Origin of the sequence: Microbacterium sp. LMI1-1-1.1, from assembly GCF_040815675.1 — a bacterium.
In the GTDB taxonomy this organism is placed as follows: Bacteria; Actinomycetota; Actinomycetes; order Actinomycetales; family Microbacteriaceae; genus Microbacterium.
In genome coordinates, this window is record NZ_JBFPNN010000001.1 from 394,622 (window position 1) to 509,964 (window position 115,343).

The following is a 115,343-nucleotide window of genomic DNA, read 5'->3' on the forward strand; positions in this document are numbered from 1 at the left end:
AGGCCGCTGTTGCGGGCGGCACCGAGACCGCGTTGGACGTCATGGCGCACGAGCCGGAACCGCGGGTCGGCCGCCGCGGCATCCGCGAAGATCTCCCGCGTGTCGTCGGTGGACGCGTCGTCGACGAGGACGGCGGTCCACTCGTCGTGGGTCTGCGCCCGGAGGGAGTCGAGCGCTTCGCGCGCGTACTCGGCGACGTCGAAGCCGGGGACGATGACGGTGACCGCGCGGGAGCTCACCCGCGCGATCCTACGCGGACCCCCGCCGGCGTTCTGCGAATCACCGTGTCCCACTTCGTGCAGCTCCGGGCCGCTGGATCTGCACATTGTGGGACACGCCGGTCGGGGGTCCGCTGGTCAGAGCGCCGGTGTCCCACTTTGTGCAGCTCCGGGCCGCTGGATCTGCACATTGTGGGACATGCCGGTCGGGGGTCCGCTGGTCAGAGCGCCGGTGTCCCACTTTGTGCAGCTGAAGGCCTCTGCATCTGCACATTGTGGGACATGCCGGTCGAACACCAGCAGAGCGGAACCTCGGCTTACGCGGACTGCACGGCGGCGACGGAGGCCGCCACGGCGTCGGCCACCGGGCGGAGGTCGTCGCGCAACCCGTGCGGCACGGTGAACCGCACCGCCGTGCGGGCGTCGTCGTGCGCGATGCCGAGGGCGAGCAGGACGTGTGACGCCTCGTCGCTCCCGGCCGCGCAGGCCGAGCCGCTCGATGAGACGACGCCGCGGCGTTCCAGCTCCAGCAGGACCGTCTCGCCGTTGACCCCGGGGAAGACGAAGCTGGCCGTCCCCGGGAGCCGTCGGGTGGGGTGTCCGGTGAGTCGCGCGCCGGGCACGAGGGTGCACACGCGGGCGATGAACGCGTCGCGGATCGCGCTGACGCGTTCGGCCTCGGCGACCCGCTCGCCCTCTGCGAGCTCGAGGGCCGTCGCGAGCGCCACGGCTCCGGCGACGTCGGGGGTGCCGGACCGCCGTCCGCCCTCCTGCCCGCCGCCGTGGAGGAGCGGCTCGAGGGGGACGCGTCCCCGCACCGCGAGGATGCCGGTGCCTTTCGGAGCGCCGATCTTGTGGCCGGCGATGGTGAGCGCGTCGGCGCCGAGATCCGCGAGGGGGAGCCAGCCGGCCGCCTGCACCGCGTCGACGTGGACCGGCACGCCGCGCTCGTGCGCGACCGCCGCGAGGGCGGCGACGTCCTGCACCGTGCCGACCTCGTTGTTGGCGTAGCCGACGCTCACCAGGGCGGTGTCGTCCCGGAGCGCGGCCGCCAGCGCGGCGGGGGTCAGCACGCCGTCACCGTCGACGGGGGCGTGGGTCACGTCGAACCCGTGCAGGCGGTGGAGGTAGTCGGCCGAGGCGAGGACGGACTCGTGTTCGATGGCCGTGGTGACCACGTGACGTCGCCCACGCGGGAGGGCGCCCAGGGCGATGCCCTTGACCGCGGCGTTGTTGGACTCCGTGCCGCCCGAGGTGAACAGGACGTCCCGCGTGCGCATCCCCAGCACGGCCGCGACGCGGGTACGGGCGTCCGCCAGTGCGGTCGCGGCCGCCTCGCCCACCTCATGCGTGCTCGACGGGTTGCCGAACCAGCGGGTGAGGTACGGCGCCATGGCCTCCAGCACCTCGCGGCGGACCGGGGTGGTGGCGGCGTTGTCGAGGTAGAGAGTCATGCCCTCAGACCGTGATGCGGACGTCGAGACCGAGGTCGAGGGCGGGTGCGGAGTGCGTCAGCGCCCCGACGGAGATCACGTCGACCCCCGTCTCGGCGATCGCCCGCACGGTCTCGAGGGTCACGCCGCCGGAGGCCTCGACCTGGGCGCGGCCGGCGATGCGTTCGACGCCGGCGCGGAGGTCGGCGAGCGAGAAGTTGTCCAGCATGATCGTGTCGACGCCGGCCGCGAGCACCGCGTCGATCTGGTCGAGGCGGTCGACCTCGACCTCGACGTGGGTGGTGTGCGGGAGCCGGGCGATCGCGCTCTGCAGCGCCTGCGTGACGGGAACCCCGCTCGCCGTGAGGACGGCGAGGTGGTTGTCCTTGGCCATGACGGCGTCCGACAGCGAGTACCGGTGGTTGTGCCCGCCGCCGTCGCGGACGGCCTGGCGCTCGATCATCCGCAGACCGGGGGTGGTCTTCCGTGTGTCGACGATGCGGGCGCCGGTGTGCTCGACCTCGGCGACGTAGCGGCTCGTCAGCGTCGCGATGCCGGACATGCGCTGCACGAAGTTCAGCCCGATCCGTTCCGCGGTCAGCACGGCGCGCGCGGGACCGGACACGACCGCCAGCACGTCGCCCGCCGCGAACACGGCCCCGTCCGCCACGCTCAGGCGCACGTCGACGAACGGGTCGGTGAGCGCGAAGGCGGCCGCGAACACGGCGCCGCCGGAGAAGACGCCGGGCTCCCGAGCGACGAGATCGGCCTGGGCGGTCGCGTCCGCCGGGATGAGCGCCTCGCTCGTCAGGTCGCCCCACGGCGCGTCCTCCTCCAGGGCGGCGGCGACGACACGGTCGATGGCGGTGCGGGTCAGCATGCGAGGGCCTCCGAGGGCGAGGAGATGGATGCCGCGGACGTGCGCCCCGCCGCGGCGGTCGCGGGGGCGTCGGAGCGGAAGTGCGCGCCGACCGAGCCGGTCCGCGCGCGGGCGGCGTCGACGACGTGCGCCGCCACGAGCAGGAGGTTGTCGTCCTCGAGCGAGGACGGGGCTCCGGCGGCCCGCCATGCCGCGAGGATGCCGGCCGCGCGGTCGAGCCCGTCGCCGTCCCGGATCAGCCCGGCGGCGTCCCACAGCAGCTGCTGCAGCGTCTCGCGCGAGAACGGCGGCGCGTCGGCGCTCGGCGCCACGGGCTCCGGAGCCGGCAGCCCGACCGCGGGCACGACGGGCCACCCGTCCGAGACCGGTCGCCCGGCGGCATCCCCGGCCCGCGCCCCGAAGACGGCCCCCTCGAGGAGGGAGTTGGATGCCAACCGGTTCGCGCCGTGCACGCCCGTCCGGGCGGTCTCGCCCACGGCGTAGAGACCGGGGATCGTGGTCCGGCCGTCGAGGTCGGTGACGACACCGCCCATGAGGTAGTGCGCGGCGGGAGTGACAGGGATGGGGGCGCGGCTCCAGTCCAGACCCCGCGCCCGGACGGCCGCGTCGATCGTGGGGAAGCGGGCGGCCAGCCGTTCCGTGCCGAGGGCCGTGGCGTCCAGGCGGACGGGGCGGCCGTCCTGAGCGGCCATCGCGCGCGCGTTGGCGCGGGCCACGACGTCGCGCGGGGCCAGCTCCCCGTCCGGGTGGGCGTCGAAGGCGAAGCGGCGGCCGTCGTCGTCGACGAGGACGGCCCCGTCGCCGCGCACCGCCTCGGAGACGAGGAAGGGCTCGCCGACGGCGAGGGCGGTCGGGTGGAACTGCACGAACTCGAGGTCCGCGACCGCGGCGCCGGCGCGGATGGCCGCGGCGATGCCGTCGCCGGTGGCTCCGGCCGGGTTCGTCGTGTGCGCGTAGAGCTGTCCCGCTCCGCCGGTGGCGAGGACGACGGCATCGGCCCGGAGCTCGGTTGTCGCTCCATCCACGACGAGGGTCACGCCCGCGACATGTCCGTCGACGACGAGGAGGTCCCGGAGGGCGGCGTGCTCCCGCACCTCGATCCCGGCCGCGCGCACCGCCGTGCCGAGTGCGCCTTGAATCTCCGCACCGGTGGCGTCGCCGCCCGCGTGCAGGACCCGCGGCATCCCGTGGGCGGCTTCGAGCCCCCGGGCGAGGTCTCCGTCCGCGGTCCGGTCGAACGCGACCCCCCGACGGACGAGCTCGTCGATCCGGTCCGGGCCGGCGGAGACCAGCACGTGGACGGCGGCGTCGTCCGCGAGTCCCGCGCCGGCCCGCAGCGTGTCGGCGGCGTGGGCGTCGACGGAGTCGCCGGGGGAGGTCACCGCGGCGATCCCGCCCTGGGCCCACCGGGTGTTGGTGTCGGCGAGGGCGCCCTTGGTGACGACCGTGACGTCGGCCCCGGCCTCGTGCGCGTGCAGCGCGGCCGTGAGCCCGGCGATGCCGCTGCCGACGACGACGACGGTGGTCATTTCACGGCGCCGTGCGGCTGGGCGGCGAGCATGCGCTCGAGGGCGACGGTGGCGGGGTCGGCGACCGAGGACGGGACCGTGATGCGGTTGACGACCTCGTCGGCCACGAGCGACTCCAGGACCCAGGCGAGGTAGCCCGGGTGGATGCGGTACATGGTGGAGCACGGGCAGACGACGGGATCGAGGCAGAAGATCTCGTGCTGCGGGTACTGTGCGGCCAGGCGCTGCACGAGGTTGATCTCGGTCCCGACGGCGAAGGTCGTCGGCTCGGTCGCCGCCGCGATGGCTTTGCGGATCACGTCGGTGGACCCGGCCTCGTCTGCGGCGTCGACGACCTCCATCGGGCATTCGGGGTGCACGATGACGCGCACGCCGGGGTGCTCGGCGCGCGCCTTGTCGATCTGGTCGACGGTGAAGCGGCGGTGGACCGAGCAGAAGCCGTGCCAGAGGATGACGCGGCTGTCGTCGATGGCCTCGGGCGAGGAGCCGCCGAGCGGTTTGCGCGGGTTCCACATCGGCATCCGGTCCAGGGGGACGCCCATCGCCTTGGCGGTGTTGCGGCCGAGGTGCTGGTCCGGGAAGAACAGGACCCGACGGCCCCGCTCGAACGCCCACTCGAGGACGGTCCGCGCGTTCGACGAGGTGCACACGATCCCGCCGTGCCGACCGACGAAGCCCTTGATGGCGGCGCTGGAGTTCATGTAGGTGACGGGGATCACGGGGAGGAGGCCGGCGGCATCCGGGGTCTCCAGGTCGCCCAGCACGTCCGCGAGCTGCTCCCAGCACTCCTCGACCTGGTCGATGTCGGCCATGTCGGCCATCGAGCAGCCGGCCGCCAGGTTCGGCAGGATCACGGCCTGCTCGGGCCGGGAGAGCAGGTCCGCGGTCTCGGCCATGAAGTGGACGCCGCAGAAGACGATGGCCTCCGCCTCGGGACGGGACTTAGCGGCGCCGGCGAGCTGGAAGGAGTCGCCCACGTAGTCCGCGTGCCGGACGACCTCTTCGCGCTGGTAGAAGTGCCCGAGGACGACGACCCGGTCGCCGAGGGTGGCCTTGGCCGCGCGGATGCGGGCGTCCAGCTCCTCGTCCGAGGCCTCCCGGTACGCGGCCGGCAGCTCGCCCTGTCGCGGAGCGCCGGTGGGGATGACGTCACCCATCGAGGAGCCGGGACCGTAGCCCGGGCGGGTGTCGAAGTCCCACGGGCCGACGGCGAGGTCCGTCGAGCACGTGCTGTCCGTCGACGCGCCGGAGACGATCGCCTGGATGGCGTGGTCGACGGAGGGGTCGGTCGCCGGGCGGGACTGCAGGGTGAGGGGTGTCGCACTCATGGGTGTTCCGATCAGGGACGGGTGAGCGGGCCGCGATCGGCCAGCTCGACATCACGGTTGTAGCGGTACAGGCGGGCGGGACGGTGGCTGCCGGTACGGAAGCGCTCCGTCGGGATGAGGGTGTTCGAGGTGTCGACCTGACGACGGAAGTTCGCCGGGTCGAGGCGGCGGCCGAGGATCGTCTCGTTGACCTCGCGCAGGTCGGCGAGGGTGAACTCGTCCGGGAGCAGTCCGTGGGCGATCCGGCTGTAGCCGACCTTGTTGCGCAGACGCCACAGCGTGTACTCGACGATGTCGTTGTGGTCGAACGCCAGCGCGGGCAGCCGCGTCGCATCGAACCACTCGACGTTCTCGGGGGCGTCCCCGTCGCGGGCGTGCGCGGCGACCTGGGCATCGACCTCGTCGGCCCGCAGCAGCGCCCAGTACAGGATGGACACCACGCGAGTGGGGGAGCGGTCGACCGCGCCGAACGCGTACAGCTGCTCCAGGTAGCTCGGCGTGAGTCCCGTCGTCTCGGCGAGGGTGCGGGATGCCGCGGCATCCAGGCTCTCGTCCGGGGCGAGCCATCCACCGGGCAGTGCCCACCGGCCGCCGAACGGATCGCGCGTGCGGCGGACGAGGGGGAGCGACAGCACCGGGTCGTCGTGCTCCCCCCGGCGGACGCTGAAGATCACGGTCGAGACCGCGACGCGGATGCCGTCGTCGCGGGTGGTGTCGAGCTCACTTCGTGTCATGGTGACCATATCTCCGCGACGATCTTAGTGTCATATCGACTCGAAGGGCAAAGCCTCGTCGCTCCGGCTGTCTCACAGGGGTGAGCCGTACGCTGGCCGGAGGACTCTGGAGGTGCGGATGCCGATCATCGACATCGCCCTGATCGCGCTGCTGGCGATCGCTTTCATCGTGGGCATCGCCCGTGGCTTCCTCGCCACGGTCGGCTTCTTCGCCGGTCTCGCCGTCGGCGGGATCGCGGCCTACTGGGTCACGCCGCTCGTCGCGCAGTACGTGACGGACCCGCAGTGGCGCGGCGCCGCCATCCTCGGCGCAGGCGTCCTGCTGCTGATCATCGGCGCCGGCATCGGCAGCACCATCGGCCGCGCGGCGCGTCGCGGCGTCGACCGCATCAAGCTGCGCGTCCCCGAACGACTCCTCGGCGGGGCGATGAACCTGGCCGCCGGGGCGCTGGCCCTGTCCTTCATCGCGGGCGCGATCACGACCGCCGGCATGCCGGTCATCTCCGCCGCCCTCGCCTCGTCGACGGTCGTCCGCACCATCGACCGCATCACCCCGGAACCCGTGCGGGTCGCGCTCGCCGAGATCCGCGGAACGATCCTCGGCGACGGCATCCCGCGCCTGGGCGAGCTGATCGAGATCGGCGAGATACCGACCGCCCCCGAGATCGCCCTCGACGACCCCGCGCTCACCCGGGCGGCGCAGTCCGTCGCCCGAATCAGCGGCACCGCCTACGCGTGCGGCATCACCGCCAGCGGGACCGGGTTCGTCGTCGCGGACGACCGCGTCGTCACCAACGCCCACGTCGTCGCGGGAGTCGACGTGCCGCTCGTCGAACTGCCCGGCCAGGCCGCCCGCGAAGGCCGCGTCGTGTACTTCGACCCGAACGACGATCTCGCCGTGATCGCGGTGGACGGACTGGATGCCACCCCCCTGACGATCGTGCCGACCCTCGGCGTCGGCGCGGCGGCGGTCGTACAGGGCTATCCGTACGGCGGTCCGTTCACGTCCGGCAGCGCCCAGGTGCTGTCGGTGGGGACCGTGCCGGTGCCCGACATCTACGGCACGGCGACGGCTCCGCGCGACATCTACGCCCTCGGCGGGATCGTTCGACCGGGCAACTCCGGGGGACCACTGCTCACGCCGTCGGGTGAAGTCGCGGGTGTGGTCTTCGCCCGGAGCGAGGACGACGAGAACGTCGGTTACGCCATGACGACGACCGAGCTGGACCCCGTCCTCGCCCAGGCGGGCTCTCTCTCCGCGGCCGTCCCCGCCGGGAGCTGCACGACCGGCTGACCCGGTATCACCCGCGGTCCGCCGCTCCACCTCTCCCCGGACTCGCCTGCCGGGGGTGCATACGGTCGCCGCGTGGATGAACGGTATGCGATCGATCCAGCGGGGTTCCTCGACCTCTCCTCCGCCGTGGCGAAGGGTCTCGACGAGCTGAGGCGGACGGTGGATGCCGCGCGCTCCGCGCTGCGCGACGTCGGCGAGGCGCTCTCCCGAGCGAATGGACTCGCCGGCGCCTACGACGCGCTGACCGGACCGGTGGGACGCGGCTGTCGGGCTGCGGTCGAGCACGGGGGAGCGGTCCTGGGGGCGGCGCAGGAGGCGGTCGCCGCCTTCTGCCGGGCGGACGCGGAGATGGCGGCCGAAGCCACCCGGAGGGAGACGGCGAGCGGCGCGGACGGATGGCGTCCATGGTGACCTCTGCCGCCGACGTCCCGGACCTGCCGATAGATCCGCAGGCGCTGACCGCCGAGGTCGAGCGGTTGCGGTCCGGCGCGGCGGCCGTGCACGCGGCGTCCACGGATGTGTCGTCGGCGTGGAACGGTCTGCCCGCAACGGTCGAGTCGCCGCAGACCACCGAGCTGCTGTCGCAGATGCAGACCGTGCACGAAGCGATGACGGCGACGGTGGAGATGTCGGTGCAGGTCGCGGACATCCTCGACCAGGTGGCGGAGCAGATGCTGCGACTGAAGCAGCAGCGCGACCAGCTCGCTGGTGAGGTGGAGGCGCACCAACGGATGGTCGCTGCCCTGGACATCGACGAGGCCTCCCCGGGCGCCGGGACGGATCTCCAGGAACAGAGCCGGCACCTCCGTCGACAGATCGACGCCGTCATCGAGGAGGCCCGCTCGGACCTCGCGCGGCTCGGAGTGCCGCCGTGGGCGGTGGCGCGATTCGGCGACCGCGCCGTGACCGTCGGGCCACCGGTGCCGTTCGCGACGCGGGCGGCGGCGTTCAACGACGATACGACGTTGATCTACCTCGCGGCGCTCGCCGCGGGAGACGCCCGCCACGTCGAGGACCTTCTGCGCCGGCATCCGGAGTGGCGGGACCTCCTCGAGAACAAGCCGCCGTCCGCGGAGGCCGTCCGGCAGTGGTGGGACACGCTCGACGATCGCGCGCGCGCCGCGCTGGTGGCGGGGGCGCCGGAGCTGGTGGGCGCGCTGGGCGGGGTCCCGCCGCTCGACCGCGTGGCCGCGAACCGGCGCAACGCGCAACGTCGACGCGCCGAGGCGGCGGCGGAGTTGGCCCGGCTGGACGCGCCGGGGGAGTTCGAGCGGGACGCGGCGAATCTCGGACCGGACGCCGCCGAGACGGTGCGGGTCGACCGGCGCGCCGCCGTCGACCGGCTCCGCGCGGAGATCGCCTACCTCGACCGCGTCGATAAGGGTGAGGTCCAGCTCTTCCTCTTCCGGCCCGAGGACGACGAGATCGTCGAGATGATCGGCACGCCCGGCCCCGATACGGCCCGCGTCCTGACGTACGTGCCCGGCACGTTCACCACACGTCATTCGTTCTATCGCAACGAGGTGCAACAGGTGGCGGGGTGGATGGTGGAACGTGGCGCCGTGGACGTGGCGTTCGTCTGGAAGGGGACCGAGTTCCCCGGCGACGACGAGAACTCCGGCATGACCGGGCAGGCCGCGGGCATCCTTGAGGCGAATGGGCAGGAACGGGCAGCGCCGGCGGCATCCGACCTCGCGGGCTTCCGGACCGAGCTGGACAGCGACGCGTCGTTGAAAGCCGCGAGTCAGATCGGCATGGGGCACAGCTGGGGGTTGGTCCCGCTCACCGGAAGCGAGGCGGCCGGGGTGCACTACGACCAGGTTCATTCGCTCGCCGGTGCGTGGGTCCCGCCGGACTGGACGGCGTCCGGGGGTACCGACTACTTCCACTGGAGCTACGTGGACGCGCTCTCGATGGCGCAGGATGTCCTGCCGGTAGGCGAGGGCCGCAATCCTGATACGAGTCAGAGCTTCGAGTCTCACGTGTTCGCGCGGCAGGGGGACTTCCGGGCATCCCTCGATGATCCGAATGTCCTGGATCCGGTCGGCATTCCAGCGACAATCCACCCGCTCTTCAACCACAACTTAATCGCCCAGGACAGCCCGTCGAACCTGCCAGCGCTGAATGAGATGCGTAGGAGAATTCTTGATGACTGATCGGAAATGGCTGGCTGTTGTATTCGTCACCGTGTCTTTCATCGTGACGCTCTCCGGATGTAACGGAAGGACGAACGTGAATGACGAATTGACCGTTTCGGATGCGAAAGCCTCCACTCAGGCGGTGGAGCGTGAAATCGTCGAGAGGCTGCCGGGTGAGTACGTGGGCACCATCGAGCAGCTGGCGGCCGGATCTTTCCTCAGTTGTGTGGACGGCAGTTACCTGTGGTCGGGTTTCATCCGGGCGCAGATCACCGGTGACCCGGACGTGGCCACGCTGCTCGACCCCGTTATGGCGAAGTTTGAAAACAAGAAGGGATTTGAAGCGCGATACCGTGAAAGCCTGGGCGACCGTGTTCTGGACATCTCCAACGAGGACGGTGCGTTGTGGATTGTCAGCTATGAGCCGGCGCGTGCGGAATTGTCGGTCGATTCCGCTTCGGCTTGTTTTCGTCTCCCCGACGAGATCTGGCCCGGGGATCATTATTGACTCGAGTACGGACGTCGACAATCTCGCGGCGCTGAACCCGATGGCGCGGAAGGTGGCGCCGTAATGAGACCACGAGCTCTCGCAGCGGTGATGCTGACGCTGATCCTCGTCACTGTCGTCGGATGCGGAACAGGATCGAACGGGACGAAAATCTCACACTGGTCGATGCGAAACGTTATCTCTCAATCAGGTGAGCGCGAGATCGTGAGCGCCCTGCCTGAAGGCCTTGTCGCAGACATCAATCAGATGGACAAGGGATCCTTCCTGCAGTGTTCCCCGGACGGCGCGCAGCGATGGTCGAGTCATCTGACAGCGACCATTCACAGCGACCCGCTCCCAGGGGCCGTGATGGATGCGTTAGCCGACTACTTCTCCGCGAAGGAGCGATACGCCATCGGCCGTCGCACGCATGACGGTGAGCCCCTCCTCGATATCGCGACCGCTTTTGGTTTCCTCTCGGTCCTCCGCTACTGCGACGACCGCGACGAACTGTCCGTCGACTCGTTCTCCGCGTGCCTGCGGATGCCCGACGACATCTGGCCGGGGAGTCCATGTTGACCGCGGGGCGGTTACAGGGAAAGCTGCCGGCGAGATTTCCCGTCTGGACGCTTCGGGCGTGTTCGAGCGCGACGCGGCGCAGGTCGAACCTGACGCAGCCGCCACCGTGCAGGACGCAGGGCGCACCGCGCTCGAACGGCTCCGTCTGGAGCTCGTCCTTCGACTCGCATGTCTTCGATCTGCCTGGTGACTTCGCGGTCTCGTTCCAAGACCCCACGGTGCCTGACCCCACATTCGTGCCCCTCACGACCCATCCGCTCTACAACCACAACCTGATCGCGAGCAATAGCGAGGAGAACCTCGTCGCGCTCAATGAAATTTGGGGGGTGATCAAGAAATGAGGCGAGTATTGCCCTCCCTTGTCGTGACGATTGTGGGCCTGACATTCATACTTTCAGGGTGCCTGAAGGAGCAATCCGTGGTGGACAATGACCTCACGGCTGACGAGGCGAAACAATTAACTCAATCGGTGGAGATTCTGATGGCCGACGCCATCCCGTTGCCTTTTGTCGATAATGTCGCGCAGAAACCGAAGGGGCTGTTCCTCTCCTGTGGTCGAGGCGGCCATTCCTGCACGGGTTCCCTTCGCGTCGAGATCATTGGAAACCCGGAGGCTGAGGAGGTGTTAGGCCCGGTCGTCGCCAAGTTCGCTGGCCGAGACGACTTCTGCACGTCGACGCGTGAGGCGCAGGGGGACGCCATCGTAGACGTCCGAAATGAAGAGGGGGGTCTCTGGATCGTGCGTTACCTGCTCGAAGATGGTCTCGTCGTGATTCACTCCGGATCGCCCTGCTTCCACCTCCCCGACGACATTTGGCCCGGCGACCACTATTGACCCGTTCTTCGCTTGAGTTGCAGGTATCGACGGGCCCCGCGTGGCTTCCGACAATGGGGGTTCGTATTGAAACACGGAATCCCGGCTCGCTTCTCGGCTTTGGCGACAACTGTCCTGGCGGCGACGATTCTGTCGGCATGTGCACCCGGTGGGGCTCGCGTGAACGAGGATTTGGATGTCGCCGAGGCGAAGAGAGTGACGCAGGCCGTCGAGAATCAGATCGTCGACGCCGTACCCGCGCAGTTCGTCATCTCTCGTCATCAGATCGAGGCGGGCTCCTTCCTGAGCTGTGGTGACGGTGGTCACTCGTGGTCCGGGTTCGCTGCGGCGGAGATTGCCAATGACCCAGACCCCGGGGCTGTTCTCGACCCCATTGGAGCTGTTCTCGCTAGGCAATCGGGTTTCGCGACGGCATCTCGTGAGGATCAAGGCGACCAACTGCTCGACGTGCGGAGCGACGATGGCACGCTGTGGATCGTCCGCTACGACCGCGTCCGAGCAGAGCTTTCGGTCAACTCCTTCTCCGCATGCTTCCGCCTGCCCGAAGACATCTGGCCGGGGAGCCCGTATTGACCGCGGGGCGGGGCTGTGAGCAGCGGCGACAGCCAGTAGGCTGAGCCGCACAAGTCCACACGGCCCCATGATCGATGCGGGAGAGCTCCGGCGAACGCAGCCGGGCACCGAAGGAGCAAGCCTCCCCGCCAATCTCTCAGGTACGCGTACCGCGTCGATCGGGCCACTCTGGAAAGAGACCCGGATGCACCTTCCCGGGTCCGCCGACGGTGAAAGCCGCGCGTTCCGCGCGGTGAAACTCTCAGGCCCATGACAGAGGGGGAGTTCATTCAGACGCCGCCCGGCGTCTGACCGTCATCGCGAACGGCAGAACTCATGACCGACACCCCCGCTCCACCGCGCACCTCGCCGCTGCACGACCGGCACGAGGCCCTCGGCGCCTCGTTCACCGACTTCGGCGGCTGGAACATGCCCGTGCGCTACACCTCCGACCTCGCCGAGCATCACGCCGTGCGCCGCGCCGCGGGCCTGTTCGACATCTCACACATGGCCGAGCTGCTCGTCCACGGCGAGGCCGCACCCGGCTTCCTCGACTACGTGCTCGCCGGCCGCATCTCCACGATGAAGATCGGGAAGGCGAAGTACTCGCTCGTCCTCGCGGACAGCGGCGGCATCGTGGACGACGTCATCGTCTACCGCACCGGCCCCGAGAACTTCCTCGTCATCGCCAACGCCGGCAACCGGGATGCCGTCAACGCGGCGTTCGACCGCGCCGCGCAGACCTGGCCGACCGCCCGCGCCTTCCTGGCGGAGCGCGCGGACGGACACGACTTCGCCCTCGTCTCGGGCGCGGACCTGCCCGTCGTCGAGGACGTCACCGACCAGTACGCGCTCATCGCGCTGCAGGGACCGGAGGCGCGCGGCATCCTGAGCTCCACCCCGAAGGTCGAGATCACCGGGACCGCCCTCGACGACCTGGGCTACTACGCCTGGACCGACGGGACGTTCGACGGCGCTCCGCTCTTCGTCGCCCGGACCGGTTACACCGGGGAGGACGGCTACGAGCTCCTCGTCCCCGTGGCCCAGGCTGGTGCGCTGTGGGACGCCGTGCTCGCCGCCGGCGGGGACGCGGGACTCGTGCCGTGCGGCCTCGCGGCGCGCGACACCCTACGCCTCGAGGCCGGGATGCCGCTCTACGGACACGAGCTGTCCCGCGACATCACGCCCGCGCAGGCCGGACTCGGTCGCGTCGCGGCATCCGACAAGCCGGTCTTCGTCGGCAAGGACGGCCTGTCGTCCGGTCCCGCGGACGCTCCCGTCCTGGTCGGGCTCGTCTCGGAGGGGCGCCGCGCCGGCCGCGCCGGATACACCGTCCTCCAGGGCGACACCGCCGTCGGCGAGATCACCAGCGGAGCCCTCAGCCCCACGCTCGGACACCCCGTCGCCATGGCGTTCGTCACCCCGACGTCCGCCGCGCCTGGAACCGAACTGACCATCGACGTGCGCGGGACCCGCATCCCCGCCACCGTCACCGCCCTGCCCTTCTACCGGAGAAACGCATGACCGACCTCACCGCCCTCAGCTACACCTCCGAGCACGAGTGGATCGCCCTCGACGGCGACATCGCGACGGTCGGTATCACCGACTTCGCCGCAGAGAAGCTCGGCGACGTCGTCTTCGTCGACCTGCCCTCCGCCGACGCAGCGGTCGCCTCCGGCGACGTGTGCGGCGAGATCGAGTCGACCAAGTCGGTCGGCGAGCTCTACGCGCCCCTCGACGGCACCGTCGTCGAGGTCAACGACGCCGTGGTGGACGACCCGTCGCTCGTCAACGCCGACCCGTTCGGCGACGGCTGGCTCGTCAAGATCCGCATCGACGGCGGACTGCCCGACGGCCTGCTCGACCGCGCCGCCTACGAGGAGCTCACCGCATGAGCACCCTCCTCCCTCCGCGCACCGCCGCGGGAACGCCCGCCGTCTTCGTCGACCGTCACATCGGCATCGACGCGGACGCGCAGGCCCGCATGCTCGAGGTCGTCGGCTACGACAGCGTCGAGGCGCTTGTCGAGACCGCCGTGCCGGCATCCATCCACGTTCAGCCCCGCGCGACGAGCTCGCTGCCCCCGGCCGCCACGGAGGCCGAGGCTCTGGCCGAGCTGCGCGCGCTCGCGACCGCCAACCGGAGCGCCCGGCCGATGATCGGCCTCGGCTACTACGACACCCTCACCCCGTCGGTGATCGCGCGGAACGTGCTCGAGAACCCCTCCTGGTACACCGCGTACACGCCCTACCAGCCGGAGATCTCGCAGGGACGTCTCGAGGCGCTCATCAACTTCCAGACGATGGTCACCGACCTGACGGGCCTCGCCACGGCGAACGCCTCGATGCTCGACGAGTCCACCGCCGTCGTCGAGGGCATGCTCGTGGCCCGACGCGCGTCGAAGGCGAAGACCGACGTCTTCCTCGTCGACGTCGATGCCCTCCCGCAGACCAAGGCCCTGCTGCTCCACCGCGCGGCGGCCGTCGGCATCCGCATCGAGGAGACGTCGTTCAGCGGCGACCTCCCCGCGGCGTTCGGCGCGTTCGTCCAGTACCCCGGCGCCACCGGCCGCGTGTGGGACTTCTCGACCGTCGCCGAGACCGTCCACGCCGCGGGCGGGCTCGTCGTGGCCGCGGCCGACCTGCTCGCGCTCACCCTGCTGCGCTCGCCCGGCTCCCTCGGCGCCGACATCGCCGTGGGGACGACGCAGCGCTTCGGCGTCCCGCTCGGCTTCGGCGGACCGCACGCCGGATACATGGCGGTCCGCGCCGGTCTCGAGCGCCAGCTTCCCGGGCGCCTGGTCGGCGTGTCCCAGGATGCCACCGGGCACCCGGCCTACCGCCTGTCGCTCCAGACGCGCGAACAGCACATCCGCCGCGAGAAGGCGACGTCCAACATCTGCACCGCGCAGGTGCTCCTCGCCGTCATGGCGGCGATGTACGCGGTGTACCACGGGCCGCAGGGGCTGACCGCGATCGCCTCCCGCGTCGCGCGGACCGCCGACGCCCTGGCATCCGGTCTCCGCTCCGCCGGCGTCGACCTCGTCGACGACGCGTTCTTCGACACCGTGCGCGCTCGCGTCCCACAGCGTGCGCAGGAGGTTGTCGGACGGGCTCGGGATGCCGGCATCCAGCTGCTCCGGGTCGACGACGACACCGTGGGGGTGTCGGTGGACGAGACCACCACACCGGCCGACGTGGCGCAGGTGCTCGGCGCGTTCGGGCTGCCGTCCGGCGTCGTCGACCTCGACGGCGCGATCGCGCTGCGCGGCGTCGTGGAGGCGCTGCACCGCGTCGAGGAGTTCCTGACGCACCCGGTCTTCCACACGCACCGCAGCGAGACGTCGATGATGCGCTATCTCAAGTCGCTCGCCGACCGCGACTACGCGCTCGACCGCGGCATGATCCCGCTCGGCTCCTGCACGATGAAGCTGAACGCGGCGACGGAGATGGCCGCCGTGTCGTGGCCGGAGTTCTCGCGGGTGCACCCGTTCGCCCCCGAGGCGGACGTGCACGGCTACCTCGAGATGATCGACCAGCTCGAGCGCTGGCTCGCCGAGGTCACCGGGTACGACGCGGTGTCGCTGCAGCCGAACGCCGGCTCGCAGGGTGAGCTGGCCGGCCTCCTCGCCATCCGCGGCTACCACCTGTCCCGCGGCGACGAGGACCGCACCGTCTGCCTCATCCCGTCGTCGGCGCACGGCACGAACGCGGCCTCGGCGATCCTCGCCGGCATGAAGGTCGTCGTCGTCGCGTGCGACGAGGCCGGCAACGTCGACCTCGACGACCTGCGCGCGAAGATCGCGCAGCACGCCGAGGCCCTTTCGGCGCTGATGATCACGTACCCGTCGACGCACGGCGTGTACGAGCACGACGTGCTCGACATCACGCGGGCCGTGCACGACGCCGGCGGCCAGGTCTACGTCGACGGCGCCAACCTCAACGCCCTGCTCGGCTTCGCCCGCTTCGGCGACCTGGGCGGCGACGTCTCGCACCTCAACCTGCACAAGACGTTCGCCATCCCGCACGGTGGCGGCGGCCCGGGCGTGGGTCCGGTCGCGGCGAAGGCGCACCTCGCGCCCTTCCTTCCGTCGCACCCGTTCTCGCAGCGCGCCGCGCACGCGGGCGGGGTGTTCGACGGCGGCCCGGTGTCGGCCGCGCCGTACGGCTCCGCGGGGATCCTCCCCATCTCATGGGCGTACGTCCGCATGATGGGCGCCGAGGGTCTGCGGCAGGCGACCGCCGCCGCGGTGCTGTCGGCCAACTACATCGCGGTCCGTCTGCGCGATCACTACCCGGTGCTCTACGCCGGCGAGGGCGGGCTCGTCGCGCACGAGTGCATCCTCGACCTGCGTCCGCTCAAGGAGCAGACCGGTGTCACCGTCGACGACGTCGCCAAGCGCCTCATCGACTACGGCTTCCACGCGCCGACGATGTCCTTCCCCGTGGCCGGCACCCTGATGGTCGAGCCGACGGAGAGCGAGGACCTCGCCGAGCTGGACCGGTTCGTGGATGCCATGATCGCCATCAAGCAGGAGGCCCTCGCGGTCGCGGCGGGGGAGTGGCCGGCGGACGACAACCCGCTGGTGAACGCTCCGCACACGGCCGAGACGGTCGTGGTGGGCGAGTGGGACCACCCCTACTCGCGCGAGACCGCCGTGTACCCGGTGCGCTCGCTCGTGCGCGGCAAGTACTGGCCCCCGGTGCGCCGCATAGACCAGGCGTACGGCGACCGAAACCTCGTCTGCTCCTGCCCGCCGCCCGAGGCGTTCGCCTGACCCACCGGTAGTGCGACGCCGCGGGGCACCTCTCCTTCGACCGGGGGAGGTGCCGCGCGGCATCCCCTCGATAAACGCTCTCTGCACCGAGAAACGCGCACACCCGGCGTTTCTCGGGGCGGAGAGCGTTTCTCGCCGGCCGGCAGGAGCCGCCCGCCTCACAGCGGGCGGCATAGCGGCGGACGATAGGGTGCCGACGTGCACCACGGGCAGAAACTCGACACGACCGGCCGCCTGCGCCTGACCGCCGTGCTGATCGCCGCGGCGGTCGCCCTCACCGGGTGTACCCCGCCGGAACAGGCGGCGCGGGAGGAACCCGCCGCACCCACGCGGGTGAGCATCGGGGTCGTCGGCGAGCTGACCAGCTTCAACGCGGCGACGGCGACCGGCGACACGGCCGCGAACCGCGCCGTCTCCGCACTCATGGACGAGCGGCTCGGATCCCTCGACGGCGACCTCCAGGTCGTTCCCAACAAGGGGCTCGGCCGCATCACCCGCGTCGAGAACGACCCGCTGACGGTGACGTACGAGATCTTCCCCGACCGCACGTGGTCCGACGGCACCCCCGTCTCGGTCGACGACCTCCTCTTCGGCTGGGCGGTCACGTCGCACTGGTTCGACGACGCGACCTACGACGACGCGGGGAACGTCGTGTCCGGCACCCGCTACTTCGACACCGCGGCGCAGCTCGACGACATCGGCCGGACCGCGCGTCCCTCCGTCGATCGCACGAGCGACACGCTCACGCTGCGCTACGACGAGCCCTTCGCCGACTGGAACCGCCAGTGGCTCCTCGACCGCCCGGTCCACGTCGTGGCCGAGCGCGCCGGCGTGTCGGTGAGCGACCTCATGACGGCCATCCGCACCGCGCCTCCGGGGAACCCCGCGGCCCCCACCACCCCCAATCCCGTGCTCGCCGCCGCCGCGGCGGCCTGGAACACGGGCTTCGACGTGCCCGAGGGCGAGGCGGCCGATCCCACGGCAGCGGTCGCGGCCGGTCCATGGACGGTCGCCGCCGTCACCCCGGACCAGCTCACGCTGGAGCGCCGCGACGACTACGAGGGCGAGCACGAGCCCGAGGTCAGCGAGCTGATCGTCCGCTTCTATCCGGACCGCGCGGCGCAGCTCGACGCCGTCGAGAGCGGGCAGGTCGACCTCGCCAACCTGGGGGACGTGGACGCTTCCGAGATCGCCACACTCGAGCAGGCCGGCGTGCAGGTGCTCGCGGGCCCCACGACGCAGGCGTTGCAGCTCCGCTTCACTCCGGGCACCCTGCCGTCGCTCCGCGAGGCGGTCTCGCTGGCCATCGACCGCGAGGCGCTCGTCGACGACGTCATCCGCCCGGCCCGACCCGATGCGCAGCCGCTGCAGTCGTTCCTCAGCTCGCCCGCGACGGGGGAGCTGTACACGGACCTCGTCTCCGGCAACGGGGCGCCCGGCACGGGCGCCGACGTCGACGGCGCGCAGGCCGCCCTGGACGGCGAGCCCGCGACGGTGCGCATCGCCCACGACTCCGACGACCCGGTGTCGGCGGCGGTGTTCGCGCAGATCACGACCATGGCGTCGCGCGCCGGCATCACCGTCCGCGGTCCCGCCGCCGGCGAGATCCCCGACGCCTCGCTCACCTGGGTGGGGGAGGACGAGAGCCTCTACCGCTCGGCGCGGGATCGACTGGCCCGAGGGGTGGACCCGGCGGACGCCGTCGCCGCCTTCGCACGCCTACGCGTCGAGACCGACCCCGTGGGGGTGCTGGAGCAGGCCAAGCAGATCGACCGCGCCCTCTTCGGCACCTTCGCGGGGGTCCCGCTGCTGGAGCGGACCGGAGCGGTCGCCGTGAAGGACGGCGTCGGGGGAGTGACCTACACGTCCGAGCCGGACGGCGTCCCGCCGGCGTTCTGGGACTGGACGCCCGCGGCATCCTGAATCCCGTCGACCGCGCCGGTCACGACGCAGGCGGGGCGAAGATCGCGGGCCACCAGGCGGCCGCGAGCGGGTAGCCGACGAAGGCGACGATGTCGATGACGGTGTGCGCGACGACCAAGGGCATCACGCGGCCCCACCGTTTGTAGCACCAGCCGAACACGAGGCCCATGACGACGTTCCCGAGGGCCGAGGGCCAGCCCTGGTAGAGGTGGTAGCTCCCGCGCAGGAGCGCGGTCGACACGATCACCCACGTCCACGACCACCCGAGCCGTCGCAGCCGGTCGAAGAGGTAGCCGAGGAAGATGACCTCCTCGGTGAGGCCGGCGCGCAGGGCGGCGAGGACCAGGAGCGCGATCACCCACCACGAGGAGTCGAGCGGCGCCGGGACGACCGCGATGCTCTGCCCGATGGAGCGGCCGATCGCGTAGACGCCGATGCCCGGCGCCCCGATGACCGCCACCAGGAGCAGACCGCGGAGCACGTCGACGCCGAAGCCGCGGAAGTCCAGCCCGATGCGGCGGAGAGCGTTCCCCGTCGGCTCCCACAGCAGGTAGACGACGAGGGCGACCAGGGCGAGCGAGAAGAAGATGTCGAGGAACTGGTAGACGGCGTCCCAGACGGGCTCCGCCGCGCGCGACGGGTTCAGCTGCGCCTGCTGCTGCGAGATCGGCGCCCGCAACGACGCCCGCAGGAACGACACCATCGAATAGATCGCGGACTGCCCGACGCTCACGAGCAGGATGAGCGCGATCTCCCACCCGAGTCGCCGGCGGGCGCGGTCACCGGGGGCGAGGGCCGGCGGGAACGGTCCGGTGGGAGCGTCGACGGAGGGATGCCACTTCACACCTGCGATTCAACACCGCCCCGGCCGCGGCCGGTCCCGGCATCCGGCAGAACATGGCCCGTCCATAGCGGGTGTTCGAAAAGGTCTCGAATTCCGCCGAGAAGGCCAGTCTGCGCACTTTGCTCTGCACATCCGGCCACAGGTTAAAGGTGTGTAACGGTTGCCGCCGAAGTTTTGACCATCGCGAATCGTTTACTTATCGTTTCCCTATCCCCGGCCGCCCTTTCCCTCGGGCGAGCGCGGCCGAAACCCGCACCTCACCAGGAGGACACGTGTCCGAATTCACGCGGCGCAACCGCGCACTGACGGCGGGAGCAGGAGTCGCGATCGCGGCCCTCGCCCTCGCCGGCTGCACGACCACCCAAGACAGCAACGGTGGCGACTCCGGCTCGAGCGAGGGTGGCACGATCACCATCGCGACGACCAACGCCTTCACCTCGTTCAACGGCGACACCCCCGAGGCGAACCTCGACACCAACGGCATGGTCGGCTACCTGACCGGTGTCAGCGGCGGCCTCGGCCTCGGCGGCTTCCTGCGCCTGGACAGCGACTTCAGCGTTCTCCCCAACACCGACTTCGGCACCTACGAGACGGTCTCCGAGGACCCGCTCACGGTGAAGTACACCCTGAACGAGGGCCTCACCTGGTCCGACGGCGAGCCCATCAACGCTGATGACATGCTCGTCAACTGGGCCATCTCCTCGGGCTACTACGACGACGCGGTCCTCGACGCCAGCACGGGCGACGTGACCAACGGCGGCACGCAGTACTTCAGCCTCGCCGGCAGCACCGCCGGTCTCGACACCACCTCGTTCCCGGAGATCGGCGACGACAACATGTCGATGACGATCACCTACGGCACGCCCTACGTGGACTACGAGCTGTTCAACCCGATCGGCAAGCCGGCCCACGTCCTCGCCGAGAAGGCGGGCGTCTCGGAGGCCGACTTCATCGAGCTGCTGAACACCCTCCCCGAGGGCAACCCCGAGGCCCCCGTCGAGACCAACGCGACGCTCAAGGCCGCGGCGGACTTCTGGAACACCGGCTACGACGTCACGTCGATGCCGACCGACGAGAGCCTCCTCGTCGCGAGCGGTCCGTTCATCGTGACGGACTTCACCGCGGAGCAGAGCATCACGCTCGGCAAGAACCCCGAGTACACGGGTGACATGTCGCCCGCCTACGACCAGCTGATCATCCGCTTCATCGGCGACTCGAACGCGCAGGTCACGGCCCTCCAGAACGGCGAGGTGCAGGCCATCCAGCCGCAGGCCTCCGCCGACACGCTCACCGCGCTCGAGAACGCCAACGCCACCGTGCACTCCGGCGACCAGCTCGCGTACGACCACGTCGACCTGAGCTTCGGCGGTGTCTTCGCCGACGCCAACGTCCGCGAGGCCTTCCTCAAGACGATCCCGCGTCAGCAGATCCTCGAGTCCATCGTCACCCCGGTGAACCCCGAGGCCGAGGTCCTGAACTCGCAGATCTTCCTGCCGACGGACGGCGACCAGTACACCACCGCCGTCGAGGCGAGCGGCTACGACCAGTACACGGAGCCCGACATCGAGGGTGCCAAGGCGCTCCTCGCCGGTGCCACCCCGACGGTGCGCATCCTCTACAACACGAACAACCCGAACCGTGTCGACAGCTTCCGCGCCATCCAGCAGTCGGCCCAGCAGGCGGGCTTCGTGATCGAGGACGCCGGCTCGCCGGACTGGAGCTCGCTCCTCGGCAGCGGCAGCTACGACGCGTCCATCTTCGGATGGGTCTCGCCGGGCGCCGGTAACGCCGCTCTCCCGCAGATCTTCAAGACCGGCGGTGGCGGAAACTACAACAACTACAGCAACGCCGAGGTCGACGCGCTCGTCGACCAGAGCCAGGTGACGGTCGACGCCGACGAGCTGGCCGACCTCAAGGTGCAGATCGACGCCGCGACGGCGCAGGACTTCTACGGCCTGCCGCTGTTCCAGTCGCCGGGTCTGTTCGCCGACAACGGTTCCGTGACCGGTGTCACCTACTTCGGTGGCCAGACGGGCATCGTGTGGAACGCACAGGAGTGGACGCTGGCGGGCTGATAACCCCCGCATAGTCCCTCGTGAGGCGCCGGAGCTCGGCTCCGGCGCCTCACCTCGTGTGCGCGAGGCGACCTTTCCTGCGCGTACGCGACTATCCTTTCCAAGGCGCTTCCCCCGAGCGTCGCCTACCCGATCGAAAGAAGTCCCATCGCGATGGTCGGATTCATCCTCAGGCGCATCGCCGTCTCGATCCTGGTCCTGCTCGCAGCGTCGTTCATCATGTACGTGCTGGCCGCCAACTCCGGCGACCCCCTCATGGACCTGCGCGAGAGCACCGCTGCCAACCGTGACCAGCTCATCGCCGCCCGCGTCGCGGCCCTGGATCTGGACGTGCCCCCGCCGCTGCGGTACTTCCTGTGGCTCGGCGGAGCGGCCAGCTGCCTCATCCCCTTCGCCGGGAGCTGCGACCTCGGACTGACCATCAGCAACGCGCCGGTCCTGGAGATCCTCCCGACCGCCGTCGTCTCGACGCTGCAGCTGGTCACCGCGTCCTTCGTCCTCGCCATCGTGCTGGGCATCGTCGTCGGCGTCGTGTCGGCGCTGCGCCAGTACAGCGGTTTCGACTTCGGCATCACCCTGCTGAGCTTCTTCCTCTTCTCCCTGCCGTCGTTCCTCGTCGCCGTGCTCCTGAAGGAGTTCCTGGCGCTCGGGTTCAACAACTTCCTGCAGTCGGCCACCGCCATCCCGGTCTGGCTCATCGCGCTCCTCGCGGTGATCGCGGCCGTCGTGTGGCAGGCCATGATCGGCGGGGACACGCGCCGCCGGCTGATCGTCGCCGGTGTCGCCGCCGCCGCCACGGTCGCCCTGCTCGTGTACTTCAACGTCACCGACTGGTTCCGCAACCCCGGCTTCGGCCCCGTCGGCCTGCTGCTGCTCATCGCGGGCGTGGTCGTCATCACGACGGCCCTCATCTCGGGCCTCGCCAACCGCCGCGCCCTCATCGTCGCCGCGATCAACGGTGCGATCGCCTACATCGCGTACTTCGCTCTGCAGGGGCTGTTCGACATCTCGACGGTGGCCACGGTCATCATCCTCTTCGTCGCCGCGGTGGCGATCGGGCTCGTGACCGGCTTCGTGCTCGGCGCCCCCGACCGCGGCATGACCGCCCGCATCGGCGCGATCGTGGCGTTCTTCTCGTTCGGCCTGGTCATCCTCGACCGTTACATGCAGTCCTGGCCCGCCTACGTCGGCAGCCCCCGCATCAACGGGCGCCCGATCGCCACGGTCGGTGCCGCCACCCCCGGGTTCTCCGGCGACATGTGGATCAGCGGGATCGACACCTTCACCCACCTGCTGCTGCCGACCATCTCGCTCCTGCTCATCTCGTTCGCCGGATACACGCGGTACGCCCGTGCCGGAATGCTCGAGGTGCTGAACCAGGACTACATCCGGACGGCGCGTGCGAAGGGTCTGCCGGAGCGGACCGTCATCATGCGCCACGGTTTGCGCAACATGCTCATCCCCATCGTCACGCTCGTGGCGACGGACGTGGGCGCGATCCTCGGTGGTGCGGTCATCACCGAGCAGGTCTTCGCCATCCCCGGGATGGGGCAGCTGTTCGTGGCATCCATCCAGCGCGTCGACGTGAACCCGGTGATGGGGTACTTCCTCGTCATCGCGGTCACCGCCATCGTCTTCAACTTCCTGGCCGATCTCGCCTACGCGGCGCTCGACCCCCGCGTGCGAGTGGTCGCATGATCGCCGCCGTCCGATTCCCGGAGGTCTCCCGATGACCCAGATGCTTCCCGAGCCCGCGCACGTGGACGCGCCGGCTCCCGCCGACGAGCGGAACACGGTCGGAGTGAGCCAGGGACGGCTCGTCCTGCGCCGGTTCCTCGCGAACAAGGTCGCCGTCGTGTCCGGCATCCTGTTCCTCCTGCTGGCCGTCTTCTCGATCTCGGCGATCGGCTTCGGACCGGTGCCCGGATGGTGGAAGTACGACTACACGACGCTGAACGCGCAGAACAACGGCGGTGCGCCGACCCTCTCGGTGTTCCCCTTCTCGCTCGGCGACCACCCGTTCGGTCAGGACCGCATCGGCATCGACTACTTCGCGATGACGATGCGCGGCATCCAGAACTCGATCCTCGTGATGCTCATCATCAGCATCACGGGGACCGCGGTCGGCACGATCATCGGCGCCCTCGCGGGGTACTACCGCGGCTGGGTGGACGCGGTGCTCATGCGCATCACCGACGTCTTCATCGTCATCCCGATCATCGTCATCGGTGCCGTCGTCGGTCGCGCGACGGGTGGCCTCGGCGTCATCCCGCTGGCGTTCTTCCTGGCGATGGTGTCCTGGACGACGATCGCGCGCCTCGTGCGGGCGGAGTTCCTGTCGCTGCGCGAGCGCGAGTTCGTCGAGGCCGCGCGCGTGGCCGGGGCGAGCGACGCCCGCATCATCTTCAAGCACATCCTGCCCAACGCCATCGGCGTGGTGATCGTCGCAGCGACCCTGCTCGCGGCCTCGGCCATCCTGCTGGAGACGGCGTTGAGCTACCTGCAGCTCGGTGTGCGTCCGCCGGACGTCTCGCTCGGCCTGATCATCTCGGACAACCAGTCGGCGTTCTCGACGCGTCCGTGGCTGTTCTGGTGGCCGGCGGTCTTCATCGTCCTGCTCGCCGTGCTCGTCAACTTCGTCGGCGACGGCCTCCGCGACGCGTTCGACCCGCGTCAGAAGCGCTTCTCGCTGCGTCGCACGAAGGAGCAGGCCGGCCCGTCGGTCACCGCTCCCGCCAGCACGCAGGCGCGCGTGCACCCGGAGACCCCGTCGTCATGACGGTCGCCCTCCCGCGGGGCCTAGCCCAGGACCACCGCCGCGACGAGACCCGCCGCGCCGGCGACCAGCAGCAGCAGGTTGTCGACGCGGACGGCGGGCTCCACGCGGACGGTCTCGGCGATGCCCGCCTCGACGCGACCCGCGTCGCGGAGCGCGTACCAGCGCGCGCGCACCAGCTCGGCCGCGCGGCCGGAGTCGGTGCCCGGCAGCTCGCCCGGACGCAGCTGCGCGGCGGACGGGTCCTCGCTGCGGCGGTGCGCGCGGGCGGCGCGAAGCGAGCCGGTGGCTCCGGGCGCCGGTGCGGCGGTGGCGCTGATGCGGCGGCCCGGGGTGTGCAGCTGCAGGGCGTAGCGCGTGTCCACGTGGATGAGCGCGGCCCACGGCACGCGGTAGCGCAGCACGATGTTGTCGACCTGCACCGCCTCGTCGTCGACCGTGACGGACGGCGACCACAGGATGCCGGTGACCAGGGCGGCCGCGCCGAGGGCTCCCACGACCACCAGGGCCGGTGCGTCGGTCGCTCCGGGCGTCACGAGCAGGCCGATCGCCACGACGGCGATGATCGCCCAGACGATGCCGCACAGGACACGGGTGAACGTCGAACGGAACGTCTGGCGTGGCATCCCCCGATTCTTTCATTCCCCGATCACTCACTCCCGCTGCGCGGGACCGAGAGGACATTCTCATGAGCACGACCGAGAAGGCCGCTATCCCGGCCCTGGAGATGACCGACCTCAGCGTCGACTTCGCGGTCGACGACGTCTGGGTTCCCGCCGCCAAGCACCTGACGTACTCGATCGCCCGCGGTCAGGTCGTCGCGGTCGTCGGCGAGTCGGGCTCGGGCAAGAGCGTCAGCTCGATGGCCGTGCTCGACCTGCTGCCGCGGAACAGCCGCGTCACGGGCAGCATCAAGGTGAACGGCCGCGAGGTGACCGGTCTGTCGACGTCGCAGATGCGGCAGCTGCGCGGACCGGAGGTCGCCGCGATCTTCCAGGAGCCGATGACGGCCCTGAACTCGGTCCTCACGGTGGGCTCGCAGATCATCGAGGCGCTGCGCGCGCACACCCCGATCGCGCCGACGCAGGCGAAGGCCCGCGCGCTGGAGCTGCTCGACATGGTCGGCCTGCCCGACCCGGCGAAGGCGTTCGCCTCCTACCCGCACCAGCTGTCGGGCGGTCAGCGCCAGCGCGCCATGATCGCGCAGTCCATCAGCCTGGAGCCCGCGCTGCTCATCGCCGACGAACCGACGACCGCGCTCGACGTGACGGTGCAGGCGGAGATCCTCGACCTCATCCGCGACCTCCGCGACCGCCTGGACTCCGCCGTCCTCCTCATCACGCACGACATGGGCGTGGTCGCCGACCTCGCGGACTGGATCGTCGTGATGAAGTCCGGCGACATCGTCGAGCAGGGACCCGCGGCTCAGGTGCTCGGTGCGCCGAAGGACCCGTACACCAAGGAGTTGCTGGCCTCGGTGCCGCGCCTGGGGGAGACCCTCGAGGGCGAGAGCACCGTCGACGTCGTCGAGGCGCTGGCCACGGCCGTCGCCGAGGGCCCGGCCCGCACCGAGGCGATCGCCCTCGCCGCGGCCGCGCCCGAGATCGCGCACCCGGTCCTGCAGCTCGACAACGTGTCGATCGAGTACGGAAAGAAGGGGCGCGTCGCGGCCTTCCGTGCTGTCGACGACGTGACGCTCGGCATCGCGGAGGGCGAGATCGTCGGCCTCGTCGGCGAGTCCGGATCGGGCAAGTCGACCATCGGCCGCGCCGCGATCGGTCTGCAGCCGATTGCCGACGGCCGCCTCGTGGTCGACGGCGTGGACATCTCGAGCGGGTCGCGCAAGCTCATCAAGTCGCTGCGTCGCCGCGTCGGCATCGTCTTCCAGGACCCGTCGTCCTCGCTCAACCCGCGTCTGCCGATCGGCGAGTCCATCGGCGAGCCGCTGCTCCTGGCCGGCGAGGCCAAGGGGGCGGCGCTGGACGCGCGGGTGGAGAAGCTCCTCGACGAGGTTCGCCTGCCGCGCAGCTACCGCAACCGGTACCCGCACGAGCTGTCGGGCGGTCAGAAGCAGCGCGTCGGCATCGCGCGGGCTCTCTCGCTGCAGCCCCGGCTGCTCGTCGCGGACGAGCCGACGAGCGCGCTCGACGTGTCCGTGCAGGCCCGCGTGCTGGAGCTGCTGAGCGAGCTGCAGAAGGAGCACCGCTTCGCCTGCCTGTTCATCAGCCACGACCTCGCCGTCGTCGACGCGATGGCCGACCGCATCGTCGTGCTCAACCGCGGCAAGATCGCCGAGCAGGGCACCCGCGACGAGATCCTCCGCGCGCCGAAGGAGCCGTACACGCAGCGCCTCATCGCCGCGATCCCGGTGCCCGACGTGGAGGTGCAGGCGGCCCGCCGCGAGCTGCGCCACCAGCTCCTCGAGGGCGACGCGACGCGCTGACCGACGTCCGACGAAGGGCGGGATCCTGTGGGGTTCCCGCCCTTCGTCGTCCCCTGCCGGGAGTGTCGCCGCGGGCCGGTAGACTGGCAGGGCCCGATTTCCGGGCGTCACCCAAAACTTCCTGGAGACCCTCCATGGCGCACGCCCTCCGTCCTGACCTCCGAAACGTCGCGATCGTCGCGCACGTCGACCACGGCAAGACGACGCTCGTCGACGCCATGCTCCGCCAGACCGGCTCGTTCGGCGACCACGCGCACGTCGAGGAGCGCGCGATGGACTCGAACGACCTCGAGCGCGAGAAGGGCATCACGATCCTCGCCAAGAACACGGCGATCACCTACAACGGCATCCACACCGAGGTGCCCGTGACGATCAACGTCATCGACACCCCGGGCCACGCCGACTTCGGCGGCGAGGTCGAGCGCGGTCTGTCGATGGTGGACGGCGTCGTCCTGCTCGTGGACGCGTCCGAGGGCCCGCTGCCGCAGACCCGCTTCGTGCTCCGCAAGGCGCTCGAGGCCAAGCTCCCCGTCATCCTCCTGGTCAACAAGACCGACCGTCCCGACGCGCGCATCGCCGAGGTCGAAGAAGAGGCGCACGACCTTCTGCTCGGTCTCGCGTCCGACCTCGTCGACGACGTGCCCGACCTCGACGTCGACGCGCTGCTCGACGTGCCGGTCGTCTACGCCTCCGGCCGTGCGGGTGCGGCATCCCTCACCCGTCCCGCCAACGGCGCCCTGCCCGACAACGACGACCTCGAGCCGCTGTTCGCCGCGATCCTCGAGCACGTGCCGGCCCCCTCCTACGACGACGAGGCGCCGCTGCAGGCGTGGGTCACCAACCTCGACTCGAGCCCGTTCCTGGGCCGTCTCGCCCTGCTGCGCGTCTTCAACGGCACGCTCAAGAAGGGGCAGACGGTGGCCTGGGTGCGTTCCGACGGCACCACGAGCAACGCCCGTATCACCGAGCTGCTGAAGACCCGCGCGCTCGAGCGCTTCCCGGCCGAGGACGCCGGCCCCGGCGACATCGTCGCCATCGCGGGCTTCCCCGACATCACCATCGGCGAGACCATCGCCGACCCCGAGGACGTCCGGCCGCTCAAGGCGATCACCGTCGACGACCCGGCGATCTCGATGACGATCGGCACCAACACCTCGCCCCTCATGGGCAAGGTCAAGGGCCACAAGCTCACCGCCCGCATGGTCAAGGACCGCCTCGACCGCGAGCTCATCGGCAACGTCTCGCTCAAGGTCGTCGACATCGGCCGTCCCGACGCGTGGGAGGTCCAGGGGCGCGGCGAGCTCGCGCTGGCCATCCTCGTCGAGAACATGCGCCGCGAGGGCTTCGAGCTCACCGTCGGCAAGCCCCAGGTGGTCACCAAGCGCGGTGAGGACGGCAAGCTCAAGGAGCCGTTCGAGCACCTGACCATCGACGCCCCCGAGGAGCACCTCGGCGCGATCACCCAGCTCATGGCCGCCCGCAAGGGCCGCATGGACAACATGACCAACCACGGCACCGGCTGGGTGCGCATGGAGTTCGTCGTCCCGTCCCGCGGCCTCATCGGATTCCGCAGCGAATTCCTCACGATCACGCGCGGCACCGGCATCGCCAACGCCATCTCGCACGGCTACGACGACTGGGCGGGCTCGATCACCACGCGTCAGAACGGCTCGATCGTCGCCGACCGCATGGGTGTCGTCACGCCGTTCGCCATGATCGCCCTGCAGGAGCGCATGAGCTTCTTCGTGCAGCCGACCGAAGAGGTCTACGAGGGCATGGTCATCGGCGAGAACTCGCGCGCCGACGACATGGACGTGAACATCACCAAGGAGAAGAAGCTCACGAACATGCGTTCGTCGACCTCCGACTCCTTCGAGTCGATGACGCCCCCGCGCGTGCTCACGCTCGAGGAGTCGCTCGAGTTCGCCCGCGACGACGAATGCGTCGAGGTCACGCCCGAGAAGGTCCGCATCCGCAAGGTCGTGCTCGACGCGACCGAGCGTGGGCGCGCCGCCTCCCGCCTCAAGCGCCAGGATGCCAACGCGTAAGCGTTCCGCACCAGGACGGCCCCGCACGCTTCGGCGTGACGGGGCCGTCGGCGTCACCGGGGCAGGACGTCCCGCGCCGTGGGTCGCGAGCGGGCGCATCGTCGCGTGACGTGACCGGGCGCATCGTCGCGTGACGTGACCGGGCGCATCGTCACGTGACGCGACCGGGCGCATTGTCGCGTGACGCGACCGGGCGCATCGTCGCGTGACGCGACCGGGCGCATCGTCGCGTGACGCGACCGGGCGCGGCCCCGCCGGTGGCCGTCAGCGGGACTCGACCACGCAGACCGCGCTCATCCCGGGGGTGAGCGCCTCGAAGACGTGCGGGACGTCGCCGGCATACGAGAGGTAGTCGCCGGGGGACAGCTCGAACGGATCGTCGGCGGGACCGGCCAGACCCCGACCCGAGACCATGACGAGGTGCTCGATGGTCCCTCGGGGGTGCGCGTCGGACCGGCGGGGCGTGCCGGGCTCGGCGGAGAGCAGGTAGATGTCGCGGCGTGCGTGCGGTGGGCTGGCCGACAGGAGGACCGCGATGTAGTCGGATGCCGAGGACGCGACCGCCGTCGACGCCTCGCCCGCGCGGATCAGGGTGGGGGAGTGGACGCCCTCGTCGACGAAGTCGGCGAAGGGGATCTGCAGAGCGGTGGCGAGCGCCCACAGCGTCTCGACGCTCGGATTGCCGCCGCCGTTCTCGAGCTGCGACACGGTGGCCTTCGCCACGCCGGCGCGGCGTGCGAGCTCGGACACGCTCAGGTCGCGCCGCTCGCGCTCGCGACGCAGGGTCGAGGCGATGCGGTCGCCGAGGTCCGTCATGCGTTCATTATGCCCGTCGATCGTTCGACTTGACGAACGACGCTCAATCGTTCACCATGATGCGCATGCGTTCGTTCTCCCGAACAGCCGAGGGGGCTGCGACCCGACAGGGGCTCGCAGTGGCTCTGGCCACCAGCGCGTACGGCATCTCGTTCGGGGCGCTGTCGGTGGCATCCGGTCTCGACATCTGGCAGACCTGCGTGCTCAGCCTGCTCATGTTCACCGGCGGATCGCAGTTCGCTTTCGTCGGCGTGATCGCCGCCGGGGGAGTCGCCGCCGCCCCGGCGGCCATCGCCTCGGCGACTCTGCTCGGCGTCCGGAACGCCGCTTACGCGATGCGGATGGCGCCTCTCCTCGAGGGCGGGCCGTGGCGGCGGGCGGCGGCGACGCAGTTCACCATCGACGAGTCCGTGGCCGTGGCGCTCGCGCAGGACGCGCCGCGTGCGCGCCGGGTCGGATTCTGGGTGACCGGCATCGGCATCTGGGTCGGGTGGAACCTCTCGACCTTCGCGGGGGCACTCCTCGGCGACGTGCTCGGCGATCCCCGGGCGTACGGTCTCGACGCGGCGGCGGCCGCCGCCTTCCTCGCATTGCTCTGGCCTCGACTGCGCGGCCGTCAGCCGCTGGCCGTCGCCACGGGGGCCGCGATCGTCGCCGCCGCCCTGACCCCCGTGCTGATGCCCGGCATCCCGGTCATCGCCGCCGCGGCGGTCGCCGTGGCCGTCGGGCTGTTCGATCCCCGCCGCCCTACCGTCGCCCCGGTCGGGACGGCGGAGGAGAAGGGGATGCCATGACCCTGTGGACCGCCGTGCTCCTGGCATCCATTCTCTGTGTCGCGCTCAAGGCCGTCGGGTACCTCGTTCCCGCGCGCGTGCTCGAGGCGCCGCGACCCGCGCGGATCGCGGATCTGCTGACGGTCGCGCTGCTGTCGGCGCTCGTCGTCGTGCAGACGCTGGCCGTGGGGGCGGCCGTGGTCGTGGACGCGCGTCTGCCGGCGGTCGCCGTGGCCGCGGTGCTGCTGTGGGCGCGGGCGCCGTTCCTCCTCGTCGTCGCGGCGGCGGCGGTCACCGCCGCACTCCTCCGACTCTGGGGATGGGCAGCCTGAGTCGGCCTAGACTGACCCGGTGGGTTTCGGGTTGTCACGCGTCCTCGGTTGGCTGATGGCCGCCGTGATCGGCCTCTTCTACGGGGTCGCGGCGACCGTCGGGCACGCCTACCGCATCGGGTTCTTCCCCCTCGGGCTGCTGCTCGCGACCGTCGGCACCGCCGCCCTGCTGATCGCCCTGCGGACCTTGACCCGCGACCGCGTGAACGCGCTGGCCGGCGGCATCGGCGTCGTCGCGGCGACGTTCGTCTTCTCGCAGGTCGGACCCGGCGGGTCCGCTATCGTCGCCGCTGCCACGCCCGACACCGAATGGATCGCCGTGGCCTGGACGATCATCGGTCCGGTGCTGGTCGCGCTGGTCGCCGCGTGGCCCGACCTGTCGCACCTGCGCGCCGCGCCTGCGCCGCCCGAGCGCTGACGGGCCGTCGTCTCGATCCCCTGCGCTGAGGTGGCGCAGATGTACGCGCGAGGGCGCCGGCGACGTGCATTCGCGCCAACTGAGCGCCGGCTGGTGTCCCCTGCGCTGAGTTGGCGCAGATGTACGCACGAGGGCGCCGGCGGCGTGCATTCGCGCCAACTGAGCGCTGGCTGCCCGCCCCGTAGTGCTCAGCGCTGAGAAGGCGGGGTGCGGGGGCGGGGATCATAGGTCACGGGGCGTCCGCGGAGGCCGGCGGGCCCGCGCGTCTAGACTGGACGGGTGACTTACGTGATCGCCCTCCCGTGCGTCGATGTCAAGGACCGCGCCTGCATCGACGAGTGCCCCGTCGACTGCATCTACGAGGGCGAGCGCTCGCTCTACATCCACCCGGACGAATGCGTCGACTGCGGTGCGTGCGAGCCGGTCTGCCCCGTCGAGGCGATCTACTACGAGGACGACCTCCCCGAGGAGTGGGCGGACTACTACAAGGCCAACGTCGAGTTCTTCGACGACATCGGCTCGCCCGGTGGTGCCGCCAAGGTCGGCGTGATCGCGAAGGACCACCCGGTCGTCTCGGCGCTTCCCCCGCAGGCGCACTGAGCCCGTGGGCGTCGCCGACCTCGCCGACTACCCCTGGGACGCCGTCGCCCCGTACGCCGAGCGTGCGCGCCGACACCCCGCCGGGATCATCGACCTCTCGATCGGCTCGCCGGTCGACCCCACGCCCGAGGTGGTGGCCGAGGCTCTCCGTGATGCCTCCGACGCCCACGCCTACCCGCAGACGGCGGGCACCCCCGCCCTCCGCGAGGCCGTCGCGGACTGGTACGCGCGCCGTCGGGGCGTCCCCGGCCTGACCGCCGCCCACGTCCTCCCCACGGTCGGCTCGAAGGAGCTCGTCGCGCTCCTGCCGCTCCTGCTGGGACTCGGCACCGGCGACGCCGTCGTGCACCCGCGGGCGGCCTACCCCACCTACGAGGTCGGTGCCCGTCTCGTCGGCGCCGAGCCGGTGGCATCCGATGACCCGTCCTCCTGGCCAGCGCATACGCGCCTGGTGTGGATCAACTCTCCGGGCAACCCGGACGGGCGCGTGCTCTCGGCCGTCGAGCTGGCGGCCGCCGTCGCGCGTGCCCGGGAGCTGGGCGCGGTCCTCGCCTCCGACGAGTGCTACGCCGAGCTGGGCTGGGACGCGCCGTGGGATGCCGCTCGGGTGCCGAGCGTGCTGGACCCGCAGGTCGTCGGCGACGACCTCACGGGCGTGCTGTCGGTGTACTCGCTGAGCAAGCAGTCGAACCTCGCCGGCTACCGGGCCGCGTTCCTCGCCGGCGACCCGACGCTGGTCGAGCGTCTGCTGACCGGGCGCAAGCATCTCGGTCTCATCCCGCCCGCCCCGGTCCAGCGGGCCATGACCGTCGCTCTCGGCGACGACGCGCACGTCGAGGAGCAGCGCGCGCGCTACGCGCAGCGCCGCTCGCTCCTGAAGCCCGCGGTCGAGGCCGCCGGGTTCCGCATCGACCACAGCGAAGGCGGCCTCTACCTGTGGGCCACCGAGGGGCGCGACGCGTGGGACAGCATGGAGCGCCTGGCCGATCTCGGCATCCTGGCCGGGCCCGGGCACTTCTACGGCTCGCACTTCCCGCAGCACGTGCGCTTCTCGCTGACGGCGACGGACGAGCGCATCGCCGCGGCCGCGGAGCGCCTGACCCCCTGACGTCGCAGGAGGTTCCCTCCATTCGATGGGAGCCAGCTTTGGCGGTGTCATCGGTAGGCCGACGTGCCTACTAGGCTGTAAAGGCATTGCGCTCGGGCCATCCTCCGAGGGCGTGCCGGCCCGGATTCCATACCCGTGGGGTTCACCGGCCGAGGAGATCGCGGGTGCCTCCGCCCCCGCGCTCGAACACACGGGCGACCAGAAATCGCAAGGAGGCGCGGTGAGCGACGCGGGCACGCAGCAGGACAAGGCCACCCTCTCGGTGGGGGGAACCACCGCCGAATTCCCGGTCCTGCGAGGTACCGACGGCATCCCGAGCATCGACATCGCGTCGCTGACGAAGCAGACCGGGCACACCACGCTCGACTACGGCTTCGTGAACACGGCGTCGACGAAGTCGGACATCACCTACATCGACGGCGATCAGGGCATCCTGCGGTACCGCGGGTATCCGATCGAGCAGCTGGCCAAGAACAGCACGTACCTCGAGGTGGCGTGGCTGCTCATCTACGGCGAGCTGCCCACGGCCGACGAGCTGGCGTCCTTCGACGAGCGCATCCGCCGTCACACGCTGCTGCACGAGGACCTCAAGCGCTTCTTCTCGGCGCTGCCCCCGACCGCGCACCCCATGTCGGTGCTGTCGGCGGCGACCGCGGCCCTGTCGACCTACTACGAGAACGAGTCGGACCCGCACAACCCCGAGCACGTCGAGCTGAACACGGTGCGCATGCTCGCGAAGCTCCCCGTGATCGCGGCGTACGCGCACAAGAAGAGCATCGGGCAGGCGTTCCTCTACCCCGACAACTCGCTCGGATTCGTCGACAACTTCCTGAAGCTCAACTTCGGCGTGCACAGCGAGCCCTTCGAGGCCAACCCCGTCATGACGAAGGCGCTGGACCTGCTTCTCATGCTCCACGAGGACCACGAGCAGAACGCGTCGACGTCGACCGTGCGCCTCGTCGGCTCGACCGGAGCGAACCAGTTCGCGTCGATCTCCGCCGGCATCCAGGCTCTGTCCGGTCCGCTGCACGGCGGGGCGAACGAGGCTGTGCTGCAGATGCTGGGACGCATCCGCGACTCCGGTGAGAGCGTCGAGCGCTTCGTCGAGCGGGTGAAAAACAAGGAGGCCGGCGTCAAGCTCATGGGCTTCGGACACCGCGTCTACAAGAACTACGACCCCCGCGCCAAGCTCGTCAAGGGCGCGGCGGACGAGGTCCTCGAGGCCCTCGGCGTCAGCGACCCGCTGCTCGACCTCGCCAAGGAGCTGGAGCAGATCGCCCTGGAGGACGACTACTTCAAGGAGCGTCGCCTCTACCCGAACGTCGACTTCTACACCGGCGTGATCTACAAGGCGATGGGCTTCCCGACGCGCATGTTCACGGTGCTGTTCGCCATCGGGCGCCTGCCGGGATGGCTCGCGCAGTGGCGGGAGGCGATCTCCGACCCGCAGACGAAGATCGGCCGCCCGCAGCAGCTCTACACGGGCGCCGCGCAGCGCGACTACCCCGGCGTCTGACGCCCGCCACCGGCGCCCCGTCCCTCCGTGCGAGGGGCGGGGCGCTGTGCTGTGGGGGCGGCGCTCAGGCTGGTCCCACTTTGGGCAGGTGGGGGGCGCCGTGGGCGTGTCCCACTTTGTGCAGGTGTGGCGGGCCGATGCTGCACATAGTGGGACATGGGCGCCGGGGTGCTGTCGCCGTGTCCCACTTTGTGCAGGTGTGGCGGGCCGATGCTGCACATAGTGGGACATGGGCGCCGGGCGGGACGGGAGGGATGCCGGCGGGCGACGCCGCGGAACGATGGAAAACGCCCCCTGCACTGAGGAACGCCGGATGCCGGCGTTTCTCGGTGCAGAGAGCGTTTATCGACGGTGGGGGTCAGGCGTGCAGCGCCTCGTTCAGGGTCACGCCGACGCCGGCGCGGGCGGACGCCTCGACGGCGCCGGTGAGCGAGTTGCGGCGGAACAGGATGCCGTCGCGGCCCGACAGCTCCGCGGCCTTCACCGTCTCGTCGCCCACGCGCACCTTCGTGCCCGCGGTGACGTAGAGGCCCGCCTCGACGACGCAGTCGTCGCCGAGCGAGATGCCGATGCCCGCGTTCGCACCGAGAAGGGTGCGCGCCCCGATCGAGACGCGATGCGTCCCGCCGCCGGAGAGCGTGCCCATGATCGAGGCGCCGCCGCCGATGTCGGTGCCGTCGCCGATGACGACGCCCTGCGACACGCGCCCCTCGATCATCGACGCGCCGAGGGTCCCCGCGTTGAAGTTCACGAACCCCTCGTGCATGACGGTCGTGCCGGGGGAGAGGTGCGCGCCCAGGCGCACGCGGGAGGCGTCGGCGATGCGCACGCCCGCGGGCGTGACGTAGTCGAGCAGGCGGGGGAACTTGTCGAGACCCTGGACCTGGATGCCGTCGCGCTGGAGGAACGGGCGGAGGCGGGTCAGCGCCTCGGGGTGCACGGGACCGGCGGTCGTCCACGCGACGTTCGGCAGGTGTCCGAAGACGCCGTCGAGGTTCACCTCGTTGGGGGCGACCAGGCGGTGCGACAGGGCGTGCAGACGCAGATAGGCGTCCGAGGTGGAGACGGGGGCGGCATCCAGGTCGATCTCGACCGCCACGACCTCGACGGCGACGTCCCGCCGGGCATCCGGCACCGCCAGCTGCTCGAGGGGCGCCGGGGCGTTCGCGGGGGTCGTGCCGAGCGGCATCCGTCCCGCCGTCGGTTCCGGGTACCACGTGTCCAGGACGGTGCCGTCAGCGGCCACCGTCGCGAGTCCGAAACCCCACGCGTAACGCTCGTCAGTCATGCCTTCCAGCCTAGGAGGTCGGGACCGCGCGGCTAGACTGCCGGACATGCCCGTGCTCGATCTGACCTCCTCCTCGGTTGCCCTGACGCGGGCGATCTGCGACATCCCGAGCGTCTCGGACGACGAGACGACCCTGGCGGATGCCATCGAGGACGCCGTCCGCGCCTACGACCACCTCGAGGTGGTCCGCGACGGCGACACGATCGTCGCGCGCACCGCTCTCGGGCGCGACCGCCGCGTCGTGATCGCCGGGCACATCGACACCGTCCCCATCAACCGCAACCTGCCCGTCCGCGACATGGAGCAGGACGGCGAGGGCTTCCTCTGGGGCCGCGGGACCGTCGACATGAAGGCGGGGGTCGCCGTTCAGCTCAAGCTCGCCGCGGAGCTCTCCGACCCCTCGGTCGACGTGACGTGGATGTGGTACGACCACGAGGAGGTCGACTCCGCCCTCAACGGCCTGGGTCGGCTGTCCCGCAACCGTCCGGACCTGTTCGCAGGGGACTTCGCCATCCTGGGCGAGCCGAGCGACGGCCAGGTCGAGGGCGGCTGCAACGGCACGCTGCGCGCGATCGTGCGAACCGACGGCGTCCGCGCGCACAGCGCCCGCTCATGGATCGGCGAGAACGCCATTCACAAGGCCGCGCCGATCCTCGCCCGCCTCGCGGAGTACCGTGCGCGGGAGATCGAGGTCGAGGGACTGCTCTACCGCGAGGGTCTGAACGCCGTGAGCATCAGCGGCGGCGTCGCCGGCAACGTCATCCCCGATGCGTGCGAGGTGGAGGTCAACTACCGCTTCGCGCCCAGCCGGGACGCGGCCGCCGCAGAACGCGTCGTCCGCGACGTCTTCACGGGGTTCGACGTCGAGATCGTCGACGTGGCCGAGGGAGCGCGGCCGGGGCTGGACGCTCCGCTCGCGCAGGACTTCGTCGCGGCCGTGGGCGCCACCCCGCGCCCCAAGTACGGCTGGACGGACGTCGCCCGGTTCTCAGCCATGGGCATCCCCGCGGTCAACTACGGTCCGGGAGACCCGCATCTCGCCCATCATGACGAGGAGCGCGTCCCCGTGGCGCAGATCGACGCCGTCGAGGCAGGTCTGCGGGCGTGGCTCAGCGGATCGTGACCGACACCGCGACCGGGAAGGACGCGACGGGCCTGACCGCCGCGTGGGGCCGGCTGCCGGTCCTCGCCCGGATCGCGATCGTCTACGTCGTCGCGCGCCTCATCACCACGGGCCTCCTCCTCGCCGCGGCGGGGGTCTCCGGCCCCGCCTCGCGTTACGGCGTCGACCCGTCGCTCGGCGACCTCGCCCTGGGCTGGGACGCGCAGTGGTACTGGCTCGCCGCGGTCAGCGGCTATCCGAGCGAGCTGCCCCTGGCGGCCGGCGGACACGTCGCCGAGAACGCCTGGGCGTTCATGCCGGTCTACGCCTACGTCTCGGCGGCCTTCGGCGCCGTCCTGGGGACGTGGGGAGCGGGCGCCGTCGTCGTCTCGCTGCTCTCCGGCTTCGGTGCCTGCGTCGCCCTCCACGCCCTGCTGCGCGACCGCATCGGCGGCTCCGCGGCCCTGTGGGCGGTGGTGTTCTTCTCGTGCGGGCCGCTGGCGGCGCTGTTCCAGGTGGGCTACGCCGAGTCCCTCTTCCTGTTCCTGCTCTTCCTCGCGCTCCTGTGCGTGCAGCGCCGGCGCTGGGCGTGGCTGTACCTGCTCGTCCCGGTGATGGGTTTCACCCGCCCGGGCATCCTCGCCTTCGCGCTGTTCCTCGGGCTCTACGGCATCCATCGTCTCTGGATCCGCCGACGCGATCCGCTGCCCGTCCGCGAGATCGTGCACATCGTGGCGCTGGGTGCGCTGGCCGTCATCGTGGGCTTCGCGTGGCAGGCCATCGCCGCGGCGGTGACCGGCGACCCGGGCGCCTACCTCGCGACGGAGCTCGCGTGGCGCCGGAACTTCTTGGGCGACTCGTCGATGCACTTCGCGCCCGTCGAAGGCTGGGTGCAGGCGGCGGCCTTCTGGTTCGAGCGCTGGGGGCTCGGGGCGGTGACGGGCTATGTCTTCCTCGTCGTGCTGGTCGTCGGGGTGACGCTGGCCCTGATGCTGCCGGCGGTCCGTCGCCTCGGGATCGAGGTGCGCCTGTGGTCCGCGAGCTACCTCGTCTACCTGCTGCTGGTGTTCTTCCCGCAGTCGAGCGTCTTCCGGCTGCTCGTGCCCGTCTCGCCGCTGTGGGGCGCGTTCGCCGTGCCGCGGTCGCTGTGGTGGCGTCTGGGGGTGCTGGGTCTCGCCCTGCTCGGTCAATGGGTCTGGATCTACAACATGTACGCCATCGCGAACACGTACTGGCAGATCCCCTGACCGGATGCCGCCCGCCCCGTGCGTGGCGCGTCACGACGCGCCCCGCGCGCTACCGGTAAACTCCTAGAAGACCAATCACGAAAAGGGGGCCGCGATGGCAGCCATGAAGCCGAGAACCGGAGACGGGCCGATGGAGGCTGTGAAGGAGGGCCGGCTGATCATCGTGCGTGTACCGCTCGAGGGCGGCGGGCGACTCGTCGTCTCGGTGAACGACGCCGAGGCCAAGGAGCTTTACGACGTGCTCGGTGGTGTCGTCGGCGCAGCCTGACATCCCCGGATGACGATGAAGGCCGGTCCCCGCGGGGGCCGGCCTTCTTCGTGTCCGAGGGATGCCGCCGGCGTCAGTCCGCGACCGTCGTCAGCTGCAGGAGACCCTCACCGGTGATCGAGAGGGCGCCGAAGACGGCGGGGGAGGCCTGGACCTCCTGAATGAGCGAGCGGTACGCGGTGGTCACGGCGTCACGGCGGACCGGGTCGGCGACGGCCCCGCCGGCCAGCACCCGGGGGACCAGCACCGTGCCGCCGGCGCGGACGAGGCGCAGGCCGTGCTCCACGTACTCGATGACGCCCTCGGGGTCCGCGTCGATGAAGACGATGTCGTACGAGGCCTCGTTCATGCGCGGGAGCACGTTGGCGGCCCGACCCGTGATGAACCGCGCGCGGGCCGCGGGGACGCGGGCGTCGGCGAACGCCTGACGAGCCGCACCGAGGTGCTCGGGCTCGCTGTCGATCGTGGTGAGCGTCGCGCGCGGGGCGCCGTGCAGCAGCCACAGACCCGAGACGCCCCCGCCGGTCCCGACCTCGACGATGTTCTGCGCGCGGGAGGCCGCCGCGAACACCGCGGTCTGCGCGCCGATGGCCGGGCTGATCGGCGCCGCTCCCAGCTCGAGGGCGTGCGCACGCGCGCGGGCGATGTGCTCCGGCTCGACCGTCGACTCCTGCACGAACCGCTCGTTCGCCTCGTAACCGCTCACTCGCTCAGGTTAGACGGCCGGGAGACGCCGGACGCCGAGGCGCGACGGGTAACCTGAACACATGTTCTTCGGGATCACCATCGAGAAGCTGCTGCTGATCGGTGTGATCGCTGCCCTCCTCATCGGCCCCGAGCGTCTGCCCCGGTACGCCGAGGCGCTGGCCAAGTTCACCAAGCGGGCCAAAGAGACGCTGCAGGGTGCGCGATCGCGGGTGCGCGATGAGATGGGCCCGGAGTTCGACGACGTCGACTGGCGCAAGCTCGACCCGCGGCAGTACGACCCGCGACGCATCATCCGGGAGGCGCTGCTCGACGACACGCCGACGGCGACCATGCGGGCCGCGGGTGCCGCCGCCCTGGCGGCGCGGACGACACCGGAGAAGCCGACCTTCGCGCCCGGTGAGGCGCCGCCGTTCGACGACGAAGCGACCTGACCCGCGGCATCCCTCCGCGCCTGGCGTCGTTTGGTGCCGTGACAGGCGCAGGCGGGGCGCCCGGGACAGGCGGATCCCGGCGGGAACGGCATGTCCTCGCCGCGGTGCCTGTCCTCGGTACGGTGCGGCGCAGACCGGAGAATGTCGGCGCGCACAGGCGGGGCGCCCGGGACAGGCGGATCCCGTCGGGAACGGCATGTCCTCGCCGCGGTGCCTGTCCTCGGTACGGCGAGGTTCGTCAGACGCTGAGACGCAGCGCGCGACCGGCGAGTCCGCGCGGGCGCGCGGCGAGAGCGGCGGCGGCCGCGTCGATGGCCTGCGCGGCGGGATCGTCCGGGTGCGACACGACCACGGGGCGCCCGTCGTCGCCGCCGGTCCGCAGGGCGGAGCTGAGGGGGACGGATGCCAGCAGGGGCACGTCCGCGTCCGTCGACAGCGCCGCGGCCACCTCCGCGCCGCCGCCGGCCCCGAAGAGGTCCAGGCTGGTGCCGTCGGGGAGCGTCATCGCGGCCATGTTCTCGATGACCCCGATGAGGTGCTGACCCGTCTGACGTGCGACCAGTCCCGACCGGACGGCCACGTCGGCGGCGGCGGGCTGAGGGGTCGTGACGACGAGCACGTCGGCGTGGGGGAGCAGCTGCCCCACCGAGATCGCCACGTCGCCGGTCCCCGGGGGCATGTCGAGCAGCAGGACGTCGAGATCGCCGAAGTGCACGTCGGTGAGGAACTGCTGGACGGTGCGGTGCAGCATGGGGCCGCGCCACGCGACCGCCCCGGCGGCATCCTCGCCCGGACGGCGGAGGAACATCCCGATCGAGATGACCTTCACGCCGTAGGCGACGGGCGGGAGGATGAGGTCGTCCAGCCGGGTCGGAGCGGGCGGCAGCCCGTCGGCGTCCACGAGGCCGAGGAGCCCGGGGATGGAGAACCCGTGCACGTCGGCGTCGACGAGGCCGACACGCAGGCCGCGACCCGCCAGCGCCACGGCGAGGTTCGCGGTGAGCGTCGACTTGCCGACGCCGCCCTTGCCGCTGGTGACCGCGATGACGCGGGTCAGCGAGTCCGGGCCGAAGGGCATCTCCCGCGCGGCGCGTCCGCCGCGCAGACGCTCGGTCAGCGCGCGTCGCTCGTCCGGCGACATGACACCGACCCGCACCTGCACCGCGTCGATCCCGGGCACGGCGGCCGCGGCATCCCGGACCTCCCTCTCGATGCGGTCGGCCGCGGGACAGCCGACGATCGTCAGGGCGATGCCGACGTCGGCGACTCCCGCGTGCACCGTGATCTCGCGGAGCATGTCGAGCTCGCTCAGCGGGCGCCGCAGCTCGGGGTCGGTGACCGCCCCGACGGCGGAGCGGACGCGGTCGGTCAGCTCGGTCGTCACGGCGTGGTCGCGCCGTTCTGGAGGGCGTCGTGCTCGTCGAGCCGCTCCAGCGCCGCCTTCAGCTCGGTGCGCAGCGTGTCCTTCGTGATGACCTCGTCGGTCAGGTCCCGGATCGCCATGCGCAGCGCGACGATCTCGCGGGCGAGGTACTCGGTGTCGGCGAGATTGCGCTCGGCGCGCTGACGGTCCTGCTCGATCTGCACACGGTCGCGGTCGTCCTGCCGGTTCTGCGCGAGCAGGATGAGCGGGGCGGCGTACGACGCCTGCAGGGAGAGCACGAGCGTCAGCGCCGTGAAGCCGATCGCGGCGGAGTCGAAGCGCAGCTCCTCGGGCATGACCGAGTTCCACGTCATCCACAGCACGCAGAAGAGCGTCAGCATCAGCAGGAACAGCGGGGTCCCCATGGCGCGGGCGACCCATTCCGTGAAGCGCCCGAAGCGGTCGCGCGAGGGCTGCGGCTGCCGCGGCGCGAGGACGCCGGTGCGACCGCGCGGCGCGTCGAGTCCGGTTCGGCGGTTTGCTCGGGCCATCAGCGCCTCCTCGGGGTCTGGGTCGGGATGCTCGCGGTGTGCAGGGCGCGGGTCGACGTCTTGGGTTTCGGATCGTCGCTGTCGTGCGTGCGCCAGTCGTCGGGCAGCAGGTAGTCGAGCACGTCGTCGACGCTCACGCAGCCGACGAGGCGGTGCGCCTGGTCGATGACCGGCAGCGACACGAGGTTGTAGCTGGCCAGCAGGCGCGCGACCTCGGCGGCCGTCGCGTCGGCGGGCACCGGCTCCAGCGTGTCGTCGATGATCGCGCCGAGGCGCTCGTGCGGCGGGTAGCGCAGCATGCGCTGGAAGTGCACCGTCCCGAGCAGGCGCCCCGTGGGCGTCTCGTACGGCGGGAGGGTGATGAACACGGATGCCGCGAGGGCCGGGTGCAGCTCGTGCCGGCGGATGAGGGCCAGGGCCTCCGCGACGGTGGCGTCGGCCGAGAGCACGATGGGCTCGGGCGTCATGAGTCCGCCGGCGGTGTCGGGGCCGTACTTCAGCAGGGCGCGGACGTCGTCCGCCTCCTCCGGCTCCATCAGCTCCAGGAGCTGCTCGAGGCGCGTCTCGGGCAGCTGGCCCAGGAGGTCGGCCGCGTCGTCGGGCTCCATGGCATCCAGGATGTCCGCCGCCCGCTCGTCGGTGAGCTGCTCGAGGATGTGGACCTGCTCGTCCTCGGGCATCTCTTCGAGCGCGTCGGCGAGACGGTCGTCGCTGAGCTCCTCGGCGACCTCGATGAGGCGCTCGTCGGGCAGGTCGAGCAGCGTGTTGGCGAGGTCGGCGGGCTTGAGCTCGGAGTAGGTGGCGACGAGCTGCTCCGCGGACTGCGCCTCTCCGGGGGCCTGCTGCTCGCGCACCTCCTTCCACGCCGCGAACGTTGTGGCGCCCTTCGCGAAGGGGGAGGCGCTCGTGCGGGGTCGGCGCAGGAACAGCTGTCCCACGTCCCATTCGCCGAGCCGGTTGCGCTCGATGGCCACGTCCTCGATCACGGCGGAGCCGGACCCGTCGACCAGCTGCACCCGGCGCCCGAGCATCTCCGCCATGACGCGCACCTCGCCGCCGCGCTGCTGGAACCGCCGCACGTTGATGAGACCGGTCGTGATGACCTGGCCGGGCTGGATCGAGGTGACGCGCCCGATGGAGACGAACACGTGTCGGCGTCCGGGGATCTCGACGACCAGGCCGACCACGCGCGGCGCCGCCGCGGAGCGGTAGATGACCACGACGTCGCGCACCCGGCCGAGGCGGTCGCCGGCGGGATCGAAGACGGTACAGCCCGCCAAGCGGGCGACGAAAACCCTTTGCGTGCTCACCGGTCCAGCGTAGTCGTCCCGCCTGGACGCGACGCGGCCGGGCGCGGCGGGGCGCGTGACATCATGGGGAAATGAGCATGTTCGGCGGAACGCCCGCGACCGGGCGCGACGAGGTCGGCGAGAAGGTGGCCTCGTTCCCCACGTACGAGGCGGCGCAGAAGGCCGTCTCGTCGCTCATCGCCGGCGAGGTCCCCGCACGGGACATCTCGATCGTCGGCTCGGGCCTGCGCTCGATCGAGAAGGTCACGGGGCGTCTCGGCTACGCGCGCGCTGCCCGTTCGGGTGCGCTGAACGGCCTCATGCTCGGCCTCCTCTTCGCGTTCATCTTCGTGCTCGGGATGCCGACGGTGCAGATCTCCGCGTTCGTCGGCGTCCTGCTGGTCGGCATGGCCCTGGGCATGCTGCTGAGCCTCGGCACGTACTCGATCGTGCGACGTCGGCGCGACTTCGCATCGGTGATGCAGGTCGCCGCGGACCACTACGACGTGTGCGTGTCGCCCGCCAACCTCGCCAAGGCCCGCGGCGTCCTGGGCACCGGCGCCGCCCGCACGGTGGTCGCCCGGCCACCGGCGCCCGTCGATGACGAGCGCCCGCGCTACGGGGAGCGCGTCGCCCCCGGCACCGGTGGGGCATCGCGCCCCGAGGCGCCGGCGTCCGGTCCCGCCGCTCCTCCCGCTCTCGACGAGCCGCCCCGGTACGGCGAGCGGATCGTCCCGCCGACGCCCGACGCGCCGGTGGAGGGCGAGCAGTCCGACCCCCACGACGGGATCGTCGGGCCCACCCCCGGCCCCGCGGGCGACGACCACGACCGGCACCCGGGTCCGGGCGAGTCGACTCCGGATGCCGCCCCCTCCCCGTCCCACCCGGACGACGACCCCCGCGCCTCCCGGTGACCGCCGAGGTCCGGATCCCCGTCGACCTGGCGACCGGCCCCGGCGAGGTGTCCGGCCTGTGGGACGCGCCGGCCGACGCGATCGCGACCGTCGCCCTCGCGCACGGAGCGGGCGCCGGGATGACGCACCCGTTCCTCGAGGGTCTCGCCGACGCCCTCGCGGCGGACGGGATCGCGGTGCTGCGCTTCGTCTTCCCGTACGTCGAGGCCGGCCGCCGGATGCCCGGTCCGGTCGCCCCCGCGGTCGCGACGTGGGCGGGCGTGCAGTCCTGGCTCTCCGCCGCGCCCGGCCCGTTCATCGCGGCGGGCAAGTCGTACGGGGGACGGATGGCGTCGATGGCCGCGGCCGCGGGGGTGCTGTCGCCGGCGGGACTGGTCTACCTCGGCTACCCGCTCCACACGCCCGGCAAGCCCGAGAAGCCGCGCACGGAGCATCTGCCCGACGTCGTGCCGCCGCAGCTGTTCGTCGAGGGGGAGAACGACCCCTTCGTCGACCCGCACGCGCAGCTGCTCGACGCGGTCGCCGCCTGCCGGGACGCGCGCATCCACTGGGTGGCGGGCGCGAATCACTCCTTCGAGGTGAAGGGCGCCCGGCGTCCCGCCGACGAGATCGGCGCCGGCCTCGCCCCCGTCGTCGCGCAGTTCGTGCGCTCCCTCGCCTGACCCCATCGTCGGCCGACCTCGCGGCCGTGACGTGGCGCAGATGTACGTGCGAGGGCGTTGCTGGTGTACATCCGCGACAAGTCAGCGCCCGGGTGGGGGGCTGATCGGCGGCGGACCTCGTGGCCGTGAGTTGGCGCAGATGTACGTGCGAGGGCATTGCTCGCGTACATCTGCGACAAGTCAGCGGGGGACGTGGGTGCGTCAGCGCCCGGCGGCGTAGCCCTGCATGCCCCGCGGGTTTGCGGCGGCGAACAGCAGCCCGGCCTCGTCGCGTCCGACGGCGCTGACCCGCCCGAGCGCCCAGCCGCCGGCCCGCGTCACGCGGTGTCCCCGTCGCTCGAGCTCGGCGATGACGTCCTCGCCGAGCCGGTTCTCCACGACCGCGCCGGCCGGCGTCCACGTCCGCGGCCAGAAGGAGTCGGCCAGGGCCGTCGTGTGCAGCGTCGGGGCGTCGATGGCCTGCTGGGCGGAGTAGCCGCCGACGATCATGCGCACGAGCGCGGGCAGCTGCCACTGGTCCTGCTGGTCGCCGCCGGGCGAGCCGAGGGCGGTGACCGCATCGCCCCGCGTGACCAGGGTCGGCGTCAGCGTGGTGCGCGGGCGCCGACCGGGGACGAGGGATGCCGCATGGCCCGGCATCAGCCACGTCATCTGCATCCGCGTGCCCAGGCAGAAGCCGAGCTCCGGCACGGTCGGCGACGACTGCAGCCATCCGCCGGAGGGGGTCGCCGAGACGACGTTGCCCCACCGGTCGATGACGTCGAGGTGACAGGTGTCGCCCCGGGTCGCCCCGGTCCGCGACACGGTCGGCTCTCCCGTCGACCCCATCGAGGCGCGGGCCTCGGTGCGGAGCGGCGGAAGGAGCGGCTCGCGGCCGTCGGGGCTTCCCGGACGCAGCTCGGCCGAGGCATCCGCCGTCAGGAGGGAGCGGCGCCGGTCGATGTACGCGTCGTCGAGGAACGCCTCGGCGGACACGGCGTCGTCGGTGTCGCCGAACCACGCGTCCCGGTCGGCGTAGGCGAGCTTCTGCGCCTCGAGCAGCGTGTGCCCCCCGGCCGCGGTCGACGGGTCCAGGTCGGCGTCGTCGAGCGGATCGATCATGCGCAGCGTGTGGAGGAGGGCCGGGCCCTGCGTCCACACGCCGGGCTTGTGCACCGTCCAGCCGCGGAACTGCGCCGACACGACCGGCTCGTACCCTGCTTCGAACGCCGCGAGGTCGTCGCGATCCAGGATGCCGCGACGCGCGGCCCCGTCGGAGTGGGTGTGCGGCTGTGCGACGAAGTCCGCCGCCACCGGCAGGATCTCCGTCATCCACGCGCGGCGTGCGGCGTCGATCCGGGAACGCCGGTCGGGCGCGCCGGCCCCCGCGGCGACGAGCGCCTCGAGGACGTCGGCGTACGCCGGGTTGCGGACGAGGTCGTCCGGTTGCGGCGGTGCGCCGTCCGGCATCCATCGCTCCGCCGACGACGGCCAGTGGTCCCGGAAGAGGTCCGCGACGCGGGCGATCGTGGCCGCGGCGCCCGCCACGAGCGGGTGGCCGTCGCGGGCGTACCCGACGGCGAAGGCGAGCGCGTCGGCGAGCTCCCACGTGCCGTGGTCGCGCAGCAGGAGCAGCCACGCGTCGACGGCGCCGGGGACGGCCGCGGCGAGACCGCCCGAGCCGGGGACGAGGTCCAAGCCCTGCGCGCGGAACGCCTCGATGCTCGCGGCCGCGGGCGCCGGTCCCTGGCCCATCAGGACCACCGGCTCCGCGGCTCCGGCGGGTCGCAGGATCGCGACGAGGTCGCCGCCCGGCCCGTTCAGGTGCGGTTCGACGACGTGCAGCACGAAAGCCGCGGCGGTCGCAGCGTCGAAGGCGTTGCCGCCGCGTTCGAGCACGGCCTGCGCGGTCGCCGTCGCCGTCCAGTGGGTCGACGCGGACATCCCGAAGGTGCCGCGCAGCGTCGGGCGGGTGGTGAACGACGCCGGTGCGGTGAAGGTCATCGGGCGGACCGGGCGATCCACTCCTCGACCTCGTCGGCGGTCCGGGGGATGTCGGCCGAGAGGTTGACGGGACCGTCGGCGGTCATCACGATGTCGTCCTCGATGCGCACGCCGATGCCGCGGTACTCCTCCGGGACGGTGAGGTCGTCGATCTGGAAGTACAGACCCGGCTCGATGGTGAAGACCATGCCGGGCTCCAGTAGGCCGTCGTAGTACATGTCGCGGCGCGCCTGGGCGCAGTCGTGGACGTCGATGCCGAGGTGGTGGCTCGTCCCGTGGACCATGTACCGGCGGTGCTGACCGCCGTGCTCGGCGTCGAGCGCCTCGTCGGCGGTGACGGGCAGCAGGCCCCACTCCGCGACGCGGGCGGCGATGACCTCCATCGCGGCCTCGTGCAGCCGGCGGAACGGCACCCCGGGCCGAGCAGCGGCGAACGCCGCGTCGGCGGCCTCGCGCACGGTCTCGTACACCCGGCGCTGCACCTCCGTGAAGCGTCCCGAGACGGGCAGAGTGCGCGTGATGTCGGCGGTGTAGAGGCTGTCGACCTCGACACCGGCGTCGACGAGGATGAGGTCGCCCGGCACGACGGCGCCGTCGTTGCGGGTCCAGTGCAGGTAGCACGCGTGGGGGCCGGACGCCGCGATCGTGTCGTACCCGACGGCGTTGCCGTCGGCGCGGGCGCGGAGGTGGAAGACGCCCTCGACGACCCGCTCGCCCCGGGGGTGCTCGACGATGCGGGGGAGCTCGGCGACGATGTCGTCGAACCCGCGGGCGGTGACCTCGACGGCCAGGGCCATCTGCGCGAGCTCGAACTCGTCCTTGACCAGACGCAGCTCCGACACGACGCGGGTGAGGTCGGCGTCGAGGCCGACCACGCGGTCGCCCTCGGTCGTGGCGAAGTCGTCGACGTGGGCCGTGGCGAGACCGAGGTCGGCGGCGACGCCCGCGAGGGATGGACGCGGGCCGATCCAGAACTCGCCGATGGCGGCGTCGGAGTAGAACTCGGCGGTGGTGCGGTCGGCGCGCTCGCGGAAGTAGAGGACCGCTTCGTGGCCGTCCTCGCGCGGTTCGAGGACGAGCACCGAGTCCGGCTCGGCGTCGGCGGCCCAGCCGGTGAGGTGGGCGAACGCGGAGTGCGCGCGGAACGGGTAGTCGGTGTCGTTGCTGCGCTGCTTCAGGCCGCCGGCGGGGACCACGAGGCGGTCGCCCGGGAACTGGGCCGACAGTGCCGCGCGGCGGCGGGCGGCCCACGGTGCCTGCTCGCGTGCGGGCGGCGTGCTCTCGGGCCGCTCCGCCCACCCGGTCGAGATGGTGTCGAGGAAGCCGCGGGGGAACGGGGCCTTGCGGTTGGTGGTCGTCTCGGCGGCCTTCTGCTCGGCCGTCGCGATCGTGTCGCCGGTGGAGTCCATCTCCCTATCCTCGCACCGCCGGGGTCGGAGGTGCGCGGGGCGGCGTGGCGGTCGTCAGCCCGCCGTGCGCTCGAGCTGCACCACGATCGGACGGTGGTCGCTGCCCGAGCCGTCGAGGGTGCGCATGACCACCGACGCCGACACCGTCCAGTCGGGCGTGGCCATCACGTGGTCGATGGGCGCGCCGAGGAGGGCCGGGATGTCCGTCGGCCAGGTGCCGACCGCGCCGTTCCCGCTCTCCGCGGCGGTGTCGAAGCAGCGGCCGAGCGTCCCGCCGTCCACGCCGAGGCCCGTCATGTGGTCGAGCGTGGCGTTGAAGTCGCCGGCGAGGATGACGTTGTCGCTCGCGCACTGGTCGGCGAGCCACTGCAGGTCGCTGCGCCACTGCGTCATGTACTCCTGGCGCGGGGCGACCGCATGGGCGGCGACGATGATGGGCCCGTCGCCCGAGATCGGCATGGCGACCGCGCTCGGCACCGTCGACGTGTTGCTCGACCCGTCGAGCGAGGACTCGATCACCGAGTAGTCGCCGAGCTCGGGGCGGATGAGGACCGTCGTCGAGGTGGCATCCCATCCGGTGATCCCGTACTCGCCGTACTCGGCGTGATGCGCCCACATCGGCTGGCCCATCTCGCGCATGAGGACGGCGACCTGCTCGCCGGTGTCGATCGTCGTCTCGGGGAGGGTCACCACGTCGGCCTGCATGCCGACCGCGAACTGCGCGATGGACTCGGCCGAGGTCGCCTCGCCCGCGGTGTTCCAGGTCATGACGCGCAGGCTGGTGTCGGTCTTGGGTGGGAAGGCCTCGGTGCCGAGTCCGCGCTGGACGAGCAGGACGCCGTTGACGCCCGCGGCCGCGCCGAGGACGAGGGCCAGAGTGAAGGCGAGCGCGCGGATCGGCCGGGCCAGGGACAGCAGCAGGAACAGCACCGCGCCCGCGGCGAGCCCGGCGGCCAGCGGAGCCCGGAACGAGATGAGCTGCGCGAACGGGAACGTACGCTCGAGGCCGACCAGCGACGGCCACGTGAGCACCGCGGCGCCGGCGGCGAACGCCAGCGCGAGCAGGGTTCCGACAAGCCGACGCACGCACCCGACCCTAGGCGAGGCGCCTGGGAGATCGGCGGAAGCGGGCGGCACGGACGCCGAGTGCGGGCGCTACGCTCGACGGGTGGAGCGACAACGCCGATTCGAGGGGCCCAGCGACCTCCACCTCCACTCCACCCACTCCGACGGCACCGAGCCGCCGGCACAGGTCATGGCCGCCGCGCACCGGCACGGTCTCCGCACCGCGGCGCTGACCGACCACGACACGACCTCGGGATGGGCGGAGGCCGCCGAGGCGGCGACGTCGCTCGGGATGACGTTCCTCCCGGGCATGGAGCTCTCGGCGCGGCACCGCTGGCGCAGCGTCCATCTGCTGGCCTATCTCGTCGATCCGGACGACGCCGGGCTGCGGGCGATGACGGACCGCATCCGCTCCTCGCGTCTCGACCGCGCCCGGATCATGGCGGACCGCATCGCGCAGGACTACGACATCGCCTGGGACGACATCGCCGCCCAGACGACCGACGGCGCCACGGTCGGGCGGCCGCACATCGCCGACGCGCTCGTCGCCCGCGGCATCGTCGCGGACCGGACCGAGGCCTTCGCCGGCATCCTGCACCCCGCCAACGACTACTACGTCGCCCTGTACGCCCCGGACCCGGTCACGGCCGTCGAGCTGGTCGTCGGGGCCGGCGGCGTGCCGATCGTCGCGCACCCGGCCGGTCGGGCGCTGCTGCCGGACGGGGTGACCGCGTCGATGCTCGCCGCAGGTCTGAAGGGGTTCGAGCTGCGGCATCGCGAGAACCTTCCGGAGCCGACCGCGCAGCTGGCCGCCCTCGCGCGGTCGCACGACCTCATCGTCACCGGATCGAGCGATTACCACGGTCTCGGCAAGCCGAACGTCCCGGGCGAGAACACGACGGACGACGACATGGTGACGCGGATCATCGCCGCCGGTCGTGGGTCGTCCCCGGTCTTCCCGTAACCCGGGCACGGGTCCCCGGGCGTGGCGGCGTTCCCCGTGCTCTCCACGGAATGGATGCCACCGGCCCCACCGACGCGGAAGGCGCCGACCCCGCGGGGGATCGGCGCCTTCTCGGTGCGAGGCGGGTCAGGCGACGGGGGCCGTCGGCGTGCCCGAGCTGCCGCTGCCACGACGACGGCGGCGGCGGCGCGGAGCCGCGTTGCCGTCGTGGTGCTCCTTGCCGGCGCCGTCGTGCGTCCCGGCGCCGCCCTCTTCGCGCGGCGCGGCGTCGCCGGCGGGGGCGCCGCCCTCGGCCGAGGAGGACCCGCCGCGGCGGCGACGGCGCGGACCGCGGGAGCCCTCGGCATCCGGAGTCTCGTTCTTCTTCTCGGGCTTGGGCGCCGCCGCCTTCGGGGCGGTGACGAGGCGGCCCTTGGTCCCCTCGGGGATGTTGAGGTCGCTGTAGAGGTGGGGGCTCGAGGAGTAGGTCTCGACGGGCTCGGGCTGACCGAACTCGAGCGCGCGATTGATGAGGGCCCACTTGTGCAGGTCGTCCCAGTCGACGAACGTCACGGCGATACCGGTCTTGCCGGCGCGGCCGGTGCGGCCGGCGCGGTGCAGGTACGTCTTCTCGTCGTCGGGGATCGTGTGGTTGATGACGTGCGTGACGTCGTTCACGTCGATGCCGCGGGCGGCGACGTCGGTCGCGATCAGCACGTCCCTCTTGCCCGCCTTGAACGAGGCCATGGAGCGCTCGCGCGACTCCTGGCTCATGTCGCCGTGCACCGCCGCGGCGTTGAACCCGCGATCGCCGAGCTCGTCGACGAGCTTCTGCGCCGCGCGCTTGGTGCGCGTGAAGATGACGGTCTTGCCCCGGCCCTCGGCCTGCAGGATGCGGGCGATGACCTCGTCCTTGTCGAGCGAGTGCGCGCGGTAGACGAGGTGGTTGATGTTCGCCTGCGTGAGGCCCTCGTCGGGGTCGCTCGCACGCATGTGGATGGGGTTCGACATGAAGCGGCGCGCCAGGGCGACGATCGGCCCGGGCATGGTCGCCGAGAACAGCTGCGTGTGACGGATCGGCGGCACCTTCGAGAAGATCTTCTCGATGTCGGCGAGGAAGCCGAGGTCGAGCATCTTGTCGGCCTCGTCCAGGACGACCTCGACCGCACCCGACAGGTCGAGCAGGCGCTGGTTGTTGAGGTCGATAAGACGACCCGGGGTGCCGACGACGATCTGCGCGCCGGCCTTGAGCTGATCGATCTGGCCCTCGTACGCCTTGCCGCCGTAGATCGCGACGACGCTGGTCGCGCGGTTCTGGGTCAGCATGTCCATGTCCTCGTAGACCTGGACGGCGAGCTCGCGCGTCGGCACCACGATGAGCGCCTTGACGCCGGGCTCGGGGTTCGGTCCGAGACGCTGGACCACGGGGATGCCGAAGCCGAAGGTCTTGCCGGTTCCGGTCTTGGCCTGGCCGATGATGTCCTGGCCGGGCAGACCGAGGGGGATGGTCTGCTCCTGGATCGGGAAGGCATCGACGATGCCCTTGGATGCGAGGGCGTCGACGATGTCCTGGTCGACGCCGAGCTCGGAGAAAGTCGTCATGAGCGTGCCTGTTCCGGCGGTGAGAGACCGCCTGGGGAGTCGGATCCACGCCCTCCACTCGTCCACAGGCGCGGGGCCCCGATCCAGCGCCGGGGCGTGTCCACTCTACCCGGCGCGTTTCGGCGGGCCCCGACGCCTAGGCTGTACAGCGTGTTCGAGTGGATCCGTCGTCGTCGCCGCCCGGTGGGCCGGACGCTGCAGCTCCGCTCGCGCGGCGACCTCGGCGAGGCGATGCGCGTCGACTTCGCGGAGCTCGCCCCGGACATCGAGACGTTCCTCGGTCAGGCCGCGTATCTGCAGCTCGGGTTCTTCGAGACGCTGAGCGAGCTGATCGCCTCGACGCCCGAGCTCGCCGAGAAGGAGTCCCTCTCGCGCGCCGCAGGGGCCGCGCTGATCAAGCACCAGGAGCTCGTAGCCCTCATCCGCGACCGCGGGGCGGACCCGACGCAGCTCATGCTGCCGTTCCGCGAGTCGCTCGACGCGTTCCGGCGCAACACCCACGGGGTGCGACCGCAGGAGACCATGCTGTCGGTCCACATCACCGCGGGCATGCTCGACGACTTCTACCTCGCGCTGTCCTCCAGCTACGGCGAGACCGGACGCCGCGTGGCCCGCATCCTCACGGCGGACGACGACCGCTCGGCGATCGTGGAGATCCTCGGCGCGGCCATCGCCGCCGACGAGGAGTGGCGCTGGCTGCTGGCCCTGTGGGGCCGTCGCCTCGTCGGCGACACGCTGCTCGTGGCGCGCGCGGCGCTGCGCCCGACGCGCCTGGACCGCGACGAGGAGAAGGTCGTCGAGCCCGTGTTCACGGAGCTGATGGGCGCTCACGCCCGGCGGATGGATGCCATGGGCCTCGCGGCCTGACGCCCCTCCTGCCCCTGCGGGTCAGACGCCGAGGCGCGCTCGCTCGGACGCGTCGGAGGCGATCCGCCGACGGCTGAGCAGAGGGATGAGCACGAGGACGGTCGCCGCCGGCGCGAGGATCGCGACGATCCACAGCACGGGGGAGTCGATGCCCAGTCCGGCCCACGTCAGCACCGACCACACGATGGCGGAGGCGGCGGCTCCGGCGAGCGGGGCGAGGGCGACGCCCCGCGTCGACCGGTGGGGCAGCGCGAAGTGCGCCGCGAGGCCGACGACCGCGCCGAGGAGGAGACCGAGGAGGATCTGCACGGCGGAGCCGTCAGGCGACGAAGCCGACCCGGCGGGACTCCTCGGTGCCGACCTCGATGAACGCGAGGTTCGCGGTCGGGACGATGTAGGAGTTGCCCTTGACGTCGGTGAAGGTCAGGTGGCTCGCGGAGCTGTCGAGAGCGGAGGCGACCGTCGACTTCACGGCCTCCGAGGACTCGCTGGTCTCGAAGTTCAGTTCGCGTCCGGTGTTGGTGATGCCGATGCGAATCTCCACGATGCACGTCCTTCCCGCCCGGGGACCGATCGCCCGGCGCGTGCTGTCGACTCTACGGCAGGGCGCCGACACGGAGCCGCCGCGGGTCGCCCGCTTCGCGGACGGCGAACGCGGACGGCATCCCTCCTCCGGCGGGTCCGGCGGACGTGCGCGGTGTCGCGGCGGCCATGTCGGAGGGCGCGGTTAACGTGGGGGGATGCGGATCACGGATGCCATCGCCCCCGGTGCCGCGACCGACGCCGATCAGCAGGCGGTGACGGCGTGGGGGCCGGCGGTCAGCGGCGCGGTGGTCGGGGCCCCGGGGTCGGGCAAGACCTCCACGCTGATCGCGCGCGTGCGCGCCCTCGTCGACGCCGGCGTCGACCCCGACGAGGTCCTCGTGCTCACCCCCACGCGACCGGCCGCGACCGCGCTGCGCGACCCGCTCGCGCTGGCGATCGGCCGGGCGACCGCCGGCGCCGTCGCGCGGTCGGTCGCCTCCTTCGCCTTCCAGCTCGTCCGCGGGGCCGAGGTGCGCCGCGGCGACGAGCCGCCGCAGCTGCTCACGGGCGGCGACGAGGACCAGATCATCCGCGACCTGCTCGACGGGGACGCCGAGGACGAGCGCGAGGGCGCCTCGCGCTGGCCCGAGTGGCTCGGTCCGGCGATCCGGGCGACGCGCGGCTTCCGCGGCGACGTGCGCGCGTTCCTGGCCGAATGCACCAACCTCGGCGTCCTGCCCGGCGACCTCGAGCGGCTGGCCGCCCGGCACGACCTCCCCGTCTGGGCGTCGCTGGCCTCCTTCTCCGCCGAGTACCGCGCGGTGCGGGCGTCGATGCGCGGTGCGCACCGCGACGCGGCCGACCTGACGCGCGAGGCCGTCGGCGTACTCCGCGACGCCTCGGGCGACCGCGAGCTGCTCGGCCGCTTCGCCACGCTGCGCTGCATCCTGGTCGACGATGCGCAGGAGCTGACGGCCGGCGGCGTCGATCTCCTCGAGGCGGCGGCGGGACTGGGCATCGGCGTCGTGGTCTTCGGGGATCCCGACGTGGGCTCGGGCGCCTTCCGCGGCGCGACGCCGGAGAACTTCGCGCGCCTCGCCCGCTCGCTCGGCACGACGGCGGCGCTGGGCACCGTGCACCGGGGCACCCCGGAGCAGATCGACCTCGTCCGCTCCGTCGCCGCCCGCATCGGCGCCGCGGGCGTCGTCGCGCACCGGCGTCCACCGGTCGGCGCGGCGCCGATGGGCTCCGTCCGCACCTACCTGCTGCGCTCGCCCGCGGAGGAGGCCGACGCCATCGCGCGCCTGCTGCGCGAACGCCACGTTCTCGACGGGGTGGCATGGGGCGACTGCGCCGTCATCGCCCACGACTCGCGGCAGGTCGCGACCCTGCAGACCGAGCTGGCCGCGCGCGAGGTCCCGGCCCGGGCGAGCGGCCCCGGCCTGGCGCTCGGCGCGCAACGGCCCGTGCGCGATCTCGTCGGCCTCGTGGAGCTCGGCATGCAGGACCCGGCGGACTGGACCCCCGAGGCCGTCGCGGACGCGTTGCTGGGGACGTTCGGCGGCCTCGACCCGATCGAGCTGCGCCGGCTGCGGACGGTCCTGCGTCAGGACGAGGTCGAGCACGGCGGACACCGGACGGCCGGGGATCTGCTCGTATCCGGCATCCGGCATCCCCTCGAGCTGGAGGCCGTCGACACCCGGGAGGGCCGCCGTGCGGCGCGGATGGGCGCGACGCTCGCGGCGGTGCGCGCGCAGGCCGAGAACCGGGCGACGCCGCACGAGATGCTGTGGACGGCGTGGGACCGCAGCGGCCTCGCGCGGACGTGGCGGGAGGCGTCGCGCGGACACGGTCCGATCGCCGAGCAGGCCGACCGGGACCTCGATGCGGTCGTCGCCCTCTTCCAGGCGGCCAAGCGGTTCACCGAGCGCGAACCGGACGGGGAGGCGGCGGTCTTCCTCCGTGCGGTGCTCGACAGCGACGTGGCCGAGGACCGCATCGAGCAGCCCGCCGTCGCCGACACCGTCCGCGTGCTGACGCCGGCGGCGGCGGCCGGGACCGCCTTCGACACGGTCGTCGTCGCGGGCGTGCAGGACGGCGTCTGGCCGAACACCCGGCTGCGCGGGGGACTGCTCGAGACGTGGCGGCTGGCCGACGCCGTGCTCCGGCCCGAGCTCCCGGTCGCGGGGCTCATCGACCGGCGACGCGAGGCGATGCACGACGAGCTGCGGCTGTTCCTGCGGTCGATCTCGCGGGCGCGGGAGCGGCTCGTCGTGACGGCGGTGGACGACGACGACACCGGACCCAGCGTCCTGTTCGAGATGCTGCCGACGCCCGAGCCGGCGGCATCCATCCCGGAGCACCCGCTGTCGCTGCGGGGTCTGGTCGCCCGTCACCGTCGCACGCTGACCGCGCCGCGCACGACGGCCGCCCAGCGTCGGCACGCGGCGTCGCAGCTGGCCCTCCTCGCGGCGGCCGACGTGCCGGGCGCCGCGTCCGAGCAGTGGTACGGCGTGGCGGCACCGAGCTCCATCGCGCCGCTGCGCGACCTGTCCCGCGAGGACGTCCGGGTGTCGCCCTCGCGGCTGCACGCGCTCGAGCAGTGCGAGCTCGACTGGGTCATCGGCGACCTCGGCGGCGACCGCAGCGGCACGACCGCGGGCATCGGGACCATCATCCACGCGGCCCTCGAGACCGCGGCATCCCCGTCCGAGGCCGACCTGTGGGCGGTCGTCGAGGAGCGCTGGGGCGAGCTCGTCTTCGACGCCGCCTGGCGTGAACGCGCGGAGCAGACGCGGGCGCGCGACCTCGTGCGGCGGCTCGCCAGCTACCTGCGCCGGTTCGACGACGCCGGTCACCGGCTCCTCGCGGCCGAACGGCACTTCGACGTGCCCATCCCCGTTCCCGACGCGGGGGAGCACCGCGCGGTGCTGAGCGGCGACATCGACCGCGTCGAGCTCACCCCCCGCGGCGAGGTCGTCATCGTCGACCTCAAGACGGGCAAGAACGAGCCCCAGACGGATGCCAAGGTGGCCGACAACCCGCAGCTCGCGGCATACCAGCTGGCCTTCTCGTCCGGCGCCATCGAGCAGGCCGGCGGCTTCGCGCCCGGCGGGGCGAAGCTGCTGGTCCTGCGCCCCAGCGCGGCGACCAAGGACTACGCCGAGCCCCACCAGCCGCCGTTCGACGACGACGCCCGCTCGGCGTTCGTCGAGCGGGTGCAGCGCGCAGTGGGCGTCATGCGCGGCGGCAGCTTCTCCGCGCCGTACGAGGTGCACTGCCGCGACGAGTTCTCGTTCGGGCTGTGCCGCATCCACACGATCTCGGCGGTGAGCGCCTCGTGACGGCGCCGATCCCGCCCGCACCAATCGGGACCGCGCTGCTGCCCGCCGCGACGATCGCGGCCGCTCTCGGGCAGTTCCCGCCCACGGCCGAGCAGACCGAGGTGATCGAGGCGCCGCTGGCGCCGGCGCTCGTCGTCGCGGGCGCCGGCAGCGGCAAGACCGAGACGATGGCGGGGCGGGTGGTCTGGCTCGTCGCGAACGGCCTCGTCCGCCGCGACGAGGTACTCGGGCTGACCTTCACGCGCAAGGCCGCGGGCGAGCTCGCCGAGCGCATCCAGCGGCGGCTGCAGCGCCTGTCCGAGTTCGAGGTGCGCGGTCTGCTGCCGATGCTGCCCGCGCTGCACGCGGCCGGGCGTCTGGCGGTCTTCACCGAGCTGGCCGGCGCCGAGGGCGCGCGCGGGGACGCGGCACGCCGCGAGGCGCTGGACGCCCTCGCCCGCGAGACGCACGCCGTCCCGCCCGTCGACCACGACGGCGACCAGCTGCTGCACCGGCCGACGGTGGCCACCTACAACAGCTTCGCCGACGGACTCGTCCGCGAGCACGGGCTGCGGATCGGGCGCGACGCCGAGGCGGCCATCCTGTCGGAGTCGGCGGCCTGGCTCCTCATGCGCCGGGTCGTCTTCGCCTCCGACGATCCGCGCCTGGAGGAGCGGCAGGAGTCGCCGCGCACCCTCATCGACGCGGCGCTGCGCATCGCCCGCGACGGCGTCGACAACCTCGTCGACCTCGACCGGCTCGCCGCCTTCCCCGACGAGTTCGGGCGCATCGTCGAGCGCCCGTCCGAGAACGCCCGGACCTCCGTCTACAAGGACGTCGCCGATGCGGCCGCCCGCGTCTCGGCGCTCGGCCTGCTCGCCGACGTCGCGCGGGCGTACGACCGCGAGAAGGCGCGCCTGGGCGTCATGGACTTCGCCGACCAGGTCGCCGGCGCCCTGCGCATCGTCCGCGACCACCCGGCCGTCGTCGACGAGCTGCGCGCCCGCTACCGCGTCGTGCTGCTGGACGAGTACCAGGACACCTCCGTGGTGCAGACCGACCTTCTCTCGACGCTCTTCGGCGGCACGGGGGTCATGGCGGTCGGCGACCCCCATCAGGCCATCTACGCCTGGCGCGGTGCCAGCGCCGGCAACCTCGGCGGCTTCCCCGCCGCCTTCGCCCCGGACGGCGGCTGCGCGCAGTTCTCGCTTCTGACCAGCTGGCGCAATAGCGCGCGGGTCCTGGATGCCGCCAACGCGGTGCTCGCGCCCCTGGCCGATCGCTCGCCGGTCGCCGTCGAGCAGCTGCGCGCTCGTCCGGGCGCCCCCGACGGTCTCGTCGAGATCGCGTTCGACGACGCGCTCGACGCCGAGGCGGACCGCGTCGCCGCCTGGTTCGCCGGGATCCGGGCGGCCCGCGCCGCGGACGGGCGCGCGACGACGGGTGCCGTGCTCTTCCGCAGCAAGAAGCACATGGTGCGCTTCGGGGACGCGCTCGGACGTCGTGGCATCCCTCATCGCATCCTCGGTCTCGGCGGGCTGCTCACGACCCCCGAGGTCGTCGACGTGGTGTCCGCACTGCGGGTGGTCAGCGACCCGGAGGCGGGCTCCCCGCTCATCCGGCTGCTGTCGGGGCCCCGCTGGTCCGTCGGACTCGCCGACCTGCGCGCGCTCGCCCAGCTCGCCCGGCGGCTCGCCTCCCACGACGCGGCGCTGCAGCCGCTGGACCCCGACGTGGCGGCGCGGCTGCGATCCACCCCCGGAGCCGACCGCGCATCGCTCGTCGACGCGCTCGACTTCCTCACCCGGCAGGCCGACGACCACGGGTGGCTCGCCGACATCACCCCCGTGGGGCGGGCGCGCCTGCGCGACGCGGGCGCGGTGTTCGCCGGGCTGCGCCGCAGCGTCGGCGCGCCGATCCCCGAGCTGATCCGCCTGGTGGAGGCGGAGCTGCGCCTGGACATCGAGCTCGCCGCGAACGAGTCGCGCGGTCCGGCGCGCATCGCCTCGGCGCAGCTGCGCGCGTTCGTGGACGAGATCCGCGGCTTCCTCGCGGCGGACGAGTCCGGCTCCGTCAGCAGCCTGCTCGCCTGGCTCGACCACGCCGAGCAGGCCGACGAGTTCGCCCCGCGCAGCGAGCCGCCCGAGGACGACGTCGTGCAGCTGCTGACCATCCACGGGTCGAAGGGCCTGGAGTGGGATGCCGTGGCGGTGGTGCGCCTGGTCACCGACGAGCTGCCCTCGCTGGCCCGGGACACGAAGGGGTGGCTCGGCTTCGGCGTGCTGCCGTCGGAGTTCCGCGGGGACGCCGCCTGGCTGCCCGTCCTCGGGTGGCGCGGCGCCGAGACGCAGCAGCAGCTCAAGACCGCCATCGAGGAGTTCGTCGCCGCCAACCGCGCGCGGCAGCTCGACGAGGATCGCCGCCTGGCCTACGTGGCATTCACGCGCGCGCGGGACCACCTGCTGCTGACCGGGTCGAGCTGGTCCGGGACCAAGCGCCCCCGGCGCCCGAGCGTCTTCCTCGACGAGGCCGCCGCCGCCCTCGGCGTGGAGCTCGACGTCGGCGAGCCCGGCGACGACCCGTACGACGGGGAACGCCGCACCCTGCAGTGGCCGCTCGACCCGCTCGGCGCCCGGCGGACCGCCGTGGCCGCGGCGGCGGCCGAGGTCGACGAGGCGCGTCTCGCCGCCCCGGCGGACCCCGACCCCGACCTCGAACTGCTGCTGGCCGAACGGGCGGAGCGCCTGCGCCCGACGCACACGCCGGCGCCCACCCGCATCCCGGCGTCCCGCTACAAGGACTTCGTGGCCGATTACGGCGGCACCGTCGAGTCGCTCCGCCGGCCCATGCCGGAGCGCCCGTTCCGTCAGACCCGTCTGGGCACGCTGTTCCACGCCTGGGTCGAACGCCGGTCGGGGCTGGTCGGCGCGGGAACGGGTCTCGACGACGGCGCCCTGTGGACGGACGACGACGACACCGGCGCCTCGGCCGCGGATGCCGAGGAGCTGCGGCGTCTGCGCGAGAGCTTCGAGCGCTCCGAGTGGGCGGGTCTGCAGCCCCTCGAGGTCGAGACGGAGATCGACTTCGTCACGCCGCTCCTCGACGGGCGCGAGCACGTGATCATCTGCAAGCTGGACGCCGTCTACCGCCGCGGCGACCGCATCGAGATCGTGGACTGGAAGACCGGACGTCCGCCCGTCGGCGAGGCCGAGAAGCGGGCCCGGATGCTGCAGCTCGAGCTCTATCGCGAGGCATACCACGCCAAGCACGGCGTCCCGATGGACAAGATCGACGTCGCTCTCTTCTACGTCGGCGACGAGGTCGTGCTGCGCGGCTGAGCGGGCGGCGCGTTCGTCGGACGGGGTGTTTGTCGGGCGGGGTGGCATCCGTGGTGCGCGTGTGCCCGGGGTGCTCACAGGCCCCAGCGGTTCTGCATTCGCGTAGGGCGGCGGCGCGTTTGTCGGGCGGGGTGGCATCCGGGGTGCTCAGGCGCCCCAGTGGGGGTCAGTGACCCCAGCGGTCCTGCAGTCGGGCGGACGCGGTCGCGACGACGGCCGGGGAAGAGGCCGGTCAGGCGTCGCGGGCCTCGCGGGCGTCGTCATCCCCGGCCACGGCCCAGCGGCGCAGCGCGGCACGGGAGGCGCGGACGGCGTCCTCCTCGTCCTGGGCCGTGACGTGGTGAGGGACGTCGCCCGCGGTGATCGGGGTCTCGTCCGGCGCGGCGTCGAGCGACCCGGTGCGGTGAGGCGTCCAGCCGTCGAGGTCGACCGGTACGGTGGCGCCCGGGTCCTCGGGCTCGCGCAGACCCGTCAGGTCGAACGCGTTCTCCCGGGCGGGGTCTGCGGGTGCGGCGTCCTCCGCGGCGAGACGGTCCCGTTCCGCGGCCAGGTAGAGCGAGAGGGCCTCGGGGTCGTAGGCGTCCGTCTGCATGGACGTGTCGATCGGGGCCGCCGCGGTCGGCGGGACGCGCTCGACCAGCGCCATGGCGTCGTCGATGTCGGCGCGGCTGTCGGGAACGATGTGGTCGCCGCGGACGCCGTCGGCGAGGGCCGTGAGCAGGGCGACCGCGTCGTCGACGACATCGCTCTCCCCGGCGTCCCAGCCGTGTACGAGCCAGCGGGCGAACTCCAGCTCGGCGTACAGGCGCGCGCGCTCGCGCAGCAGCGGGTCGGGGGACCGCTCGCCGCTGCGCGCATAGCCGTCGTGGACGTCGTCGGTCGCGGTGGGGGCCGACGCGAGCCACCGCAGGTCGACGGCGGGATCGCCGGCGCTCAGGCCGGCCCACTCGAGCAGACCGGTGACGTGCGGGATCCCCTCATCGTCGTCGACCAGCAGGAAGGACGAGCTGCTCGCGCCGCCGAGGACGACCGCGGACTCGAACCGCCACAGCTCGTCCACCTCGACCGCGCGGCGCCAGCGGAGCATGAGCCCGTCCGGGACGCGGTCGGTGGCGTCGACCCGGTCGAGCAGACGCGTCACGTCGTCGCGCACCTGCTCCGGCGACCGCACGGGGAGTCCGTCGGTCCGCACGACCGACACCGGCAGCGCGTGCACCGCGGCCAGCGCGGCGCCGATGGCCGGCGCGTACCCCGGGCCCTTGGGGAGGTTGGCGGGGTCGATGCGATAGCCGACGAGATGGTCGACGACGAGCACGCGCTGGGTTCCGGAGCCGGTCTCGCCGAGCACCTCCGGCGCGGCGAACGGGAGCAGCGCCCGCACGCCCGGGGTGAGGGCGTGCAGCGCGCGGGACTCCGTCGCCAGGTCGCGCGCGGCCGCGTCGTCGACGGGCATGCGCACGACGATGGCGCGGCCGTCCTCCAGGCGTGCGAAGGCGGCGTCGAAGCGGCCGGGCCCGTTCTCGGTCAGCGGACCGACCGCCGTGACCCCGATGCCGGGCAGAGCCGCCGTCACCGACGCGGCTAGAGTGAGGGGCGAGCGTGCCATGCCCCCAGGGTAGGTCGGTCCCGCGCTCCTTCCCCCCGCGCCACGCCCTTGAGAGAGGTGTTCGATGCCGCCCAGCGCCCCCGTGCCGTCGCGTCCCCTCGTGCGCGACCGCAGCGCCGACGAACGCCGCACCGCCGGACTGCTCGATGCGGCGCGCGCGGCATCCGGGACCCGCGTGCTCGCTGTGCGGGCGGATGCGGCGCCGGTCCGCGGCGACGCTCTCGTCGGCGTGCCCGTCTCCGCGCTGGACGAGGTGCTCGAGTGGGCGTTCCTGGGCCGCGGGCCCGCCGGCGAGGCCGTCCTCCTCGCCGTCGTCCCGGACCAGGCGGACATCGCTCTGCCCCCGGATGCCGCCTGGTCGCGGCTGCGCGAGATCGGCGGCGACCTCGTCGAGTCCGACGCCTCCATCCTGCGCACGGCCGTCGCTCTCGCGGGATGGCTGCGCGACGCGCCCTTCTGCCCCGCGTGCGGAACCCGGACGCTCACCCGTGACGCCGGATGGGCCCGGCACTGCCCCGGATGCGGCCGCGAGCACTTCCCGCGCACCGACCCGGCGGTGATCGTCCTGGTGGTCAGCGAGGACGGCCGGCGGGTGCTGCTCGGCGCGAACGCCGCGTGGGGCGGAGCCCGGTACTCGTGCTTCGCCGGGTTCGCGGAGGCGGGGGAGTCGCTCGAGGAGGCGGTGGCGCGCGAGGTCGCGGAGGAGGCGAACGTCGTGCTGCGCGACGTCGAGTACCGCGGCTCGCAGGTGTGGCCGTACCCCCGCTCGCTCATGCTGGGCTTCCGTGCCCGTGTGGAGCACGACGCCGACGCCCGCGAGGACGGTGAGGAGATCGTCGAGGTGCGCTGGTTCACCCGCGACGAGCTCGGCGCCGCGATGCGGGGCGAGAGCGGTGTGCAGCTGCCCGGACCGGCCTCCATCGCACGGCGCCTCATCGACGACTGGTACGAGGAGACGCGGTGAGCGCGCTCGACGGGCTCGACGAGCAGCAGCGGGAGGCGGCGCGGACCCTGCGCGGCCCCGTCTGCGTCCTCGCGGGCGCCGGCACGGGCAAGACGCGGGTCATCACGCGCCGCATCGCCCACGGCGTCGACACCGGCGCGTACTCCCCGCAGCGGGTGATGGCCGTCACCTTCACGGCGAAGGCCGCGGGGGAGATGCGCGGCCGGCTGCGTGCCCTCGGCGTCGCGGGGGTGTCCGCGCGGACGTTCCACGCGACGGCGCTGGCGCAGGTGAACTACTTCTGGCCCGCTCTCGCCGGCGATCAGGCGCCGTCCATCATCGACAACAAGGTGCGCATGCTCGCGCACGCCGCCGACGGAGTGGGGCTGTCGCCGGACACGGCCACCCTCCGCGACGTGGCCTCCGAGATCGAGTGGCGCAAGGTCACCATGCGCTCGATCGAGCAGTATGCGGCGGACCGGCCGAACGGCGTCGGACGCCTCGGGGTGGACCGCGTCGTGGACCTGCAGCGCGCGTACGAGAAGCTCAAGGACGAGCGCCGTCAGATGGACTTCGAGGACGTCCTCCTCACGTGCGCGGGGATGATCGAGGCGGAGCCCCGGGTGGCCGCCGCCGTGCACGAGCAGTACCGCCACTTCACCGTCGACGAGTTCCAGGACGTGTCGCCGCTGCAGGCGCGACTTCTCGAGCTGTGGCTCGGCGACCGCCACGACCTCTGCGTGGTGGGCGACGCCAGCCAGACCGTCTACTCGTTCACCGGCGCCGACTCGCGGTATCTGCTGGAGTTCGAGCGGACCCATCCGGATGCCAAGGTGGTGCGCCTCGAGCGCAACTACCGCTCCACGGCGCCGGTGCTCGCCGTCGCGAACGATCTCATGCGCGGCCGCGCCGGCGCGCTGGAGCTGGTCTCCGCGTCGCCGGAGCAGACACCGGCCCCCACGGTGCGCGCGTACGACGACGACGAGGACGAGGCCGCCGGGGTCGCGCGCTCCATCGCCGACCTCGTCGCGCGCGGCGCGGACCCGCGGGCGATCGCCGTCCTCTACCGCTCGCATGCGCAGTCGGCCCTGCTGCTGACGGCCCTCGCCGGCGTCGGGGTGGCGGCCACCGTGCTCGGGGGGCGACGGTTCTTCGACCTCCCCGAGGTCCGGCAGGCGATGATGGCCCTGCGCGCGGCCTCGGTGGCGCCGCTGGAGACGGGGTTCCTCGCGACCGTGCGCGACGTTCTGCGCAGCGTCGGGTTGACCGACGAGCCGCCGGCCGCCGGCGGGGCTCTGCGCGACGCCTGGGAGGCGCGCGCCGCCCTCCTGCGTCTGGCGGAGGAGGCGCCCGCGGGGACGGACCTGCGCGGCTTCACCGACGACTTGCAGGCGCGCGCCCGAGACCAGCACGAGCCGGCCACGCGGACGGTCACGCTGGCGACGCTGCACGCCGCCAAGGGACTGGAATGGGACCACGTCCACCTCGTCGGGGTCAGCGAGGGGCTGCTTCCCATCTCGTACGCCACGACCTTCGAGGCGGTCGACGAGGAGCGTCGCCTGGCGTACGTCGGCGTCACGCGCGCCGCGCGGACACTGTCCATCAGCTGGTCCCGTGGTCGGGGGCGGAGCGAACGGTCGCCGTCGCGCTTCCTCCGAGAGATCGGCAGCGGCAGTCTGCGCTCGGCCGATGTCGTCGCCAGGACCGGCGGGGCGTCGCGGCGCGCAGGTGCAGGGAGCTCGTCGTCTTCGAGGGGTCCGCGCTGAGATAGTGCCGCGCGGCGCGCGCGACCTCGACGGCGAACCCCGCATCGACGTCGGGGCGCGGTCGTGCGAGGAGTTGCGCCGCGATGACCGGCCAGGCCGGGTCGCGGGAGCGGGCCGTGGCATCCAGGCAGCTCAGGCACGCCGTCAGACCGGGCCGGACGAGCGGACCGACGGCCGCCTGACCGGCGTCCAGGACGACCGGCAGATGGGGCACGTCCTCGCGGACCAGGGCGACTGCGCGGCGGGGGTCGACGCGGTGGGCGCCGAGCAGGATCACCGTCCGCCCGTCATCGGGGGCAGCGGTCCGGCTGCCCGCCCACGGCAGCACGGCGGTGTCCGGCGGCAGCCCGAGCCGGACCGCGCGGACCACGCCCGGGGACAGGTCGTCTGTCACCTGCAGGGCGACCCGCGGGGTGCGGACGGGCGCGTCGAGAGCGGGAGCCAGCCGGGCCAGCAGCGCGTCGACGTCGGTCTCGTCGGCGCCCGCCAGCCGGGCGAGGCCCTGCAGGACCGGCAGGCTCGTCCCGTTCTCGAGTGCGTCCACGGCCGCCGCGTGCCACGCGGACTCGAGGGTCAGCTGCACGAGCGGCGGCGCGCCGAACTGCACGGTGCGGTCGTCCCGCCAGAGCGGGGGAGCGGAAGGGGCGAGTCGAGGCATGCCGACGATCCTGGCGCGCCCGGAAGGCGTTCCAGGGGTTGTCCACAGGAAGAGGCGCTGACGCCTCCTCCCCAGGCCTCGTGGGTCAGACGGGCCGCTGGTCGCCCGGGGCGCCGTCGTCGTCCGGGCGCTGCCCGTCGGCGGGGCCGGAGGGGTCCGTCGTCCCGGACTCCGCGCCGTCCGACGCAGACCCGCCGTCCGACGTGGACCCGCCGTCCGACGTGGACCCGCCGTCCGACGTGGACCCGCCGTCCGACGGGCCCGCGGCATGCGCCGATCCACCGTCCGAAGCAGCCTCACCGGTTTCTTCGGCCAGCAGCTGAGCGAGGGCGTCGTCCATGGCATCCGCCGGCGCGCTCTCGCCGCGGGACTGCGCGGTCAGGCGCGCGACGAGGGCCGCGGGGTCGTCGATGTCCTCGGCCGACGGCATGAGGTCGGGGTAGTCCCACAGCGCGTCGCGGCCGGCGACGCCCACCGCGTCGGTCACGGCGCGCCACAGCGCGGCGGCCTCCCGCATGCGGCGCGGTCGCAGCTCGAGCCCGACGAGCGAGCCGAGGGCCTGCTCGGCCGGTCCGCCGACCGCGCGACGACGACGGACGGCTTCGGCGATGCGCGCCGCCGAGGGCAGGCGGGCGGTCGCGTCCTCGGTGACGACATCGACCCAGCCCTCGATGGTCGCCAAGAGGTTCTCGAGGCGGGTCAGCGCCGCCGTCTGCTCCTCCGAGCGGGCGGGCAGGAGCGCGCCGCTCTCGAGGGCGTTGCGGAGCTCCTCGGGCTGGGAGGGGTCGAAGCGGGAGGCGAGGTCCTCGAGGGCGTCGGTGTCGACGCGGATGCCGTGGGCGAAGTCGCGCACCTGGGAGATGACGTGCAGGCGCAGCCACCGGGCGTGCCGGAACAGGCGCGCGTGCGCGAGCTCGCGCGTGGCGAGGTAGAGCGCGAGCTGGTCGTCCGGGATCTCCAGGTCGCGCCCGAAGTCGGCGAAGTTCTGGGGCAGGATCGCCGCGTCGCCGTCGGGCATGACGGGGATGCCAACGTCGCCGCCGCCCACCACCTCGGTCGACAGGCGACCGACGACGTGGCCGAGCTGCGTGGCGAAGAGGGAGCCGCCGACGGTCCGCATGAGACGGCCCGCTCCGGCGATGAGGTCCTGCATGTCGTCCGGCGCCTGCTGGCCCAGGGCGTCGGTCAGCGCGTCGGCGATGCTGGTGGCCACGGGCTCGGCGAGCTCCTGCCACACCGGCAGGGTGGCCTGCACCCACGCGCCGCGCGTCACGGCGCGGGCCGGGTGGGGGAGGTCCGAGATCGTCGTGGCCTCGCCCAGCCACAGCGCCGCGAGGGCGAACGCCTGGTCGAGGTCGGTCCGCTGTCCGGTCGACACGCCGCGGTCGTCCTGGTTGGCGATGTGCAGGGCCTGCCGTTCGGCGAGGCTCCAGTCGACGCCGTCCTGCGCGCCGGAGAACGCCCCCTGCAGCTGGCTCATCACGGCCTGCAGCATGGCGGGGTCGATCTGCATGCCCGACAGGCGTGCGAGCTGCTCGGGGTCGATGGCCCCGGTCTCGCCCGCGAGCAGGCGTCGCATGAGCTCCTGGAACTCCTCCTCGGGGCTCCGGTCGTCGTCTGCCACTTCAGCCGCCTTTCAGCCAGGTCTGGGGGTTCCGGATCTACGCTAGTCGCAGGATTCATCGCATCCCCCGGCACGGCCTCACCCCGCTTACGCCGCGCGCGAACGACCCGGCGGAGGTAGGCCACGTGACCCTGTTCGACGAGAACGTCTCCGTCGTGCCCGCGCCCCCGCGGCGCCTGCGCCGCTCGACAGCGACGGGCCTGTGGGCGCTGTCCGTGGCGCTGCTCGTCCTGCTCGTGCTGTCGTTCCTGCCGACGGCCTACGTCATCCAGCAACCCGGTCCCGTCATCGACACCCTCGGGACGTCGGAGAACGCGGACGGGGAGCAGGTGCCGCTCATCACCGTCCCGGACGGGCAGGACACGACCGGCTCCGGGCGCCTGGACCTGCTCACGGTGCAGGTCGTCGGCAATCGCGAGCGCACGCCGTCCTGGCTCGAGCTCGTGGGCGCGTGGTTCGACCCGTCCCGCGCCGTGGTGCCGCTGGACCGCATCTTCCCCGCGGGCGAGACGACGGAGGAGCGCAACACCCAGAACGTCGCGCTCATGAACGACTCCCAGCAGGAGGCCACCGCCGCCGCGCTGGAGGAGCTCGGCTACGACGTCGGCCAACACGTGCGGGTGAACCAGCTGAGCGACGACGCGGCCGCCGCGGGGTCGATCGAGGCCGGGGACACCATCCTCTCGGTCGACGGCGTCCCCGCCGACTCGGCGATCGCCGTCCGCGACGCGGTGCAGGCGGCGGCGGGCGCGCCCGTCTCGATCGAGCTCGAGCGCGACGGACGGGACTCCACCGTCGAGGTGACGCCCGCCCTCGTCGAGGACGGGCGCGAGAGCGCCTACGTCCTGGGCGTCGTGCTGCAGAACGCCTTCGACTTCCCGATCGACGTCGAGATCCAGCTGAACAACGTCGGGGGACCGAGCGCCGGCATGATGTTCGCCCTCGGCATCATCGACAAGCTGTCGTCGGAGGGCCTCACGGGCGGTCAGCACTTCGCCGGAACGGGCACGATCGACGCCGAGGGGAACGTCGGGCCGATCGGCGGCATCCGTCAGAAGCTCTACGGAGCCCGGGATGCCGGGGCGACCTGGTTCCTCGCCCCGGAGGCGAACTGCGACGAGGTCGTGGGCCACGTGCCCGACGGCCTGCGCGTGTTCTCGACGGCGACGCTCGAGCAGTCGCTGACAGTCCTCGAGACGGTGCGCGACGGGGGCGATCTCGACGCCCTCCCGACGTGCGGGGCTCAAACTGCTGCGGGATCGTAGCATCCACGGCTTTCCCCCAGAACGCCGCGCCTAGGATGGTCGAGTGACCACGACCTCAGCGCCGAACCAGGCCACGCCACCCAACCGCTCCCGCCGGATCATCTCGATCTCGCTCGCGATCATCGCCGCGCTCGTCGTGGCGTTCTTCGTCTTCGCGAGTCTCTACGCCGACTGGATGTGGTTCGCACAGCTGGGCTTCACCGGAGTCCTCACGACCCAGTGGATCGCCCGGGCGGTGATGTTCGTGGTCGGCTTCCTCGCGATGGCCGTGCCCGTCTGGGGCGTCATCCAGCTGGCCTATCGCCTGCGCCCCGTCTACGCGCGTCTGAGCTCGCAGCTCGACCGCTACCAGGAGGTCGTCGAACCGCTCCGCCGGCTGGCGATGTGGGGGATCCCCGTCTTCTTCGGCTTCTTCGCCGGCTTCGCCGCCTCGGCGCAGTGGGAGACGACGTGGCTGTGGTTCAACGGCGTGACGACCAGCGAGACCGACCCGCAGTTCGGTCTCGACACCGGCTTCTACCTGTTCGGGATGCCGTTCTACGCGGCCCTGCTCGGCTTCACGTCCGCGGTGCTCCTGGTGTGCCTGCTGCTGACCGGCGTCGTGTCGTACCTGTACGGCTCTGTGCGCGTCGGCCAGCGCGAGCTGCGCATCTCCAAGGCGGCCCGCATCCAGCTCGCGGTCCTCGCCGGCCTCTACCTGCTGGTCCAGGGCGCGAGCCTGTGGCTCGACCGGTTCCGCACCCTCGTCGAGCCCGGGGAGCGCATCACGGGTCCCGGCTACGTGGGCGCGAACGCCGTGATCCCCGGCCAGACGATCCTCGCGATCGTCGCGGTGCTCGTGGCCGTCCTCTTCTTCGTCACGGCCGTCATCGGCCGCTGGCGCTACCCGCTCATCGCGACGGCGCTGCTCGTCGTCTCCGCGATCGTCGTCGGCGCGGCGATCCCGTGGGCGGTCAACACCTTCCAGGTGCGTCCGAACGAGCTCGCGCTCGAGAGCCAGTACTACCAGCGCAACCTCGACAGCACGAAGGCCGCGTACGGCATCGACGCCGTCGAGAAGGAGAACTTCGAGGCTGCGACGCAGGCCGAGGCCGGTCAGCTCCGCGACGACGCCGCCTCCACGGCGCAGCTGCGCATCATGGACCCGGCCATCATCGGCCCGACCGTCCGCCAGCTCGAGCAGTACCGCGCGTACTACCAGTTCGAGGAGCCCCTCGACGTCGACCGCTACACGATCAACGGCCAGACGCAGGACGCCGTGGTGGCCGTCCGCGAGCTGAACATCGGTCAGCTGGGCGACGCCGCGTCGTGGCAGAACACGACCGTCGTCTACACGCACGGCTACGGCATGGTCGCGGCGGCGGGCAACGAGCGCACCGACGACGGCGACCCGGTGTTCCTCGAGCAGGCGATCCCGGGCACCGGCTTCCTCACCGACCTCGAGTACGAGCCGCGCATCTACTTCGGCGAGCAGTCGCCGCCGTACTCGATCGTCGGAAACGTCGAGGGCGGCGAGGACTTCGAGCTCGACTATCCCCTGGGGGCCGACGGCGGCACCGAGACGCGCACGACGTTCCGGGGAGACGGCGGTCCGAGCGTCGGCAACGTCTTCAACCGCCTGATCTACGCTCTCAAGTTCCAGTCGGAGCAGATCCTCTTCTCGGACTACGTCAACGACGCGTCGCAGATCCTGTACGACCGCGATCCCGTCACGCGTGTGCAGAAGGTCGCGCCCTATCTGACGCTGGACAGCGACCCGTACCCGACCGTCGTGGACGGCCGCATCCAGTGGGTCGTCGACGGCTACACCACGAGCGCGAACTACCCGTACTCGACCGGGGTCTCGCTGTCGCAGGCGATCGCCGACTCGAACAACCCGTCGCCGACGTACGCGCTGGACGACATCAACTACATCCGCAACTCGGTCAAGGCCACGGTCGACGCCTACGACGGCAGCGTCACGCTGTACGCGTGGGACGACCAGGACCCGATGCTGCAGGCGTGGCAGAAGGTCTACCCGACCTCGCTGCAGCCCTGGAGCGACATGTCGGCCGACCTGATGAGCCACGTGCGCTACCCGACGGACCTCATGAAGGTGCAGCGCTCGATGCTCGGCGTCTACCACGTGGACGACGCGCGGTCCTTCTTCCAGCAGGACAACCGGTGGACGACGCCGAACGACCCGCAGGACCCGGACAGCTTCCAGCCGCCGTACTACCTGACGATGAAGATGCCGAGCCAGGACGAGCCGTCCTACTCGATGTTCACGAGCTTCATCCCGGCATCCCAGGGCGGACAGGCGCGCAACGTGCTCACGGGCTACCTCGCCGTCGACTCCAACGCCGGTGACGAGCAGGGCACCAAGCGCGACGACTACGGCCGATTGCGGATGCTCGTGATCGACGCGGCCACGACGGTGCCCGGACCCGGACAGGTGCAGAACACGTTCGACTCCGACACGGCCGTGTCGTCGCAGATCAACATCCTCCAGCAGGGGCAGTCGCAGGTGCTCCCGGGCAACCTGCTGACGCTGCCCGTCGGCGGCGGTCTGCTCTACGTGCAGCCCGTGTTCGTGCAGTCCTCCGGCGGCACGCAGCTGCCGCAGCTGCGCCGCGTGCTGGTGGCCTTCGGCGACCAGATCGCGTTCGAGAACACCCTGAGCGAGGCGCTGGACAGCCTGTTCGGCGGAGACTCGGGAGCGGACACCGGCGATGAGGAGGTCATCCCGACCGACCCGGACCAGGGCGACGGGACGACCACGCCGACCGAGCCGACCGCACCGGCGGCGGACTACGCTGCGGCTCTCGAAGAGGCCCGCCAGGCGCTGGCCGCCCGCAACGCCGCGTTCTCGAGCGGCGACCTCGCAGCGTTCGCCGAGGCGGACGAGCGTCTCACCACCGCGATCGAGCGTCTGCTCGAGCTCGACGGCTCCGGTGAGGGCGGCGACACCCAGTCCGGTACCGACGGCCAGGGCTGATCCGTTCGACCACGCCGGCGCCCCGCATCGCGCGGGGCGCCGGCGTCGTCGTTTCCGGCGTCAGACGGAAGGACGGAAGGCGGGGCGCCGGCGTCGTCGTTCCCGGCGTCAGACGGGAGGCGATGCGGCAGCGATCGAGCGCGGAGGGACCCGTGGCATCCGGGGCGAGAAGGGCACGGGATGCCACGGCCTCCCACCCGCGCGACGCACGACGACACCCCGCGGCCCCCACACCCGCCGGCGGCCTCAGGCGCGGAGGAACCACCACCAGATGAGCAGCAGGGTGGTGCCGAAGCCGGCGATCTGATTCAGCCAGAGGAAGCGGTTCCACCCGGCGGTCGCAGACTCGCTCGTGGCATCCGTGACGTTGCGGTACGGCCACACGACGACGAGGTACGGCACGACGAGGAGGGCGGCCAGCGGCCCCGGCCAGGCGGTGAACAGCATGGCGACCCCCGCGAGGGCGTAGGCGGTCAGGGCGAAGCGGACCGTCCAGCGGGCGCCGCGTGCGGTGGCGATGGAGGAGATCCCGGCCGACCGGTCCGCCTCGACGTCCTGCACGGCGCCGAAGGCGTGCGAGGCGATGCCCCAGAGCGCGAAGGCGACGAACACGACGACGAGCTGCCACGTCCACGTCGCCCCGGCGAGGACGAGTCCGTACACGGCGGGCGAGAAGAAATGGATGCTGCTGGTGATCGAGTCGGCGAAGGGCCGTTCCTTCAGCCGCAGCGGCGGCGCCGAGTAGAACACGACGAAGAACAGGCTGAGCGCGAGCACGAGCCACGACAGCGGGGAGCCGACCGCCACGAGGAACACGACGAACGGCAGGCACGACAGAGCGGCCGCCCACAGCGTGATCGGGTGCATCCGCTTGGCGAGGACCGCGCCGTGCGTGCCGCCCTTGCGCGGGTTGCGCAGGTCGGACTCGTAGTCGAAGACGTCGTTCACGCCGTACATGGCGAGGTTGTACGGCACGAGGAAGAACACGATGCCGACGATCAGCACCACGTCCACCTGCCGCGTGGTGAGGAGGTAGGCGGCGGCGAACGGGAACGCGGTGTTGATCCAGCTCACCGGTCGCGACGAGACGAACAGCTCTCGCAGCACGCGCGCGGGGGTGAGGGTGGCCGGGGCGGTCATGCGGGTTCCTTCCGCGGGGCGATGAGCTCGAACAGCGCGGGGACGAGGAAGGCCGCGCACAGAGGGTAGGCGAAGTCCTCGAGGGGGGCCAGACCGATCCGGATGCCGCTGAGGTGCTCCTCCGGGTACGAGAAGAGGCCGACGGCGATCATGACGTTGTCGAACACGAGCGTCAGCGCGAGGAGGACGAGCGCCGTCAGCCCCGAGGATCTCATGCGTCGGCCGAAGTCGGGACGCCGCGCGGTGGAGAGCGTCACGACGATCGTCGCGACCACGAACGGCAGCACGATGAGCGGGTAGGTCATGATCGTCCCTCGTCCACGCGGTCGTCCGCGTGTCGCGGCGCCGCGGCGGACCGTCGGCGGTGGAAGACGCTCCACAGGACGACGGCGAGGTAGCTGAGGAAGACGAGGAAGAAGACCTCCTCCAGCGGCAGGTGCGGCGCCACGTCCACCCCCACGAAGAGCGGGCTGTCGCCCTTGACGAACACCCCGGTGAGGATCCCGACGGCATCCCACAGGAGGAAGAAGCACGCACCGAGGAGGACGGCGCCGGTCGTGCGCCACGGCGCCGTGCGGAGGGCCAGCCCGAACTTGAGATCGATGGCGATCATGCCGGCGAGGGAGAAGAGGATGGCACCCAGGTAGATCCCGGGCACGTCAGACCGCCGCGCGCGCCGGCTCGCTCAGGGGAGCGGGCGAGTGATCGCCGCGCATGCGCTTGACCACCAGTTCGGCCGAGATGAGGCACATCGGCAGGCCGATCCCCGGCAGCACCGAGGTGCCCGCGTAGTAGAGGCCGTCCACCTTGCGGGAGCGGTTCTTCGGGCGAAAGATCGCGCTCTGCCCGAGGGTGTGCGCGAGGCCGAGGGAGTTGCCGTGCCACGCGTGCAAGTCGGTCGCGAAGTCCTCGGGGGCGATGGTCTTGCGCACCACAATCCGTTCGGCCAGGTCGGGCACGCCCGTCCACTCCGCGATCTGCGCGATGACCCGGTCCGCCGCCTGCTCGATGCGGGGGTCGCCGGCGCCGTTCACGCCGCCGCGACCGCTCACGGGGTCCGCCGGGACGGGGACGAGCACGAAGAGGTTCTCGTGCCCGGCCGGGGCGACGGAGGTGTCGGAGGCGCTGGGGCGGCAGATGTAGATGGATGCCGGATCGGGGATGCGCTTGTTCTCGCCGAAGATGGCGTCGAAGTTCGTGTGCCAGTCGTCGGTGAACAGCAGCGTGTGGTGGGTCAGCTGGGGCAGCTCGCCCTCAACGCCGAGGAGGAGCAGCAGGGCGCCCGGGCTGGGCACGCGGTTGCGCCACCACTTCTCCGGGTACTGGCGGTCCGGGGCCTCGAGGAGGTCGTTCTCGGTGTGGTGCAGGTCGGCGCCGGAGACGACGGCGTCCGCCGAGATCACGCGTCCGTCCGCCAGGCGCACGCCGCGCGCCGCGCCGCTCTCGGTGAGGATCGCCTCCACGGGCGTCCCGGTCTCGATGCGCACGCCGCGCTCGCGGGCGAGCCGCTCGATGGCCTTGATGATCTCGGTGAAGCCGCCGCGCGGGTAGAGCACGCCGTCGCCGAGGTCGAGGTGGCTCATGAGGTGGTAGAGGCTCGGGACCTCGAAGGGCGAGCCGCCGAGGAACACGGACGGGTAGGCGAGGATCTGCTGCAGCCGGGTGTTCTGGAACGAGCCGGTGACCCGCTTCCACAGCGTGCGCGTCAGCAGCGGGATGAGCGTGGGGAGGCGCTTGACGAGCGCGGGGTCGCGCAGGCCCTGCGACGACGAGTACGGGTCGTAGAGGAACTTCGAGGTGGACAGCTCGTAGGCGTCCTTCGCGGAGTCGAGATACGCCTCGACCGCGTCGCCGGAGCCGGGCTCGTGCTCCTCGAAGAGCGCGCGGACGGCGTCGCGGCCGGAGACGACGTCGATGGGGTCGCCCTTTCCCGGAGGACCGTAGACGCGGTAGGCGGGGTCCAGACGCACGAGGTCGAGCTGCTCGGCCGCACTGGTGCCCAGCAGCCGGAAGAAGTGGTCGAACACCTCGGGCATGAGGTACCAGCTGGGACCGGTGTCGAAGCGGAAGCCGTCGGCCTCCCACGAGCCCGCGCGCCCGCCGAGCTGGTCACGGGCCTCGAAGAGCTGCACGTCGTGCCCCTCGTCGGCGAGGAGCGCGGCGGTGCCGAGCCCGGCGATCCCGCCGCCGACGACGACGATGCGCTGGGAGGTCATGTGTGGGCCCCTTTCGGTGGGCGTCCGAGGAATGCGCGAGCGGCCAGGGTCGCCTTGACGCCGTCGGGAACGCGCACGCGCGGCGCGCCCGGGGCGGTGCGGCGCAGGCGCCGCGACAGTTCGGCGAAGAGGTCGTGGGCGGCCGTCACCGCGCGCCGGCAGTCCGGCGGCAGGAAGGGCACCGTGGCCGCCGCGGCGGCGAGGTCGGCGTCGATGCGGTCGAGCACCTCGATGCGCCGGTCGTCGCCGGCGGCTCCGTCCAGGTAGTCGCGACCCAGGCGGGCGGCGTCGTCGTCGAGGTCGCGCAGGAAGTTCACGTCCTGGAACGCCCGCCCGAGGCGGCGCGCGCCGTCGACGAGGTCCGCGGCCGGGAGGGCGGCGGCGGACATCCCCGCGTTGAGGAAGACCTGCAGGCACATGAGGCCCACGACCTCCGCGGAGCCGAAGACGTACGCGTCATGGGAGGCGTCGTCGTGCGCCGTGGTGTCCAGGTCCGTGCGCATCGAGGCGAAGAAGGGGGCGATGAGGTCGTCGCCGATGCCGCACTCGCGGGCCGTGCGGGCGAACGCGTGCACGACGAGGTTCGCGCTGAACCCCGTGGCGATGGCATCCCGGACCTCCTCCTCGAGCCCGTCGAGCACCGCGCGTTCGCGCTCGGGCGTCAGACCGGCGTCGTGGGCGGGACCGTCGACGATCTCGTCGGCGACGCGCACGAGCGCGTAGATGTTCCGGACGTGCGGACGCGGGCGCGGGCCGAGCAGACGGCAGGCGAGGGCGAACGACGTGGAGTACCGGTGGATGACGGCGGCGGCGGCGTCGTCGGCGGTGCGGGAGTACAGTGCGAGGCCGGTGGGGGCGAGGCTCACGGCACGCGCTCCTGCACCGCGTCGACGAGCTCGAGCAGCATGTCCTGCGAGGCGGCCGGGAGCGTCGAGGCGGTGACGATGGCGCGGGCCTCGTCGAGGGTCTCGCACACGAGCTCCTCGAGCCGGATCCGGGCGCCCGAGTCCGACAGCGCCCGCTGGGCGGCGCGGATCGCGACCGGGCCGGTGTGCGCCTGGGCGAGGGCCTCGCTGACCTCGGGCCAGCTCTCGGTCTCGCGGGCCAGGACGATCAGGTGCGTCCTCTTCGCCTCGCGCAGGTCGCAGCCCTCGTCCTTGCCGGATGCGGCTGCGGTGCCGAACGCGCCGATGAGGTCGTCGACGAGCTGGTACGCCAGTCCGAGCCGCTGGCCGAACCGCTGCAGGGCGCAGCGCTGCGGCGTCCCGGCGCCGGCGAGCACGGCACCGGCCTCGAGCGGGGCCGAGAACGAGTACACGGCCGTCTTGTCGTGGGTCGTGCGCAGCACGGTGTCGGCATCCACGTCCCCGGCGACGACGGCGTTCTCGACGTCGGCGAGCTCTCCGGCCGCGGAGACCAGGACGGCGTCCTCGACGAGGTCGAGCAGCTCCGCGCGGACGGCGCCCGGGACGTCGGCGACGGCGACGAGACGCCCGGCCTCGTGCAGCAGCAGGTCCCCGGCCAGGATGCCGGCGGCGTCGCCGAGCAGGGCGGAGCCGGGCGCGTCGGCGCCGCGGGACAGCCCGCGGCTGCGGAACTCCCCACCGACGTTGGGGACGCCCCGCCGCTCGGTGTCGTGATCGATGACGTCGTCGTGCACGACGAACGCGGTGTGCAGCAGCTCGAAGGCCGCGGCGACGTCGTAGAGGCCCGCGCGCGCCGTCTCCGGACCCTCGAGGGTCTCGAACGCGGCGACGACGAGCAGCGGACGGAAGCGCTTGCCTCCCTGCGCGGCGCGGCGGATCGCGGATGCCAGGGCCCCGGCGCCGTCGCCCTGGGCGGCGAGCCGTCGGTCGAGGCGGGCCAGGGCCCGGTCGATGGCGTCGTCGACACCGGCGCGGGCGGTGGAGGTCGAGGCGAGGGAGATCATGACGCTCGTCGGATCTGCGCGGGCGGGGCGGCGTCGAACAGGTGAAGCTGCTGGGCCTGGAGGACCAACCAGGGGCTGAAAGCCCACGGGGTCGCCTCGAGGGATGCCGCGAGGTCGGCGGGGTCGACCCAGCGGTACTCGGCGACCTCGGAGGGGTTCGGCCGCGGCTCGTCGTCGGTGCGCGCGATGTACACCGGGCAGATCTCGTGCTCGACGATGCCGCTGGCGTCGACCGCGCGGTAGCGGAAGAGCGGCAGCGCCAGCTCGAGGTCGCGGACGCGCAGACCGACCTCGAACTCCGCGCGACGATGCACCGCGGAGAGGACCGGCTCGGCGGGCTGCGGGTGTCCGCAGAAGGAGTTCGTCCACACGCCGGGCCATGTCTTCTTGTCCAGCGCGCGCCGTGTGACGAGCACCTGGCCTTCGCTGTTGAGCACATGGCACGAGAACGCGAGGTGCAGGGCCGTGTCGGTGCCGTGCACGCTGCTCTTCGGAGCCGTGCCGATCTCGTGGCCGAGGTCGTCCAGAAGCACGACATACTCGGTCTCGCTCATCGTGCCTCCAGTTTGCTAGTTTAGCTAGCGATGTGAGCCCGACTATACCCACAGCGAAAGGGGGTGTCCACTATGGCAAAAGCCCCTGTGCCCTCTGGTACGCGCAGCGAGGTGACCCGCGCTCTCCGGGCGATCCGGTCCCTCAGCGACGCCTTCGACCGCATGCACAGCGGGATGAAGGGCGACATGGACATGAACGCCAGCGACCTGGCGACCCTCCGCATGCTGATCATCCGCGAGCAGCGGGGCGAGACCGTCAGCCCGCACGGCGTCGCCACTCACTTGCGCATCTCGACCGCCTCGACGACGAAGCTGCTCGACCGCCTCGAGAAGTCCGGACACCTCGAACGCCGGCCGCATCCGTCGGACGGTCGCGCCCGCGTCGTCGTCCTCACGGACAAGTCCCGGACCGAGTTCTTCCGGCACTTCGGCGGTCACCTCAGCCTGATGCGCGACGTCGCGCAGCGGTACGACGACGCCGAGCTGGCGACGATCGCGTCGTTCCTGGACGAGCTGACGGACGCCATCGTCGCGACCGACTGAGGTGCTGCGTCGGCGGCCCCGCCGTCAGGGCCGGTCGACGGGCCCGCGGGCGACGCGGACGCCCACGTCGTCGTAGCCGTCGCGCGGCGGGCCCCCGCGCCGGGTCGCGGCGCGGACGAGAGCCGGGGGATCGGCCCATCCGCCGCCGCGGAACACGCGCGCGTCCCCGATCTGCGCGTCGACGAAGTCCCAGCACCACTCGTTGACGTTGCCGAGGGCGTCGAACAGGCCGTGGAGGTTCGGCAGCCGCCCGCCGACGTCGACGGGGCCGCGCAGGCCGTCCGCGGCCGTCCAGGCGACGTCCGCGAGCGGGCCGTACGCGGGGCCGGTGGCCCCGGCGCGGCACGCGTACTCCCACTCGTCCTCGGTGGGGAGGCGGAACCCGTCGGCCTCGGCATCCCAGTCCACCTCCTCGCCGTCGAAGCGGTAGACCGGGTCGAGCCCCTCCCACTCGGACAGCGCGTTGCACAGGCGGATCGCCCGGAACCAGCTCACCTCGACGGCGGGATGCCGCGGATGCCGCACGGGCACCCCGAGGAGCTCCGCCCGCTGCTCCTCGGTGAGCGGGTAGACCGCCATCTCGAACGCCCCGACGGCGATCTCGCGCCGCTCCGGACCGCGCTGGTCACCGCGCAGGACGCTCCCCGCGGGGATGACGGCCATCTCCACATCGGTCACGCGAGCTCGACCATCCACAGGTCGCTGTCACCGGTGATGAACAGGCGCTTCTCGTCGGCGTCGAAGGTGCAGTTGCTCACGACGTGGGGCGTCGGGATGACGCCGAGTCGGCGCCCGCCGTCGTCGACGATGACGACGCCGGCCTCGCTGGAGATCCAGAGCCACCCGCGGCTGTCCACGGCGAGGCCGTCCGGGATGCCGGCGTCCACGGTCGCGACGGTGACGGGCGCTCCGAGGCGCTCACCGTTCCAGGCGCACCCGACGATGCGGGGCAGGCCGTCCGCCCGCGACTCGGCGACGTAGAGGACGCTCTCGTCGCGGCTGAAGGCCAGGCCGTTGGGCGCGTCGAGGTCGATCATGCGGCGCAGCCCCTCGGCCTCGGTCCACCGGTAGACGCTCGTGTGGTCGAGGGCGGGATCGGCGGGGTACCCCTCCTTGGGGTCGGAGATCCCGTAGGTCGGGTCGGTGAACCAGATCGCGCCGTCGGAGGCCACGACCAGGTCGTTGGGCGAGTTCAGCGGCTTCCCCTCGAACGCGTCGACGAGGACGCGGGTGCCGTCGCCGTCGGTGCGGCTGATCGCGCGGCGACCGTGCTCGGCTTGGACGAGTCGCCCCGCGGCATCCATCGTGTTCCCGTTGGCGAAGTCCGACCGGTCGCGCACGGTCACGATGCTGCCGTCCTCGCGCCACGCGAGGGTGCGGCGCCCGATGACGTCGCTGAAGACGAGGGAGCTCTCCGCGGCCCACCAGGTCGGGCCCTCCGCCCAGGTGGCGTCGGCATACAGCGAGAGCAGGCGCGAGGTCGGCGGGAGCACGGCGGCCAGGCCCTCGTCCCAGACGCGAGGCGGAGCGACGTCGACGGGCTCGGGGGAGCGGGGTCCCTGCAGGACCTGGCCGTCGATCGGGATGCGGGCGTCGTGATGGGGCATGACGTCCATCCAACAGAATACGGCCGGGTGGGCCGAGCGGGTTGACGCCGCCGGTCTCAGCCGAAGGGGTGGGGCGTCGGGGCGCCCGGCGATTCCGTGAACTGCAGGATGAGCTGGTGGCACGGCTCGTCCCCGACGGTGCCGGACAGGTGGCCGGACCGCCCGTCGATCTCGGCGGTGTCGGTGTCCTGCCCGAAGTGGATGTCGCCCGGGCCCATCTCCACGCGCGCGCCGTCCTGGGTCTCGAGGAACCAGCGTCCGCGGAGCGGCACGACCCATTGCGCGTGGGGGGAGGGATGCCACTGGCCCACCCATCCGACCGGGAGCACCGCGAAGGTCACCGACGCGACGTCGCCGGGGAAGGGGCGCATCCACTGCGGATCCGCGCCGCCGCCGACGCTCTGGAGCCCGAAGCCCCGCAGTGCCGACGCGTTCAGGCGGGTCCGGCCGTCGACGTCCGCCCACATGTGGAGGAAGGGCAGGGCGGGCGGGTCGTCCCGGTCGCGTCCGTCGTTGTCCAGAGGGGCGGTGGTCGTCGTGTCCATGCCCCCGAGTCAACACAGCGGCGCGACCCGCCGGCCGCGGCTTGACGCCATCGGGGAAAAGCGGAACGGCGCCGGATTCCTCCGACGCCGTTCCTCATCTGTTGCGGGGACAGGATTTGAACCTGCGACCTCTGGGTTATGAGCCCAGCGAGCTACCGAGCTGCTCCACCCCGCGGCACAAGAGATCACGTTACCAGCCGTTCACGTGGCGGTCGAATCGTCGTGGCATCCCGGGGGTGTCGCTGCGCCGAGGGGACAGGCGCCGGCGTTCCCCGGGAGCGGTCTCCGAAGCGGTCCGGGAAAAGCGGAACGGCGCCGGATCTCTCCGACGCCGTTCCTCATCTGTTGCGGGGACAGGATTTGAACCTGCGACCTCTGGGTTATGAGCCCAGCGAGCTACCGAACTGCTCCACCCCGCGGCACAAGGGAAAACATTACCAGGCGCGGGGCCGGATGGCGAACCGGCGTTGAGGAGAGCCGGTCCGCGGCGGGATGATGCCGGGATGTCGGACCCCGCGAAGACGACCCGGACGGGTCGTGCCCCCGCCCCCGCACCTGCCTCCGCTCTCGCGCCCGATGGCGAGGACGGGTGCGCCTCCCCGGCGGGCGACGACCGCGACGACGGCCGCCCCGAGACGCCCGCGCAGCGCGCGGACCGCAATTGGAACGACGTCCTCCAGGAGCTGCGGGTGCTGCAGACGGGCACCCAGATCCTCACCGGGTTCCTGCTCGCCCTGGCGTTCCAGCCCGCGTTCTCCGACCTGTCCGACGGGCAGCGGACGGTCTATCTCATCCTCATCGCGCTCTCGGCGCTCAGCGCCGTCGTGGCTCTCGCCCCCGTGGCCCTTCACCGCGCGGTGTTCCAGCGGGGCGTGAAGCCCGACGTCGTCCGCTTCGGGCACGGCTGCCTCCGGGCCGCGCTCGCCCTGGTCTCGTTGCTGCTGACCGGCGTCGTCGGCTTCGTCTTCGACGTCGTGCTCGACGTGCGGGGCGGGATCGCCGGGGCGATGGTCCTCGGGGCGGTGATCCTCGTACTGTGGGTGGCGGTGCCGGTGCTCGTGCGCCGCCGCAGCGGAGGAAGGAAGCAGGGATGACCCACGACAGCGTCGGAGTGGCGGTCGCGCAGTTCGCCCCCGCGGCATCCACGTCCGCCAATCTCGACGTCATCGGCGGTCTCGCCCGGACCGCGGCCGGCCGCGGCGCCCGGGTCGTGGTCTTCCCCGAGTACTCGAGCTACTTCGTCGACCCCTTCGACGCCTCGCTCGCCGCGAACGCCGAAGACGTCGACGGGCCCTTCGTGACGGCCCTCGTCGCCCTGGCCGCGGAGCTGGACGTCGTCCTGGTCGCGGGTCTGCTCGAGCGCGCGGACGACGGCCGGCGGGTGCGCAACACCGTCGTGACGGTCGGGGCGGGCGGCATCCAGGCCGTGTATCGCAAGCTCCACCTCTACGACGCCTTCGGTCAGCGGGAGTCGGACTGGATCCAGCCGGGGGAGATCGCCCCGCCCGAGACCTTCGTCGTCGACGGTCTGCGCTTCGGCCTCATGACCTGTTACGACCTGCGGTTCCCCGAGGTCGCCCGCACCCTCGCCGACGCGGGCACGGATGTCGTGCTCGTCCCGGCCGAGTGGGTGCGCGGGCCGCTCAAGGAGCACCACTGGCGGACGCTGCTGCAGGCGCGCGCCATCGAGAACACGATGTTCGTCGCCGCCGCGGACCACCCGCCGCCCCTCGGTGTCGGGCACTCGCTCGTCGTCGACCCGCAGGGCGTCGTCGTCGCCACGGTGGGGACGACGACCGACGTCGCCGTCGCGCACCTGGATGCCGAGGCGGTGGCGCGCGTGCGACGGGTGAACCCCGCGCTGGAGCTGCGCCGCTTCCGGGTCACTCCGCGCTGACCGCCGCGCGCCCGCTGCGGAATCGGATCGCCGCGGCGGAATCGGACCGATGGTCCCGGGCCGTCCGAATCCGGCGCCGCCGTCCGATTCCGCGACGGCCGCCCCCGGGGCTCAGCCCATCCCGGCCAGCCGGGCGGACGCCTCCGACAGCACCTCGACCCTCTTGCAGGCCGCGAACCGCACGAGGGTGGCGTAGCGGTCCCGGTGCTCCGGCACGACGAAGGCGGTGATCGGGATGCCGACCACCCCGGCGCGCGCCGGGAGCTCACGGCAGAACGCGTCCGCGTCCGTGACGCCGAGGGGAGCGGCATCCACGACCGTGAAGTAGGAGCCGCCCGGCGTCGAGACGTCGAACCCCGCCGCGCGCAGGCCGGTGCCGAGGAGGGCGCTCTTCGCGGCCATCGTGGACGCGACCGACGCGAAGAACTCGTCCGGCATCCGCAGCCCCGCCGCGATCGCCGACTGGAACGGCGTCGGCCCGACGTAGGTGAGGAACTGCTTCACCGCCATCACCGCGGAGACGAGCGCGGCGGGGCCGGTCACCCACCCGGTCTTCCACCCCGTCAGCGAGAACGTCTTGCCCGCGGACGAGATCGACAGCGTCCGGTCCGACGCCCCCGGCAGCGTGGCGAGAGGGACGTGCGGCCCGTCGAAGACGAGATGCTCGTACACCTCGTCGGTGACGATGATCGCCTCGTGACGCTCGGCGAGGCGCACGATCTCGTCCTGCACGGCGCGGGTGAAGACCGTCCCCGTGGGGTTGTGCGGATCGTTGACGAGGATGACCCGCGTCCGATCCGAGACGACGGATGCCAGGACGTCCAGGTCCGGCTGGAAGTCCGGCCACGCGAGGGGCACGGGGACCAGCTTCGCCCCGGCGAGCGCGACGCACGCGGCGTAGGAGTCGTAGAAGGGCTCGAAGACGACGACCTCGTCGTCGGGGCCGTCGATGAGCGCGAGGAGGGTGGCCGCGAGGGCCTCGGTCGCTCCCACGGTGATGAGGGCCTCGCGGGCGGGATCGACCGTGAGGCCGTAGAACCGCTGCTGGTGCTCGGCGACGGCGTCGAGCAGGTCGGGCACGCCGCGCCCCGGCGCGTACTGGTTCGCCCCCTCCGCGATCGCGCGGCGGGCGGCATCCCGGACGACCTCGGGGCCGTCCTCGTCGGGGAACCCCTGGCCGAGGTTGATGGCCCCGGTGGCCGCGGCGAGCGCGCTCATCTCGGCGAAGATCGTGGGGACGGCCTCCCCGTCGGGGGTGATGAGGCCGGCGCCCGCGGCGGTGCGGCGCCACGCGCCGGGGGGAATGTGCATGATGCGCGTCCTGCTCGCGTGAGGGATCGGAGTCCTCTCACCGTAGCCGTGGATCTGCTGGACGTCCGGATGCCGCCGGAATGGCATTCGACGGGCGCCCCTTACACCCATAGACGCGCCTCACCCGTGGCATAGATAACGCACAGGGTGCGGGGTCACTGTAGAAGCGCCTGGAAGAAGGAGCATCGCATGAGCGACAACACGGACGACCGTCCCGAGGGTTCCCACAACGCCTCCACCCCTGACGCCGGCGCCGCGCACGGCGCGACGTCGCCGTCGCCGCAGCCCGACCGCGCCCCCCTCGACGCCGCCGCCGGTGCCGACGCCGGCCGCCCCCCGCTGCCGACCCGGTCGCCCGCCGCCGCGGCCGCCGCGTGGCCCCCGCCGCAGTCCGGCGACCACCGCACCCCTGCCGGTGCCGCCGCGGTCGGCGGAGCCAGCGGTGCCGCCTTCGGTCCCGCCGCGACCGACGCGCACGGTCTGCACCCGACCCTCACCCTCCCGGAGTCGTCCACGACGGCGCCGCGCAAGAAGAGCGGCGTCCCCAAGGTCGCGGCGCTCGTCCTCGCGGCCGCGCTCGTCGGCGGCGGCGCGGGTCTCGGCGGCACGTACGCCGGGCTGCAGCTGTGGGGCGGCTCGAGCGCCTCCTCGCCCGCCGGGGCGACCGCCGTCACTGTGAACAACCCCGACAGCGTGAACGCGACCACGGCGATCGCCAGCAAGGTCGTGCCGAGCGTCGTCACGATCAGCGCGACCGGCTCCACCGGCGCGGGCACCGGGTCGGGCGTCGTGCTCAACTCGGACGGCTACGTGCTGACCAACACGCACGTGGTCACCCTCGACGGGCAGTCCGGCAACACCCGCCTGTCGGTCACCACCTCGGACGGCCGGGTGTTCGCCGCGACGCTGGTCGGCACCGACCCCACCTACGACCTCGCCGTCATCAAGCTCGAGAACGCCTCGGGTCTCACCCCGATCGAGTGGGCGGACTCGTCCGACCTGAACGTCGGCGACACCACGGTCGCCGTCGGCGCCCCGCTCGGCCTGTCGAACACCGTCACGACGGGGATCGTCAGCGCCCTGAACCGGTCCATCCAGGTCGCCTCCTCGGCCGCGCCGAGCGACGGCTCCGACGAGAGCGAGGGCGGGCAGGGCGGCCAGGAGAGCCCGTTCTTCTTCGACTTCGGGCAGGGCCAGCAGCAGTCGCAGTCGACCGAGACGATCAAGATCGCGGTCATCCAGACCGACGCGGCGATCAACCCCGGCAACTCCGGCGGTGCGCTCGTGGACGACCAGGGTCGCCTCATCGGCATCAACGTGGCCATCGCCTCCGCGGGCGGCTCCTCCTCGTCGTCGGGTCAGTCCGGCTCGATCGGCGTGGGGTTCGCGATCCCGTCGGACGTGGCCAAGCGCGTCTCCAGCGAAATCATCGAGAACGGCTCCGCCACCCACGGCCTGCTCGGCGCGTCCGTTCAGGACAGCACCTCCGTCCAGGGCGCGACCATCACCGGTGCGTACGTCGCCGAGGTGAGCCCGGGCGGCGCGGCCGCCGGCGGCGGCCTGCAGACCGGCGACATCATCACCGCCTTCAACGGGGTGCCCGTCGCCAGCTCGGTCGACCTGACCGCGCAGGTGCGCGCGCTCGCCGCGGGGGCGACCGCCCAGGTGACGTACGTCCGCAACGGGCAGGACCGCACCGCCGAGGTCACCCTCGGCTCGCTGAACGGCTGACGCCGCCGCTCCCTCACCCGGCTCGGAGGACGCCGCCCCGCGATAGGCTCGCGGGGTGGCGTCCTTCTCGTTCGGTTCCGGGAACGCCCACAAGCTCCTCCGCATCCCGCTGTATCTGGCCGGGCGGGTCCTGACCGCCGTCGTGCCGCGGTCGCGGCGCAGCTGGGTCTTCGGCTGCGCGGTCGGCATCGCCGACGGTGCCGCGGAGCTGTGGCGCGTCGCCGCCGCCCACGGCGAGGACGCGACCTGGCTCGTCGGCGATGACGGGCAGGCGAGGGATGCCACGGCGCGGGGGATCCGCTGGGCCCGGAAGGACTCGCTGCGCGGTCTGTGGCTGACCGCTCGCGCGCGCGTCGTCGTCGTGACGCACGGCTTCGGCGACGTCAACCGCTATGCGGTGGCGGGAGCGACGATCGTGCAGCTCTGGCACGGCATCCCGCTCAAGCGCATCGGCCTCGACTCGGCCGAGACGACCCGGAGTGCGCTGCTGCCGCGTTCGCGCGTCGTCCCGCGGCTGCTCGCCGCCCTCTATCACGGCACCACCCGCCGCATCGCGGTGCTGCCCGCCGCGTCCCACCTCGTGCGCGGCCGCCTCGAGTCGGCTTTCGGCCTCACCCACGCCGCCGTCCCCGTGACGGGGGAGCCGCGCGTCGACGTGCTCTCACGCGGAACCGCGTCCGACCGCCGCGCCGCCGCGCGTGAGCGCCTGACCGCGGCCGTCGGACCCGTCGGGGAGCGCCCCGTCGTGCTGTACGCCCCGACCTGGCGCGACGGCGACGTCGACCCGGCCGTCCCGGACGCGACCGAGTGGGGCGGCATCCGGGATCTCCTCGACCGACGCGACGCGGTCCTCCTCATCCGCTCGCACCCGCTCGGGGCGGGGGACTACCGCCCGCCGGTGCCGACCGACCGTGTCCGGATGCTGGGCAGCGACCTCGTCGCCGATGTGACCCCTCTCCTGCCCGGTCTCGACGTGCTCGTCACGGACTACTCGTCCCTCGCCTTCGACGCGGCGCTCGTGCCGCTGCCGGTGCTGTTCCTCGCGCCCGATCTCGAGGCCTACCGCGCGCGCCGGGGGCTCTACGGCCGGTACGCCGATGTGGCCGGCGACGATCCGGCCCGCGACTGGACGCAGACCCTGCGGCAGCTGGATGCCGTCCTCGACGAGCCGGGGCCGAGGACGGAGGCGTCGCGACAGCGGAGCCGGACCGTCCACGCGCACCGCGACGGGCGCAACACCGAGCGGGTGTACGCACACGTGCGGGCGCTGCTCGACGCCGGCGGACGCCCCGCCCGGGCGGGGTCTCCGCTCGGGACGGACCCCGGCGGAGCCCCGCCGCCCCCCACGGAAGGACGACGATGACCGAGGCCCGATTCATCGAGGACGGCGAGGTCGCCGCGTTCGAGCTGAGCGGCACCGGTCCGCGGCCCGCCGCCGTCGAGCTCGTCGGTCGCCGCGCGCGCGTGACGGCCCGCCTGCACGGCCGGGGCCGGACCTGGCGCGCCGTCCTCCCGCTGCGCGCCTCCCGATGGGGCGGGCCGGACCTGCCCCTGCCGACGGGGGAGTACCGCCTGTGGATCGACGCGGGCGAGGCCGACGACACCGGCCTCCCCGGCACCACGATCGGGACGACGCAGCTGCCCGGCGTCCGCGCCTCGTGGGACGGCGCCCGCCTCCACGTGGGCCCGCCGGTGGACCCCGCCTACGACTCCGGTGAGGGGCAGGCCGCCCTGGAGCGCCGGTACGCCACCGGCCGCGGTCCGCTCGAGAACGCGGTGTTCTTCGAGTCCTTCTACGGGCGCAACGCCAGCTGCAACCCGCTGGCCATCGACCGCGAGCTGGCGCGGGTCGCGCCCGCCGTCACCCGCTACTGGAGCGTCGTCGACCTGTCGGTCGAGGTGCCCGCCGGGGCGATCGCGGTCGTCGAGGGCAGTCCCGAGTGGTGGCGCGCCCGCGGGTCGTCCCGCCTGCTGGTGGTCAACGACTGGCTCCGCCGCCGCTTCGCCCGTCGGCCCGGCCAGCGGGTGCTGCAGACCTGGCACGGCACGCCGCTGAAGAGACTCGCGCTTCACCGTCCGGGCTTCGATCCGCGCCGCGCGGTGGCCGTGGTCCGCGAGGCGCGGCGCTGGAACGTGCTCCTGGCCCAGAACCCCTACGCCGCCCGCATCCTGACGAAGGCGTACGCCTTCCTCCGCCGGCCCGTGTGGGTCGAGGGGTATCCGCGGAACGACGTGCTCCGGACGGACGACGGACGCGCCACCCGCGCGGCCCTCGGGATCGCCGACGGGGAACGCGTCGTCCTGTACGCCCCGACGTGGCGCGACGATCGTGAGCGGATCGTCGACTTCGTCGATCCCGCCGCCCTCGCGCGCGACGTGGACGCGGTCGTGCTCGTCCGCGGCCACTCCCGGACCCTCCTGCCCGGCGAGGACGCCCGCGGCCCGCGGGTGGTCGACGTCACCGGCTTCCCCGACACGGCGCGGCTGCTCGCCGCCGCGGATGCCCTCGTCACCGACTACTCGTCGGTGATGTTCGACTTCAGCGTCACGGGCAAGCCGATGTACTTCCTCGTGCCCGACCTCGAGCACTACCGGGGCGAGCTGCGCGGGTTCTACTTCGACCTCGTTGACGCCGTCCCGGGACCGGTCGTCCGGACGCAGGACGAGCTGACGCGCGCCCTGACCGAGGTGGATCCGGCGATCTTCGCGGAGCGGTACGAGCGCTGGCGCAGCGTCTTCAACGCCCGTGACGACGGGCGAGCGGCCGAACGGGTCGTCGCGCGCATCCTCGACCAGGGGTTCCTCGACCGGGACTGACGCTCCGCCGCCCCGCGGTCCGCTGCTCCCGGACAGGGCCTCGGGACCGCCCCGGGGTCAGGGCAGCGGCGTGTTGCGGCCGTCGAGTCGCGACGTGTCGACGGTGTCGCGCGCCCCGCGGCCGATCGCCCACAGGAACCCGGCGCCCCACGACAGGTGCATCGACGGCAGCACCGCGGCCGTCCACGCCTTGTCGCGCCACCCGCGTCCGCCGCCGCGTCCCAGCGCGACGACGCCGACGAGCGCGCCGTACGCCGCGAGCGGGAGGTGGACGAGGGATGCCGCGGCCGACCGGGTCCCGCGGAGCGCCCGGGTCGCCTGCAGGGCACCGACCACGACGGACGCACCGGCGGCCACGACCAGGGCCGGCGGGGCGAAGAAGCGGAGGGAGTTGCGGCGGCCGTAGCGGCGGACGAGCTCCCCGCGCCAGGCGCCGGTGGCCCGGAACTGCCGCACGAGCCGTGCCCAGCTCTCGCGCGGCCAGTAGACGACCGACAGCGACGGGTCGAACCAGACGCGGTAGCCGGCGCGGCGGATGCGGAGGTTGAGCTCCCAGTCCTCGCCGCGGCGGAGCGACTCGTCGAACATCCCGACCTCGTCCAGGACGGCCCGACGCATCACCCCGAGGTAGGCCGACTCCGCCTCGCCCTCCGCGGTGCCGCCGTGGTACGCACCGCCGCCGAGGCCGACGCGGGAGTTGTAGGCGCGGGCGACCGCCCGCTGGAACGGCGTGCGCCCGTCGGCGCGCATGACCCCGCCTACGTTGGCGGCCTTCACCCGTGCAAGGGTGGCGAGCGCGGCCCGGGTGTAGCCGGGCGACAGCTCCGAGTGCGCGTCGACCCGCACGATGGTCGGGTAGCGGCCGGCGCGGATGGCGCGGTTGAGTCCGACCGGGATGTCGGCGTCCGGGTTGTCGACCAGGACGATGCGTTCATCGGCGTCCCGCAGCAGCCGTGCGATGGCGTCCGTGCCGTCCGTCGAGGGCCCGAGGGCCAGGATGACCTCCACCGGCCCCGGCACGTCCTGCTGAAGGACCGTCTCCACGGCACGACGCAGATAGCGCTCCTCGTTCAGCACGGGCATGACGAAGCTGACGCCCGCATCGTCGGGGGGAACGGGCGCGTCGCGCCGGGCGGTGACGCCTCCGGGGGTGGCGAGGTGCATCCCCCGATCCTTTCACGTCGCACCCGCCGGTACCCTGGAGGGATGCCTCTCGCCCGTGACGCCCGGCTCGCCGTCGGCCTTCTGCGCAAGGCCCTGAACGCCCGCCGGGCCCGCCGGGCGCTGCGTCTGCGCCTGGCGCAGCGGGGCGAGCTCCCGGTCGGACGCTTCCGCATCGCGGTCTACTTCGCCGACAACGCGGTGAACATGTATCAGATGCGCCAGTGGTACGCCCCGCTGCGCGAGCTCGCGCGGGAGTGGCCGGTCCTCGTCGTCAGCCGTGGCGCCGGGGGCGCGAACGCCCTGCTCGAGGACGGGGCCCTGCCCGTGGCCTACGCGCCGACCGTGCGCGACGTCGAGCAGGTCCTCGCCGAGCAGGACGTCCGCATCGTGTTCTACGTCAACCAGAACACCCGCAACTTCCAGATGTTCCGGTACGGGCACCGCTGGCACGTGTTCATCAACCACGGCGAGTCCGACAAGATGTACATGACCACCAACCAGTTCAAGGCGTACGACTACGCCTTCGTCGCGGGCGATGCCGCGCGGGAGCGGCTGTCGCGGGTGCTGTGGGACTACGACCTCGACCGGCGCACCTACGCCATCGGGCGGCCGCAGGCCGACCACTACTCGGGGGACCTGCCCTACCAGCCGGACGAGCGGACCGTCGTGCTGTACGCCCCGACCTGGGAGGGCGATCGTCCGTCTGCCCACTACGGGTCGATCGCCTCGCACGGCGAGGCGCTCGTCGGCGCGCTGCTCGCCACCGGCCGCCACCGCGTCATCTACCGGCCGCATCCGCGCTCCGGTGTCGTCGACAGCGCCTACGGCGCGGCGAACACGCGGATCGTCGCGGCCCTCGCCGCCGCCAATGCCGCGGACCCGACAGCGAAGCACGTGCACGACACCGGCCCGGACCTCGGCTGGCAGCTTGCGGCCGCCGACCTGGCCGTCGTCGACATCTCCGCGATGGTCTACGACCGGCTCGCCGCCGACAAGCCGCTGCTCGTCACCCGCCCCGCCGACGCGGAGGCCCTCGTCGACACGTCGGGCTATCTGTCGGCCTGCGAATGGCTGGATGCCGCCGAGGCGGCATCCATCGTCCGTCACGCCGACCGCGTCCTCGGTGATCCCGAGTCCGTGGCCCGGCTGCAGCACTGGGTGCGGCACTACTTCGGCGACACGACCCCGGGAGCCGCGACCGCGCGGTTCCACGCCGCCGTCGGGGAGCTCATGCACCGCTGGGACGCCTGGCACGACCGCCCTGCGGCCGCCGGCGACGTCGAGGTCGAGACCGTCGACTGACCCCGACGCGCGGCGGGTCGGACGGGGTCAGGCCTCCCGCGGAGCGAGCCGGCCGATCGCCGCGAGCGGGATGCCGATCCAGTCCGGACGGTTGCGGGCCTCGTAGATCGCCTCGTACACGGCCTTGTCGAGCTCGAACGCGGCGAGCAGCTCCGGCGCGGACGCCCGCTCCGGGCCGATGGCGTCGGCGTACCCGTCGAGGAACGCCTGCTGCGCGGCGATGACCCAGGCCCGCACGGCGTCCGCGTCGGCGCTCTCGACCGCGCCGGAGACGTAGTCGAACGACCGCAGCATGCCGGCCACGTCGCGGACGGCGACGTCGGGGAGGAGGCGTTCGGCGATCGGACGCAGCGGCTCGCCCTCGAAGTCGAGGAGGACCCACCCGTTCTCGGCGGTGTCGAGCACCTGTCCGAGGTGGAGGTCGCCGTGCACGCGCTGGAGCGGCGGCCATGCGGCCTGCGCCCCCGCCGCGTACACCTCGCGGATCCGGTCGGCGTGCGGAGCCAGGGCGGGCACCTCGGCCAGCGCGATGGCGAGGCGGCGGTTCCACGCCCCGGCCACCGCCGCGCGGTCGTCCTCGCCGGGCTCCCGGGTGGGGAAGCTCTCCGCGAGCGCGAGATGCATGCGACCGACCGACTCGCCCAGCAGGCGGGCGCGCTCGGCGAAGTCCTCGCCGTCCTCGGCCGCGCGCAGCGCGACGCGCCAGGCGTCCTCGACGCCCTCGAAGAACTCCTGCGCGAAGGCCAGCGACCCCGAGACGTGCTCGCCCGAGGGCGTCGTCCAAGTCCCGTGGACCTCGCCGACGGATGCCGGGACGAACCGGGCCCCGCCGGCCGCCAGCGCGGACTGGAGCTCGACGTCGGGGTTCACCCCCGGGTTCACCTGTCGGAACAGCTTGCAGATCACCGGCTCGCCGCCCTCGGCGGGACGGTAGATGATCGAGGTGTTCGACTGCTCGCCGCTGAGGACGCGCGCTGTCGCCGCGGGGGCGGACAGCCGCGCCGGGTCCAGTGCCGTGGCGGTCAGCGTCGCGTCCCCGGACCCGGCCGAGCCGCCGGCCGTGACCCAGCGGTACAGCAGGTCGGTGAAGGCCTCGTCGACGGTGGCATCCATCCACACCCGCCCCTCGGCGGCAGGGCCGATGACGGACGGCGACGGCGCGGCATCCGGCGTCCGCTCGACGACCGGCACCTGGTAGAGCACCGGGGGAGCGGTCGTGGCGTCCTGGACGAGCAGCAAGTGCGTGCCCGGGGCGTCGAGCTCCCACGAGGCGATCAGGGTCAGGCGCGGCTGCCTGCCCTTGCTGCCGTACCAGCGCTGCTGCGGCATCCAGACGGTCAGGAGGTCGAGGAGATCACCCATGCCGCGAACCTACCGGCCTCACCTCGATCGTCCCCCAGGCCTTGCGCCGGGGCCCGGTCGATGGAAGGAGGACGGATGCCGCCCCTCGCGGTGGCGCGTCAGAAGCGGTCGCGGGAGTCGGGGACGGCCGTCGTGTCGACGGGGCTCTCGCCGACGAGGTGGGGCGGGGTCTCGTCCGAGCCGGGCGCGTCCGATGCCTGCCCGCCCGTCGCCGCCGCACCGGGGACCGGTGCGCCGGGGACGTCGCGATGGAGTGTCTCGGGATCGGGCGCGTCCCAGTTCGCGTCGGCGGCACGGGCGGTGCCCGTGGTCGTCTCGGCGGTGGCCGGGTCGTCGTCGCCGGTGGCATCCGGGTCCCCGTCCTCGTCGCGCCGGCGCCGCGGCAGGATCGCCTTCGCGGCCGATCCGGTGCGGCGACCGACCCCGCCGATCGCGCCGGCGATGGCACCGCCCACGCGGGCCACGCCGTGGACGGCGGCGTGCTCGAGGCGCTCCGAGCCGGGCCGCGGCTCGATGTCGGCCGGCAGCGTCGACGGGGGAGCGCCGAACGCCTTGCGCGAGGTGGTCAAAACGCGACGGCCGAGGATGTGGTTGCCCGTGCCGCCGACGACCGCGCCGACGCCGAAGGGGAGCGCCTTGCCGAGCCAGGACGCGCCGCCGCGCGCGACGAACTGGCGCGTGAAGCTCGTCTTGAGACGGTCCACGAGCGGTCCGACCGCGGCGCGGGGGAGCGTCTTCGTGATCATCTCGCCCCAGTAGGACTGACGCCCCGGACCCCGCCCGGCCGCCTGCGCGGCGAGCTGCGAGACGAGGTCGACGCCTTCCTTGCCGAGCATGAGCGTGAGGACGAGTGCCCGGGCGCGCTCCGGGTCCTCCACGGCGACGCCGTGCACCTCGGCGACGGACTGCGCGTACAGCGCCGTCGCCTCGAGGAACCCGAGCGTCTCCACGCCGCTGAGGGCGAGCGTGACGCCCGTCCCGATCCCGGGGACCACCGCCGTCGCGCCGACCGCGGCGCCGCCGGTGGTGACGGCGGCGAGGTAGCGGCGCTCCAGGATGCGCAGGATCTCTTCGGGAGAGGCGTCGGGATGCCGCAGGCGCACGCTGCGGAGATGAGCGAGCACCGCCGGCCGCTGGATCGCCATCACCCGATCGAGCGCCCGGATGGTCCGGGGATGCTCGTCCGACCCGGTCGGCGGCATCCCGCCCTTCCACGGGGAGTCGTCGGGCAGGGAATGGATGCGGTGCACCTTCTCAGCCATGCGGCTATCCTGCCCCGTCCGCCTGTCCGTGTTCCGTCCTTGACAGACCGGGCCGCCCGCGTCGCGGGGGTGCGACGCGGAGGTCAGACGTAGAGGTTGGCCCGCTCGAGGTCCTCGGCGAAGTCCACCTCGACCGCGTAGAGGTCGGAGATGTCGAGCGGCTCGACGCGCATGCCGTTCTCGGCGATGGCGAGCTCGATGCCGCGCTCGAAGTAGTCCTGGTCGCCGACGCGCTGGAGCTGGCGCTGCAGGGCCTTCTTGTCGACGGAGGAGACGTAGTTGATGCCGACGGCCTCGCCGATCCCGCCGACGACGACCTTCGACAGCTCGTCGATGAAGCCCTCCGCGTCGACCGTGTACTTGACCTCTTCGTCGCTGACCTTGGCGGTGTTCACCGTCACGAAGGAGCGATCGGCCTCGACCAGCTCGGCGGCGCGACCGAGCACGCGCGGGTCGAACACGACGTCGCCGTTCATCCACAGCACACCCGCGCGACCCGTCTTGGCGAGGGCGCGCAGGAGCGACTTGGAGGTGTTGGTCTGGTCGTAGCGGTCGTTGTAGACGTAATCGACGTGCGGGAAGGCGTCCACGATGGTCTCGGCGCGGTAGCCGACCACCGTGGTGATGCGCGCGTCCGAGCCGAAGGCGGCACGGATGTTGTCGTGCTGCTGCTGCATGATGCTGCGGCCGTCGCTGAGCTCGGTGAGGGGCTTGGGCAGGCTGCGTCCGAGACGCGAGCCCATCCCGGCTGCGAGGATGACGATCTGAACGGTCAAGGCTGCTCCTGGGGGGATGAGTGGTCACTTCCGGTTCACCGGAACGTCACGCCTTTGTGCCGGATCGATGCTAGCGAAATGCTCTGAAAAGGTGCAGGATATGCGCCACTCGTTGTGCTTTCGTGATCCGTCGGGATAGCGATACCCAGGGTCCCCCGGGCGTGTTCGTCGGAGGCGGTTGGTAGTTTGGAGCGATGACAGCGTCGCTGCCGCAGCCCTCGGAAGATTCCTCCCCCCGCACGGAGGACGCTGTCGCGAGCGCCCGCGTCGACGCCCCCGCCGCGCCGCCGGCCCCGAAGCCCCGCGCCCCGCGCAAGACGACTCCGCGGACCCCCGCGTCCCCGCGTCCGGTCCGGCCCGCGAAGACGGCGTCGACGACGGATGCCACCCCGTCCGCGCCCGTCGGGACGGACGGTTCCGTCGACTCGTCGGATGCCGCTGCGCCCTCGGCCGAGGCCGGTGCTCGAGCCGTGTCCGAGCCCGGCGCCGCGCCGAAGAAGACCCCCGCTCGGCGCTCCGCGGGCTCCGCGTCCGCGGGGACCGCGAAGCGGACCGCGGCCCCGCGCACGCCCGCGAAGAGCACGGCGGCGAAGAAGGCGGCCGCCGGTGCCGGCTCGACGAGCGCAGCGGACGCGGAGACGGACGCGACGGCAGCGGCCGAGGCGGCGGAGGCCGGCTCCGCGCCGACCACGCCGGCCGAGGGCGGCACCGAGACCACCGCTCCCGCCGCCCCGCGTCGTCCCGCCGCGCCGCGCGCCACCGCGACGAAGAAGACCACGAGCGCCCGCACGACCGCCGCGAAGAAGCCGGCCGCGCCGCGGGCCCGTCCCGCCTCGGCCTCCGCGAAGACGGAGGGGACCGCACCGGCGGCCCCGCCGAAGAAGCCCCGCGCGCCGCGCGCCACCACAGCCCGGTCCGCGGGCACGACGTCGTCCGGCTCCGCGCGCGCCGCCGAGCTCGTGACCGACCGGCAGGAAGCCACCGTCGTGACCCCCGGGCCTCCGCCCGCGCTGCCCGTCGATCTCGTCATCCCGCCTCGTCCGCCCCTGCCGGCGGTCGACCTCGCGGGGTCGGAGTCCGCCGACGGCGCTCGTCCGGATGAGCCGGCCGAGCCGATCGACGCAGCGGCCGTCGCGCCGGCCGTGGAGGAGCCCGCCGAAGACACGGGCGCTGCACCGGTCGAGGACACGGCTGCCGCGCCCCTCGAGGACACAGCCGTCGAGCCCACGGCTGCGCCGGTCGAGGACACCGCCGTCGCGCCCACGGCTGCGCCGGTCGAGGACACCGCCGTTGCGCCGGCCGAAGACGCTGCCGTCGCGCCGGCCGAGGACACGATCGTCGAGCCGACCGAAGACGGGCCCGTGACCGAGTCGGCGCACGAGGACACCGTCGCGCCGACCGTGGGCGAAGCGAGCGAGGGCGCCGCCGCCGCGCCCGCGGACACGGCGCTCGAGGACGCGGCGCCCGCCGACCCCACGCCCGCGGACGCGGACGCGGCGGTGAAGGAGCCGGCCGTCGCCGAGGACGCCGACCTCGAGGACGCGGCGCCCGCCGACCCGACGCCCGCGCCCGCGGACGCGGCGGTGAAGGAGCCGGCCGTCGCCGAGGACGCCGACCGCGAGGGCGCGTCGCCCGCCGACCCGACGCGCGCGGACGTCCCGGTGGAGGAGCCTCCGGTCGTGGCCGAGACCGCGCCCGAGGACGAGCCGGTGCCGTCCGCCGACGAGGCCGAGGCCGCCGATCGCGTGGAGACGGCGACCCTCGAGCCCGGCGAGGTCGGGACGCCGAGCCCGGTGGCATCCATCGACACCCTCGAGACGACGGAGGATCCCACCCCTCCGGACGTCGGGCCCGAAGACGAGGGGACATCCGCGCGCGCGGATGTCGAGCCGGCCGGCGTCACGGCCGTCCTCGCGGAGCCGCTCGCCGAGACGGACACGCCGGCGCTGACCCTGCGCGGCGTCTCGAAGTCGTTCGGCGACCTGCGGGCCGTCGACGCCATCGACCTCACGGTCCCGGCGGGCTCCTTCTACGGCCTCGTCGGGCCCAACGGCGCGGGCAAGACGACCACGCTGTCGATCATCGCCGGGCTGCTGCGCGCCGACCGCGGCACGATCACCGTCAACGGGGTCGACGCGTCCAAGAAGCGCGGCGCGGCGAAGAACGCGCTCGGCGTGCTCCCCGACCGGCTGCGCACGTTCGATCGCCTCACCGGTCGGCAGCTCCTGCACTACTACGGCGTGCTGCGCGGACTGCCGGCGTCCGTCGTCGAGAGCCGCACCGCGGACCTGGCCCGTGCCTTCGATCTCGTCGACGCGCTCGCCCGCCCTGTGTCCGACTACTCGGCCGGGATGACGAAGAAGGTGATGCTCGCCGGCGCGATGATCCATTCGCCGCGCCTGCTCGTCCTCGACGAGCCGTTCGAGGCCGTCGACCCGGTCTCGAGCGCGACCATCCTCGACATCCTCGGGTCCTACGTCCGCCACGGCGGCACCGTCATCCTGTCGAGTCACGGCATGGAGCTCGTCGAGCGCGTCTGCACGCGCGTGGCCGTGATCGTCTCGGGCCAGGTGCTCGCCGAGGGCACGGTCGACGAGGTGCGCGGCGAGGCGACGCTGGAGCAGCGGTTCCTCGAGCTGGCCGGCGGCCTCGGCGACGTGGAGGGCCTGGAATGGTTGCACACGTTCTCCGACTGAGGCTCGCGATGCTGGTCGGCGCCCTCCGGGGCGACCGCCGGCATGTCGTGCGCACCGCCGTCGGCGTCGTCCTCCTCGTGGTCGCGACGGTCGTCGCCGTCCGCAGCGCCGTCGGGCTGGCCGACGCGGGCGGCCTCACCACCGCCGTCGTCTCCGTGCTCGCCGGCTCCGCCGTGACCCTCGGGTTCGCCGTCGCGCCCATCGTCACGGGGGCGGTCGACCCGCTCGACCCGCGACGCTTCGCCGTCATCGGCCCGGAGCCCCGGCCCCTCGCCGGGGCGCTCCTGCTGGCGGGCTTCCTGAGCGTCCCCGCTCTGGTCGTCCTCGCGCTCTCGCTCGCGCTGGGCGGCGCATGGCTCGCACACGGCGCGTCGCCCGTCGCTGTCGTCGCGTCCGTCGTGCTCGGGGTGGCGACGTGCGTGCTGCTCGCTCGCGTCTGCATGGCGGTCGGAGCCCTGTTGCTGCGCCCCCGCCAGTCGCGCGAGCTCGCCGGCGTCTATCTCGTCGGCGTCCTCGTGGTCGTCGTGCCCACCGCGGTGTTCCTCGGGTCCCTCGAGTGGGACGGCGTCGTGCCGTCGCAGCTGGTCTCGACCGCCGAGATCCTCGCCTGGACGCCCGTCGGCGCCGCGTGGGGCATCGCCCTCGCGCCGAGCGCCGGAGCCGCCTGGGGGAGCGCCGCGGTCGCCCTCGCCACGGTGGGTGCGCTCACCGCGCTGTGGTTCCTCATCGTGCGGGTCCTCCTCACCACGACTCCGCGCCCCGTCGCCGTGCGCGAGCAGGGCGGTCTCGGCTGGTTCGCCCTGCTGCCGGGCACGCCGGGCGGGGCCGTCGCCGCGCGCAGCCTCTCCTACTGGCTCCGCGACCGCCGCTATCTCGTCAACATCGTGGTCGTCCCCGTCGCCGCGGTCCTGACGACGGTGCCGCTGCTCCTGGCCGGCGTTCCGCTGGAGGTCGCCGCCCTCGTCCCCGTGCCGATCATGGCGCTCTTCTTCGGCTGGCTCCCGCACAACGACCTCGCCTACGACTCGACGGCGGTGTGGATGCACGTCGCCAGCGGCATGCGCGGCGTCTCGGACCGCGTCGGCCGTCTCGTGCCCGTCCTGCTCATCGGCGTGCCGATCCTGGCGGTCGCGCTGCCGATCGCGATCGCCGCGCACGGACGCTGGTCGCTGCTGCCCGCGCTCGTCGGGGTCTGCGCGGCCCTCTTCCTGGCGGGGCTGGGACTGTCCAGCGTGTCCTCCGTCCTCGCTCCCTACGCCGTCTCTCGGCCGGGCGACAGCCCGTTCCAGCAGCCGCAGCGCACCGGCTCCGGCGGGGTCGTGGCGCCGGGCGGCGTCATGGTGGGAGCCGTCCTCGCGGCGGCGCCCGCGATGTGGTTCGCCTGGCAGGCCCTGACGACGGGAGCGGACGACAGCGCGGCCGCCCTCTGGTCGGGCATCGGCGCGGGCGTGGTCGTCCTCGTGCTCGGAGTCGTCATCGGCGCGGCGCTGTTCGAGCGCCGCGGGACCGCGCTGATGGAGTTCGCAGAGGCGGCCTGACCGTCCGCTCCGCGCCGGGCGCGGCTACACTGGCTGACCATGAGCACGCCTCTCGACAGTCCGGACAGCGGGGGTCTCGCGACCCTGGATCGCGAGCTCGAAGAGCTCATCCGCGAAGAGAACATCGAGCCCGGCGACCACGAGCGCTTCTCGCATTACGTCAAGAAGGACAAGATCCTCGAGTCCGCTCTCACCGGCAAGCCGGTCCGCGCCCTGTGCGGCAAGAAGTGGACCCCGGGCCGCGACCCGGAGAAGTTCCCGGTGTGCCCCCAGTGCAAAGAGATCTACGAGTCGCTGAATAAGTGACCCGGCGGGCGGTGGGGCGGCGACGCCCCGCCGCTCACACCTCCTGATACTCCGTGGGGATGGCCGGCTCCGACCGGCTCAGCGCGAGCGCCCGGACCGGGAGCTCCTCGCGGACGCGGGCGTGATGCGCCCGTGCCGCCTCGACGCCGTCGGGACCCAGGGCCGCGGCATCCGGTTCCCCCGCCACCATCAGCGGGACCTGCAGCGCCCGCGCGTCCGGGTGCGCGGACGGGGTGGACAGCTCCTCGAAGCCGTCGCTGACGACGATGAGCTCGCTCGTCGCCGTCCCGCCGTCGAGGGTGCGGAAGGCCGCCTTGCGTCCGCCGCGGGAGATCTTCTGGCTGGATGCCTTGGCGACGGGCACCCAGGAGCCGTCCGCGTCCGCGCGGGCGACGATCTTGAACACCAGTCCGGCGGTCGGCGTGCCCGAGCCGGTGACGACCGACGTGCCCGCGCCGTAGCTGTCGACGGGGGAGGCAGCCAGTGCGGCGATCGCGTACTCGTCGAGGTCGCTCGTGACCGTGATGCGCGTCCCCGTCGCCCCGAGGTCGTCCAGCAAAGCGCGGACCTCCGCGGCGACCGTGGGCAGGTCGCCCGAGTCGATACGGACGCCGCCGAGACCCGTGCCGGCGACGCGGACGGCCGTGCGGACGCCCTCCTCGATGTCGTACGTGTCCACCAGGAGGGTGGTGTCCGTGCCGAGCGCCTCGATCTGCGAGCGGAAGGCGTCCTCCTCGCTGTCGTGGAGGAGCGTCCAGGCGTGCGCGGCGGTGCCCATCGTGGGGACGCCCCAGCGGTGACCCGCCTCCAGGTTGCTCGTGGCCGAGAAGCCGGCGATGTAGGCGGCGCGCGCGGCGGCGACGGCGGACTCCTCGCCGGCACGCCGCGATCCCATCTCGGCCAGCGGGCGGTCTCCGGCGGCGACGCTCATGCGCGCCGCGGCCGTGGCGACGGCCGAGTCGTAGTTGAGGATGCTCAGGGCGAGCGTCTCCAGCACGACGGCCTCGGCGAAGGTGCCCTCGATCGTCAGCAGCGGTGAGCCCGGGAAGTAGGCCTCGCCCTCGCGATAGCCGGTGATGGACCCCGTGAAGCGGTAGTCCGCGAGGAACGTCAGGGTGGCGGCATCCACGATCCGGTTGTCGCGCAGGAACCGGAGCTCCTCGTCGCCGAAGCGGAAGTCGCGGATCGCGTCGAGGAGGCGGCCGGTGCCCGCGACGACGCCGAACCGGCGCCCGCCGGACAGGCGGCGGCCGAACACCTCGAACACGCAGCGGCGGTCGGCGGTGCCGTCGCGCAGGGCGGCGTCGAGCATCGTGAGCTCGTAGCGATCGGTGTGCAGGGCCGTGCTCCGGGTCATGGCGCCAGCCTATTCCGGGCGCTCGCGCGGACCGAGACGGGCGTTGGGTGGTTGACATCCGCACCGGGCGCCGGAGTCGGGTGCCGGTCGGGCCACGCCCCGCCGGGTAGGCTGGCTCCCTATGGACGACGCGCCGATCGGGATCTTCGACTCGGGGGTCGGCGGTCTCACCGTCGCCCGCGCCGTCTCGCAGCAGCTCCCGCGCGAGTCGATCCTCTACATCGGCGACACCGCCCGCTCGCCCTACGGACCGAAGCCGATCGCGGACGTCCGCAAGTACGCGCTCGAGGTGCTGGACACCCTCGTCGAGCAGGGCGTGAAGATCCTCGTCATCGCCTGCAACACCGCCTCGGCCGCCATGCTCCGCGACGCCCGCGAGCGGTACGACGTGCCCGTCGTCGAGGTCATCGGCCCGGCCGTGCGCACCGCGATGTCGACCACCCGCAACGGCCGCATCGGCGTCATCGGCACCGTGGGGACGATCGGATCCCGCGCCTACCAGGACATGCTCGAGGTGAACGAGCGCCTGACCGTGTTCGCCGAGGCCTGCCCGCGGTTCGTCGAGTTCGTCGAGGCGGGCGTCACCGACTCGCCCGAGGTGCTCGCCGTCGCGGAGGAGTACCTCGCGCCGCTCCGGCACGCCGGCGTCGACACCCTCGTGCTCGGCTGCACCCACTACCCGTTCCTCGAGGGCGCCATCAGCTACGTGATGGGCCCCGACGTCAGCCTCGTCTCGAGCGACAGCGAGACCGCGAAGGACGTCTACCGTCAGCTGGTCTCCCGCGACCTCCTGGCGGGACCGGATGCCATCGCCTCCCACCGCTACGAGGCCACCGGCGCCTCCGCCGACGAGTTCCTGCGCCTCGCGCACCGCCTGATGGGCCGTGAGGTCCGCGAAGTCCAGCTGGTGCAGACCGGCGCCATCGACCTGCCGCGCTGACCGCGGCATCCATTCATCCGAGGAGAAGCATGGACACCCGCAAGGACGGCCGCGCCGTCGACGACCTGCGTCCCGTCACGATCGAGCGCGGCTGGTCCGCACACGCCGAGGGCTCGGCGCTCATCACGTTCGGCGGCACCAAGGTGCTGTGCACCGCGTCGTTCACGAACGGCGTGCCGCGCTGGCTCACCGGCAAGGGCAAGGGCTGGGTCACCGCCGAGTACGCGATGCTGCCGCGCGCGACGAACAGCCGCAACGACCGCGAGAGCATCAAGGGCAAGGTCGGCGGCCGGACGCACGAGATCTCGCGCCTGATCGGCCGCGCCCTCCGTGCCGTCGTCGACACCAAGGCCCTCGGCGAGAACACGATCGTCATCGACTGCGACGTCCTGCAGGCCGACGGCGGCACGCGAACCGCGGCGATCACCGGCGCCTACGTGGCCCTGGCGGATGCCATCGCCTGGGGCCGCGAGAAGAAGTTCATCGCCCAGCGGTCCGAGGTGCTCGTGGACTCGGTGTCCGCCGTCTCGGTCGGCATCGTCGACGGCACGCCGCTGCTGGACCTCGCCTACGTCGAGGACGTCCGCGCCGAGACCGACATGAACGTCGTCGTCACGGGACGCGGGCTGTTCGTCGAGGTGCAGGGCACCGCGGAGGGCGCGCCGTTCGACAAGCGCGAGCTCGACCAGCTCCTGGAGCTGGGCGTCAACGGCTGCGCGCAGCTGCGCGACCTGCAGACCGCGGCGCTCGAGGGCTGACATGGCCCGCATCGTTCTGGCCACGCACAACCCGCACAAGGTCGAGGAGTTCCAGGCGATCGTCGCCGAGGTGCGGCCCGACCTGGAGGTCGTCGGCTACGACGGTCCCGAGCCGGTCGAGGACGGCGTGACCTTCGCCGCGAACGCGCTGATCAAGGCGCGCGCGGCCGCGGCGCACACGGGACTGCCGGCGCTCGCGGACGACTCCGGCGTGGCCGTCGACGTGCTCGGCGGATCGCCCGGCGTCTTCTCGGCCTACTGGGCGGGACATCGGAAGGATGCCACGGCCAATCTCGAGCTGCTCCTGGACCAGCTGTCCGACGTGGCCGATCCGCACCGCACCGCGCAGTTCGTCTCCGTGATCGCGCTCGTGCGGCCGGACGGGAGCGAGGACACCGTCGAGGGCCGCTGGCCCGGGCGCCTCGCCACGGCGCCCGCCGGTCCGGGCGGCTTCGGCTACGACCCGATCTTCCTCCCCGACGGCCAGCCGCAGGACGCGGAGCGGACCGTCGGCGAATGGTCCGCCGCCGAGAAGAACGCCGCCTCGCATCGCGCGCGGGCCTTCCGCGCGCTGGTTCCGCTGCTCGCGCAGCTCTGACGCGGCGGGCGCGGGCCGGTCGGCCGGTCCGGCGCGTCGTCGGTTTTGTCGGGCCGCTGGGGCGCGTGCGTCCTGCTGTGGCGCCTGAGCCGCTCGTGGCCCCGCACGCCCTGCATTCTCGCGTCGGGTCGGCGGGCCGCCCGCCGTCCGGCGCTCGCGGTCGCACAGTCTGCAGGGCGGCTGGGGCGCGTGCCGTCTCCTGTGGCGCCTGAGCCGCCCGCGGCCCCGCCCGCCCTGCATCCTCGCGTCGGGTCGGCGCCGGCTTACTCCTCACCATTCGGGTGAGCCCCCTGGTGGTTCAGCGGGTGAAAACCGCATGCCGCCCCCGCGTCTTTCCGCGGTCTGAGCCCTCTGCGGTCATAGGTGTCGCGAGAGCGTCGGGGCATGCGCTCGCCCGCCCTCGCTCCCATCGCCCTCCTCGCCGCACTGCTCATCACGGCCGCCGCCGCACCGCCCGCTCAGGCGGTGGGAGGCCCGCCGGGCGACGTCGACGGCGACACGATCTCCGACACCGTCGAGCAGGTCGTCTGCGGCTCGGACACGTGCGCGACCGGCGCGGAGGACGCCGACGGCGACGGCATTCCCGACGTGGTCGAGGTGGTCTCGTGCGGGTCGACCACGTGCGCGGATCCCTGGGCGGACGTCGACGGCGACGGCATCCCGGACTACGTCGAACGCCTCGTCTGCGGGAGCGACACCTGCAGCGACGGCGAAGAGGACGAGGACGGGGAGGGCATCCCCGACTGGGTCGAGTGGGTCATCTGCGGGACGGCCACCTGCGCGACCGGCGCGGAGGACCTCGACGGTGACGGAGTGTCCGACGCGGACGGCCTCCGTGCGTACGCCGATCATCAGAGGGCAGCCCTCGCCGTCACCGGCGCGTCACTGACCTGGACGCCGTGGGTCCTCGGGGCAGCCGTCCTCGTGACCGCCGGCGGGGGTGCACTCGTGGCTCTCCGTCGCCGGAAGCAAGACCGGGCTCGGCTCGAGGCCGGCGGAGTGGAGCGGTGACCGCGGGCATCCGGCGCCTGACGGCGGGGCTCTCGATCCTCGCGCTCATCGTCTCCGGTGGGGCGGCGCACGCGGAGTCCGCGCACACCGTCACGGGCGATGTCATGCGTCAGCAGATCCTCGAGCGCGTTCGCGAGGCGGCCGCCCCCGCGGCGACCGTCGAGGAGTCGACCGGTGACTCACCGGCTGCCGAGGGCACGATCGAACCCGGCAGCGGGGCGATCCTGGATGCCACGGATGCCGGCGTGCGCGCCGAGTTCTCCGGCCACGACCTGGCGGGACCACTGTCGGCCCAGGTGTCCGTCTCCGGCGAGGGCGCGGCGGTGTCCGCGGCGTCCGAGACGCAGGGCGTCGTGGCCGCGCCGCCGGTGGAGATCCGCGCGCGCGACGACTCCGGAGAGAGCGTCACGCAATTCCCGGCGAGCTATTCCCTCGAGCGCGACGCATCCGGGATCGAGGTCGCGAAGGACGTCGAGCCGGGCATCCGTCTCGCGCTGGGGGTGGATGCCGACGAGCTGTCGGCCGCCGGTGTGGATCTCTCCAGCCTCCGCGTCTACAGCCGTGAGCGGGCGGGAGAGCCCTGGCAGGCGCTTCCGTCGTACTTCGACTCCGCGTCCGGGACGGTCAAGGCGGAGTCGGAGCACCTGTCCGAGTTCGTCGTCATCGGCACGCCGGTGACCACGACGCCGGTGCCCCGCATCGTGCTCGACCCGGACGACGACGCCGGCTGGGCCGACTCGCCGGGCCCCCGCATCACGGAGCTGCCGTTGAACGTCCGACTCGCCGACGGGCTCGCGGGGATGTTCCGGGAGCGGTGCCTCGCCGACGTGACGGTCACCCGCGGGGCCGATCAGCGCTTCGTGTCCGCCGAGACACGTCGGGCGGTCGCCGCGTCGTACGACCCCGACGTCACGCTCACCCTCGCCTTCAACACGAACAAGGGTCGGGCGTGGGGGACGGCGAAGGACGGTGGATCGCTCCTGTTCTCGCGCGGCGGCACCAGTGACGCCCTGCGGGACTCCCTCCGGGCGGAGATGCCCGGCTACACCGGTCGCCCGGCGCAGGTGCGCAAGCCCACCGCCGACTTCCCGCGCGAGGAGTATTCGAGCCTGCCGGGCGCCGTCGTGCACATGGAGACGCTCTTCATGGACCACAACTTCGACCGTCCTGTGATCGACGGCGGGTGGGACTCCATCGTGAACGGGGCGTTCACGGGGGTCGGCAAGTACCTCGAATCTCAGGGGTTCTCCTGCACGAACCCGGTCACCGGCGGCTGGCCGGCCCGGCCCTCGGCGGACCAGCTAGGTCGGTGGTATGCGCTGGGGTATCGGAACTGGCAGCACTACGGCGCCGACCCGGTGTCCTTCTCGACGGGCAACCTCGTCGAGTCCGAGCACCTCTTCTCCCTGCCCGGCGCGGGCGGCTCCCGGACGGACGTCTCCCTCGTCTACAACTCCCAGGACGGCCGGCTGTCACGGACGGGTGCCGGGTGGAGTTTCGGGCTCGGCGGGCGTGCGCAACGGTTCGACGACAAGTCCGTCCTCGTCGTGCGCGGCGACGGGGCATCGATCCTCTTCGAGCCCGACGGCGCCGGAGGGTACGCGGATCCGCGGGGCGAGGGTCTGCACCTGACCGAGGTGGGCGACGGCGTGCTCAGGATGACGTCCCGGGACGGCGAGACGTGGGAGTACGACGCCGCCGACCAGGACGGGATCGGCGAGCTTGTCCGCACCGTCGACGCGGGCGGACACACCACGACCCTCACCTACGGAACGCCGTCGGACGCGCAGCAGTTCGTCCCTCTGACGGGGATCACGGATGCCTCCGGGCAGACCGTGCGAGTGGACTCCGACGACCGCGGGCGCATCACCGCCTTCACCCTTCCCGACGGCCGCGCCTGGTCGCTCGGCTATGACGCGGCGGGGGATCTCGTCCGTCTGGTCTCGCCCGATGGTGGTGCCAAGACGTTCGCCTACGACGATGAGCACCGCGTGACGTCGATGACGGACGCCCTCGGCACGATCTACCTCCGCAACGTCTACGACGACCGTGGTCGCGTGCTCCAGCAGTGGGACGCCGAGCAGAACCTGCGGAGATTCGACTACCGCATGGGCGAGACGGTGTACACGGACCAGGAGGGGCGCGAGCACTCCTACGCGTTCGACGACCGCGCCCGCATCACGTCGATCACGGGCCCGACGGGGGACGTGCAGCGATGGACGTACGACGACGACGACAACATCACCGCCTTCACCGACGCCGGCGGTCGCACCACGACCTACGACTATGACGAGGCCGGCCGGGTGACGCAGGTCACCGACGCCCTGGGTGCGACGACCCGCTACACCTACACGAGGACCGGCAACGTGGCGTCCGAGACGGACGCCCGGGGACGGGTGACCGCGTACGCGTACGACGAGCACGACGCGCTGACGGCGACCGTGCTGCCCGACGGGTCGACGGTCACGTACGACGTCGACGACGACGGCAACGTCACCCGCATGACGCTCCCCTCCGGAGCGGCGTACGACTACGAGGTCGACGCTCGCGGCAACCGCGTGGCGAGCACAGATCCGCTCGGACGCACCACGCGTCTGGCCTACGACGAGGGCAACAGGCTCGTGGCATCCACGGATCCGCTCGGACGCGTCGCCCGGTACGAGTGGGACGCGCGCGACCGGGTGACCGCTGTCGTCGATCCCCTCGGCCGGACGACCCGGTACTCCTACGACCTCAACGGCAACCTGACGTCGTCCACCGACCCGGCGGGCAACGTCACGACCTTCACGTGGGACGCGCTCTTTCGGGTCGTCAGCGCGACGGATCCGCTCGGTGGCACCACCTCCTACTCCTACGACCGCGAGGACGGACTCACCGCGACCACGGACGCGGCCGGGCGTCAGACGAGCTTCGTCCTCGACGCGCTCTCGCGAGTGACCGAGGCGACCGACGCGGCGGGTGCGACGTGGAAGCAGACCTACGACGGCTCCGGTGCGCTCGCGTCGCAGACCGACCCGCACGGCGAGGTGACCACGCAGACGGTCGACCGGCTGGGTCGGGTCACGGCGGTGATCGGTCCCACCGGGATCGAGCAGCACACCCAGTACGACGAGGTGGGCCGTGTCACCTCGACGAGCGACGCCCTGGGGCACACGACGCGCTACGAGTACGACGATCTGGACAGGTTGACGGGGGAGGTGGATGCCGCCGGCCGACGCACGAGCTACAGCTACGACGCCGACGGGCTCCTGGTCGGAACAGTCGACCGCCTCGGCAATCCGACGCTGTACGAACGGGACGCCGCCGGTCAGGTGACCACGGTGACCACGCCAACGGGCGCGACGACCTCGTACGCGTACGACGCTGCGGGCAACGTGACCCGGGTGACCGACCCGGTCGGCCGCGCCACGTCGTTCGAGTACGACGACGCGGATCAGAAGGTGGCCACCGTGGATGCTGCCGGCCACCGCACCACGTCCGTCTACGACGCGGTGGGAAACCTGCTGTCGTCGACGAACCCGAACGGTCACACGACCTCGGCGACGTGGGATGCCGCCGGCAACCCCCTCACCGTGACCGACGCGCTGGGAAGCACCACCCGCTTCGCGTACGACCAGGCGGGTCAGCTGACGACGGTGACGGACGCCCGGGGGAACGTGACGTCGTACACGTACGAGTCCCACGGCGAGCTCGCGACGGTCCGCGATGCCGCGGGCACGACGACGAGCTACGCCTACGACGAGAGCGGACTGCTGGCCTCGGTGACGGATGGGCGCGGCAACGCGACGACCTACGGCTACGACGGCGCGGGTCTTCCGGAATGGATGATGGATGCCGCCGGCCACCGGACGCGGTACGAGTACGACCGCCGCGGCCTCCTCACGCGGACCGTCCTGCCCTCGGGCGCGGGCATCATCTCCGCGTACGACGAGGTCGGCAACCTTATTCAGCAGAGCTCCGCCTCCGACACGCTCCGGTTCGAGTACGACGGCGAAGGGCGGATGATCGCCGCGTCCAACGCCGCCGGGGCGACGGGATGGACCTACACGTCCGACGGGCTCGTGGCATCCCAGATCGACATGCGAGGACGTGAGCTCGCCTCTTCGTACGACGCCAGCGGTCTTCTCAACGCCCTGACGGTGCCCGACGGAGCGCAGATCTCCTACCGTCACGATGACGCGGGGCGGGTGAGCCGCATGGACAGCCCGTGGGGCGCCGCGGACTACGGGTACGACGATGGCGGCAACCTCTCCTCGGTCCGGCGGTCGAACGGTGTGCAGACGACTTATGGGTACGACGCGGCGGACCAGGTGACGTCCATCGCGACCTCCACACCGGACGCCGGGGCGGCCCGACCGACGACGGCCGCGACTCCGACGCGCACCGGTGGGATGTGCCCCGCGGTGGGCGGCGGCTCGCGCGTCGACGTGGCCCGCGCCGCGGACGTGGACACGGCAGGGTGCAGCAAGCCGGGTGCGTACCTCGCTCGAAAGTCGTTCCCGTCCGATACCGGTGCGCTGCCCCAGGGTGCGTCCTTGTCCTTCGCCTACGGGTACGACGCCGTGGGGAACGTGACATCGACGGAGCGCACCGCCTCCGTACCGACCAGCGGCCTGCCCGGGGGAGTGGCACCGGCCGCCGCGCCGCGGGAGGACGCGTCGAGCGGGGACGGGACAACCGTTCTCGACCGCTCGCGGTCGACGTACACGTACGACTCGCTCGACCGGCTCGTCGCCTCCACGACGGATGCCGGCGCGGAGGACACGTGGGGGTACGACGAGGTGGGGAACCGGACGACGTGGACCCACCGTGCGGCGTCGACGTCGACGGGCGTCCTGGACCCCGTGCTGACGTTCGACGGTGACGGGCGCAGCGTTCCTCGTCCGCCGGCCTCGATCGCCGCCGGGAGCGTGAAGGCGACGGATGCCTCTTTCTCGCAGACGCAGTCGTTCGACGAACTCAACCGAGTGGTCGACACCCAGGGCGGCCCCGCGGGCGGAGTGAGCTACGCGTACGACGATGACGGACATCGCGTCGCGCAGAGCGGCGGATCCGGGGGTTCCGCGACCTACTCATGGAACGAGCTCGGACAGCTGCTCGGGTATGACTCGGGTGGCGAGGCCTCTCGGTTCACCTACGACGCCCTCTCGAGGCGGGTCGGTACGACGACGCGGAGCGACCGCGGCGAGACCACGACCGCCACCGTCTGGGACGGCTGGCAGCCGGTCCAGGATGAGAGCAGCGTCGCCGGGACGACCACGCTCGTGCGGGACGCGGCCGGCGAACTGCTCCTCGAGGGACGCACCTCAGGACCGGCGGTGTGGGACCTGCTCGACAGGCTCGGCTCCGCCGTGGCGCAGGTCGGCGATGCCCGCCTGGGTACGTCACTCAACCACGCGGCCCAGCAGGCGCGCGACGCGTCGAACGACCGTTCCGCGCAGATCACCCAGGTGTCCGCCGCGGACGAATGGGGATCGCCGAGCTTCTCCACCTCGGGATGGAACGCTGCGGTCGGACATTCCGGCGAACGGTCGGACCCGTCCGCCGGCCTCGACCTGTTCTACTCCCGTGGCTACGACACCGCGTCGGGATCGTGGCTGTCGCAGGACTCGTGGGGCGGCGTTCTCGCCGACCCGTTGACGATGAACGGCTACGCCTTCGTAACGGGGAATCCCGTCACCCTGCGTGACCAGCTGGGCTTCGCCCCGGTACGTCGTCTGGACGGCGGCAGGACGAAGAAGCGCTCGCCGCAGCTCTCCGTGCCGTCGCATGTGGGCAGCCGGTTCCCCGGGGCTCGGACGACACCCGCGCCCGCGTGGCACCCGCCGATGTCGTCGCCGCGCGCGCAGTCGCCCGCGGCGACCTGGCCCACGTCGCGCCGGTCCGCCAGCGGGACGACCCCCAGCACGAAGGTGGGGCGCTGGTCTCCGCCCAAGCCGGCGGCCACGAGTCCGCGAACGGTCTCGCAGCCGACGGCACGCCACACGAACGTGGGCGACCAACCACCACGATGGAGGCAAGCGCTTGTCGACGCATCTCAAGTACTCAAATGGACATCATTTGGAGTTGAAGCGTTAGCGCTTGCCTCCACGTTGTCGGGTGCCGTGGCTCCCCACCCGCTGGCGAAGCTCGTCCTCCTCACGGCAGGCCCGGTGCTCGGCCATGTGTCAATAGTTGCCGGTGCGCTTTCTGTCGCCGCCGACTGCATTGCCTACGGGTTCGACGGGCAGTGCGGCGCCTCAGCCATCACTTGGTACGTTTCGTCAATGATCGCTTACGCTGCCCCTGGCATTGGCCCGCAGCTCGGTGCATTCATATTCGACTCCCATTTGGTTGCATTGAGTCTCGTGCCGACGGCGCGGAGGTCCTTCCCCTCATGAGAACCGTTGTTAAAGCAGCCTCTATAGCGAAACCGGAGCCTGCGGCGCAGGCCTTCCTAGTGATCCTGCCCGTCGTGATTGGTGGGGCGCTTGCCGTTGGCGGGGTGATCCACGGTCTGCTCCTCGGCAGGAGTGCAGGCGAGGTGGTGTTTTGGCTAGCGGTTGCGGTCGTCTATCCGACGACTGTGCTGCTCATATTCGCCTCGACTAGACGTTCTTTGGGCCAGCTCGCGGCTGTGGCGGGCGACGCCGGCGCGGATGTCACTGTATACACATTTGCCGAGGGAGGGAGTGCATACGGGATAGACAGCTGGCGAGATTGGAAGGACACTGATCGCCTCGGCGAGGGGCTGCTGATCCTCTCAACCGAGGGACTGGAATTACGAAGCTCGGACGTGAACTTCGCCTATGCATTTAGTCAGGTCAGAGCGGTAGAGGCTTGGTACATCTGGAGTCGCTTTGTGTGGGCACCTCAGATTTGCGTTTACTTCAATGACGGTCGAACAGCAGTACTGTCCCCAGCACACACGGGGTGGAAGGCTATTCGCGCGTTCTCGAGAGCCGATCTCAGAGCGTTTGAGCAAGATCTGGAGCGGCGCGCGCCCGGTATCACGACGCGTGGAGAGTGAAGAGCGAATCGGCCGGCCGCCGATGAAGATCCGATCGGGGTTGGAGCAGGATGCTGGATCCGATTGATTTCGCAGAGACGCAGAGACGCTCGCGGACTACATGCGGTCAATCGCTTCACTGCCACTATCGACTGTGAAGTCGAGACCGATCGCGCCGCGATTGCGCATCACATGTTGTCAACGTGGCGCTGGGAGTGAAGCGAGCCCCCCACCCCCCCCACCCGGCATCCGCGGCCCGGAGAAAGAGAACGGCTCTCATTCCCGACAGCGCCCGAACCCCGCGGCGGAGTCGGGCCCGGCCTAGCCTGGAACCATGCACGATCACGCTCCGGGGGGTGGCATCCGGGACCTCAGCAACCGCAGGTTGCTCACCATCGCGCTGAGCATCACCGCGAGCGTGATGATCGTCCAGATCGTCGGGGCGTTCCTCACCGGGTCGCTGGCGCTCCTGGCCGACGCCGCCCACATGTTCACCGATGCGGCCGGACTCGTCGTCGCCCTCGTCGCCACCGCCATCGCGGCACGCCCGGCCGATGACCGCCGCACCTTCGGGTACCAGCGCGCGGAGGTGCTGGGGGCCCTCGCGAACGCGATCATCCTCATCGTGCTGTGCGTGTGGGTGGGCGTCGAGGCCGTGCAGCGCCTGATCGCCCCCGCGGACGCCGAGGTGCAGGGCGGTCCGATGCTCGTCGTCGCCGCCATCGGTCTCGTCGCGAACGCCGTGTCGATGTGGCTGCTCGGCCGCGCGCAGAAGCGCAGCATCAACGTCCGCGGCGCCTACCTCGAGGTGCTCGGCGACCTCGTCGGCTCGGTCGCCGTCATCGCGGCGGCCGTCGTCATCGTCACGGCCGGATGGACGCAGGCGGATGCCATCGCCTCCCTCTTCATCGCCGTCCTCATCGTCCCGCGGGCGATCGGTCTGCTGCGAGAGGTGACCGTCGTGCTGACCGAGTCGGCGCCGGTGGGAGTCCAGGTGGCCGAGATCCGCGAGCACCTGCGCGAGGCGGACGGCGTCGTCGACGTGCACGACGTCCACGTGTGGCAGCTCACGCGCGGAGCCCCCGTGTTCAGCGCGCACGTCATCGTCGAGGACGCCGCGCTCACCGACGGCCGCGCCGCGCGCATCCTCGGCTCGCTCCAGGAATGTCTCGCCGACCACTTCGACGTCGCCCACTCCACCTTCCAGCTCGAACCGGCCGGACACGTCGAGCACGACACCCATCACGCCTGACCCACCTCCGGGTTGGCGGCACCCGCGCGCAGTCTGGGCCGCGCTTTGCAGGACCGGTGGGGCGGGTGGTGCCTGCTGTGGTGCATGGGGGAGTGGATGCCGCCTCCGTCCTGCAGAACGCCACGGCACTCGCTTCCGCGCGGTCCGCGCCCACGCCGGCGGCTCACGTCTGCAGGACCGGTGGGACGGGTGGTGCCTGCTGTGGTGCATGGGGGAGTGGATGCCGCCTCCGTCCTGCAGAACGCCACGGCACTGCCGCGCGGCCCACCCGCCCGGCGCTCGTGCAGACCGCACCCACACGACGGTCAGCCCGGTGGTATCCCGTCCCTCAGTCCTCGCGGACGACCTCGGCGGGGCTCTTGTCCGGACGCAGGCCCCGCCACCGCGCCTGACGGAGGATGCCGCCCGGCGTGAACTCCGCGAACTCCACCTCGCCCACCAGCTCGGGCCGCACCCACAGCGCGTCGCGGGCGTCGGCGGACGGCACCCCGACGAACGGATCGGCGTCGGCGCGCAGCGGGTCGAGCAGCGCCGTCAGTGTCGACAGGGTCTTCTCGCCGAAGCCGGAGCCGACCCGCCCGGCGTACTGCAGTCCGTCTGCGGTCGGCACGCCGACGAGCAGCGACCCGATGGTGCCGCTGCGACCGCCCTTGCCCGGGCGGATGCCGCCGATCACGACCTCCTGCGTGCGGGAATGCTTGACCTTCAGCCAAGACTCCGACCGCTCGCCGCGTCGATACCCCGAACGCGGGTCCTTCACGACGACGCCCTCGAGTCCGAACCGCGCGCTAGCGCCGACGGCGCCGTCGACATCGTCGAACACCGGCGGGATGACGACCGGCGGAGTGGCATCCAGGTCCTCCAGGATTGCGCGCCGGTCGGACAGCGGCACGGCCGCGAGGTCGCGGTCGCCGACGGCCAGCACGTCGAAGAGGTACAGCCGAACCGGCGTGCGCTGCGCCTCGCGGGAGATCTCGCGTGGCTGGGCGAGGTTCATCCGCTTCTGCAGCAGCGGGAAGCTCGGTCGGCCGCGGTCGTCGAGGGCGACGATCTCACCGTCCAGCACGAGCGGGTCCGGGCCGAGGCCGAGGTCGACGCCCGTGAGCTCGGGGTACGTCGCCGTCAGATCGTTCCCGTTTCTCGAGCGCAGGTGCAGCTGCTGTCCGTCCCACACGCCGATGCCGCGGATCCCGTCCCACTTCATCTCGACCCACGCCCGGCCCCATCGCTCCGCCGCGGCCCGGGCGACCCCGGCGGTCGAGCGCGTCGCGAGCATCGGGCGCAGCTCCGCCATGGCGGGCATCGGAACCCGGGATGCCGCCCCCTCCGGGCTCCGCGACGGCTCCTTCACAGCGTCGTTCTGCGCCGCAGCATCCCCCGCGCCTGCGGCGGGGGACGCCGGCGCGGCATCCCCCGCGCCAGGGGCCGTCGGCGCGGCAGGGTCGGAGAGGTCGGCGGTCGCCCGTGCGTCGGCGGCGGCCTCGTGCCGGGCGGCATCCCTCCCTCGCCCGGAATGGTCGAGCGGGACGACCTCGGCGCCGGCGGGCTGCGGGTCGCCGTGCGCGTCGGTCTTCATGCGGTGCAGGAGCCATTGCGACTTCTCGCCGCTGCCCTCGGTCCGGATGAGGGCGAGACGGACACGGCCGAGCGGCCCGTCCGGCGCTCCCTCGAGCGTGAAGATGACCTCGTCGTCGCGCCACTTCTCGAGCTCGTAGCGGCCGGTGTCCCAGACGGTCATGATGCCGGCGCCGTACTCGCCGCGGGGGATCTCGCCGGCGAAGTCGAGGTACTGCATCGGGTGGTCCTCGGTCATGATCGCGAGGCTGTTCTTGCCGGTGGTCGGCGGGACGCCCTTGGGGACGGCCCAGCTCACGAGGACGCCGTCGCGTTCGAGGCGCAGGTCCCAGTGCAGCCGCGTCGCATGATGCTCCTGGATGACGAAGCGCGGCAGCCCCTCGGCAGAAACCTCGCCGTGCGGGACGTCGGGAACGGGCTCGGGGGTGCGCCCCGCGGTGCGCTTGGAGATGTACGCCCGGAGGGGCCCGTCCGTCTCGATCGCGGCGAGCGGGTCGCCGAGGGCGTCGATGCGGTCCACGACCTCGTCGAACAGCAGGTGCCGGAGTGCGGGGTCGTCGAGCTCCGCCCAGGTGCGCGGGGCGGCCACCGTGGGGTGGGACCGCCCTCGCAGGGAGTACGGCGCGATGGTCGTCTTCGACCCGTTGTTCTGGCTCCAGTCGATGAAGACCTTGCCCGGCCGGAGCGACTTGGACATCTGACTGACGACGAGATCGCCGTGGTCGGCCTCGATCGCGCGGGCCAGCTCCTTCGCCACAGCGCTGACGGCGTCGCTGGACTGCCGGCCGTCGAGGTGGGCGTAGAGGTGGATGCCTTTGCTCCCGCTGGTGACGGGCATCGGGTCCAGTCCGATGTCCTGCAGGATCGCGCGCGCCCAGCGGGCGACCTCGGCGCACTCGATCAGCCCCACGCCGGGGCCGGGATCGAGGTCGAGCACGATGCGGTCGGGGTTCTGCCGCTCGCCGTCGGGGGAGAAGCGCCACTGCGGCACGTGCAGCTCGAGGCTCGCGACCTGGGCGAGATAGACCAGCGTGGGCAGGTCGCCCACGAGGGGGTAGTCCTTCGCCCCCGAGGAGTGGTCGATGGGGAAGCGGCGGACCCACGCCGGCGCGCCCGGCTCGAGCGCCTTCGCGAAGAACGCCTCGACGGGGGCGTCGTCGGTCCCGACGCCGTCCGGCCAGCGCTTGCGGGTCAGCGGGCGGCCGCGCACGTGCGGGAGCAGGACAGGCGCGACCCGTGAGTAGTAGTCGATCACCTCGCCCTTGGTCGTGCCGGTCTCGGGGTAAAGCACCTTGTCGAGGTTGGACAGCCGCAGACGACGACCGTCGATCCGCACCGTCTGCTCCGCCATCGCCCCAGCGTAGAGCGACGGGGCGGAGGGATGCCGAGGGGGTTGCGGCCATGCCCCTCGCCGAACTCTGAGTGTCGGGGCCGCGGGTGCCGCCTGGTGCGCCGCGCCCCCTCGCCGAACTCCTGAGTGTCGGGGCCGCGGGTGCCGCTTGGGGCGCCGCGCCCCCTCGCCGAACTCCTGAGTGTCGGGGCCGCTGGTGCCGCCTACTGCGGCGCGCCCCCTCGCCGAACTCCTGAGTGTCGGGGCCGCGGGTGCCGCCTGGTGCGCCGGCCCGCCTCGCCGAACTCCTGAGTGTCGGGGCCGCGGGTGCCGCCTCGTGCGGCGCGCCCCCTCGCCGAACTCCTGACTTTTGCCGCCGCGGCACCGCCGTTCGCCGCATATTCGCGTTGTTCGGTCGGTTTTCAGGAGTTGGGCGGGTGAGCGTCGAAGGCGCCGTCGGCGGCGGGGCCACCGGCTCAGGAGTTCGGCGGGTGAGCGCCGGAGGCGCCGCCAACCGGCGCGCCCGTCGGCTCAGGAGTTGCGCCGGCGCGCGCCGAAGGCGCCCAGCCCGCGCGCCCCCGGCTCAGGAGTTCGGCGAGCAGGCGGGCCGCACCCGACGGCCGGCGCAAGGGCCTCGTGGCCGTCTGGGGTTTTCGTGTTCACTGGTCGCATGCGATCGATCTGGAAGGGCGCTCTCACCTTCGGCCTGGTCAACGTGCCGGTGAAGGTCTACTCGGCGACCGAGGACCACGACGTCTCCCTGCACCAGGTGCACAACAAGGACGGCGGCCGCATCCGCTACCAGCGCATCTGCGAGGTCGACGGCGAGGTCGTGCCGTACCAGGACATCGACCGCGCCTATGACGACGGCGAGCAGACCGTGGTCCTGACGAAGGACGATCTGGCCTCGCTCCCCAGCGAGCGCAGCCGCGAGATCGAGGTCGTCGAGTTCGTCCCCAGCGACCAGGTCGACCTGCTGACCCTCGACAAGGCGTACTACCTCGAGCCCGACTCCTCCTCGCCGAAGGCGTACGTGCTCCTCCGCAAGACGCTCGAGCAGACGGACCGCACCGCCATCGTCCGGTTCTCGCTGCGGCAGAAGACCCGCCTCGCGGCACTGCGGGTGCGCGGCGACGTCCTCGTGCTGCAGACCCTCCTCTGGGCGGACGAGGTGCGCGAGGCCGCGTTCCCCGCGCTGGACGAGAGCGTGCGGATCTCAGCCAAGGAGTTGGAGATGTCGGCATCCCTCGTCGACAGCTTCTCGAAGGACTTCGATCCCGAGGAGTTCACCGACGAGTATCAGCAGGAGCTGCGCACCCTCATCGACGCCAAGCTGGAGCAGGGCGACGCGATCGACACCGACGCCACGTTCGGCACGCAGGAGGACGAGGACGGCGGCGAGGTCATCGACCTCATGGAGGCGCTGCGGGCGAGTGTCGAACGCAGCCGCGCGGCGCGCTCCGGATCGGGCGACGGTGCGGCGAAGAAGGACGAGAAGTCCTCCGGGGATGCCAAGAAGAAGAAGGCGTCGAAGGCGTCCTAGCGGGTGCGCTGGTCGCCGTCCTCGAGCGTCTTCGGGTCGAGGGTGAGGGCCTCGGCCTCGTTCTCGGTGACCTCGCCGTGGCCGGCGGCGGCGTCGCGACGGGCGGCCGCACGCTCACGGAAGTAGTGCACCGCGACGAAGCCGACCGTGCCGACGACGGCGGCGAGCAGGATGACGTCGATGTACTCCGCGACGAACTCGCCGACCCCGGGGATCAGGCTCAGCAGGTAGCCCGCGACGGTCAGCCCGAAGCCCCACAGCACCGCGCCGATGAGGTTGTAGAGCGTGTAGGTCCACTTGTTCATGTGGCCGACGCCGGCGGCGATCGGCGCGAAGGTGCGGACGATCGGCACGAAACGGGCGAGGATCACGGTCAGGCCGCCGAACCGGACGAAGAACGCGTTGGTGCGCTCGACGTTCTTGCGGCTGAACAGGCCGGACTCCTTGCGCTCGAAGATGGCCGGCCCGGCCTTGTGGCCGATGACATAGCCCACCTCGCCGCCGAGGAACGCGGCGAGGCCGATGAGCAGGCCGGTCACCCACACGTTCACCCCGAAGACCCCGTGCGGCGGGTGCGTCGCGGGGTTCGACAGAATGCCGGCCATGATCAGCAGCGTGTCGCCGGGCAGCAGGAAGCCGACGAGCAGGCCGGTCTCGGCGAAGATGATGAGGCACACCACGAGCAGGGCCCACGGTCCTGCGGCGTCGATGATCGCGGCCGGATCCAGCCAGGGGATGAGCGCTGTGGGATGGATCACTTCTGTCCCGTCGGGTCGAGAGGGTGCGGATCTAGGCGACCGCGTGCGGAAGGTGGGACTTGAACCCACACGCCCGAAGGCACAGGAACCTAAATCCTGCGTGTCTGCCGATTTCACCACTCCCGCGAGTGGCATCAGTCTAAGCGGGCGGGGGCGACGTCTCGGTGTGAACGAGCCGTCAACGGGCGGGAATGCCGGCGCCGCGTCCTCCCTTGTCCTCCGTATGAACGCGATCATCTACACCCAGCCCGGCGACTCCTCCGTCCTCACTCTCGTCGAGCGTCCCGTTCCCGCGCCCGGACCGGGCGAGGTGCGCGTGCGCATCACGGTGTCCGGCGTGAACCCGACCGACTGGAAGGCGCG

Annotated in this window: 95 protein-coding genes, 3 tRNA genes, 1 pseudogene and 2 riboswitches (2 of these 101 running past the window's edge); of the genes and pseudogenes, 56 read left to right on the forward strand and 43 right to left on the reverse strand. The window is 72.2% G+C overall.

Annotated elements, in window-relative coordinates:
- The 6 genes from MRBLMI1_RS01830 to MRBLMI1_RS01855 form a co-directional block, all read right to left on the reverse strand.
- A protein-coding gene (locus MRBLMI1_RS01830) for a glycosyltransferase family 2 protein (RefSeq protein ID WP_367726437.1) crosses the window boundary here: on the reverse strand, positions 1–239 show its 5' end (the start). It extends 658 nt beyond the left edge of the window; only the first 239 of its 897 coding nucleotides appear in the window; it begins with the start codon at positions 237–239; its stop codon lies beyond the left edge, outside the window.
- Between the two features lie 296 nt (positions 240–535).
- Positions 536–1,672, reverse strand: a complete 1,137-nt coding sequence (locus tag MRBLMI1_RS01835) for a cysteine desulfurase family protein (RefSeq protein WP_367726438.1) — start codon at positions 1,670–1,672, stop codon at positions 536–538.
- A gap of 4 nt (positions 1,673–1,676) precedes the next feature.
- Positions 1,677–2,531 carry a carboxylating nicotinate-nucleotide diphosphorylase gene (gene nadC, locus MRBLMI1_RS01840; RefSeq protein WP_367726439.1) on the reverse strand — a complete coding sequence of 285 codons (855 nt, stop codon included), beginning with the start codon at positions 2,529–2,531 and terminating at the stop codon, positions 1,677–1,679.
- Positions 2,525–4,060: an L-aspartate oxidase gene (gene nadB, locus MRBLMI1_RS01845; protein ID WP_367726440.1), complete on the reverse strand. Its 1,536-nt coding sequence runs from the start codon at positions 4,058–4,060 to the stop codon at positions 2,525–2,527. The genes nadC and nadB overlap by 7 nt, the downstream gene beginning before the upstream one ends.
- Positions 4,057–5,388, reverse strand: a complete 1,332-nt coding sequence (gene nadA / locus MRBLMI1_RS01850; RefSeq protein WP_367726441.1) for a quinolinate synthase NadA — start codon at positions 5,386–5,388, stop codon at positions 4,057–4,059. The genes nadB and nadA overlap by 4 nt, the downstream gene beginning before the upstream one ends.
- Before the next feature lie 11 nt (positions 5,389–5,399).
- A complete protein-coding gene (locus MRBLMI1_RS01855) occupies positions 5,400–6,122 on the reverse strand; it encodes an NUDIX hydrolase (RefSeq protein ID WP_367726442.1) in 723 nt (240 codons plus the stop codon).
- A 118-nt stretch (positions 6,123–6,240) separates the two neighbouring features.
- Between MRBLMI1_RS01855 and MRBLMI1_RS01860 the strand changes: the two genes are divergently transcribed.
- The 12 genes from MRBLMI1_RS01860 to MRBLMI1_RS01915 all read left to right on the forward strand — a co-directional run bounded on the left by MRBLMI1_RS01860 (position 6,241) and on the right by MRBLMI1_RS01915 (position 18,707).
- On the forward strand, positions 6,241–7,416 hold the full coding sequence (locus MRBLMI1_RS01860; RefSeq protein WP_367726443.1) for a MarP family serine protease: 1,176 nt from the start codon (positions 6,241–6,243) through the stop codon (positions 7,414–7,416).
- A 72-nt stretch (positions 7,417–7,488) separates the two neighbouring features.
- Positions 7,489–7,827 carry a hypothetical protein gene (locus MRBLMI1_RS01865; RefSeq protein ID WP_367726444.1) on the forward strand — a complete coding sequence of 113 codons (339 nt, stop codon included), beginning with the start codon at positions 7,489–7,491 and terminating at the stop codon, positions 7,825–7,827.
- Complete coding sequence (locus MRBLMI1_RS01870; protein ID WP_367726445.1) at positions 7,821–9,572, forward strand: hypothetical protein; 1,752 nt, start codon at positions 7,821–7,823, stop codon at positions 9,570–9,572. Before MRBLMI1_RS01865 ends, MRBLMI1_RS01870 begins: the two co-directional genes overlap by 7 nt.
- Positions 9,565–10,062: a hypothetical protein gene (locus MRBLMI1_RS01875; RefSeq protein ID WP_367726446.1), complete on the forward strand. Its 498-nt coding sequence runs from the start codon at positions 9,565–9,567 to the stop codon at positions 10,060–10,062. Before MRBLMI1_RS01870 ends, MRBLMI1_RS01875 begins: the two co-directional genes overlap by 8 nt.
- A 90-nt stretch (positions 10,063–10,152) precedes the next feature.
- A complete protein-coding gene (locus MRBLMI1_RS01880; protein WP_367726447.1) occupies positions 10,153–10,620 on the forward strand; it encodes a hypothetical protein in 468 nt (155 codons plus the stop codon).
- A 218-nt stretch (positions 10,621–10,838) separates the two neighbouring features.
- Positions 10,839–10,961: a hypothetical protein gene (locus tag MRBLMI1_RS01885; RefSeq protein ID WP_367726448.1), complete on the forward strand. Its 123-nt coding sequence runs from the start codon at positions 10,839–10,841 to the stop codon at positions 10,959–10,961.
- Positions 10,962–11,038: 77 nt separating this feature from the next.
- Positions 11,039–11,455: a hypothetical protein gene (locus MRBLMI1_RS01890; protein WP_367726449.1), complete on the forward strand. Its 417-nt coding sequence runs from the start codon at positions 11,039–11,041 to the stop codon at positions 11,453–11,455.
- Positions 11,456–11,614: 159 nt separating this feature from the next.
- The gene (locus MRBLMI1_RS01895) at positions 11,615–12,028 is read left to right on the forward strand and encodes a hypothetical protein (protein WP_367726450.1); all 414 of its coding nucleotides are present in this window, start codon (positions 11,615–11,617) and stop codon (positions 12,026–12,028) included.
- 67 nt (positions 12,029–12,095) lie between these two features.
- Positions 12,096–12,190: riboswitch (glycine riboswitch) on the forward strand.
- Positions 12,191–12,294, forward strand: a riboswitch (glycine riboswitch).
- Between the two features lie 49 nt (positions 12,295–12,343).
- Positions 12,344–13,531, forward strand: a complete 1,188-nt coding sequence (locus MRBLMI1_RS01900; RefSeq protein ID WP_367726451.1) for a glycine cleavage system aminomethyltransferase GcvT — start codon at positions 12,344–12,346, stop codon at positions 13,529–13,531.
- Positions 13,528–13,902, forward strand: a complete 375-nt coding sequence (gcvH, locus tag MRBLMI1_RS01905; RefSeq protein WP_367726452.1) for a glycine cleavage system protein GcvH — start codon at positions 13,528–13,530, stop codon at positions 13,900–13,902. Before MRBLMI1_RS01900 ends, gcvH begins: the two co-directional genes overlap by 4 nt.
- Positions 13,899–16,784: an aminomethyl-transferring glycine dehydrogenase gene (gene gcvP, locus MRBLMI1_RS01910; protein WP_367726453.1), complete on the forward strand. Its 2,886-nt coding sequence runs from the start codon at positions 13,899–13,901 to the stop codon at positions 16,782–16,784. The genes gcvH and gcvP overlap by 4 nt, the downstream gene beginning before the upstream one ends.
- A gap of 198 nt (positions 16,785–16,982) precedes the next feature.
- Positions 16,983–18,707 carry an ABC transporter substrate-binding protein gene (locus tag MRBLMI1_RS01915; protein WP_367726454.1) on the forward strand — a complete coding sequence of 575 codons (1,725 nt, stop codon included), beginning with the start codon at positions 16,983–16,985 and terminating at the stop codon, positions 18,705–18,707.
- Positions 18,708–18,726: 19 nt separating this feature from the next.
- Here the strand turns inward: MRBLMI1_RS01915 and MRBLMI1_RS01920 are convergent, their stop codons facing one another.
- The gene (locus tag MRBLMI1_RS01920; protein ID WP_367727539.1) at positions 18,727–19,458 is read right to left on the reverse strand and encodes a CPBP family intramembrane glutamic endopeptidase; all 732 of its coding nucleotides are present in this window, start codon (positions 19,456–19,458) and stop codon (positions 18,727–18,729) included.
- A 365-nt stretch (positions 19,459–19,823) separates the two neighbouring features.
- Between MRBLMI1_RS01920 and MRBLMI1_RS01925 the strand changes: the two genes are divergently transcribed.
- The 3 genes from MRBLMI1_RS01925 to MRBLMI1_RS01935 all read left to right on the forward strand — a co-directional run bounded on the left by MRBLMI1_RS01925 (position 19,824) and on the right by MRBLMI1_RS01935 (position 24,405).
- Entirely contained in the window at positions 19,824–21,626 is a 1,803-nt protein-coding gene (locus tag MRBLMI1_RS01925) for an ABC transporter family substrate-binding protein (protein ID WP_367726455.1), read from the forward strand.
- Positions 21,627–21,779: 153 nt separating this feature from the next.
- Entirely contained in the window at positions 21,780–23,324 is a 1,545-nt protein-coding gene (locus MRBLMI1_RS01930) for an ABC transporter permease (protein WP_367726456.1), read from the forward strand.
- A gap of 31 nt (positions 23,325–23,355) precedes the next feature.
- Positions 23,356–24,405, forward strand: a complete 1,050-nt coding sequence (locus tag MRBLMI1_RS01935) for an ABC transporter permease (RefSeq protein WP_367726457.1) — start codon at positions 23,356–23,358, stop codon at positions 24,403–24,405.
- Positions 24,406–24,425: 20 nt separating this feature from the next.
- Here MRBLMI1_RS01935 and MRBLMI1_RS01940 read toward each other — a convergent pair whose 3' ends face one another.
- Complete coding sequence (locus tag MRBLMI1_RS01940; RefSeq protein ID WP_367726458.1) at positions 24,426–25,028, reverse strand: PH domain-containing protein; 603 nt, start codon at positions 25,026–25,028, stop codon at positions 24,426–24,428.
- A 62-nt stretch (positions 25,029–25,090) separates the two neighbouring features.
- Here MRBLMI1_RS01940 and MRBLMI1_RS01945 point away from each other — a divergent pair, with 62 nt between their 5' ends.
- Both MRBLMI1_RS01945 and typA read left to right on the forward strand, forming a co-directional pair.
- The gene (locus MRBLMI1_RS01945) at positions 25,091–26,845 is read left to right on the forward strand and encodes a dipeptide ABC transporter ATP-binding protein (RefSeq protein ID WP_367726459.1); all 1,755 of its coding nucleotides are present in this window, start codon (positions 25,091–25,093) and stop codon (positions 26,843–26,845) included.
- Between the two features lie 134 nt (positions 26,846–26,979).
- Positions 26,980–28,893, forward strand: coding sequence for a translational GTPase TypA (typA, locus tag MRBLMI1_RS01950; RefSeq protein WP_367726460.1), 1,914 nt, complete (start codon positions 26,980–26,982; stop codon positions 28,891–28,893).
- A 264-nt stretch (positions 28,894–29,157) separates the two neighbouring features.
- Here typA and MRBLMI1_RS01955 read toward each other — a convergent pair whose 3' ends face one another.
- Positions 29,158–29,709, reverse strand: a complete 552-nt coding sequence (locus tag MRBLMI1_RS01955; RefSeq protein ID WP_367726461.1) for a helix-turn-helix domain-containing protein — start codon at positions 29,707–29,709, stop codon at positions 29,158–29,160.
- 65 nt (positions 29,710–29,774) lie between these two features.
- Between MRBLMI1_RS01955 and MRBLMI1_RS01960 the strand changes: the two genes are divergently transcribed.
- From MRBLMI1_RS01960 to MRBLMI1_RS01985, 6 genes are all read left to right on the forward strand, one after another.
- Entirely contained in the window at positions 29,775–30,503 is a 729-nt protein-coding gene (locus tag MRBLMI1_RS01960) for an AzlC family ABC transporter permease (RefSeq protein WP_367726462.1), read from the forward strand.
- Positions 30,500–30,814, forward strand: coding sequence for an AzlD domain-containing protein (locus MRBLMI1_RS01965; RefSeq protein WP_367726463.1), 315 nt, complete (start codon positions 30,500–30,502; stop codon positions 30,812–30,814). Before MRBLMI1_RS01960 ends, MRBLMI1_RS01965 begins: the two co-directional genes overlap by 4 nt.
- Positions 30,815–30,833: 19 nt before the next feature.
- The gene (locus MRBLMI1_RS01970; protein ID WP_367726464.1) at positions 30,834–31,232 is read left to right on the forward strand and encodes a histidinol dehydrogenase; all 399 of its coding nucleotides are present in this window, start codon (positions 30,834–30,836) and stop codon (positions 31,230–31,232) included.
- Positions 31,233–31,511: 279 nt separating this feature from the next.
- Positions 31,512–31,832, forward strand: coding sequence for a ferredoxin (gene fdxA, locus MRBLMI1_RS01975; RefSeq protein ID WP_367726465.1), 321 nt, complete (start codon positions 31,512–31,514; stop codon positions 31,830–31,832).
- A 4-nt stretch (positions 31,833–31,836) separates the two neighbouring features.
- On the forward strand, positions 31,837–32,940 hold the full coding sequence (gene dapC, locus MRBLMI1_RS01980) for a succinyldiaminopimelate transaminase (RefSeq protein ID WP_367726466.1): 1,104 nt from the start codon (positions 31,837–31,839) through the stop codon (positions 32,938–32,940).
- A gap of 220 nt (positions 32,941–33,160) precedes the next feature.
- A complete protein-coding gene (locus MRBLMI1_RS01985; RefSeq protein ID WP_367726467.1) occupies positions 33,161–34,456 on the forward strand; it encodes a citrate synthase in 1,296 nt (431 codons plus the stop codon).
- A gap of 358 nt (positions 34,457–34,814) precedes the next feature.
- Here MRBLMI1_RS01985 and dapD read toward each other — a convergent pair whose 3' ends face one another.
- Positions 34,815–35,744, reverse strand: a complete 930-nt coding sequence (dapD, locus tag MRBLMI1_RS01990; RefSeq protein ID WP_367726468.1) for a 2,3,4,5-tetrahydropyridine-2,6-dicarboxylate N-succinyltransferase — start codon at positions 35,742–35,744, stop codon at positions 34,815–34,817.
- 46 nt (positions 35,745–35,790) lie between these two features.
- Here dapD and dapE point away from each other — a divergent pair, with 46 nt between their 5' ends.
- From dapE to MRBLMI1_RS02005, 3 genes are all read left to right on the forward strand, one after another.
- On the forward strand, positions 35,791–36,867 hold the full coding sequence (gene dapE, locus MRBLMI1_RS01995; RefSeq protein ID WP_367726469.1) for a succinyl-diaminopimelate desuccinylase: 1,077 nt from the start codon (positions 35,791–35,793) through the stop codon (positions 36,865–36,867).
- Positions 36,849–38,093 (forward strand): hypothetical protein, encoded by a 1,245-nt coding sequence (locus tag MRBLMI1_RS02000; RefSeq protein WP_367726470.1) that lies wholly within the window; start codon positions 36,849–36,851, stop codon positions 38,091–38,093. Before dapE ends, MRBLMI1_RS02000 begins: the two co-directional genes overlap by 19 nt.
- A 94-nt stretch (positions 38,094–38,187) precedes the next feature.
- Positions 38,188–38,361 carry a DUF3117 domain-containing protein gene (locus MRBLMI1_RS02005; protein ID WP_076490128.1) on the forward strand — a complete coding sequence of 58 codons (174 nt, stop codon included), beginning with the start codon at positions 38,188–38,190 and terminating at the stop codon, positions 38,359–38,361.
- 73 nt (positions 38,362–38,434) lie between these two features.
- On the opposite strand, the gene MRBLMI1_RS02010 is transcribed toward MRBLMI1_RS02005, so the two are convergent.
- Complete coding sequence (locus tag MRBLMI1_RS02010; RefSeq protein ID WP_367726471.1) at positions 38,435–39,067, reverse strand: O-methyltransferase; 633 nt, start codon at positions 39,065–39,067, stop codon at positions 38,435–38,437.
- Between the two features lie 61 nt (positions 39,068–39,128).
- Here MRBLMI1_RS02010 and MRBLMI1_RS02015 point away from each other — a divergent pair, with 61 nt between their 5' ends.
- Entirely contained in the window at positions 39,129–39,500 is a 372-nt protein-coding gene (locus MRBLMI1_RS02015) for a twin-arginine translocase TatA/TatE family subunit (RefSeq protein WP_367726472.1), read from the forward strand.
- A 238-nt stretch (positions 39,501–39,738) separates the two neighbouring features.
- Here MRBLMI1_RS02015 and MRBLMI1_RS02020 read toward each other — a convergent pair whose 3' ends face one another.
- The 3 genes from MRBLMI1_RS02020 to MRBLMI1_RS02030 are packed head-to-tail and all read right to left on the reverse strand — an operon-like array spanning position 39,739 to position 42,724.
- Positions 39,739–40,884 carry an Mrp/NBP35 family ATP-binding protein gene (locus MRBLMI1_RS02020; RefSeq protein ID WP_367726473.1) on the reverse strand — a complete coding sequence of 382 codons (1,146 nt, stop codon included), beginning with the start codon at positions 40,882–40,884 and terminating at the stop codon, positions 39,739–39,741.
- Entirely contained in the window at positions 40,881–41,414 is a 534-nt protein-coding gene (locus tag MRBLMI1_RS02025; protein WP_367726474.1) for a DUF1003 domain-containing protein, read from the reverse strand. Before MRBLMI1_RS02025 ends, MRBLMI1_RS02020 begins: the two co-directional genes overlap by 4 nt.
- Positions 41,414–42,724, reverse strand: a complete 1,311-nt coding sequence (locus tag MRBLMI1_RS02030; RefSeq protein WP_367726475.1) for a magnesium transporter MgtE N-terminal domain-containing protein — start codon at positions 42,722–42,724, stop codon at positions 41,414–41,416. The genes MRBLMI1_RS02025 and MRBLMI1_RS02030 overlap by 1 nt, the downstream gene beginning before the upstream one ends.
- 71 nt (positions 42,725–42,795) lie before the next feature.
- Here MRBLMI1_RS02030 and MRBLMI1_RS02035 point away from each other — a divergent pair, with 71 nt between their 5' ends.
- Positions 42,796–43,617, forward strand: a complete 822-nt coding sequence (locus MRBLMI1_RS02035) for a general stress protein (RefSeq protein ID WP_367726476.1) — start codon at positions 42,796–42,798, stop codon at positions 43,615–43,617.
- Entirely contained in the window at positions 43,614–44,279 is a 666-nt protein-coding gene (locus MRBLMI1_RS02040; RefSeq protein ID WP_367726477.1) for an alpha/beta family hydrolase, read from the forward strand. The genes MRBLMI1_RS02035 and MRBLMI1_RS02040 overlap by 4 nt, the downstream gene beginning before the upstream one ends.
- A gap of 201 nt (positions 44,280–44,480) precedes the next feature.
- Here the strand turns inward: MRBLMI1_RS02040 and MRBLMI1_RS02045 are convergent, their stop codons facing one another.
- From MRBLMI1_RS02045 to MRBLMI1_RS02055, 3 genes are read right to left on the reverse strand one after another with little or no spacing between them, the layout of a single operon-like run.
- Positions 44,481–46,262, reverse strand: a complete 1,782-nt coding sequence (locus MRBLMI1_RS02045; RefSeq protein WP_367726478.1) for a gamma-glutamyltransferase family protein — start codon at positions 46,260–46,262, stop codon at positions 44,481–44,483.
- Complete coding sequence (locus tag MRBLMI1_RS02050) at positions 46,259–47,671, reverse strand: aminopeptidase P family protein (protein ID WP_367726479.1); 1,413 nt, start codon at positions 47,669–47,671, stop codon at positions 46,259–46,261. The genes MRBLMI1_RS02045 and MRBLMI1_RS02050 overlap by 4 nt, the downstream gene beginning before the upstream one ends.
- A gap of 54 nt (positions 47,672–47,725) precedes the next feature.
- Positions 47,726–48,757 (reverse strand): endonuclease/exonuclease/phosphatase family protein, encoded by a 1,032-nt coding sequence (locus MRBLMI1_RS02055; RefSeq protein ID WP_367726480.1) that lies wholly within the window; start codon positions 48,755–48,757, stop codon positions 47,726–47,728.
- An 82-nt stretch (positions 48,758–48,839) separates the two neighbouring features.
- On the opposite strand from MRBLMI1_RS02055, the gene MRBLMI1_RS02060 reads away from it, so the two are divergent.
- Positions 48,840–49,700, forward strand: a complete 861-nt coding sequence (locus MRBLMI1_RS02060) for a PHP domain-containing protein (protein ID WP_367726481.1) — start codon at positions 48,840–48,842, stop codon at positions 49,698–49,700.
- Between the two features lie 126 nt (positions 49,701–49,826).
- Here MRBLMI1_RS02060 and MRBLMI1_RS02065 read toward each other — a convergent pair whose 3' ends face one another.
- On the reverse strand, positions 49,827–51,281 hold the full coding sequence (locus tag MRBLMI1_RS02065; protein WP_367726482.1) for a DEAD/DEAH box helicase: 1,455 nt from the start codon (positions 51,279–51,281) through the stop codon (positions 49,827–49,829).
- 150 nt (positions 51,282–51,431) lie between these two features.
- Here MRBLMI1_RS02065 and MRBLMI1_RS02070 point away from each other — a divergent pair, with 150 nt between their 5' ends.
- Positions 51,432–52,148 (forward strand): ferritin-like fold-containing protein, encoded by a 717-nt coding sequence (locus MRBLMI1_RS02070; RefSeq protein ID WP_367726483.1) that lies wholly within the window; start codon positions 51,432–51,434, stop codon positions 52,146–52,148.
- 21 nt (positions 52,149–52,169) lie between these two features.
- Here the strand turns inward: MRBLMI1_RS02070 and MRBLMI1_RS02075 are convergent, their stop codons facing one another.
- Both MRBLMI1_RS02075 and MRBLMI1_RS02080 read right to left on the reverse strand, forming a co-directional pair.
- On the reverse strand, positions 52,170–52,457 hold the full coding sequence (locus MRBLMI1_RS02075) for a hypothetical protein (protein ID WP_367726484.1): 288 nt from the start codon (positions 52,455–52,457) through the stop codon (positions 52,170–52,172).
- 10 nt (positions 52,458–52,467) lie between these two features.
- A complete protein-coding gene (locus MRBLMI1_RS02080) occupies positions 52,468–52,692 on the reverse strand; it encodes a DUF3107 domain-containing protein (RefSeq protein ID WP_367726485.1) in 225 nt (74 codons plus the stop codon).
- A 196-nt stretch (positions 52,693–52,888) separates the two neighbouring features.
- Here MRBLMI1_RS02080 and MRBLMI1_RS02085 point away from each other — a divergent pair, with 196 nt between their 5' ends.
- Together MRBLMI1_RS02085 and MRBLMI1_RS02090 are read left to right on the forward strand one after the other, a co-directional pair.
- Positions 52,889–56,017 (forward strand): ATP-dependent helicase, encoded by a 3,129-nt coding sequence (locus tag MRBLMI1_RS02085; RefSeq protein ID WP_367726486.1) that lies wholly within the window; start codon positions 52,889–52,891, stop codon positions 56,015–56,017.
- Positions 56,018–56,040: 23 nt separating this feature from the next.
- On the forward strand, positions 56,041–59,334 hold the full coding sequence (locus MRBLMI1_RS02090; RefSeq protein WP_367727541.1) for a UvrD-helicase domain-containing protein: 3,294 nt from the start codon (positions 56,041–56,043) through the stop codon (positions 59,332–59,334).
- A gap of 232 nt (positions 59,335–59,566) precedes the next feature.
- Here MRBLMI1_RS02090 and MRBLMI1_RS02095 read toward each other — a convergent pair whose 3' ends face one another.
- Positions 59,567–60,940, reverse strand: a complete 1,374-nt coding sequence (locus MRBLMI1_RS02095; protein ID WP_367726487.1) for an aminoglycoside phosphotransferase — start codon at positions 60,938–60,940, stop codon at positions 59,567–59,569.
- 64 nt (positions 60,941–61,004) lie between these two features.
- Between MRBLMI1_RS02095 and nudC the strand changes: the two genes are divergently transcribed.
- Positions 61,005–61,904 carry an NAD(+) diphosphatase gene (nudC, locus tag MRBLMI1_RS02100; RefSeq protein ID WP_367726488.1) on the forward strand — a complete coding sequence of 300 codons (900 nt, stop codon included), beginning with the start codon at positions 61,005–61,007 and terminating at the stop codon, positions 61,902–61,904.
- Positions 61,901–63,649: an ATP-dependent helicase gene (locus MRBLMI1_RS02105; RefSeq protein ID WP_367726489.1), complete on the forward strand. Its 1,749-nt coding sequence runs from the start codon at positions 61,901–61,903 to the stop codon at positions 63,647–63,649. Before nudC ends, MRBLMI1_RS02105 begins: the two co-directional genes overlap by 4 nt.
- A 743-nt stretch (positions 63,650–64,392) precedes the next feature.
- On the opposite strand, the gene MRBLMI1_RS02110 is transcribed toward MRBLMI1_RS02105, so the two are convergent.
- Positions 64,393–65,931 (reverse strand): zinc-dependent metalloprotease, encoded by a 1,539-nt coding sequence (locus MRBLMI1_RS02110; protein WP_367726490.1) that lies wholly within the window; start codon positions 65,929–65,931, stop codon positions 64,393–64,395.
- 125 nt (positions 65,932–66,056) lie between these two features.
- Between MRBLMI1_RS02110 and MRBLMI1_RS02115 the strand changes: the two genes are divergently transcribed.
- Both MRBLMI1_RS02115 and MRBLMI1_RS02120 read left to right on the forward strand, forming a co-directional pair.
- Positions 66,057–67,196, forward strand: coding sequence for a YlbL family protein (locus MRBLMI1_RS02115; protein ID WP_367726491.1), 1,140 nt, complete (start codon positions 66,057–66,059; stop codon positions 67,194–67,196).
- A 43-nt stretch (positions 67,197–67,239) separates the two neighbouring features.
- Positions 67,240–70,173: a UPF0182 family protein gene (locus tag MRBLMI1_RS02120; RefSeq protein WP_367726492.1), complete on the forward strand. Its 2,934-nt coding sequence runs from the start codon at positions 67,240–67,242 to the stop codon at positions 70,171–70,173.
- A 246-nt stretch (positions 70,174–70,419) separates the two neighbouring features.
- Here the strand turns inward: MRBLMI1_RS02120 and MRBLMI1_RS02125 are convergent, their stop codons facing one another.
- Genes MRBLMI1_RS02125 through idi form a run of 7 tightly spaced genes read right to left on the reverse strand, consistent with a single transcriptional unit; the run spans position 70,420 to position 76,013 of the window.
- Complete coding sequence (locus MRBLMI1_RS02125) at positions 70,420–71,313, reverse strand: prenyltransferase (protein WP_367726493.1); 894 nt, start codon at positions 71,311–71,313, stop codon at positions 70,420–70,422.
- Positions 71,310–71,618, reverse strand: a complete 309-nt coding sequence (locus MRBLMI1_RS02130) for a lycopene cyclase domain-containing protein (RefSeq protein ID WP_367726494.1) — start codon at positions 71,616–71,618, stop codon at positions 71,310–71,312. Before MRBLMI1_RS02130 ends, MRBLMI1_RS02125 begins: the two co-directional genes overlap by 4 nt.
- Positions 71,615–71,971 (reverse strand): lycopene cyclase domain-containing protein, encoded by a 357-nt coding sequence (locus MRBLMI1_RS02135; RefSeq protein ID WP_367726495.1) that lies wholly within the window; start codon positions 71,969–71,971, stop codon positions 71,615–71,617. The genes MRBLMI1_RS02130 and MRBLMI1_RS02135 overlap by 4 nt, the downstream gene beginning before the upstream one ends.
- A 1-nt stretch (position 71,972) precedes the next feature.
- A complete protein-coding gene (gene crtI / locus MRBLMI1_RS02140) occupies positions 71,973–73,529 on the reverse strand; it encodes a phytoene desaturase family protein (RefSeq protein ID WP_367726496.1) in 1,557 nt (518 codons plus the stop codon).
- On the reverse strand, positions 73,526–74,395 hold the full coding sequence (locus tag MRBLMI1_RS02145) for a phytoene/squalene synthase family protein (RefSeq protein ID WP_367726497.1): 870 nt from the start codon (positions 74,393–74,395) through the stop codon (positions 73,526–73,528). The genes crtI and MRBLMI1_RS02145 overlap by 4 nt, the downstream gene beginning before the upstream one ends.
- On the reverse strand, positions 74,392–75,459 hold the full coding sequence (locus tag MRBLMI1_RS02150) for a polyprenyl synthetase family protein (RefSeq protein WP_367726498.1): 1,068 nt from the start codon (positions 75,457–75,459) through the stop codon (positions 74,392–74,394). The genes MRBLMI1_RS02145 and MRBLMI1_RS02150 overlap by 4 nt, the downstream gene beginning before the upstream one ends.
- Complete coding sequence (idi, locus tag MRBLMI1_RS02155) at positions 75,456–76,013, reverse strand: isopentenyl-diphosphate Delta-isomerase (protein ID WP_367726499.1); 558 nt, start codon at positions 76,011–76,013, stop codon at positions 75,456–75,458. The genes MRBLMI1_RS02150 and idi overlap by 4 nt, the downstream gene beginning before the upstream one ends.
- Before the next feature lie 111 nt (positions 76,014–76,124).
- Here idi and MRBLMI1_RS02160 point away from each other — a divergent pair, with 111 nt between their 5' ends.
- Complete coding sequence (locus tag MRBLMI1_RS02160; RefSeq protein WP_367726500.1) at positions 76,125–76,556, forward strand: MarR family winged helix-turn-helix transcriptional regulator; 432 nt, start codon at positions 76,125–76,127, stop codon at positions 76,554–76,556.
- Between the two features lie 24 nt (positions 76,557–76,580).
- On the opposite strand, the gene MRBLMI1_RS02165 is transcribed toward MRBLMI1_RS02160, so the two are convergent.
- The 5 genes from MRBLMI1_RS02165 to MRBLMI1_RS02185 all read right to left on the reverse strand — a co-directional run bounded on the left by MRBLMI1_RS02165 (position 76,581) and on the right by MRBLMI1_RS02185 (position 79,127).
- Positions 76,581–77,234, reverse strand: a complete 654-nt coding sequence (locus tag MRBLMI1_RS02165) for a formylglycine-generating enzyme family protein (protein WP_367726501.1) — start codon at positions 77,232–77,234, stop codon at positions 76,581–76,583.
- Positions 77,231–78,163, reverse strand: coding sequence for an SMP-30/gluconolactonase/LRE family protein (locus MRBLMI1_RS02170; protein ID WP_367726502.1), 933 nt, complete (start codon positions 78,161–78,163; stop codon positions 77,231–77,233). The genes MRBLMI1_RS02165 and MRBLMI1_RS02170 overlap by 4 nt, the downstream gene beginning before the upstream one ends.
- Positions 78,164–78,219: 56 nt before the next feature.
- Complete coding sequence (locus MRBLMI1_RS02175; protein WP_367726503.1) at positions 78,220–78,708, reverse strand: hypothetical protein; 489 nt, start codon at positions 78,706–78,708, stop codon at positions 78,220–78,222.
- Between the two features lie 101 nt (positions 78,709–78,809).
- Positions 78,810–78,883, reverse strand: a tRNA-Met gene (locus tag MRBLMI1_RS02180).
- Positions 78,884–79,053: 170 nt separating this feature from the next.
- Positions 79,054–79,127, reverse strand: a tRNA-Met gene (locus tag MRBLMI1_RS02185).
- Positions 79,128–79,211: 84 nt separating this feature from the next.
- Between MRBLMI1_RS02185 and MRBLMI1_RS02190 the strand changes: the two genes are divergently transcribed.
- Together MRBLMI1_RS02190 and MRBLMI1_RS02195 are read left to right on the forward strand one after the other, a co-directional pair.
- Positions 79,212–79,802, forward strand: coding sequence for a DUF6328 family protein (locus tag MRBLMI1_RS02190; protein WP_367726504.1), 591 nt, complete (start codon positions 79,212–79,214; stop codon positions 79,800–79,802).
- Positions 79,799–80,605, forward strand: coding sequence for a carbon-nitrogen hydrolase family protein (locus MRBLMI1_RS02195; RefSeq protein WP_367726505.1), 807 nt, complete (start codon positions 79,799–79,801; stop codon positions 80,603–80,605). Before MRBLMI1_RS02190 ends, MRBLMI1_RS02195 begins: the two co-directional genes overlap by 4 nt.
- Before the next feature lie 111 nt (positions 80,606–80,716).
- Here MRBLMI1_RS02195 and MRBLMI1_RS02200 read toward each other — a convergent pair whose 3' ends face one another.
- The gene (locus MRBLMI1_RS02200; protein WP_367726506.1) at positions 80,717–81,916 is read right to left on the reverse strand and encodes an aminotransferase class I/II-fold pyridoxal phosphate-dependent enzyme; all 1,200 of its coding nucleotides are present in this window, start codon (positions 81,914–81,916) and stop codon (positions 80,717–80,719) included.
- A 189-nt stretch (positions 81,917–82,105) separates the two neighbouring features.
- Between MRBLMI1_RS02200 and MRBLMI1_RS02205 the strand changes: the two genes are divergently transcribed.
- The 3 genes from MRBLMI1_RS02205 to MRBLMI1_RS02215 are packed head-to-tail and all read left to right on the forward strand — an operon-like array spanning position 82,106 to position 86,464.
- The gene (locus MRBLMI1_RS02205; protein ID WP_367726507.1) at positions 82,106–83,647 is read left to right on the forward strand and encodes a S1C family serine protease; all 1,542 of its coding nucleotides are present in this window, start codon (positions 82,106–82,108) and stop codon (positions 83,645–83,647) included.
- 55 nt (positions 83,648–83,702) lie between these two features.
- Positions 83,703–85,010, forward strand: coding sequence for a CDP-glycerol glycerophosphotransferase family protein (locus MRBLMI1_RS02210; RefSeq protein ID WP_367726508.1), 1,308 nt, complete (start codon positions 83,703–83,705; stop codon positions 85,008–85,010).
- Complete coding sequence (locus MRBLMI1_RS02215; protein ID WP_367726509.1) at positions 85,007–86,464, forward strand: CDP-glycerol glycerophosphotransferase family protein; 1,458 nt, start codon at positions 85,007–85,009, stop codon at positions 86,462–86,464. The genes MRBLMI1_RS02210 and MRBLMI1_RS02215 overlap by 4 nt, the downstream gene beginning before the upstream one ends.
- Before the next feature lie 57 nt (positions 86,465–86,521).
- On the opposite strand, the gene MRBLMI1_RS02220 is transcribed toward MRBLMI1_RS02215, so the two are convergent.
- A complete protein-coding gene (locus MRBLMI1_RS02220) occupies positions 86,522–87,628 on the reverse strand; it encodes a glycosyltransferase family 2 protein (RefSeq protein ID WP_367726510.1) in 1,107 nt (368 codons plus the stop codon).
- A gap of 42 nt (positions 87,629–87,670) precedes the next feature.
- Here MRBLMI1_RS02220 and MRBLMI1_RS02225 point away from each other — a divergent pair, with 42 nt between their 5' ends.
- Positions 87,671–88,930 carry a CDP-glycerol glycerophosphotransferase family protein gene (locus MRBLMI1_RS02225; RefSeq protein ID WP_367726511.1) on the forward strand — a complete coding sequence of 420 codons (1,260 nt, stop codon included), beginning with the start codon at positions 87,671–87,673 and terminating at the stop codon, positions 88,928–88,930.
- 27 nt (positions 88,931–88,957) lie between these two features.
- Here the strand turns inward: MRBLMI1_RS02225 and MRBLMI1_RS02230 are convergent, their stop codons facing one another.
- The 3 genes and pseudogenes from MRBLMI1_RS02230 to MRBLMI1_RS02240 form a co-directional block, all read right to left on the reverse strand.
- Positions 88,958–90,292, reverse strand: coding sequence for a maltokinase N-terminal cap-like domain-containing protein (locus MRBLMI1_RS02230; protein ID WP_367726512.1), 1,335 nt, complete (start codon positions 90,290–90,292; stop codon positions 88,958–88,960).
- A 317-nt stretch (positions 90,293–90,609) separates the two neighbouring features.
- Positions 90,610–91,554: pseudogene (locus MRBLMI1_RS02235) on the reverse strand (hypothetical protein); the annotation flags it as partial.
- An 83-nt stretch (positions 91,555–91,637) separates the two neighbouring features.
- Entirely contained in the window at positions 91,638–92,330 is a 693-nt protein-coding gene (locus tag MRBLMI1_RS02240) for an NTP transferase domain-containing protein (protein WP_367726513.1), read from the reverse strand.
- Between the two features lie 194 nt (positions 92,331–92,524).
- Here MRBLMI1_RS02240 and MRBLMI1_RS02245 point away from each other — a divergent pair, with 194 nt between their 5' ends.
- From MRBLMI1_RS02245 to MRBLMI1_RS02255, 3 genes are read left to right on the forward strand one after another with little or no spacing between them, the layout of a single operon-like run.
- On the forward strand, positions 92,525–95,026 hold the full coding sequence (locus MRBLMI1_RS02245) for an ABC transporter ATP-binding protein (protein ID WP_367726514.1): 2,502 nt from the start codon (positions 92,525–92,527) through the stop codon (positions 95,024–95,026).
- The gene (locus MRBLMI1_RS02250; protein WP_367726515.1) at positions 95,002–96,564 is read left to right on the forward strand and encodes a hypothetical protein; all 1,563 of its coding nucleotides are present in this window, start codon (positions 95,002–95,004) and stop codon (positions 96,562–96,564) included. Before MRBLMI1_RS02245 ends, MRBLMI1_RS02250 begins: the two co-directional genes overlap by 25 nt.
- A 39-nt stretch (positions 96,565–96,603) precedes the next feature.
- Positions 96,604–96,870 (forward strand): DUF3039 domain-containing protein, encoded by a 267-nt coding sequence (locus MRBLMI1_RS02255; protein WP_367726516.1) that lies wholly within the window; start codon positions 96,604–96,606, stop codon positions 96,868–96,870.
- Between the two features lie 34 nt (positions 96,871–96,904).
- Here the strand turns inward: MRBLMI1_RS02255 and MRBLMI1_RS02260 are convergent, their stop codons facing one another.
- Complete coding sequence (locus tag MRBLMI1_RS02260) at positions 96,905–98,227, reverse strand: nicotinate phosphoribosyltransferase (RefSeq protein WP_367726517.1); 1,323 nt, start codon at positions 98,225–98,227, stop codon at positions 96,905–96,907.
- Positions 98,228–98,348: 121 nt separating this feature from the next.
- On the opposite strand from MRBLMI1_RS02260, the gene murI reads away from it, so the two are divergent.
- The 7 genes from murI to MRBLMI1_RS02295 all read left to right on the forward strand — a co-directional run bounded on the left by murI (position 98,349) and on the right by MRBLMI1_RS02295 (position 109,774).
- Positions 98,349–99,167, forward strand: a complete 819-nt coding sequence (gene murI / locus MRBLMI1_RS02265) for a glutamate racemase (RefSeq protein ID WP_367726518.1) — start codon at positions 98,349–98,351, stop codon at positions 99,165–99,167.
- Positions 99,168–99,196: 29 nt separating this feature from the next.
- Positions 99,197–99,925, forward strand: coding sequence for a ribonuclease PH (gene rph / locus MRBLMI1_RS02270; RefSeq protein WP_367726519.1), 729 nt, complete (start codon positions 99,197–99,199; stop codon positions 99,923–99,925).
- A gap of 1 nt (position 99,926) precedes the next feature.
- Positions 99,927–100,523 carry an RdgB/HAM1 family non-canonical purine NTP pyrophosphatase gene (rdgB, locus tag MRBLMI1_RS02275; protein WP_367726520.1) on the forward strand — a complete coding sequence of 199 codons (597 nt, stop codon included), beginning with the start codon at positions 99,927–99,929 and terminating at the stop codon, positions 100,521–100,523.
- A 384-nt stretch (positions 100,524–100,907) separates the two neighbouring features.
- The gene (locus tag MRBLMI1_RS02280; protein WP_367726521.1) at positions 100,908–101,534 is read left to right on the forward strand and encodes a hypothetical protein; all 627 of its coding nucleotides are present in this window, start codon (positions 100,908–100,910) and stop codon (positions 101,532–101,534) included.
- Positions 101,531–107,914, forward strand: a complete 6,384-nt coding sequence (locus tag MRBLMI1_RS02285) for a DUF6531 domain-containing protein (protein WP_367726522.1) — start codon at positions 101,531–101,533, stop codon at positions 107,912–107,914. The genes MRBLMI1_RS02280 and MRBLMI1_RS02285 overlap by 4 nt, the downstream gene beginning before the upstream one ends.
- Positions 107,911–108,543 carry a hypothetical protein gene (locus MRBLMI1_RS02290; protein ID WP_367726523.1) on the forward strand — a complete coding sequence of 211 codons (633 nt, stop codon included), beginning with the start codon at positions 107,911–107,913 and terminating at the stop codon, positions 108,541–108,543. The genes MRBLMI1_RS02285 and MRBLMI1_RS02290 overlap by 4 nt, the downstream gene beginning before the upstream one ends.
- A gap of 313 nt (positions 108,544–108,856) precedes the next feature.
- Positions 108,857–109,774, forward strand: coding sequence for a cation diffusion facilitator family transporter (locus MRBLMI1_RS02295; protein ID WP_367726524.1), 918 nt, complete (start codon positions 108,857–108,859; stop codon positions 109,772–109,774).
- 328 nt (positions 109,775–110,102) lie between these two features.
- On the opposite strand, the gene MRBLMI1_RS02300 is transcribed toward MRBLMI1_RS02295, so the two are convergent.
- A complete protein-coding gene (locus tag MRBLMI1_RS02300; protein ID WP_367726525.1) occupies positions 110,103–112,700 on the reverse strand; it encodes an ATP-dependent DNA ligase in 2,598 nt (865 codons plus the stop codon).
- Between the two features lie 649 nt (positions 112,701–113,349).
- Between MRBLMI1_RS02300 and MRBLMI1_RS02305 the strand changes: the two genes are divergently transcribed.
- A complete protein-coding gene (locus MRBLMI1_RS02305) occupies positions 113,350–114,222 on the forward strand; it encodes a Ku protein (RefSeq protein WP_367726526.1) in 873 nt (290 codons plus the stop codon).
- On the opposite strand, the gene MRBLMI1_RS02310 is transcribed toward MRBLMI1_RS02305, so the two are convergent.
- Both MRBLMI1_RS02310 and MRBLMI1_RS02315 read right to left on the reverse strand, forming a co-directional pair.
- Positions 114,219–114,977 (reverse strand): DedA family protein, encoded by a 759-nt coding sequence (locus MRBLMI1_RS02310; protein WP_367727543.1) that lies wholly within the window; start codon positions 114,975–114,977, stop codon positions 114,219–114,221. The genes MRBLMI1_RS02305 and MRBLMI1_RS02310 overlap by 4 nt on opposite strands.
- Positions 114,978–115,024: 47 nt before the next feature.
- Positions 115,025–115,106, reverse strand: a tRNA-Leu gene (locus MRBLMI1_RS02315).
- A gap of 97 nt (positions 115,107–115,203) precedes the next feature.
- On the opposite strand from MRBLMI1_RS02315, the gene MRBLMI1_RS02320 reads away from it, so the two are divergent.
- Positions 115,204–115,343, forward strand: partial view of an NADPH:quinone reductase gene (locus MRBLMI1_RS02320; RefSeq protein WP_367726527.1) — the 5' portion only. The gene runs 880 nt beyond the window's last position; only the first 140 of its 1,020 coding nucleotides appear in the window; its start codon is at positions 115,204–115,206; its stop codon lies off the right edge, out of view.

Coding starts and splice junctions, on each gene's coding strand:
- murI (WP_367726518.1), top strand. CDS start 98,349: ATGGACGACGCGCCGATCGGGATCTTCGACTCGGGGGTCGGCGGTCTC.
- MRBLMI1_RS01900 (WP_367726451.1), top strand. CDS start 12,344: ATGACCGACACCCCCGCTCCACCGCGCACCTCGCCGCTGCACGACCGG.
- dapD (WP_367726468.1), bottom strand. CDS start 35,744: ATGACTGACGAGCGTTACGCGTGGGGTTTCGGACTCGCGACGGTGGCC.
- MRBLMI1_RS01835 (WP_367726438.1), bottom strand. CDS start 1,672: ATGACTCTCTACCTCGACAACGCCGCCACCACCCCGGTCCGCCGCGAG.
- MRBLMI1_RS02035 (WP_367726476.1), top strand. CDS start 42,796: ATGAGCATGTTCGGCGGAACGCCCGCGACCGGGCGCGACGAGGTCGGC.
- typA (WP_367726460.1), top strand. CDS start 26,980: ATGGCGCACGCCCTCCGTCCTGACCTCCGAAACGTCGCGATCGTCGCG.
- MRBLMI1_RS02025 (WP_367726474.1), bottom strand. CDS start 41,414: ATGGCCCGAGCAAACCGCCGAACCGGACTCGACGCGCCGCGCGGTCGC.
- MRBLMI1_RS02065 (WP_367726482.1), bottom strand. CDS start 51,281: ATGACGACTTTCTCCGAGCTCGGCGTCGACCAGGACATCGTCGACGCC.
- nadB (WP_367726440.1), bottom strand. CDS start 4,060: ATGACCACCGTCGTCGTCGTCGGCAGCGGCATCGCCGGGCTCACGGCC.
- MRBLMI1_RS02280 (WP_367726521.1), top strand. CDS start 100,908: ATGCGCTCGCCCGCCCTCGCTCCCATCGCCCTCCTCGCCGCACTGCTC.
- MRBLMI1_RS02250 (WP_367726515.1), top strand. CDS start 95,002: ATGGTTGCACACGTTCTCCGACTGAGGCTCGCGATGCTGGTCGGCGCC.
- MRBLMI1_RS02245 (WP_367726514.1), top strand. CDS start 92,525: ATGACAGCGTCGCTGCCGCAGCCCTCGGAAGATTCCTCCCCCCGCACG.
- MRBLMI1_RS02195 (WP_367726505.1), top strand. CDS start 79,799: ATGACCCACGACAGCGTCGGAGTGGCGGTCGCGCAGTTCGCCCCCGCG.
- crtI (WP_367726496.1), bottom strand. CDS start 73,529: ATGACCTCCCAGCGCATCGTCGTCGTCGGCGGCGGGATCGCCGGGCTC.
- MRBLMI1_RS02230 (WP_367726512.1), bottom strand. CDS start 90,292: ATGGGTGATCTCCTCGACCTCCTGACCGTCTGGATGCCGCAGCAGCGC.
- MRBLMI1_RS02170 (WP_367726502.1), bottom strand. CDS start 78,163: ATGCCCCATCACGACGCCCGCATCCCGATCGACGGCCAGGTCCTGCAG.
- MRBLMI1_RS02015 (WP_367726472.1), top strand. CDS start 39,129: ATGTTCTTCGGGATCACCATCGAGAAGCTGCTGCTGATCGGTGTGATC.
- MRBLMI1_RS02295 (WP_367726524.1), top strand. CDS start 108,857: ATGCACGATCACGCTCCGGGGGGTGGCATCCGGGACCTCAGCAACCGC.
- MRBLMI1_RS01870 (WP_367726445.1), top strand. CDS start 7,821: ATGGTGACCTCTGCCGCCGACGTCCCGGACCTGCCGATAGATCCGCAG.
- MRBLMI1_RS02215 (WP_367726509.1), top strand. CDS start 85,007: ATGACCGAGGCCCGATTCATCGAGGACGGCGAGGTCGCCGCGTTCGAG.
- MRBLMI1_RS01945 (WP_367726459.1), top strand. CDS start 25,091: ATGAGCACGACCGAGAAGGCCGCTATCCCGGCCCTGGAGATGACCGAC.
- MRBLMI1_RS02150 (WP_367726498.1), bottom strand. CDS start 75,459: ATGATCTCCCTCGCCTCGACCTCCACCGCCCGCGCCGGTGTCGACGAC.
- MRBLMI1_RS01955 (WP_367726461.1), bottom strand. CDS start 29,709: ATGACGGACCTCGGCGACCGCATCGCCTCGACCCTGCGTCGCGAGCGC.
- MRBLMI1_RS02125 (WP_367726493.1), bottom strand. CDS start 71,313: ATGACCGCCCCGGCCACCCTCACCCCCGCGCGCGTGCTGCGAGAGCTG.
- MRBLMI1_RS02190 (WP_367726504.1), top strand. CDS start 79,212: ATGTCGGACCCCGCGAAGACGACCCGGACGGGTCGTGCCCCCGCCCCC.
- MRBLMI1_RS02290 (WP_367726523.1), top strand. CDS start 107,911: ATGAGAACCGTTGTTAAAGCAGCCTCTATAGCGAAACCGGAGCCTGCG.
- rph (WP_367726519.1), top strand. CDS start 99,197: ATGGACACCCGCAAGGACGGCCGCGCCGTCGACGACCTGCGTCCCGTC.
- MRBLMI1_RS02255 (WP_367726516.1), top strand. CDS start 96,604: ATGAGCACGCCTCTCGACAGTCCGGACAGCGGGGGTCTCGCGACCCTG.
- MRBLMI1_RS02175 (WP_367726503.1), bottom strand. CDS start 78,708: ATGGACACGACGACCACCGCCCCTCTGGACAACGACGGACGCGACCGG.
- MRBLMI1_RS02095 (WP_367726487.1), bottom strand. CDS start 60,940: ATGGCACGCTCGCCCCTCACTCTAGCCGCGTCGGTGACGGCGGCTCTG.
- MRBLMI1_RS02225 (WP_367726511.1), top strand. CDS start 87,671: ATGCCTCTCGCCCGTGACGCCCGGCTCGCCGTCGGCCTTCTGCGCAAG.
- MRBLMI1_RS01875 (WP_367726446.1), top strand. CDS start 9,565: ATGACTGATCGGAAATGGCTGGCTGTTGTATTCGTCACCGTGTCTTTC.
- MRBLMI1_RS02045 (WP_367726478.1), bottom strand. CDS start 46,262: ATGACCTTCACCGCACCGGCGTCGTTCACCACCCGCCCGACGCTGCGC.
- gcvH (WP_367726452.1), top strand. CDS start 13,528: ATGACCGACCTCACCGCCCTCAGCTACACCTCCGAGCACGAGTGGATC.
- MRBLMI1_RS01965 (WP_367726463.1), top strand. CDS start 30,500: ATGACCCTGTGGACCGCCGTGCTCCTGGCATCCATTCTCTGTGTCGCG.
- MRBLMI1_RS01960 (WP_367726462.1), top strand. CDS start 29,775: ATGCGTTCGTTCTCCCGAACAGCCGAGGGGGCTGCGACCCGACAGGGG.
- MRBLMI1_RS02085 (WP_367726486.1), top strand. CDS start 52,889: ATGCGGATCACGGATGCCATCGCCCCCGGTGCCGCGACCGACGCCGAT.
- MRBLMI1_RS02130 (WP_367726494.1), bottom strand. CDS start 71,618: ATGACCTACCCGCTCATCGTGCTGCCGTTCGTGGTCGCGACGATCGTC.
- MRBLMI1_RS02050 (WP_367726479.1), bottom strand. CDS start 47,671: ATGGACTCCACCGGCGACACGATCGCGACGGCCGAGCAGAAGGCCGCC.
- gcvP (WP_367726453.1), top strand. CDS start 13,899: ATGAGCACCCTCCTCCCTCCGCGCACCGCCGCGGGAACGCCCGCCGTC.
- MRBLMI1_RS01880 (WP_367726447.1), top strand. CDS start 10,153: ATGCTGACGCTGATCCTCGTCACTGTCGTCGGATGCGGAACAGGATCG.
- dapE (WP_367726469.1), top strand. CDS start 35,791: ATGCCCGTGCTCGATCTGACCTCCTCCTCGGTTGCCCTGACGCGGGCG.
- MRBLMI1_RS02220 (WP_367726510.1), bottom strand. CDS start 87,628: ATGCACCTCGCCACCCCCGGAGGCGTCACCGCCCGGCGCGACGCGCCC.
- MRBLMI1_RS02005 (WP_076490128.1), top strand. CDS start 38,188: ATGGCAGCCATGAAGCCGAGAACCGGAGACGGGCCGATGGAGGCTGTG.
- MRBLMI1_RS02200 (WP_367726506.1), bottom strand. CDS start 81,916: ATGCACATTCCCCCCGGCGCGTGGCGCCGCACCGCCGCGGGCGCCGGC.
- MRBLMI1_RS01935 (WP_367726457.1), top strand. CDS start 23,356: ATGACCCAGATGCTTCCCGAGCCCGCGCACGTGGACGCGCCGGCTCCC.
- idi (WP_367726499.1), bottom strand. CDS start 76,013: ATGAGCGAGACCGAGTATGTCGTGCTTCTGGACGACCTCGGCCACGAG.
- MRBLMI1_RS01940 (WP_367726458.1), bottom strand. CDS start 25,028: ATGCCACGCCAGACGTTCCGTTCGACGTTCACCCGTGTCCTGTGCGGC.
- MRBLMI1_RS02205 (WP_367726507.1), top strand. CDS start 82,106: ATGAGCGACAACACGGACGACCGTCCCGAGGGTTCCCACAACGCCTCC.
- rdgB (WP_367726520.1), top strand. CDS start 99,927: ATGGCCCGCATCGTTCTGGCCACGCACAACCCGCACAAGGTCGAGGAG.
- nadA (WP_367726441.1), bottom strand. CDS start 5,388: ATGAGTGCGACACCCCTCACCCTGCAGTCCCGCCCGGCGACCGACCCC.
- nadC (WP_367726439.1), bottom strand. CDS start 2,531: ATGCTGACCCGCACCGCCATCGACCGTGTCGTCGCCGCCGCCCTGGAG.
- MRBLMI1_RS01855 (WP_367726442.1), bottom strand. CDS start 6,122: ATGACACGAAGTGAGCTCGACACCACCCGCGACGACGGCATCCGCGTC.
- MRBLMI1_RS02305 (WP_367726526.1), top strand. CDS start 113,350: ATGCGATCGATCTGGAAGGGCGCTCTCACCTTCGGCCTGGTCAACGTG.
- MRBLMI1_RS02300 (WP_367726525.1), bottom strand. CDS start 112,700: ATGGCGGAGCAGACGGTGCGGATCGACGGTCGTCGTCTGCGGCTGTCC.
- MRBLMI1_RS02260 (WP_367726517.1), bottom strand. CDS start 98,227: ATGACCCGGAGCACGGCCCTGCACACCGATCGCTACGAGCTCACGATG.
- MRBLMI1_RS01930 (WP_367726456.1), top strand. CDS start 21,780: ATGGTCGGATTCATCCTCAGGCGCATCGCCGTCTCGATCCTGGTCCTG.
- nudC (WP_367726488.1), top strand. CDS start 61,005: ATGCCGCCCAGCGCCCCCGTGCCGTCGCGTCCCCTCGTGCGCGACCGC.
- MRBLMI1_RS01860 (WP_367726443.1), top strand. CDS start 6,241: ATGCCGATCATCGACATCGCCCTGATCGCGCTGCTGGCGATCGCTTTC.